Consider the following 115,343-nt stretch of genomic DNA (forward strand, 5'->3'; position numbering starts at 1 on the left):
ACTGGGAAGATTGGCGCGAGCGCGGACGTCAAATTCGCAAGCATGTCATAGAAAATCTGGACTATTATCTCACACAGTTCACGGACAATGTGGTTAAAGCAGGTGGGAACGTGTATTTTTGTCAAACTGCAGCGGAAGCGGTTGCAACGTTCATGGAGATTGCGGAAAAACGCAAGGCCAAGCTGGTCGCGAAAGGAAAGTCGATGGTATCCGAGGAAATTCACCTCAACCATCATTTGGAGCAGCGCGGGATCGAAGCGATAGAAACGGATTTAGGCGAATATATTTTACAGCTGGCAAAAGAAACACCGTCTCATCTGATTATCCCGGCGATACATAAGAATAAGCAGCAAATCGCTGAGCTGTTCAATGAAGAGTCCGGTGAGTCGTTCGAGCCTGAGACGAAGGTATTGGCCAATTTTGCCAAGCAAAGGCTGCGAAACTACTTTCTTGAAGCGGATATCGGTCTGACCGGCTGCAATTTCGGCGTAGCGGAGTCGGGCTCCATCACGCTGGTCTCCAACGAAGGCAACGGCCGGATGGTGAGCACGATTCCACAATCCCATGTTGTAATTATGGGCATGGAGCGGCTCGTGCCGACCTTCGACGATCTTGAGGTCGTTTTGAATTTACTTGCACGCAGCGCGACAGGTCAAAAGCTCACGACATATACGTCGATGATCACGGGACCTCGCCGAGAAGGAGAACTGGACGGCCCGGAAGAGCTGCATTTGATCATACTTGATAATGGGCGTTCGGCTCAGCTTGGCGATCCTGTGTTCCAAGAAGTGCTGCACTGTATCCGCTGTGCAGCGTGCCTCAACGTATGCCCCGTGTACCGGCACGTGGGCGGGCACACCTACGGCAGCGTATACAGCGGACCCATCGGGGCCGTATTGACACCGCTGCTGCAGCAGGACATGAAGGAAGCGGGCCAATTGGCCTACGCTTCCAGCCTGTGCGGGGCATGCTACGAAGCATGCCCGGTCAAGATCCCGCTGCACGACATGCTAGTGCAGCTGCGCGCGCGCAAGGTGAAGCTGGGGCTGACCCCGCTTGCCGAGCGTGTCGCGTTCAAGACATTCCAAACTGCGTTTGGGAATGTCAAGCTCTACAAAGTGGCGACAAAGTCCGCCTACTATTTGCAGAAGCCTTTTGTTAGCAAAGGCTTTATTAAGAGCGGGCCGGGTCCAATGGCCGGCTGGACGCAATCCCGCTTCTTCCCGATGAAGCCGAAGCAGTCATTCCGTGAACGCTGGGCATCTCTGCATCAGGAACTGGCGTTGTCAAGCAGTGATCCGGCCAAGCCACCGATGCACGCGGGTGCATCCCAGCCGCACGGCAGCGGAGCAGCGGACGAGACAGCGGCAGCGTCTGCGGCGCCGAAGCCGAACACGCAAAAGCGGGGTGACACGGATGAGTATTAAGCAAGGACAAATGCGCGGCCGTGAGGCGTTCATCCGAAACATCGCGTCCCGCTTGGGGCGTACAGCGCCGCTCGCTGCGCCGCCTCAACATCCGTTTCGGGGTGCGCCGGATTTTTACAAACAAATTAAACACGGCGATGATGAGAAGATACAACTGTTCGTCGATAACTGGTCGGCGCTGACGGGCCAGGTGTTGGTAGTCGACGCGGCTAATGCTGAGGCTGAGATCGGCAGCTGGCTGCAGCGCATGGCCGCTGAGCTGCAGATTCGTCATGCAGCCCGGTGGGAGCATGAAGGCCTGGCCATGCTCGGTATTGACCGGGCTCTGGCCGCTGCCGGCATCGAGGTCGTGCCGTGGAAGCAGGCTTCCGAAGCCGGCTCGGCGGGCGAGCTGCGCGGCGGTGACGCGGCGGCCGGTGCCCGGACAGCGGCTGAGCCGTCGGGCGTGCAATCGGCTGCTGATGCAGCCGATTGGGCAGCTGCGGCTCAAGCCGCCGACGACGGCGCAGGCGCGCATGCTGCCCACGGCCGGGCCGCGGCCGGCGCGGAGGCCGCCACAGCTGCCGACGCTGCACCGCGCGAGGCCGGCGTGGTTCGCACGGCGCCGCACATCCGCGCGGCTGCCGCGCCGGACGCTGCCATCCGTGCGGCCTCCGATGCCGACGTGGAGCCCGCGATGGCCGCCACAGCGGCGGCTGCACTCACGGCGGAGGCCGAGGACACGGCTGCCGGCTCGCGTTGGGCGCAGCGCAGCGAGCTGCTGCGGCAAACTGAGCGCTGTCAGCTTGGCATCGTATGGCCGGACTTTGCCGTGGCCAACACGGGCACGCTCGTGCTGCAATGCTCGCCCCAGCAGGGGCGCAGCGTGAGCCTGCTGACGGACATCCTATTCGCCGTGTTCCGCGCGGATCAGCTCGTTACACGCATGGGCGAGGCTTTCGCGCAGGTCACAGCCAATAAAGCCGACGCCCGGCAGTACCCGTCATCGCTAAACCTCATCACCGGTCCCAGCCGCAGCGCCGACATCGAAAACGACCTGACGATCGGCATCCACGGACCGGGCAAGGTATATGCAGTGATTATTAGATAGAGATCTACGCGGATGACGAGGGAGGCCCTCCCGTAACCGCACAGGGATGGCTGCGGGAGCGGCTTCCCTCTCTTCGGCAAATTCCGCATTGACAGGTAATTTTTGCAATGTTACGATGAGACCAGGTGATTATACAAAACCTGGGTTTATTATAGTAAACCATCAGTTTTGACCCAACGCAGGAGGACAGCAATGGAGAAGAAGTATTGGGTACCGGCTTTGGGCAAAGCTGACGATGTGCTGCAAGCTATTCTGCAGCGCCCATCCCAGCTGAAGCTGGTAGAGCTATCCAAGCAGCTCGGTATTAACAAAAGCTCCATGTTTTCATTGTTGAACACGATGGAGGCGCTGGATTGGGTGGTGCGCGAGCCCGAGGGCACCTATTGCTTGGGATCCAAGCTCGGCTTTTTTGGAAACGCTTTTTTCAAGCAATTCAGCTTGATTGACCGGTTCCGTAAGGAAGCATCTCTGGTCAAGCATAAGATCGAGGAAACGATCCAACTTGCCAAGCTCGAACAGCGTGAGGTGCTTTACTTAGCCAAGGAGGAGATTCCCTCCCCCGTCCGTCTCGCATCAGAGCCGGGGATGAAGCTTCCCGCGCATTCGACTGCTCTGGGGAAAGCCATGCTCGCCTGGATTGAGCCTGAGAAATTGGAAGCCCTCTACCCCGCCGAACGTCTGGAACCGCAAATTACGCCCCATACAATACACAGTCTGGCCGAACTCCAGGTGCAGCTCGCACAGACACGCGCTGACGGCTATGCGGTTGACCTGCAGGAGGCGGTGATGGGCTTTTGTTGTGTGGCCGCGCCCATCCTGGACGCGGAGGGTACGGTTATAGCGGCCATCAGCTGTTCGATGTTCCAGCACGAGTGGGAGCGCAAGAGGGAGATGGCACAGCAGGAGATATGCGCCTTGGCTGCGAGGCTGTCGCATAGCGCTCGAAATTTAGAGTAACGCCATTCTACAGAAGGACGTGAAGGTATGAGACTGAACAACAAAATCGCTGTGATTACCGGTTCCGGTTCCGGCATTGGGCAAAGCTCGGCGCTCTTGTTCGCGCAGGAGGGCGCGACGGTGGTCGTAAACGACCTGCAGGCGGAGAAGGGACAAGAAACCGTTGAACTCATCAAGCAGGCTGGCGGCAGTGCCGTATTCGTTCAAGCCGACGTCACCGACCCGGCTTCGGTGCAAGCATTGGTCGATCAAGTTATCGCACAGTTCGGGCGCATCGATATTTTATTCAATAATGCGGGCATCAGCGGCGTCGGTGCACTGCATGAAGTGGAGCCCGACGCATGGGACCGCGTGGTGAATGTCAATGTCCGCGGCGTGTTTTTACCGTGCAAATATGTGCTTCCTCATATGATGGAGCGGCGGGCGGGCGCGATCATCAACATGTCTTCGTGCATTGCGGAGATAGGCTTGGCACGCAGGGCCTCTTATGCGGCTACCAAGGGCGCGGTGCTCGCCCTGACGAAGCAAATGCAGGTGGATTACGCGCAGTATAAAATCCGGGTTAACGCGCTTCTGCCGGGCACAATTATGACTCCGTTTGTTGAAAACTACCTCCGCACCTCCTACGACGATCCGGAGGAAGCGATCGAAGGGTTGAAAAAGCGTCAGTTGAGCGGTGATCTTGGCCGGCCGGAGGATGTTGCGAGGGCGGCACTATTCCTTGCCTCCGATGAATCGAGCTTTATGATGGGCTCTCCGCTGTACATTGATGGCGGCGCTGTGTTTGGCAAAAACGCGTAGCAGGACTCAGCTGTCGGTCGACACAACAGCAGCCTAGAAATTGACCGTCGGCAGAAGGTCCAAGTATGTCTCAGCCTTACCCGCGTAGCTATCGCATTGCATTGACCATACCTAATCATACTGGAGGTTGGAATTGTGAAACTTCTTACATTCATGGAAAACGGCGAACAAAAATTAGGCGTTAAGACCGAGCAAGCTGTTATACATATCTCTCAAGCTTTGCAAAACATCAAACCGGCCGCGGGCGAATCCGTGCCACAGAACATGCATGCCGTAATTGAAGGCGGTGAGGCAGCGACAGCGGCATTGCAATCTTACGTTGACCAAGTACTGTCTGCGTCTTCGAACAACCAAGGTGTCCTCCTGAGCGAGTCGGACTTAGCGATCGGACCGAGCGTCCCAAGTCCCAGCAAAATCATCTGCATCGGCTTGAATTATCGCAAGCACGCCGAGGAGACAGGTGCGGCCATCCCGGAATATCCGATTCTATTTAACAAATTTGCGAACTCGATCACAAGCCACGGCGCGGATGTGCCGCTGCCCGTCAGAGTAACGGAGAAGGTTGACTATGAGGCGGAATTGGCCATTGTTATCGGCAAGCCGGCGAAGTATGTTTCCAAGGAAGAAGCGCTGAGTTATGTATTCGGTTACACTAACGTTAACGATCTTTCGGCCCGTGACCTGCAATTGCGCACACAGCAATGGCTCCTAGGCAAAACATTGGACGGTTTCTGTCCGGTCGGCCCCTACCTGGTAACCGCCGATGAAGTCGGTGATCCGAACAGCCTTGCCATCCGCTCGATTGTAAACGGCGAAGTTCGCCAGAATTCCAACACATCGGACATGATTTTCCACTGTGATGAAATCGTAAGCTATGTTTCGCAGCACATGACTCTGGTTCCGGGGGACATGATTTTGACTGGGACGCCCGAAGGGGTAGTGCTTGGCTTGCCGCCTGAGCAGCAGGTTTATTTAAAGGATGGAGACGTTGTCACAATCGAAATCGACAAGCTAGGCTCGCTGACCAATCGCATGGTTGCGGAAAAGGCGTAAGGGCTGCAGCCTGTGCTTTATACCGAGTAAGTCCCTCGCGAGGGGCTTACTTTTTCATACCTTCATGTTGGCCGAACTTTCCGTCAAGAGCCTAATAATCTCCTAATATCCGTCTGAAACTTTTTAAAAGTTTCTCGCTTATAGTCGAGGTATAGTTTTTAGGAGGTGTCTTTTTGAAAGAGATTCAAATATTCAGCGATGGAAAAGTGTTGCACGGCCGGGTTGCTATGAACTTGATTTTATGGAAATCGAACTCCTAAGTCCGGCTGCGTTCACTTGTGGTGAAAAAGTACTGTGCTTCGACTATCAACGGCGTGTACACGGTGTTGTTCTTCATGTCCACGATACCAAGCTGATTGTGGTTCCGGCGGATTCGGAGATTTTGCAAATAGGATACGCAACCTGACAAAGTGTATGATGATGGCTTCGGGCAAGATCAGGAGCCGATTCAAAGCTTTAGGCTTAACACATGCGGAACGATAAGCGATGATTTCAAGACCAGAGTGGTACGTATAACAGATGTCAGCCGTGTGGGGATTGGGTTTGAAATAGATGATTTTGCTATAAAAATGAACGAAGTGTATGAAACGACCATTTTTTGCGATGACGAGAGTGTTCGTCTGCAGCTAATCGTTCGTTACGCGCATATCATGGAGAAAACAATACGCTATGGCTGTGATATCCATCGGATCGCCAAAAACGATTTGAACAAACTTTACTATGATGCAGCAGTTTAAACGATTAATGCTGGTGTAGAAAACAGCCCGTGGGAGAATGTTCCCTCCGGCTTTTTTTCGCATAGGCGTGTGCACGGCCGTGTGATCAGGCAGGCCTCGTTCTCCTGCGTACGTAGCCGAAGCAGCCCAGTGTCATGTGACAAGCAGCAGTAAGCCACTCGTTTTCACGTTTACCGAGGTGTGTGCGGGCTCGTATAGCTTGTTCGGCGTGTTCGTTTATAATGTGTGTCGCTCGCCTAAACGCGAATAATGGTGCGATCACAAGCATGATACCCATGCAGCGCAAATACACTTATAGTATCGAACGATAAGCGAGGTGGTTGGCATATGTACTACAGTGCAGCGTATCCGTCCGCACCCCTGGGCAGTACTCCACGCGGTGCGCACCAGGCGCTCACCTCTCATTGGGCTAACAGCAAACACTACTTTGCACCTATGGCGGCTGCCCACGTGCATGAGTATACACGCTATGGCGCACCAACGGAGACTCGAGGACAAGATCAAATTTCACGCTATATGGCACCAATCGAGACTAGAGGACAAGATCAAATTTCACGCTATATGGCACCAATCGAGACTAGGGGACGCGATCAAATTCCGCGCTTTCTCTCGCCGACGGAGACCAAAGGACAAGATCAAATTTCACGCTATATGGCACCAATCGAGACTAGGGGACCAGATCAAATTCCGCGCTTTATCTCACCGACGGAGACTGCCGGACTAGATAAAAGCGGGCAGCCCACGGCAGATATCGCGATCCCCCGGCACGATTCTATTAAACGGCGCATGCTTGAGGTAATGGGGGAAGGCACGGTTTACGCAACTCCCGATCAAGCCACGATCCAACTGGGCGCAATCACAGAAAGCGTTAATCTTGCCACGGCCCAATCGCAAAACACCGCCGCCATCAACAACATAGTTAATGCGCTGAGAGGACTTGGCGTCCCCGCAGAGCAGATGCAAACCGTCCAATACAGCATTGAACCACAGTACACCTATGAGGATGGCACACAAACGTTTCGGGCATATAGAGTGACGCATCTGATCCAAATGACTAGCAATCAAGTCGAGCGCAGTGGCGTTATTGTGGATACGGCAGTGAATGCAGGTGCTAATTATGTGGCTAACATCCAATTCACTGTCACTCAGCCGGAACTGTTTTACAATCAGGCTTTAATGTCAGCCATCATGAACGCCCGACAAAAGGCCGCGGCCATCGCGAACGCCTTAGCCGTGACCCTTAACAGAGTGCCATATCGGGTGAGGGAAGTTGAGCGATTGCGCCCGCCCGTGCCATACCAGGCGACACTTTATGCGCAGGCGGACGTCACTCCCATCCAGCCTGGTGAACTGAAAATCACTGCCGCTGTGAGAGCAGAGTATTCTTATTTCTAATCTATTTTAAAGCCAACCGCTCAGCTACCTGCGTGTGAATTGCATGCATGGTCAGGAGTTCCTCCGTCTCAATGTCCGTTGGATTATCGACCGCCTCGCCCAGCGGTACGATCTGATATTTAGCTCCGTTGTGAGTCTGTGCTTCCTTCACCCACGTGGGGACAAATTCCACGCTTGAAATTTCAACCTCCCCCCGGTCGTCTTTTGCCAACGTGAATTGTGCGATGACGCCATTTTTCGTATGATTGTTGCGTTTCAGCCTTGTGGTAATGAAATTGCCCAGGGAATAGATGGCGAACCGTTTTTTTCGAACCCCTTCGACATCTCTGACCGAGGTAAATATAGCAGGTTGAATCACATGCGGGTGTGCGCCAAGTACCATGTTCGCCCCATGCTTGAACAGCATACGGACAAGACGTTTTTGCCGGCTGCTCGGCTGGAGTTCGTACTCTCTGCCAAAATGCATGCTGACAATAACAAAATCCGTCTTTTTTTTCAATCGACGCAGGTCATTTGTGATTTGCTCTGCACGGATGCGGTTGACCGCCCATTGTTGTTTTTGCTTTACCCGAATTGAGTTCGTGCCCAGCGTGTATGCCAATACGCCGATTTTAATGCCTTTTACATCTTTGATCAGCAGCTGCTTCGATTCTTGCAGTGTGCGGAATGTCCCGGTGTGCGCAATGTCATTCTGGTCCAGTATGTTTAACGTTCGTTGCAGCGCGGCGATCCCGTAATCCATACAATGATTGTTCGCAGTAGTAAGCACGTCAAAACCCGCTCGTTTCAGGGCCGGCGCAAGGTCATCCGGGCAGTTGAACAGGGGATATCGGGTTTTCGGATTCCTCGGTTGGCGCATGAACGAGGTCGTATCATCGGTTCCGGCAAATGTGGTTTCAAGATTGCCGATCGTTAGGTCCGCGCTGCGCAGCACAGGAGCTACCTCTTCGAACATCCCGTCAAAATCAAACTGTTGGCTCTCTGGCAGTTGCGCGGAGAGAATGAGCTTGTTCTTCATCATAATATCTCCAACGGCAGAGACCGTTACCTCGATTGGCATGGCATCCATTCCTTCCGTAGTTTCATCATAGTTAGGTTATGTGGACTAGGAATGCTTTGACACGATAATAGGCATGCACACTCGTGCCACTGCCGTACGTCTGGTCTTCACTGGTGCGCCTACGAGCGTAGTGGCAGCCCCGGACTTACGCTGCCGCGGTCGCGGGCTGTCTCGGTGTCTCGGTTGCCCTGCGCCAACTGCGGCACTAATGCTGGCGTTCTGTACGTGCTAGCTCGGCGTCTGGGCGTTGTGCGGCAACTGCGGCACCACGCTGGCGCTCCACCCGGCTAGCCCGGCTTCTAGCCGTTGGCCTGCAGCAACGTTGGCACTGCCCTGCGCCAACTGCGGCACTAATGCTGGCGTTCCGGAACGTGTTACCTCGGCGTCTTCCCGTTGCAGCAACATCGGCACTTGCCCTGCGCCAACTGCGGCACTATGCCGCGCTCCACCCGGCTAGCCCGGCTTCTAGCCGTTGGCTTGTAGCAACGTTGGCACTGCCTATCGTACGTGCCGCCGTGCCCTCTTTTACAGCGCCGCAGCTCACGCACGACACTGCCCCTGTCATACACTCCATCGTTGTTTAGGAACATGCCCCGGCCCACTTTAATACCTTAAGGGTAGGAGGCGAGACTCAATTATGAAACGATTCGGCATTCTGCAGACGGCCTTCCCCGCGCGCGGAACACGCTCACCGGCGGGTGCATCTTATGTTCCAAGGGTGACATGGAGACTCTTGCATTCCGCGGGTCGAAGGCACGGTTTACAGGTTCTGTTCTTTCGGGCGGAAGACGTGGATTTCCATGAAAACAAGGTGCATGCCTGGTCCAGCACATCTTCCGATGGGATGTCCGCGTGGACACGCCAGTGGCATCCGCTGCCTGATGTTGTTTATGAAAACTATCCGATGGATCCGAAGGCCGTCCGCGCAAGGGCAAAACGGGTGAAACGAACATTTGCCGGACTTGGTGTGCCCGTGTTTAACCCGGTTTTTTTCAATAAGGCGGATCTGCAAACGATCCTGAGCCACGAGCCTAGCATTGCGCAATATTTGCCCAAAGGCAGGGTGGCGGGAACCCGTGCCGATGTAACGAGCTTCCTAAAGGAGCATCGCACCGCGTACCTCAAACCGATCGACGGATACCAAGGGCGGGGAATCATTGAAGTGCGGCTGCTTAACGGCAATCGGGTCCGGGTGAAGTCCGATAAATTTCGCGGCGGAAGGTCCTTATTACGAAAATGTTCGCTGAGCAAGTTTCAATCGTTCGCAGGCCGGCTGCTCAAAAAACGGCGATATCTTATTCAACAAGGGCTGGACCTGTTAAAAAAAGGGGAGCGAAAGATAGATTTTCGAGTAGTTCTCCACCGCGGGGCTGACGGCAAGTGGCAATGCGTGGGCATCAGGCCGAAGCTGGGGAGGCCGGGATCGATGGTGACGAACAGCCACGCAGGCGGCTCGAAGACTACGTGGGAAAAGCTCGAACGATGGGCCCGGCGAACGCACACACCACTGCCAAGCGCTGCCGAACTGCAGACTCCCGCGCTGCTGGCGGCCGAGCACCTGACGAGGTACCGGCCCACGTTAAGCCATATGGGAGTTGACGTGGGGGTTGACAGCCCCCGGGGGATTTATCTTCTGGACTTCAACGTAGTGCCGGGACGCGATCTGTTGACTTCCGACATGCTGCGTCGCGCCACGGATTTGACTGCAGGCTTCGCCGCGCATCTGGCGGGCAGTCGTAGACAGCACAGTCCGCGCTAGGCCAACGAGTGGCGGCGAACTGACTACTCCCGGGGCTCTGTGCGGGGCAGAAGCCGCTGGGTTCGCCGCTTATCTCGCCGCGCCCCACACAGCACAGTCGGCTCTAGCGCCTACGAGTGGCGGTATCCAATCTCAACCACAGTGAGCCACACCTGCCGAAGGCAGCAGCTATAGAAAAATCGACCTCTCCGGTCGGAGGGTCGATTTTTTGTGTGATTTATCATTCTTCCGTGAACAATTTCTTCAAATTATCTTGATAAGGCGCGCGGATCACGCCTTTTTCAGTAATGATTGCTGTGACGTACTCATTAGGAGTGATGTCGAACGCGGGGTTGAACACCTTCACACCCTGCGGCGCAGTGCGTTTACCGAATCCTTGAGTGATTTCATCTTCATGGCGCTCTTCAATCGGAATGTCCGCTCCGGTTGGCGTGCTCAAGTCGATGGAGGACATTGGGCACGCTACGTAAAACGGGATTCCGTGCGCTTTAGCCAACACTGCAACACTGTATGTGCCGATCTTGTTGGCGACATCTCCGTTTGCGGCAACGCGGTCGGTGCCTACGATGGCCGCTTGCACCCAGCCTTTGCTCATCACGGCGCCCGACATATTGTCGCAGATCAGCGTCACGTCGACCCCGGCCTGCTGCAGCTCGAACGCGGTGAGGCGCGCGCCTTGCAGCACCGGCCGCGTCTCATCGGCATACACCTTCAGTTGTATGCCGCGCTCCTGCGCCAGGTACATCGGCGCGGTGGCCGTGCCGTAGCGGGCTGTAGCCAGCCCGCCGGCATTGCAGTGCGTGAGGACGCCCATACCGTCCTCGAACAAAGCCAGAGCGTGCTCGCCGATAAGTCGGCACGTCTGCTCATCCTCGCTCTGTATGAGCCTTGCCTCATCCAGAAGCGCCTGTTTCATCGCTTCCGGCTCGCCGCCTTCCGCAGCCAACACGACAGCGCGCTGTTTCATACGGTCCAGCGCCCAGAACAAATTCACCGCCGTCGGGCGCGACGTTGCTAAATATTCACACTGCTTGGCCACAGCATCAAGCAGCTTCTCTCGGCTGCCCGTGACATCGCGCACGCCCAGGTACACACCGAACGCCGCCGTGATTCCGATCGCCGGCGCCCCGCGTACCGCAAGCTGCTTGATAGCGTCCCATACCTGTTCGGAGGTTGTTAGCGGCAGGTACACTATACTCTCCGGCAGCAGCCGCTGATCCAGCAAATCCAACTGATTTTCTGCAGAATTCCAACGTACCGACTGCAGCCAGCTCGCCGCCGCTTGGTTATCTATATTATCCATGGTTCGGCTCTCCTTTGCCAAACAGGCGTAGATCCCGCTTGTGTATTTTATCGCGTTAATTAATCGCTTTGTCAGCCAGCTCCAACATTTCATCTATGGTTACGGCACGCCGGTGATGCTTGATCAGGGAAGTTCCAAGCTGCAGAGAAATCCGCTGTGCACGCTCCTTGGCAGATTCATCCTCGATTTGGTTGATATCGGCCACCTGCGCCAAACCATGCACACGTCTGACCATTTTGCACCCGGCATAGCCGAACGTGTCCCGCAGCACCTGCTGTATGTACCAATCTTGATACCCGTCGGTCTTGGACATGCGGTCGACGCCGTATCGGTTCCACAAAGACCGGAATTCTCCCTCGAAGCGTGTCCAAATGTCTTTCACCGTTGCAAGTAAGTAGCTGCGGTAATCTGCACGGGAGTGCACGTCCGCGCTCCAGCCTTCCTGAGCGGCGAAATTCAATAACAGGTTGGCGAACACGGCGCCAATGTCAAATCCCATCGGTCCATAAAAGGCGAACTCAGGATCTATCACTTTAGTGGAGTCTTGTTTGATAAAAATACTGCCCGTATGCAAATCACCGTGCAGCAGCGCCTGAGCGTTGGTTAGGAAGCTATTGCGCAAAATCGCAACCTCCAGATGCAGTTCCTTGTCGTTCCAAATATGCTCGACGGCATCCATAATCGCAGGGGGCACGTTGTTCGTATCCGCATTACGATAAGGGTCATCGAAGATTAAATCCTCGGTAATTTTGCACAGCTCCGGATTGATAAACTGTTTCACACTTTCCTTTTTTTCCTGCTGGTTCCTGCCCAGATCGGAGGTGTAAAACAGCGCGTTAGCCAAAAACCGCGATATATGTTCGGCGAACAGAGGGTAGCGATTGCGCTCCATCAATCCTTTTCGCATAATGACATGATCACTTAGATCCTGCATGACGGTGAGCGCCAATTCTTTCTCGAAAGCCCACACGTGGGGCACAAGGTCGGAACACAGCGACTCATGGATCATCAATGCCTCGCTTTCTATCCTTGCACGATCCAGCGTCAGCGGCCACGATTCACCTACAACTTTTGCATAAGGAAGAGCTTGTTTCAGGATGATACTCCTGCCGGTTGACGGTTCGGAGATATGAAATACGAGATTCAGATTGCCGTCCCCGATCTCACGGCTCGAGAGCTCGCTGTCAGGAGCAAACAAATTCGGAATGCTGCGGGCATACGCAATTGCCTCGGCTTCCGTTAAAGCATGGTATGATGTCATCGACAAGTCCTCCCTCACGCGTGTAAAAATATCACAACCTAGTATAGCAAACTGCGACTATTTACAACACCACGATGAGAGACAAACGATATTTTTTGTTCTATTACTATTAGAAATGACACACGGCGGGTATTATAAGAACTGGCAATGCGGCCCAGGGGCGGAAGCACAAAAAACATCCCTTTTCCAGCCAGCTCGCCGGCAAGGGATGTTAGAGATTTAGACGATGAACGAGGGACAATCATCCAAAGCTGTGCGGCCAAAATGTGGTATGATAAGGTTAACGGAATATATCCGGCTGAACGGACTGTTTTACGGATGCTTGTAAGGTTTCATTTGTTTACCGTGTTGCATCATATCAATCGTGCCCAGCACCACATGGGCGAGCCCGAAACCTGCTGCAGCGGCCCCGGCAGTCGGGTAGTTCATCCGCATCGCGGCGACCCCGGCAGCGGTTACGGCTGTGCCCAGCACGGTAGGTATCAGTCCTTCACGCATGATTGTTCCTCCTTGTCGGAAATAGGGATTACGTGGATTTAGCTTCGGATTTGAGACGGTTTTTTATGTCTGGGAACAGTTGCATGTGCCGGGCGAGGTACATTACAATGTGTGAACTCATCAACTCGTGGTTGAATGGAATGGGGGAGGAGGCCGACGATGAAAGTTGACACACAAACCATGGCGCTAAAAGAATGGGCTGTCGCAGTCGAAGCGCTGCGTACAGGCCAGCAAATCGTAATTATGCGCAAAGGCGGCATCCGGGAGGAAACAAAAGAGTTTCACATACAGAGTGAGAGCTTCTTTTTGTTTCCAACATACGAGCATCAACAGAAGCAGTGGCTGCAGCCGGCGTTCGCACACCGGATTGATGAGACTTTGCGAGGCTGGAGCCGCGAGGATACGGAGGCTGCCGTCCGCTGCTACGCGGAACTGACCGAAGATATACTCATCACGCATCAGGAGCAGCTGGCGAAGCTCAGCGGGGAACACATTTGGACGGATTCGTTTGCTGAAGAACGGTTGAAGTGGAAGCGAGCCAAGCCTTTACACCTCATGCTGCTGCGGGTATATGAGCTGGTCGAGCCGGTGCGCGTCCCGATCCTGCCATCGTATACCGGCTGCAAATCATGGATACAGCTGGAGGCAGACGGTTTGAACGACATAGCGCGTAAACCTGTGCTGGATGACGCATCCTTCCAACTGGCGGTACAACGGATACACAGCGCACTCCGCTGATCCTGCCGGGGGAAATAACGCAAAAATGTGCGAAATAACGAGCAATTTGGGACTTTATTGATTTTTGGGGGTAATATATATTATTATTATCATTGAGAATCACTGAGAATCAGTTTAGAATCATTCCTATCTAAGAATGAAAACATTCTAGACTTGAACTATATAATACTGGAGGCAATGACATGGCAAATGCACCGGAGTTCATCATAGACGGTTTAAAAGCGACTGTCGAAGGTAAAGAAATATTGAAGGGCTTAAGCCTGAAAATAAAAGGCGGCGAAGTTCACGCAATCATGGGACCAAACGGTACCGGAAAAAGTACATTGGCATCCGCGATTATGGGACATCCGAAATATGAAGTGACAGAAGGCTCCGTGACATTGAACGGTGACGACGTTTTGGACATGGCTGTCGATGAGAGAGGCCGAGCCGGACTGTTTTTGGCCATGCAGTACCCAAGCGAAATCACAGGCGTGACTAATGCCGACTTCCTCAGAAGCGCTATGAACGCACGCCGCGGAGAAGGCAATGAAATCTCGCTGATCAAATTCATTCGCCAAATGGAAGCCAAGATGAAAGAGCTCGAAATGAATCCGGAGTTCATTCACCGTTATTTGAACGAAGGCTTCTCCGGCGGTGAGAAAAAACGAAACGAAATTTTACAAATGATGCTTCTGGACCCACGTATCGTTATTTTGGACGAGATTGACTCAGGTTTGGATATCGACGCGCTGCGGATCGTAGCGACAGGCGTGAACGCAATGCGCGCGGAAGATCGCGGCTTCCTGATTATCACGCACTATCAGCGTTTGCTGAACTACATCAAGCCTGATTTTGTGCATGTGATGATGCAAGGGCGTATCGTGAAATCCGGTGGTCCGGAGCTGTCCGAGCGTCTTGAGAACGAAGGCTATGACTGGATCAAAGAAGAGCTTGGCATCGTGGACGAGACTGTTGGGGGCCAAGACGACGAATTCCAAGTTCCTATGAACACGACAGCACCAAGATACTAATGACCACCGAATTGGAGGAATAAATATGACGACTCAAGCCATTCTTCCCATCGATCGTCAAACCATCGTGGAGCTGTCGAATTCGAGACAAGAGCCTGAATGGATGACCAACCTGCGTGTTGAGGCTTTGGAGCTTGCCGGATCGTTGGAATTGCCTAAGCTGGAGAAAACAAGAATTGACCGTTGGAATCTGAGTTCTTATGGACAACATAAAGTGGAAGCTGCGCTATCCTCGCTCGAAGAGCTGCCTGAATCGGCGAAAGCACTGCTGCGCAACGAGGGACAGGGTGAGCCCGCGAACCTGTTGGTTCAAAGAAACTCAAGCGTAGTGTATCACAGTGCGTCGGATGAATTATCTAAGCAGGGCGTGATTTTCAGCAGTTTGGAGGATGCGCTTGTCAAGCATCCGAATCTTGTGAAAAGCTACTTCGCGAGTGTAGTGGCGAAAGAGGAAAACCTGCTCACGGCTCTTAATACCGCTCTCTGGAGCGGCGGCGTATTTTTATATGTGCCTAAGGACGTGCGCGTGGAAGTACCGGTACAGGCGTTGTTTTTGACCGCTAACGCAGAAGCGAGCTTCTCTCCGCATATACTGATCGTAGCCGAGCAAAATGCATCCGTTACTTACGTAGATAACTTCGCGTCACAAGGCGAGTTGGAGAACTTGGTGCAAAACGGCGTCGTAGAGATCGTAGTTAAAGCGGGTGCTACCGTCAACTTTGCGTCCGTACACAATCTGGATGCTTCTGTTACCGATTTAACTTACCGCCGCGCTATCGTTGAGAATGATGCGACCGTGAATTGGGTCATCGGCGAAATGAACTACGGCAACGTGATGTCGGACACCACCTCGATTTTGCAAGGTAACGGTTCCCACTCTGACGCCAAAGTGATTTGCGTTGGTACCGGCGAGCAGAAAATGAACGTCACCACACGTGCTGTACACGTAGGTAAAGCATCGACAAGCGAGATGATCACGCGTGCTGTAATGCGGGATGAAGCGACGGCGATCATCAACGGTATTACGAAGATTGAAAAGGGAGCCACCGGCGCGAACGGAGAACAGACGGAAAAAGTACTTATGCTCAGTCCGAAAGCTCGCGGCGACGCCAACCCAATTCTTCTGATCGATGAGGATGATGTGAAAGCCGGACATGCCGCCAGCGTGGGTCAAGTAAATCCGGAACAGATTTACTACCTGATGTCCCGCGGTATCTCGAAGGAAGAGGCGCAGCGGCTCGTTATTTATGGCTTCTTGGCACCTGTTGTCTCGGAGATTCCTATGGAGAAACTACAATCCCAACTGCAAAGCTTTGTAGAAAGGAAGCTCGGACAATGAACTCAAAAGAGATCCGCCAACTGTTCCCTATCCTGCAACAGGAAGTAAACGGCCATCCACTGGTTTATCTGGATTCGGCGGCATCCTCTCAAAAGCCGGTATCCGTTATCGAAGCGATCAAACACTACTACGAAACGGATAACGCTAACGTTCATCGCGGTGTGCATACGCTCGGGTCCCGCGCGACCGATGCGTACGAGGGGGCCCGGGAGAAAGTGGCCAAATTCATCAATGCGAAGTCCACGGAGGAGATTATTTTCACCCGCGGCACGACGTCGGCTCTGAATCTGGTCGCTGCCGGATACGCCCGCAGCGTATGCGGCGAAGGCGATGAAATCGTCATTACTGCAATGGAGCATCACAGCAATCTTATCCCATGGCAGCAGACAGCCAAAGCCACCGGTGCAACGTTGAAATATATTCCACTCCAAGAGGACGGTTCGATAAGTCTAGCGGATGCGGAACGAACCATAACTGAGCGCACCAAAGTTGTTTCCGTTACGTATGTGTCCAATGTGCTTGGCGTGGTGAATCCGATCAAGGAGATCGCGGCTATCGCCCATCGCCACGGGGCGAAGATGGTGGTGGACGGCGCTCAAAGCACGCCGCATTTGCAGGTGGATGTGCAGGATCTGGATTGCGACTTTTACGCTTTTTCCGGGCACAAAATGTGTGGTCCGACCGGCATCGGTGCGCTGTACGGTAAAAAGTCGCTGCTTCAAGAAATGGAGCCCGTGGAGTTCGGGGGCGAAATGATCGACCATGTGGATCTGTATGATTCCACGTGGAAGGACTTGCCTTGGAAGTTTGAGGGCGGCACGCCGATCATTGCGGGTGCTGTCGGTCTTGGGGCGGCCATTGATTTTCTCCAAAGTATCGGCATGGAGGAGATCGACCGTCATGAGAGACAGTTGGCCGCTTACGCAATGGACCGGATGTCGCAGATCGAGGGCTTGGAGATATACGGTCCTCGCACCGGCCGTGCAGGTCTCATTACTTTCAACCTTGGCGATGTGCATGCACATGATGTTGCGACCGTCCTGGATACCGATGGTATCGCTATCCGGGCCGGACATCACTGCTGCCAGCCGCTGATGCGTATTCTTAACGCTTCGTCTACTGCGCGCGCCAGCTTCTATTTGTATAATACAGAGGAAGAGGTCGACAAATTGGTCGCTTCCCTACAAAAAACAAAGGAGTATTTCGGCCATGCAATTGGATGATTTGTACCGCAGAGTCATTATGGATCATTATAAATCTCCCCGCAACAGGGGTACCTTTGAAGATGGAGCGGTGACGATCGACTTGAACAATCCGACCTGCGGGGATAAAATCCAGCTGCAAATGCAGGTAGAGGATGGAAAAGTGAAAGCGGCGAAGTACATCGGCGAAGGCTGCTCCATCAGTATGTCATCCGCGTCCATGATGACGGATGCCGTCAAGGGCAAGACGTTGGAAGAGGCGCTTGAGATGGCTGACAAATTTTCCGGCCTTATGAAGGGCGAACCGGTTGAATTCGAGTATGAGGATATCGAGGCCCTTTCGGGTGTGAACAAGTTTCCGGCGCGCATCAAATGTGCGACCCTTCCTTGGAACGCATTGCGCAAAGGGATAGAGCAGGCGAATAAATAACAAAATTTAAGGGAGGTAGGCTGACATGGCGAAAAAAATGCCCGAAATGGAAGCTTATAAATATGGTTTCCGCGACGAACATAAAGCGATTTTCCAAAGCGGTAAAGGTCTGAACCGTGAAATCGTTGCGGAAATTTCCAAAATGAAGAATGAGCCGCAGTGGATGTTGGACTTCCGTTTGAAGGCCTTCGAGCAGTTTGAGAAAATGCCGATGCCTCGTTGGGGCGGAAACCTAGACGATCTGGACTTCAATGACATTCAATACTACGTTAAGCCATCTGAAAAGCAAGGAAAAACCTGGGAGGAGGTTCCTACTGAAATTAAGGAAACCTTCGATAAACTGGGTATACCTGAAGCGGAGCAGAAGTTCTTGGCCGGCGTGTCCGCGCAGTACGAGTCCGAGGTTGTTTACCACAGCATGCAAAAAGACCTCGAAGAGCAAGGTGTAATTTTCACTGACACCGACACAGCGCTGCGCGAGCATCCGGAAATTTTCAAAGAGTATTTTGGTACAGTTATTCCTCCAAGCGATAACAAATTCGCTGCTCTGAACAGTGCGGTATGGTCCGGCGGTAGCTTCATCTATGTACCAAAAGGCGTGAAAGTGGAAATTCCGCTGCAAGCTTACTTCCGGATCAATTCCGAGAACATGGGACAATTTGAACGTACTTTGATTATCACGGACGAGGACAGCTTCGTACACTACGTTGAGGGCTGTACCGCTCCAATCTACAGCACTAACTCTCTGCATAGCGCGGTAGTTGAGATAGTCTGCAGAAAGAACTCCCGCGCCCGTTACACTACGATCCAAAACTGGGCTCCGAACATTTACAACCTGGTCACCAAGCGTGCGGTAGCGGAAGAAAATGCAACAATGGAGTGGGTTGACGGTAACATCGGTTCCAAGCTGACAATGAAATATCCGGCTGTTGTGCTGAAAGGCCGCGGAGCTAAGGGCAGCGTATTGTCCATCGCGGTCGCCGGTCGCGGACAGCATCAAGACGCAGGTGCGAAAATGACTCACTTGGCTCCCGATACGACATCGACAATCGTGTCCAAATCGATCAGTAAACACGGCGGCAAAGTGACTTACCGGGGCTTGGCTACTTTTGGGCGCAACTCCCAGGGATCCAAAGCCAACATCAAATGCGATACGTTGATCATGGATAAAGAGTCTACATCGGACACTATTCCTTACAACGAAATTATGAATGACAACATCACTTTGGAGCATGAAGCTACCGTATCCAAGGTGTCCGAGGATCAATTGTTCTACCTGATGAGCCGCGGACTGACGGAAGCAGAAGCGACACAGATGATCGTCATGGGCTTCATCGAGCCATTCACCAAAGAACTGCCGATGGAATATGCGGTGGAAATGAACCGTCTCATCAAATTCGAGATGGAAGGTTCTATCGGTTAATCCGCTCATCGGCTAGGCAAAAGTACGTTGGATTGATTCATAGAAATGGTAAAAAAACACGGCTTCCAGCGGGAGGCCGTGTTTTTTGTTTCCGTGTAATGCGGTGATTGCATAAACCCATATCTTGGGCCTTTTTGGGTATAGGGTGCGCGCAGTTAAGGGCTTATGAGACAAAAAGTATCAAAATATTTATGCATAAATCTCTTCAATTTTTCAATTGTGGGTTTTCAGTTAAATTGATCAACTTGTCTTTCACTTGAACCAACGGCTTACATACATCCGACGGCTGAGTCATCACGCCCGTGTGAATTAAATATGTCAGACCCTCTGCGGTCACCCGGACACAGCTTGTGGACGGAAACTCAAGCCATTTCACCTCGCGTACGTTGAGTGTTTATGCAGACATATTGCATATTAACCAGATTGGCCCTATCAAGAATATCAGTGATGATACAAATTGTAAACATGAAATTCAGAAGTGGTTCGCAATTTCGTCAAAAAAGAAAAAAGGTATGGAATTGCATCTCCACACCTTCTTGTATATGTTGTGATTCACTTCGCGATATCTGAATTTTCATGCATAAGTTCGTTTTACTTGTCATGTTCAAGAGCGCCTGTGAATGGGCTGATTACTTGGAATACACTGAGCTTTACATTCCAATGTAACGGCTGTATAAACTTTTGGCGGCGATAGGGTCATTGGTGCCTTGAACCAATAAGCGGCCGTCGGGGAATAATACCAGTGTCAATACATTATGCAAGTGCAGCTTAAGCAGAAATGGATTCAACTCTACGCGTCCGAGAGGCTCCCATTTTCGTTGCCATTCTGACAGGTCAAACGTGTGCTTGTGCACGGGCTGTATTTGCACCGAGTTGCGGCCGCACAACGATTGGATCGTGTCCTCTGCCACCTCCTGTTCCAGATAGTCATATCTATGCTGGCCGCAGGCGGGACAGTCGGCCTTACGCGCCTGACTCACGTCAATTGAGGAGTGCTGATTGTACCACAGGTCCCAGTGTACCATTTTACGGTTCAGCTGAGCCTGAGCACCCACCAGCAGTTTGAATGCCTCCGTCGCTTGGTGCGAGGCGACGGTGTGTATGATCGGCCCGATCACGCCGGCCGTATCGCAGGTCTCCGTCGTTCCTTGAGCCGGCGCCTGCCCAAATAGGCAGCGCAAGCAGGGCGTTGCACCGGGAACGACCGTCATGGACACGCCGCGCGAACTCACGGCGCCGCCGTAAATCCACGGGATGCCGTGCTTTAGGCTTACGTCATTGATCAGGAAGCGCACGCTGAAATTGTCCGTGCCATCCAAAATAAGCTGTACGTCGGAGAGCAGCTCCTCGGCGTTGGTAGGATTGAGATCCGACACAACCGGCTCTAATGTGACCAGCGAGTTGGCCTTCTTGAGCCGCTTGGCGGCTGCTATCGCCTTTGGCTCTGAAGCCGACGCGTCTGCTTCGTCATACAGCATTTGCCGCTGAAGATTGCTGGCCTCGACGAAGTCACGGTCGATTAAGCGGACGAAGCCGACGCCGGCGCGAACCATGTGGTTGGCCAACACGGTGCCGAGAGCACCCATGCCGACGATGGCGACACGGGCTTCGGTGAGCTTTGCCTGGCCCGCCACTCCGATAGGGGCAAACAGGATTTGCCGCGAGTAGCGATCGGATGGGGAGAAGCTTGAACTCGTTGGTGCAGCATTTTGCTCTATTTCGGCTATGCCGGAATCAGCCGTTGAATTCATTTGCTCGCTCGGCGAGACTGCGGCCTCAGTCGACTGGCGATTGTGGTCGCTTGACGACGCGCCCGCCCCAGCCCACTCGTTATTGTGTTGTGTTGGGTGCATGTTGCATTTCATCTCCTATGCTTCGAGGCTCCACTTTAGTTTACATTGCATCCGGTTGTGCGGGATCAAGGAGTGGGTTCCAGGGCCCTTGCTGATGACCCTTCCATGTGGAGCCGTCCTCCCACACTTCTTTTTTCCAAATTGGCACGATCTGCTTCAGCCGTTCGATAGCGTATCTGCTGGCTTCATAAGCCGCATCCCGATGGGGCGCGGAGACGGCGATGACTACGCTGATCTCCCCGATATCCACCTGTCCCAGCCGGTGTGTTATGGCGCATAGAGTACCATCCCAACGTGCATGGATCTCTTCACTGATTTGCCGCATCATCTTGATCGCCATCGGCTCGTACGCTTCATATTCCAGCAGAACGGTACGTTGGCCATGCGTCCACTCACGTGTCGTTCCGATGAAAGACAGCGCCGCGCCGTGGTTCGGGTGGATCACCTTTGCGGTGACGGCTTCGACCGAGATCGGTGCGTGGGTAATAACCGCCATCTCCACCGTATCCGCCAGCTCAGCCATGTCCGGCTGGCCTCCTGACACCGGTGGGATAATAGCGACCTCATCGCCGGGCTGGATGACAGAATCATCGTCCGCGTAGCTTTGATTTATGGCGACAAAAGCCTGCTCCAACGCAGACGCTGCCTGCGGATACTGTCGAGAGAGCTGCTGCTTGAGCAGCCGAGGGGTTAAAGCTGTCGATGCTTCCCATTCAATTTGAACTATAGCACCGCCGAATTGTTCAGCCAGTCCGGCGAAAACATGAATATCCAGTTTCATTGCATTCACTCCATAAGTTGAGCTCCGCCTTGCTGAGCTCATGCTCTTTTTCCATACAGCATACCATACTTCGGCGGGTTAATGTTATAATAGACGTTGCTTTACTTGCTAGCGGCACAATGAACACGGGGAGGTATCACGATGGAAATCAAATTATATGATGAACAGAACGGCAAGCAGGAGATATCGGTGGAGGAGCTAACCAAGCTGGCCCCGCTGCACGTTGATTTAGATGAGCGTGTGCCTGGCGCCGAAGGCAAGGCGTTTGACTTAAAAGCGTGGTACAGGGCTTGGCGCAATGAGCGCGGCGTGCCATCCGCAGCAGTAGAGCCTACCCATATGACCGTCGAGGCTGCTGATGAATTCCGGGCGACGATTCCGTGGAACCAGCTGGATCAAGCTGTTTTTTTATATGAGCAGAATGGCAGCTCTCTAGAGAAAGGTTACCCGATCCGGTTGTACGTTCCGGACGGCAGCAGTGAATGTCTCAATGTGAAAAGTGTGATACATATTCATTTCGGATATCATGAGGTACCGGAGAAGGCAGCATACGGGTTCAAAAACCAAGTATCTGTGGAAGAATTAAAACTACGCAAGCTGTAAATATAATACTCCCGAATATGATACAAGGAGGGTGGCCCTGAATGACGTCACCGGCGCTGATGCTGCGAATTCTTCACACAAATGACTTGCACAGCCATTTTGAGCAGATGCCGTCTATTGCAGCCGCCTTTCGGGAACTGCGTCGTTCAGCCGGTGACACGAATACTCTCACCTTGGATATTGGAGATCATCTGGACCGGATGCACGCAGCCACGGAAGGAACTGAAGGTACCGCAAATATAGCGGTGATGAACGAAACCGGATATGATGCGGTAACGATCGGTAACAATGAGGGGCTAACGTTCACACCCGCGGCACTGGCAGCTTTGTATGGTGAGAAGTCGATATTTAAGGTGTTGTGCAGCAACCTGCTGAATACGGAAACCGGCAGAATTCCGGGATGGGCGGTGCCGTCTCACGTTGTGGAAAAGGGCGGCATTCGTGTGGGACTGATCGGCGTTACCGCATACTTCACCGAGTTCTATCGGCTGCTCGGATGGGACATTCTGGAGCCGCACACGGTGGCTGCGCGGTTGGTCGGTGAACTGCGCCCGCACGTGGACCTGATTGTGGTACTGTCCCATCTCGGTCTGCGCAATGATGAACGCATGGCGCAGGAAATCCAGGGCATTGATCTCATCCTGGGCGGACACACCCATCATTTGCTTGAGACGCCGCTGCGCATCGGCAGCACCATGGTTTGTGCGGCCGGAAAGCACGGGCAACACTTCGGGGTAGTGGATATCGAGTTTGACCGCGAAACGCGCAAACCTGTCTCGATGGAGGGGTATGTCCGTTCCACGGCAGATTTTGCCCCTGATGCACAGGTCTCACGCGACATTGAGCAGTTTGAGCGGGATGCGGGCAAGGTGCTGGCCAGGGAGGTTGCACGGCTGGACTATCCGTTATTCTCCGACTGGTACGCGGAAGCGCCCCTGGGCAATTTGCTTGCCACAGGCCTCCGCAAACGGGTGGGAGCCGACATTGGCTTGGTCAACGCCGGGCAATGCTTGGAAGGTCTGCAAGCGGGGCCGGTCACTGCCGGGCGGCTGTTGGAGATATGTCCATCTCCGATCAACCCGTGCCGCATGCTGCTCACAGGGGCGCGGCTAAGACAGGCGCTGGAAGAGTCGCTCCTGCCGGAGTTCATGGAAAAGCCCCTGTTTGGCTTTGGTTTTCGCGGCAAGGTGCTTGGCATGCTGAACGTCGACGGCCTGCGGATACAATATGATGCGGCTGCGCCGGATTATGCGAAAATACGTGAAATCCGGGTTGGTGACGAAGTGCTGCAGGAGGAAAAAGAGTACGTAGTCGCCACGATAGACATGTTTACGTTTGGCATCGGCTATCACTCCCTGTCGGAGGGCACTGAAGTTACATATTACCTGCCGGAATTTCTGCGGGATGTATTAAAAATGGAATTGCGGGATGCGCAAGCTGTGCGCGAATGTACTGTACCGCGCTGGCATCGCGTCAAATTGCAAAACGGACTGTGAAGCCTAGCGCTCGGACAGTCCGTTTTTATTTAAAACACAAAATAGAGGGCGAACAAAGCAGCAACTGCAAAGCGGTAGTAAGCGAAAATTGAGAGACTCATTTTCTGCACAAGTTTAATAAAAGTGACAACTGCCAGCAGCGCGACAACGAACGCCACCGCAAACCCGACCGCAAAATGTCCTATTACCTCCGTCGTGAACATCTCATACGATTTCAACAGTGATAGCCCCGACGCGGCAAACATCAGCGGCACAGCCATAATGAAGGTAAAATCCGCGGAAGCGGCACGGCTGACGCCGGTCAGCATGCCGCCGGCGATGGTGGCTCCGGAACGGGAGAAGCCTGGCCATATGACGGACAAAATTTGATAAAGGCCGATATAAAAAGCTTGGCGGTAGCTGATCTCGTCGAGTTCCTTCGCCGTGATCGGGGTGGTGGATTTTTCAGCGATGATGAGCACAATGCCGCCGATGACGAGGCTGAGCAGTACGGTTTTGGGATTAAACAGATACCTGTCGATGAAATCGTTCAACAGAAGGCCGACTACGCCCGCCGGCAAAATACCGATACATATATGAATTAGATTAAGCTGCCTCTGGCCGACGCGGTTCGGGTCTTTGTGCAAACCGAACAGGCGGAGCAGCCTTTTCCAATACAATACCACTATCGCCATAATCGCTCCCAACTGAATGACGACTAAAAAAACCTTCAGCATAGCGTCTTCCTCGGGAATACCTAGCAGCGCTTGCGTGAGTATCATATGACCTGTCGAGGACACGGGCAAAAATTCGGTCAAACCTTCCACGACACCGATGATAACAGCAGCGATGTAATCCAACATAACGGCCTCCTAACGCAGCACCTTCGCCTGGGGCGAGCATATCTACCGCGGCGCCGGCACAGCCGGTTTGTCCCATACTTATGCGAGTTGGAGCTGAATTATGAATGAGTGCCATGCCGGTGCTGCACAGTATCAGGCGTCGTTTTTTCGCATGGGAGCGTGACTTTCTTTCCTTTTCATTTTTATGCGTCATAGGCTACAATAGGTGGTAAAAATACTTCATGAGTCAGGTGTGAAAGTTCATATGATAGATAAAGTAAACCCGGTGGTAGCACCGATAACCCCCCACAACGACCCCTGGGACCCGATCCGCTCGCTGCGAAGGCACGGCAAGCACGTACTGACCAGTGTTGAGCTGACTGTGACCAATTTGTGCAACATGCGCTGTGAGCACTGTGCGGTCGGCGAATCGTTAACTATGACAGAAGGCCCCCGGATTCCGGTTGCAGACGTACTGCGCCGTCTGGATGAGGTGGAGCATCTCGAAACGATCAGTATCACCGGCGGAGAGCCGAGCTTACATGCCGGTACGGTCAGGGATTACATAATACCGGTGCTGAAATATGCTAGAAGCCGCGGCGTTAGATCTCAGATTAATTCTAATCTCACGCTGGATCTCGACCGATATGAAATGTTGGCTCCGTATCTGGATGTCATGCATATTTCATTCAACTACACGTCCGCGGAGGATTTGCACGCGGTAGGCTTTGTTCGTGCTAACCATACTGCGGGATATCATGCGGCTGCCACATTGTATGAACGCATGGTCAAGAACACGGAGGCGCTTAGCCGCGGGGGAATGTTCGTGTCGGCTGAGTCGATGGTCAATTATCGCACTCATGAGAAGCTGGCCGATATCCACCGGTTGATTGCCCAGATGGGCTGTCAGCGCCACGAGGTGCACCCCATGTATCCGAGTTCGTTTGCTTCAGGCTTGCCTATGCTGACGGTGGAACAGTTCCGGACAGCCATTGATAAGCTGTTGGACGCACGGGACCCGGACCTCTGGATGCTGTTCGGTACACTACCATTCTACTCGTGCAGCTCGGTGGAAGAGGATCAGCGTATACTCAAGCGGCTTCGCACGGCTCCTAATGTGACGGTACGGAATGATCCGGATGGCCGCAATCGGCTTAACGTGAATTTGTTCACAGGAGATGTGTTTGTGACCGATTTCTCAGATGTTCCGGCATTGGGCAACATGCATCGGGACACGCTGGAGCAGGTGTTCGAACGATGGAAGCAGCATCCTCTGCAAAAGTCGGTGGACTGTTATTGTCCGGCGGCTCAATGCTGCGGACCAAATCTTTTGGTCGTGGACTCATACTACAAAGAAGTCGATTTTACCTCGTGCAAAGCGGTTGTGTAGCCACAAATGCAATGATGTTAGGCTCTCCGAGAATGACGGGGCGGTGAAACTCCACTGCTTCGTTGCAGGGAAAGGCGAGTGGGTGAACTGGCGGAGCAGCCACAAAAAAAAGAGGGGAGGACTGCCATTTCATGTCGCTCAGGACGGTTGTGTTTTGCGCGGTCGGCGTTCTGTTCATGTACGCGATGTTCACCACTGGGGCCCCGTTTTTGCTCGCCTTGGTGATCGCCATCTTTCTTGAACATCCGATACAGTGGTTAATGCAAGTCGGGCGTATGAGCCGACCGTTGGCGGCAACAGTAATTTGCACACTTTTCACAGCTGCCATGCTGGGGTTCTGTTACTTAATCGGTTTTAAAATTTTCTCGGAACTCATTCAATTTTGGAATAACGCACCTAATTATCTCAATGAATCGCAGCGCTTTTTTGAAAGCACGTCGGAGCGGACTCAAATTTTCTACAGCACGCTGCCATCCGGCATGTCACAGCAGCTGCAAGGTTTGGTGGAAACCGGCTACAGCACATTGTCAGAAAATATTAAGGGAATTGTCGCGGCGGTATCGACTTACTTTCTGGGCATAGCGAAACTGATCCCGAATTTACTGGTATTTTTTGTGGTTTTTGTGGTCGGTTTGTATTTGATCTCTCTCAGCCTTCCCGCACTGCATAACTCTTTTCTCAACTTGTTCGAAAACAAATCGCAATCCAAGATGATCAGCGTGCTGAATGATCTGCGCCGAGCTTTGCTCGGATTTTTGTTCGCTCAGGTTCTTCTCAGCTTTCTCACCTATGTAGTCACTTTAATCGGGCTGTTGCTGCTGCGCATCGATTATCCGCTCGCGATCGCGCTGCTGATAGTGATTGTCGACGTATTGCCTGTTCTGGGAACCAGTGCGGTACTCATCCCCTGGGCATTATATTGTATGCTGTCGGGAAACATGTTCCTTGGCATTGGGCTGCTGATTCTGCTGGTGGTGATAATGCTGTTCCGCCGTTTGGTGGAGCCCAAAATTATCGGCAACGCAGTAGGCATTAATGCCCTGGCCGCTCTGATAAGTATGTACATAGGCTTCGAATGGATCGGGGTCATAGGTCTCTTCTTGGGTCCGGTGCTGATCATCGTGTATCAAGCTCTGCGCCGTGTAGGACTTCTTCAAATAAATATCAAGCTGGACTGAGGGTGAGCGCGCGAGCTTACCCTCTTTTGTCGTGGCATCATCGCACAACCGCCTGCAGCCGCTGCCATGCACAAAGCTGCGCCACGTTTCTTTGGCCGCTCGGACTTATGCCGCGGAGTTGCATCCACAATCGTCTAATCTTCACGCCTTTCGCAGGTTCATTAAACTACAAATTTCACCACGTTGTCCGCTCATATTGGACGAGACGACACGATATACATAGTGGTAGTGTTTCACTCACAAGAAGGAGGTGCCAACATGTCCAAACCGTCCAATGAAAAAGTATGGTTTCCTTACATCAGCCCTTTCGATCCCTGCCCGCCGATGACTGTCAAAAAGTTCATCACGCCGCCCAATCTCTACATTCAATTTCAACCGGCCAACCTGCCCCAATTTCCGCCACATGAAGCTTTGAAGTTAGGAACTCTGTGGCCTGCCTTGTACAGCCCATATGAACGGCAGCCCTAGCCCGAGAGAGGAGTGAGTTTGCGTGGAGAGAAAGATGCCTGAGCGTTATTACGCTTTGCTCCAGGAGCTGCAAACGGTCGAGTTCGTCTGTGTCGAACTGAATCTGTATCTCGACACACATCCGCACGATGTGCAAGCCATAGAGCAATACAACCAATTCGCACACAAATTGAAGGAGCTTAAGCATCGATTTGAGCTCGAGTTCGGGCCGCTGAAACACTTCGGACACAGCTATTCCCGCGCGCCATGGCAGTGGGTCGAAACTCCTTGGCCTTGGCAGGTCTGATCTGGAATCATTGGTTGCACACCGAAGGGAGAGGAGCAGAGGTATGTGGATCTATGAAAAAAAGCTGCAGTACCCGGTACGGGTGAGCAAATGCGACCCCCGCATGGCAAAATTGTTGCTGGAACAGTATGGCGGGGCGGATGGCGAACTATCCGCCGCGCTGCGTTATTTGGATCAACGATACACAATTCCGGATAAGATCACCGGGCTGCTAAATGACATCGGCACTGAAGAATTGGCCCATCTCGAAATGATTGCCACGATGATTTACAAACTCACCAAGGACGCTACGGTGGAGCAGCTGCGGGCGGCGGGGTTAGACGAATACTACGCGGCACATGACCGTGCGCTGTATTACGTGAATTCCGTTGGAGTGCCTTGGGCGGCGCAGTATATCCAAGCGAAGGGAGATCCGATCGCTGATTTGTACGAAGATATCGCAGCTGAAGAGAAGGCCAGGGCTACATATCAATGGCTGATCGACCTTACGGATGATGTCGATCTCCAGGATGGACTGAAATTTTTGCGTGAACGTGAAGTCGTTCACTCGCTGCGCTTCAGGGAAGCGGTCGAGATACTAAAGTGTGAGCAGGACGCAAAAAAAGTATTTTGAAGATGCAGTTCTGTGGCAGCTGATGTCCGTCAGTAACGGGCGTCGGCTGTTTCTGCTACCGCAGGAACATTGTGATTTTAAAAAGTCTTCCGGGAAAATAGAAAAGGACCATCTTGGGAGAAGGTCCTTCGTCTCACATGTATAACTGGCATCCGGCGATTAAGAAAACTTTTTCCAGCGGCTTTTATAATCTGTTTGTCGATTTTATTATGATCAGTTTCCGACTGTTCTAGGAGCGACATGAGCTTGTCGTACTTTTCTTTCGACAGTTTACCGTCCGAGAACGCCATTTTTGCCATCACTCGTGTAAATGGTATTTGCTCATAAGTGAACATTGTCATCTCCCCTTTAAGTTATATTACCCAGCATCTTGAAAATCAAGATTGACAATAAGTCTTCATGCTGTAAGCCAACCAAAGCGCGATGATGCTCATCTGCTATCCCCTCGATGACCATGACATCACCGTCCCAATCATAAATCATGTTGGAAGGATTACCCTACAACAGGCCCTCAGCCGCCCTTATTCTACCATGGGCTGAACATTATTGGAAGGGTTCACCTATAATGGGGGAAATGTCCTTACTAAATTTGCTATAGTTTTGTCGGAAAATCGAAAATCGCCTTTGCCCGTGACAAATGCAGGAAAAAAGGGTTTCAAAACCTCATCCGCTTATGCTAACCTTCTAAAAAACAGGCCGAATCCAGTTCAGCACAAGAGCTGGTACGGGGGATTATTTCAATGGGGTGAATGTTCGAGTGTCTGCGAACTAGGGAAGCCTCTTCCCGAATCCGTCAACTAACCTCGAAGGCCGCAGGAGGAATTGCATTGAACCGTTTTTACAGAAAGCTTTATTTATCATGCGCATTTTTCACGGCAGGATTGGTCGGTTTATCCCACACACAGGATGCCCAAGCTGCATCATCGGAAGCCAAGGTTCAAATTAACGACACACTGATTAACTTTCCGGACTCCCAGCCGTTTATCGACGACAATAGCAGTATGCAGATCCCTATGCGAGTGCTGACAGAGCAGTTGGGATTCAAAGTCGATTGGGCCATGCTGGATGAACATACGGTAAAAGTCACGATTACGAAGGGCACACAGACCATCATGGTGCAAACTGGCGATAGCACCGCACAAATCAACGGCAATGCCGTAAAAATGGATTCGCCCGCTCAGTTCCTTGAAGGCCGAGTGTATCTTCCGCTCAGGTTTATCTCTGAAAAGCTGAATTACAGAATTCAATGGGATGCCAATAATCGTCTTGCCATTATCGACGCGGATGGCCAGTATCATGCTCCAGCTTGGTATAAGCCTCAGCCCCAACCGCAACTACAGTCGCAAGCGAAACCAAGCGTCATTCAGAACGCGCACAAGTTTCTCGGAGTTCCATACAAATATGGTGGAAGCACCCCGTCCGGATTTGATTGCTCAGGATATGTCAATCATGTCTTTGCAATGAACGGGATCGACCTGCCAAGAACAACTGCGGCCATGTATGACCACGCGGGCACTCGCGTGACCGATTTACAAGAGGGGGATTTGGTGTTCTTTGCGGACGGAAAGAAAGCCTCACACGTAGGAATTTATATCGGCAACCAGAAATTTATCCATGCTGCCAACAAGTATGGAGTGTCAGTGTCTAGTTTGACCACCGGCTATTGGGGGCAAAGATATGTAGGCGCGAAACGTGTAACTGCTTAGAAAGAAGCGTGCACCACAGACGCACTCTGGCACACCATAGGACAATTGCCCGGCGATCGTCCCCCTAGACGGGGGCGACCGCTATTTTTTTACTGCTTATGTGGAGTGCCACGTGCGGCTCATATGGTGAGCGCAGCCTACGCCAATGCTTGCGGCACAAGTTATTTGACATGCCACCGGATTCATGTTTGTATAGAACTTGACACGTAAACGTAGGAGGAATCGGCATTGCTGCTAACTTTTGAAAAACCTGAAGCGATGATATTCGATTTGGACGGCACCTTATTTCAAACGGAGACACTGCTGTTACCGGCATATCATGCAACGTTCGATCAGCTGCGTGCCGAAGGAGCTTATAATGATGTGACCCCTCCGGAAAGCGTTATATTAGGCTCTCTGGGAATGCTCCTGGAACACATATGGAAGCAGGTAATGCCGAATTCGGTGGAAGCGGTGCACCGCCGTGCGGATGAGCTTCTGCTGGACTATCAAATGAAAGGCTTGCAGAACGGCGAGGGTGAGCTTTATTCCGGTGTCCCCGAAACGTTGCGGCAGCTCCAGGAACTGGGCGTGCGTCTGTTCGTAGCCAGCAACGGTTTGGAGGGTTATGTCAAGCAGGTCGTGGCACACAAAGGGCTGGTATCTTTGTTTGAAGGTTTGTACAGTGCGGGGGAATATAAGACTCGCTCCAAGGTGGATCTCGTTCGTTTGCTGTTGGACCAACATGGCATCAAAAAAGCATGGATGGTAGGAGATCGATCTTCCGATGTAGAAGCGGGCCTGGAGAACGGTTTAATCGTAATAGGCTGCGATTATGCCGGATTCCGCCAGGACGGGGAGCTGGAAGATGCGCATGTACGCATCAGCCGCTTCACCGATCTCATACAGCTAATCGCCGAATGAGGGGCTTATGCTGCAACAACAAAGGGAGCATGCGGTGACCTGACAGGCCATCGCATGCTCCCTGCTTTTTTACTCTTCCGTCTCCGTTTTGCGGCTAAATAGATAACGTGCATATTGCAGGGGGCGGGTGACAGCTGTTCGGTATGTGGATTTTTCGCCAATCCGCGAAAATACTTCACGGGAAGGCTTCGGGTTCACTTCGAGCAGCCATACCTTCCCGCTTGGGTCAATCGCCAAGTCGATCCCCAGCTCACACAGTGACCCAAAATGCTCCTCCAGAAATTGCGCTACCTTCATTCCCAACGTGTGAGCGTCCTCCTTGATGCTCTCCACTTTGCTCTGATCCTCGAACCTTTCTGTCAGCAGCACATCCATCGGCACTGCGGCACCGCCGCCATGCAAGTTGGACGTGACTGATTTCTTCGGGCCGACCCGGCCGGCACAGCCGGTGATCTGCCACCGTCCGTCTCCGTCCTTTTGTACCAGCATGCGAAAATCATGTACCCGGCCATTTTTCAGAGCGAGAGGTATGCCCTGCTGGATGATATATTGCCCCTCCATATTCCAACCGTTCAGCTTCTCCGTTATTTCTTTCTCTTCGATCATTTGTGCCGGTATAATCCGCCTTTGCCGGTCACGCCCCTGTAGGAAATATACATTGTCTGAAGCTCTCTGCAGTCGGACGATGCCTCTGCCTCCGGTTCCTTTGTGCGGTTTCAAATAGATCCGCTGGTGCTGCTTGAGAAATCGAAGCAGGTCCTCTGGTCCGCTGTACAGCACGGTAGCCGGAAGATGCTTGGCAATGTCCGACTCCCCTGACATGATCTGATACATGGACCACTTGTCAGTTAACGGACGTCCCAGATAACGGATCTTATCGTGGAGGGCACGGAATTTAGTGATCTTCTGTAAGTTCTGCGCTCCACGGTAGCGGCTGCGATCATATACCAGCTCCGGGATAGCGGTGAGTTTTCGCTTCCACTTCCGGGCGGGCATGCTGTAATATAACGCATTCACCTTGTCACCGTCCACATCGTCGGGTGTGAAGACCAGCACATGAATACCGAGCTTTCGCCCATGCACACTAAGCTTGCGAAAAAAATCAATCTCTTCCAGTTTTTTTCCGTGCAAATACATGGCCAAAACACCTAAAGGATATTGGGTCACCGTTCATCACCTGCTTGCCTCGCCTTTTGGGCCGTTTCTATGGTAGGTTTTCTGCGCGCTACAGCCGAGGGTGGAGTACCCGCAGTGGGCTTACGGGTTCTTCGGGATAAGTGGATGCAATATTGAATCAGATTGGTGAGTGATTTTTGGCGGATTTCCGGCTCGTCAAACTTCATCGGCTTGGAGTTTGCCTCAAAAAACCATATCTGGCCGAGTGTATCAACTCCCAAGTCCATCGACATTTCTCCCAGGTTGCTGCCGCTTGCTCTTTCAATTTGTCTGGCGATGAGCAGTACCGCTTGTTTGACCTGGGCTAAAATTTTTTTACTGTCCTGCTCGCCGAAAGCCGACGCCAGCAGCTTTACCGGATCATCAATGGAGCCGCCGCATGGGACATGAGTGGTGATGCTCATCTTGCCGGCCAGTCGCGCACCAATGCCGATAATGCTCCATTGGGCCGCACTATTTTTTTGCACCAGAACCCGCAGGTCAAAGGGACGCTGTTTGTAGCTGGATAAAGCGATGCCCTGCTGCATGATGTAGTCTCTGGCGCCGACCAATACACTAATTTGCGCCCACAGCTCCTGTGTGTCGTTGTAACGGGAAATATGGCTTTTCGTTTTGTCCTGTATGCTTAATTGATATCTGTTCAATTTAAGTTTTTTGTCTGCAATCACGCTGACTTTCATAATCCCGAGCCCCGCTTTACCCCGGACGGGTTTGAGATAAAGGGTGGAATACTGCTGCAGCATGTTTTCCAGATCGGCGCTGGATGTCAATCTTTGGGTGACGGGAATGAAAGCCCGGGTGGATTTGGATTTGTTCAACCATTCAAACAGTGTCCATTTATTGAAAAAGCAGGGGTTGAAGAAACGGATCTGGCCATGCCGCATACAAGTCTGAATCACCTGCTGAACCTCGGGAAGCAGTTCGAATTTGCGGTAGGGGATCCGGTTATAAATTACGTGGGGCATCCGCAGCTCTCCTTTTTCCCACGTCTCGGTTTCAAAATTGTACGTGTAGCCCGGCACAGTTCGGCCGGTTAACTTGATTTCCTGGGTTGTCACGACATACACCAAAACCCCTTGTTGCTCGCCCGCCTGGATTAAATCGATAAAATTCTCCTGATTTCCCCGAAAAAGCCTTTTCTCATCGGCATAAGTGAGAATGGCCATGGTAGGCTGCCGAGGTTTCTGCTTTTGACGAAGGAAAGATTCCACTCAGGATTCCCTCCTTGTGTGAAATCGGCTTAGATATAAGCAGTACTCGTACACATGCTGCAGCGCTGCTTTGCCTTCCGCTTTCAGGGCGGGATGCTTAAAGATGGAACGTCCGGGCTTGGAATTGGCCTCAAACATCCAGATTCGCTCATTTTGGTCGATGCCGATGTCAAAGCCGAGCTCGCCTAGAGTGTGACGGTTTTTATGTTCGATGGTTTCGGCCAGTTTGATGGCTGTTTCCTTGGCGTTCGCCAGAACCTGTTCCGCTCGGGAGCCGAATATTTCCCGCAAAACCTGCCCAGGGGTCATCAGCTGGCCGCCGCTTCGGACATGTGTCGTGATGCTGCCTCTGCCGGCTTTTTTCGCCCCTATGCCGGCTACCACCCATTCGTTGTTAATATTTTTGGTGAGATGGAACCGGAAATCGATAGGGCAGTCGTCAATCTCAATCAGCCGGATACCCTGTTGGGCCACGTAGTTGTGCAGTTGACCGCTCTGCCGGTTCAGCAGCCCCATCAGTGAGTCGAACCTGTTAAAGCGGAGCAGCACGTTTTTCCCGTTACGGCGAAATCTCGCATAGTAGCCTCGTTTGGGGTTATAGGTGAGGCGGTAAATTCCAATGCCTAGACTGCCGCCCGTAGGTTTCAGATATATGAACTTATGGTTATCAAGCATTTGCTTGATCTGGGCACTGGAGGGATCGATTTGCGAATCGGGCACGTAGCGGAACGCATCCGTTCCTTCCAACAGATTATACACATCCCATTTGTCAAAAAAGGCCCAGTTAAACAAAGGAATGCCGCGACGCACGAACCGCTGCTTGAACGCATTCATCGAGGGCTGTTTCTCTGCTCTGCGGCTTGGCAGCCGGTTGTACACAACATCGGGCAGCGGCACGGTTTTGCGAATCCATCCGCCGTCCTTGCTGGGGAATATCCCGGTAACGGTTTGTTGGGTCCAATTGACATCTCGCGGGGAAAAGCCGAAATAAAATGACCTGCCTGTACCCATCTGCATGAACTGTCGGAGAAATTCGGTTCTTGAGCCGAAGGGGGCTGATCTGATCCCCGTCACCTGAGTTAAAATTCCGATGTGAGGACCCAGCCGTACGTCTTTTCCGTTTGTGCACAGAACCATACAGGAACCCAGCTGTGGAACACGGAGCTGTGTCATAACGCTGATCGGCATATACAGATGATGCCCCGTCTTTTTCAATAGGCGCACGGGTGTGGAGACACTGCTGCTGCCCAGTTTCAAGTTGACGGATTTTAGTTTCGACAGCTGGAGGGTCTTTGCCAATTCACCGGTCAGGTAGATGACTTTTTCCTGTCTCTGTGTCACATGAATCGTACAAGTTGTCAAACTCATGGGTCTCCTCCTAAAGGCCTTTCACGCATGAAAGGCTGACTTCGTAAACGTAGTTGGAACTTTGCTCTCCCAGCTGTGTCGAGACAGGCCGGCGCTGATCGAGAGCAAAGTGACTTCGTCGGTTGCAGGCATTATTTCAGGATCCCCTCAGGGGATTGCCGAATTAAAAAGCGGGCATAACGGATGGGATTCAACACACCGTTCATGCGGGCTTTATTATCATTCAAACGCGTGAGGATGGAACGGCCCGGCTTGGAATTCACCTCGAGAATCCAGATGCGGCCCTGGGTGTCGATACCGAAATCGATACCGAGCTCGACCAGTCGTCCGTGCCGGCGCTCCAGTGCTTCCGGAATCTGCATGGAAAGCTCATGCAGCTTGGTCATGATCATATTCGAGGCTGATGCGCCGAATTGAGCGGCGAGAAACTCATCGGCGGGCTCGACTCGGCCGCCTCCATGCAGATTGGCGGTCAGGCTGCCGTCCTGACCCCGGCGCACAGCCATGCCGGTCACCTGCCAACGGCCGGTGCCGTCCTTTTGAACGAGCGAGCGCACATCATATGCGTCGCCCGCGAAGGTCTGCAGCAGCAAGTACTGCTGCAGCAAATAGCGGCGCTGCGCCGTGAACCGGTGCAGCCATCGCAGCAGCGCCGGCGCATCGGCGAAGCCGCGCTCCACGCGCCGGTTGCGCGCATCGCGCCCGCGCACGGTAAACGCCGGTCCGGCGTTTACCGTGCCTTCGGGCGCATCGGCGCCCCCGGCTGCTCGCACGCGGTGCTGCACAAGCAGTACGCCGCGGCCATGCGAGCCGGCGCGAGGCTTGAGCAGCACCTCGCCGCGCTGCCGCAGCCAGCCGGCTACCGTGCGCACGCTGTGCATGGGCTCGGTGTGCGGCAGATGGCCTGCGAACCGGCCGTCCCGCTCGAGCAGCCGCTGCACCTCGTATTTGCAGCTCAGGCCATGGCCTAAAAAAAGTACACGCCCATGCTCCCGCAGCTTGCGAATCGTGTCACGGTACTCGTTGTACTGCGCACGGTTTGAGCAGAAGCAGCGATCATACACGGAGCGTGGCAGTGCAGAACGCCGCTCGATCCACCGGTCGCGCTCCTCATCAAAAGCGTAGCCGTTTACACTGCCTCCGGCCCAATCGATGCTGCGAGCGGTAAATACAAACACGGTTATCCCGGCTTTACTGCCGGTTACACATAAACGCCGGTAGAAATCGCGGTTTAGAAAAGGCGGCTGCCCTTCGATGTGGGCGGTCAGGATTCCCAAGGAGTGACGGGGTGACGCCTTTAGCACGGGATCACCTCCCATCACAGAAATTTTGCCGCGTATCGGCAGTATTGAACAAGCCGCTTCACAGACGGCCGCATTTTACGTTCTGCCGACAAGGCGGTGTTGTCGTCCTTGGAAGGCTTCGAATTGACCTCTATCAGCCATACGCGCCCGTGTGTATCCAACGCCAAATCAACGCCCAGCTCGGCAAAGTGCCCCGGGATTTGCGCTTCTATGCCTTTGGCGATCAGTAGTGCCGCCCGCCGCAGTTTTTCCTCGTCTGCGGCCCCGGTCAGTGAGTTGGCGCGTGCAAGGGCGTCTTTTACCGTCGACAGGCTTCCGCCACGCGCCAAGTTGGAGACGAAGTGTTCATTTCCGGCAATTCTGGCTACAATGGAAGTAATGGCCCACCGGCCGTCTATGTCCCGCTGTACCAAGGCCCGGAAATCAACGGGCCGTCCATCCACGGAGATAAGAGAAACGCCCTGCTGTATTTGGTATTGTTGTTTTTTCATTTTGCCGGATAGAGCTGTAATCATATTGCTTACATTGCTGAAAGATTGTTTGCGTACGCCGCCGACACTGGTGAAGTGACAGATGTAACCGCCGCCCGGCTGCCGGTTGATCCGAATGATGCCCTTGCCCAGGCTGCCGGTCACCGGTTTCACAAAGACAGTCGGGTGTTTGCTGCACATCGTCTTAATGGTCTGCGTGTTTTTCACCAGATGTGATTCAGGCAAATAGGGGCGGAGTCCGTTTTGTTTTTGCAGTGCGTCGAAGACTTCCGTTTTATTCAAATAACGCTCGTTAAACAAAAGCGTCTGATGCTGGGTTTTCGCATGCCGCAGAAATTGTTGCACATTGTCGAGATTCTCCAGCTTCCGCGTGGTGAGACGGTTGTAGATCACATCGGGAATGGGGAACGCATGATTTTCCCACCTGTCGGTATACTGCCAGCCTATCACTGTGTCCTCATAGCCGGCGAGTTCGTCCGGAGTAAAAAAGTACACGGCTGAACCATACACGCTGCAAGCATGAACCAGTTCCCGGCAAAATGCAGTGGTTACACCAAACGGCTTATCCGGTAAGTCCTTGTATATTCGGCTGACCAACACGCCGATTAGCGGTCCGATGTGGAGTGAGCGGCTCGCCGGTCGATATTGCAAGCACAAGGGCGCGCCATGAGATAAGCCCCATCTCGACGCAATGGAGTCGTTGATCCGAAGGACCCCGGCCGCAGTCACGGGCACAACTTTCACCGCATATTTTGCCGAGCCGAAGCACAGCTGCAGCGAGGTTTGCGTCGGGACCTTCCATTTTTTCACCAAAACTGAGCTTAGCTTGATAACCCATTCGTCGGCTTGGTCGCTGGTTTTTTGAATCTTGATCTTGACCTTTGTGCTCTTCATGCTCGCAACTCCTTCCAACGCCGACTTGCATGACTAATCAGGTGAACTAATTCATCATATGAGTACGTTTTGCCCTTGGTGAAAAGAAAACTCGGTAAAACATCACAGACGGGGCGGCGCTGCTGCGCAGGGAGAGCTTATCGCAGTGATCGAACAACCCCCTCAGCAATGCCCTCAGCGCGCCTACGGTGTTATAATCGTTTGTACAGCCTCTCGCAGACGCACGACAAGCTCAAAAACTCTGTGCTATCTCGCGAATTGTATCAATGGAAATGGCAAGCGGTGATTCGAGTTGATGAAAGGAGGAAACACATTGAGGCTCAGCGTACTGGATCTCGTGCCTGTGTTTGCAGGCGCCGATTCTACCGAGGCATTGAAACAAGCGATCAAGCTGGCGCAGACCGCGGACAGTTTGGGCTACCATCGTTACTGGGCTGCCGAACACCACGACATGCAGGCACTGGCGTGCACTTCACCTGAAGTGCTGCTTGCCCATGTCGGCGCGCTGACTGAGCGGATCAGGCTTGGCTCAGGCGCCCTGCTGCTCCCACATTATAGACCGATCAAAGTAGCGGAATCGTACCACCTGCTCGCCGCTCTCTGTCCGGGGCGGATTGACCTGGGCTTAGGCAGAGCGCCGGGAGGTTCGGCAGAGGTGAGCATCGCACTGAGCGGTAATTTCCTGGAAAATGTGCGTCAGCTTCCTGATAAATTAAAGGCATTGATGGAATTGTTGTCTCATGAGCATCGAGTGGAAGGGGCTCGTGTGACGGCCAGACCCGTGCCTCCCAGCCCGCCGGAGGTCTGGATGCTCGGAACGAATAACAAAAGCGCCGCTTACGCAGCCGAGTTCGGAACCGGCTACGTATTCGGACAATTTATGAGCCACCGCAATGCGGCGGACATCCTGCCTTTCTACAAGGAGCGTTTCCAACCGTCTGCGCTGTTGACCGAACCGCGTGTTATAGCCGCAGTGGGTGTCGTCTGTGCGGACACCGAAGAGGAGGCCCAGCGGTTGGCGGTTAAGGCAGCGAGTACATTTGCAGCGGACTCGCGTGGTCCGACGGAGGCGCACGTCGAGATCACCACTGAGTCGCATAAGCTGATTGTCGGCACGGCGAATCAGGTAAAGGCGTGCCTGGTCCGGTATGGTCAGCAATATGGAGTGGACGAGTTTCTCGTCGTCACGATGGTACCGGACTACGACAAGCGGCTGCGTTCATATGAACTGCTCGCGGGGGCCGCATTGAGCTGATCTTTAAGTCGGATTGGAGTGGAAATAGTGCAGCACGAGACTTTTACTTTTCAAGATGCAGATCATCAATTGATTTATGTTCACCATTGGAGCCCACCTCGTCGGCGCCCTCCGAAAGCCGTAGTGCAAATCGCGCACGGGATGGCGGAAGCGGCACGGCGTTACGCGCGGTTCGCGCAAGCATTGATACGCGCCGGTTATGAGGTATACGCCAACGATCACCGTGGCCACGGACTGACCGCAGGGAGTCTTGAACGTCTTGGGAACACAGGCATTAACGGCTTTAACCGGATGACGGACGCTATGGCGCAGTTGACTGATGTGATCCGGGCACGGCATCCGGACATTCCCATCTATTTGCTCGGCCATAGCATGGGTTCTTTTCTCGCTCAGCAGTATATGTACCGATATCCTGACAAAGTGAGCGGTATTATGCTATCCGGTACGGCCGGCCGGCAATCTCCGAAGCTCTGGTTCGGGATTGTTCTAGCACAACTGATAGCCGCAATCCACGGTAATGAGCATCGCAGTCCGCTGTTGATGAACCTTACCTTCGGCAGCTACAACAAAGCATTTCGGCCGACTCGTACTGATGCCGACTGGCTAAGCCGGGATAAAGCGGAGGTCGATCGCTACATAGCAGACCCTTATTGCGGCAGCACTGTGTTCACGGCGGGATTCTTTCGGGATTTTTTTCGCGGATTGCATGAAATACACCGCCGGAACCATCTGAAACAAATTCCTAAGCAGCTTCCCGTCTACATTTTCGCAGGGAATAAGGATCCTGTGGGGGGGATGGGCGAAGGGGTCCGGCGGCTGGTTGAGATGTACCGCAAGCTTGGTATGAAGCACGTTTCATGCAAGCTCTACCCGGGCGGCAGACATGAAATGTTGAACGAAATAAATCGAGAAGAAGTGATTGCGGATATCATCGCGTGGTTGGAGCTGTTTCAGCCTCCGCTGCTCGGTCCAAATTAATTGTAACAACATGTAAATTAGACAGGATAGGACATTGTCACTCGACAAAACCATTAATAATCACTGGGGGGAAAACCATATGAGGCACAGCACATTGCTAAAGCGGACGCTGTTAATTGCTATCTTTGTACTTGTCATTGCCGGATGCAGCAAAGAGCCTGCCGGCACGCAGCCGGAGCAGCCCGCTCCTCCGTCGAGCCAGCCGGGCACGCAGCCCGTTCAGCCAAGCCCCGGAGCACAGCCGGCAGCCCCAACCGATGGGCCTGATGCGGGGCAAACCAAAATCCAAGCCGATGCCGCTGCTGTGGCATTCACCAGTGCGGCCGAAGGATGGATCGGTGGGAAAGGGGTAATTTATCACACAACGGATGGCGGCCTGCATTGGGAGAAGCAATACACCGGCGACGAGCAGATAGGTGCATTCACTTTTCTCAAGGGCAGCAGCAGGATAGGATGGGCATATCGCGGACAAATGAGCACCGGCAATATTGGGGGGGACGGCTCGAGCCCAAGCCGGCAAAGCCTGCTGCAAACGGTGGACGGAGGTGCAACTTGGTCGGTCATATCAACTACCGCTCCCCTGGGGCGTGAGCTGCACTTCGCATCGGATCGGCAAGGCTTCAGCGGCAACCACATGACCGAGGACGGCGGCAAAACGTGGAAGCAACTGCCGGTGCCGCCTGAGATAACGGGAGAGGCCTATTTTCATTCCGAGGCAAAAGGCTGGGCTGTAACGAACAGCGGCAGCGAGTTTCAGATACAGCAAACCACTGACGGAGGCGGCACGTGGGCGCCGATCTATTCCCGTGCAGTGGGTAGTGTTCTGAATGGTGCGGTAATCCGCTCGAGCGGCAAGGACGACATCTGGGTGCAGCTTATCGGTGATTCCGGCATGACACAAACATCGTATACGCTGCTGCACAGCGGGGATTCAGGCCAAAACTGGGCGACCGTGGTGGCACACTCGACTGCCGGCGGGGGGCCTGCTCCAGGCTTCGCACCAGGCGCCGAGACCGGACCGCGCGGGCCCGGCACGAAGCCGGGGGAACTAGTCGTCATATCGCCTGAATCCGCATATATGACGGGCACATGCCCGGCATGCAGTGACAACGGCACGGTGGAGTTAGGCTGGACACACGATGGCGGCACAACTTGGACTAACGGCAGCGAGAAGTTCAACGGACAGGCAGGAGTGTTGTCCTTTGTGACCGAGCGGCAGGGTTGGCTGCTGCTGCATGGCACCGCTCAATCATCCGAGTTATATGCTACGTCCGATGGGGGTAAAAGTTGGAACAAAGCAGCTGCATTTGCACCATAGCAGCTTGAGACTATAATGCCGGCAGCTATGGTCGCCTGTACTGCGAGGGTACATCACCCGCATCAGGCGTCATGGCTTTTTTGCGTGGTCTTAAACAGTAATGGTCGGCAAGCCGCAATTTATGTTACAATGCATGGAACATCAGCTAATATGGTTGAAGGGTATTGGCCCAAGGAAGGATTGACAACGCTTTTGCCTATCAAAAAGACCAAAATATTTGAAATTGACATTGTGCGAGCGTTCGCTATTCTGGCTGTGCTCATTATCCATGCTACGGCTGACGCGACCGTCGAGCTGCCCGTAGGCAGCGGCTCGCAAGTCTTTTACCTCGTCATCAACAAGCTTAGTAATTTTGCAGTACCTGTGTTCATTTTCATGAGTGGTCTTGTGCTTTTTTACCGTTATATCGATGATTGGAGCGGCCAACAGGCGGCTGCCTTCTTCGTCAAGCGGCTGAAACAAATCTTGTTCCCGTATTTACTCTGGTCGGCTTTTTACTATCTATATAATCAGTGGATTCATGCTCCGGACCAACTGCATTGGACATGGAACGAATATTTCGATCTGCTGCTTTGGGCGGACGCGTCATACCATCTGTACTTTATGATTATCATCCTGCAATTTTATTTGTTATTCCCGTTGTTAATCTCTCTGTGCCGCGCCTGGAAAGGGTTTGGGAATTATCTCGTACTGATAGGAATTGCGGTGCAAGTCATGTTCTATGGCTACCATCGCTGGGTCGACCCGTTTGAACATATGTCTTCATTATGTATCAACTATTTCAGTTTGTTCACATTGGGCGGTTACGTAGGAATGCACTACGAGCGTGTTTCGTCCTGGATTCAGCGGAACGTTCGTTGGATGCTGCCTGTGTCGGTGCTGCTGGGTGCGAGCTTCGCGGGGGTGAACCTAATGGCAACCCGGTACGACGTACATGTTGCAGGCGCCGTGTATCATACGCTGTTCATTGTTTATCCTATGTTCGCCGTACTGAGCATGATTTGGACATCGGGGCAGCTGCTGCGTCTCACCCCTGCGCTATCGAAAGGGCTGCTATCTCTGGGTGTGGTGTCATACGGTGTTTATTTGATGCATCCCGCTGTACTGACGTTTTGGCGAACGCACGTGGTCAACGACAGCGGGAGAATGCTGGACTATCACGCATACATCGCTGCTTCCTTTGTGCTTAGTCTGATCGTGCCCTGGGTGCTGGTTGCAGCCTATGGGCAAGTAGTTCGATACCTGGGCTTTATCAATCATCGCAAGCGCAGCGAAAGGGCGGCCTAAACCGCTCAGCAGCTGCATCTGTTCTCAAACGCAAGTGATATTTCATCCGCTGCTTTCATACAATGTATCGTACAAGATATGCTGCAAATGAAAGGACGATGGCTATGAAAGGTACGAAACATATCATTTACATGGGGCTCGCGCTGGGTATGCTGTTTTATGCCGTTCCCAGGTTGGACATGTCAGGCGGCTTCACATTGCCGGCGGTGTTCGGAATTGTGTGGATTGCTTTTGCACTTATGAACATTGCAGCACATTTGCATGAGATCCTTGGGGTCGAAGAGGAGACCAAGCGTGAGATGGCCAAGGTGAAGAAAATGAAAAAATGGCAGTTCGAGCAAATGCTTCAGGGAAAGCGCAAGCTGCTTCAATTTCGAAAATAACAGCTGGCAAAGAGCCGGTCCCTGCTGGTGGCGGGACGAACGGCTCTTTTTTGCATCCCCGTGAGAGGCCATGCAGCACCGTTGAAGAAATGGAAATCGCTTGCTTTTTCGTCATCCCGCACATCCATCACGTGAAAAACCCTAGCAGAATCGTCTGCGGGTTTTATGCCTTGCTCAGGACAGCAGGCTAATGACAAGCAGTTCGTATAACACAAGCGGTAAAATGACGTTCTCGTATGCGCCATAGCCAACATACGGTCCATAGAATCCCCGAACATGTCCGGGCATCGGCTTTAGATATAGATGGGTAGCATCGATATGGACGATATAGCCCTCGTAGATTTGCCCATGTACGGTTTGCACGCGAGCAGGCTGGTTAATGTGCTTCACGCATGCGCTGTGGATTCGAGTCTTCAACTCTTGAAGCTGACCCAATAAGGCTGAGTCCATCTGGTATAACGGTTGTTTCCGAGCATCAAAAAATTCATCATTAATCACGTATGGCACCTCCCAAACTTTATAGGCCATTCTATGCGCCTGCCCAGTTTGTGTGCCTCTCCTGGATCGTTTTATTTGGTCATCTTTGCGTTGTGATAAAGTGGACCACCCCCACTGCAATCAATAAAAGAATTATGCCAACCAGCACCTTGATCGCCGTCTGAATCATTTGCTCACCATCCTTTTTTAACAGTTTACACCATCTGGAAAAAAATGTCCCCGGTCATGCACTGCTGCGGGCAGCATCGCCTTTCAGGCTTTTTTTTGTTGCAGCCAGCGATTATAATCGGTAGTACAGACTAAGACAGTGATGGAGATTGAGGTGCCACAGTTATGGACCCGGTGCAGTTGGATGCCGCAACGAAACATGAGCAAATTTTGAAGTATATTGAAGGCCTGAAGATCGGTTCGAAAATATCCGTCCGCAAAATCGCTGAAAAGCTGGGGGTGAGCGAAGGGACCGCGTACCGCGCGATTAAAGAAGCGGATAACCTGGGGCTGGTCAGCACAAAAGAACGGGTCGGGACCGTCAGGGTGGAAAAAAAGCTCCGCGACAACATAGACAAGCTGACGTTCGCCGAGGTCGTGAATATGGTGGATGGCGAGGTGTTGGGCGGACGCGAAGGATTGCAAAAAACGCTGCATAAATTCGTCATAGGCGCAATGCAGCAGGATGCCATGCTTCGGTACATTGATCCGGGCAGTCTGCTCATCGTGGGGAACCGGAACAAGGCACACACATATGCACTTGAGCAAGGCGCAGGCGTCCTTATCACCGGGGGTTTCGGCACAAGCGAAGAAGTGAAAAAGCTCGCCGACAAGCTTGAGCTTCCGATCATATCAAGCAGCTACGATACGTTCACTGTGGCCTCTATGATCAATCGTGCCATCTATGACCGGTTGATTAAAAAGAAGATTTTGCTGATTCGGGATATCGTGCCCGACGATATGCAGGTGGTGACATTAAAGATACATGACAAGCTGAAGGATTGGCAGCAGTTGCATGAGCGCACAGGTCACAGCAGGTTTCCGGTCGTGGACGAGTGGAACCGGATCGTGGGGATGATCACCGCCAAAGACATGATCGGCGCGGAGCCGGAACAAAGCATCGACAGGCGAATGACGCGGAACCCTTTGACTGCTTCACCCAATACATCCGTGGCGTCGGCGGCTCATATGATGGTGTGGGAAGGCATTGATCTACTGCCTATCATCGATGGCAACCGCAAGCTGTTGGCCGTGATCAGCCGGAAGGACGTGCTCAAGGCGATGCAGCAGATACAGCGCCAGCCCCAGCACGGGGAAACGTTCGAGGATTTGATTTGGTCTGGCTTTGAAGTGCAGCGCGGCAAGGATGGTCAGCCCGTCTTTCGCGGCGTAATTACGCCGCAGATGACCAACCAGCTTGGTACCGTGTCGGAAGGCGTGCTCACGATTTTAATGACTCAAGCGGCCTATCATGTAGTACAGGACGTAAAAAAAGGTGACCTGGTCATGGACAATATGTCCTCGTATTTTGTCAAGCCGGTGCAGATCGACAGCCGGATTGAAATCCGGCCGGCAATTATCGAAATCAGCCGCAAGTTCGGCAAGATCGATGTCGGCATTTACCACGCCAACGTTCTGGTTGCCAAGGCGATGCTGACCGCTCAATTTATTGATCAGGCTTAGTTAGAAGTCAGCGGCAAGTGCCGCGCACGACAACAAAGCTCTCCCACGAAAGCGGGAGAGCTTATAAAACGTGGGCGCCCCCGCATTGGCACGCCGCCTACCGTTGCGAGACATTACCGATGCCCCGCTGCGGTTGTTACATCCGGCTGAATTGGCTGTAGTTGCGCATACCGGCAAACAAATTGAACAAACCAAGAAGCACGCAGATCGTTCCAAATACTCGGCTGGTGTTCGAACTCTCCACAAAGAAAAGTTGCGCCACGGCGATCACAACCAGCATAATCCCCATTGCAATATTCATCTTCGCCGTTAGTAAGCCGCGCTGCTTCGGATCCTCGCTGCGGCGTGAACGAACGCTGTAATATACGGAAAAGCATAGCGGAACGAATATAAGTATGGGCAGCAGTAAGGCTTGCAGCGCAAGCAGCATGGTTAGGCACATCCTTTTTTATACAGCGATGAGTGCTGAGTGTAATATGCGTGTATACTTACGGTCATTAATAATGTAACTATTTTCCGCCGCAAAAGCAACGCAAACAATGCATCGGCTTCCGCTGCGCCAGGGAACGCAGATTCGCTGCGCCTGGTTGTCTTGAACATGTTGTATTAACACGTGCTCCAGGCCCGACGCTGCTTGAAATTTATTCGATCACGGTATACTCCGTACCCATTGTTTTGCTGTGATCCACACTTTCAGCTCAGTCTGCACGAGCAGCATCGTTTTCACGTTCACGATATAATCCTTGTCCAAAATGTCATGGTAGGTCTTGTTGGAGAGCAGACGCTGATAAATGTGGGGCGCTTCCGAGAAGCTGGCGACTTTTTGACCCTTCAGTACGCTCAGCTCGTTGCGAACCTTCTTTTCGAGCTCCTGGGCGGTTACCTTGTCCAACGAATTCAGATCGTCAGGTTCAACGGTTACCTCGATTCTATTGATGATGTTCTGCTGGGTTCTATGTCGTTTGTACAAATCATTATCCTGAATCAATTTTTCGTTTTCCGCTATAAGCTCTGTGTTTTTAACGAGCACGCTGTTCAGGTGATGATGAAAAATTGCGGTGAAGGCCGCGCACCCAATGATGGCTCCGGCGATCAGCAGCCCCAATGATTTGATGAGACCTCTGAACTGTTCAGAAGGAGGTACCTTCACTCACCGCCCCCTCCTTTGCATATCCATTGAATAAGAGATGTGCCCATAGTGGCCCCGATAAAAGCGAATATAATGTATACGATTTGCTTCACCGCCGGAGAAATGTATCCGATCATCAGATTGCTTTCAATCAGTCGGATTGGATCTATGGTGCCACCCACGGCTGCAACTAGCGCCCATATCTTGATTTGCTCGGCAATCAGCAGCATTCTCGTTGTCGGCGGCTCCATCACGAGCACCGAGGCCACCCCGCCAAGCAGTGTGCCGCCAAGGACGACCCCGAACGCAATAAAAAAGTCGAGAATACATTTCGTCAAAAAAGCTGCCACATGATTCCCTCCCCTCGTTTTCCGTGCGAAAATGTCCTGCTTGTCTAATCTATGGTACAAGTGTTCGCATTATGATAAAATAATAGAAATATTGTGCGGCGGAAATCCACGTATTGAAACAAGACCGAAAGGGGGCGGGCCGGGGTGAGCGAGTTTGTTCATTTGCATGTTCATAGCGAGTACAGTCTTCTCGACGGCGCTTCCCGCATCGACGATCTCGTCGGCGAAGCCGCGCGCTTGGGCATGAAGGCGTTGGCGTTGACCGACCATGGCGTCATGTACGGAGCAATACCTTTTTATAAGGCTTGTCAACAGCATGGCATACAGCCGATCATCGGCTGCGAAGTGTACTATACGGCGGGATCGCTGCATGACAGAGCAGCACGGCAGGAGCAGCCCATTTATCACCTGATCCTGCTGGCCAAAAACCCAACAGGATACCAAAACCTGATGCGACTGTGTTCGATCGGTCATCTCGAAGGCTACCACTACAAACCGCGTATTGACTCCGCGCATTTAGCCCGATACTCCGAAGGTCTAATTTGCACGAGCTCCTGTCTGGGCGGTGAGGTGTCACAGCATCTGCTGCATGGGCGCTATGAGGAGGCAAAGCTGGCTGCTTTGCGTTACCAAGCGATTTTTGGCGAAGATTTCTTCCTTGAGATCCAGGATCACGGTCTGATGGAGCAAAAGAAAGTGCTGCAGAGCATGGTTCAACTGAGCGAGGACACGGGCATCCCTCTGATCGCCACCAACGATGTGCATTATGTCCGGCAGCCGGATCACGCGGTGCAGGATATTTTGCTATGTATCGGCACCGGTAAAACAGTGGACGATCCGGACCGTCTGCGCTTTGGCTCCAGTCAGCTATATTTGAAGAGCGGCGAAGAAATGCAGCGGCTTTTCCCTCATCTGCCCCAAGCCATCCAAAATACACGACTCGTGGCGGAGCGCTGCACATTGGAGCTCGAATTCGGCCGCTCCATCCTGCCCCGGTTCGAGCCGATCCCCGCGGATGCGACAGCCGGCACGTATCTTGCTGATTTATGTCATAAGGGCCTGGTCGAGCGCTATGGATCTGACGAATCGTGGCACGATGCCGACGGCAAATTTCGCACGCAGCTGGAACAGAGGCTCGACTATGAGCTATCCGTCATTGAGCGGATGGGCTTTTCGGATTATTTTCTGATTGTTTGGGATTTCATTCGCTTTGCGCATCAGCAGGGGATTGTGACCGGACCTGGACGAGGTTCTTCCGCCGGCAGCTTGGTCGCCTATGTGCTGCGGATCACCGATGTCGATCCGATTCGTTACAATCTGCTTTTCGAGCGGTTTCTAAATCCGGAACGCGTATCCATGCCCGATATTGATATAGATTTCAGTGATGTGCGGCGGGATGAAGTGATCGACTATGTCGTGCACAAATACGGCCGCGACCGCGTGGCCCAAATTATTACGTTTGGCACGATGGCGGCAAAAGGAGCCATCCGGGATGTGGGCCGCGTACTCAATCTGCCGTATAACGAAGTGGACCGGGCGGCCAAGATGATCCCGCATCAGCTCGGCATGAGATTGGCTGATGCCATCGAGGCGAACCCGGAATTGAAGGCTCTTGCAGGGAAGCAGCCGAAGACGGCGGAACTGCTCGGCATCGCGATGAAGGTGGAGGGAATGCCTCGGCATGCCTCTACTCACGCCGCCGGCGTGGTCATATCGCGCGAGCCGCTGACACAATACGTGCCGCTGCAGGAGGGCAACGAGCAGACGGCGCTCACGCAGTATCCGATGGAGCATTTGGAATCGATCGGGCTGTTGAAGATGGATTTTCTGGGACTGCGCACTTTGTCGATCATTGAAAGGACGCTGCAGTGGATTAAGGAACAGACGGGGGCGACTATCGACTTTGAGAAGCTTCCGATGGACGATGCCGCTACTTACGAGCTGCTAAGCCGGGGTGACACTACTGGCGTGTTCCAGCTCGAATCTGCGGGCATGCGCCGTGTGTTGAAGGATCTTCGGCCGTCTGAATTTGAAGATATTATTTCTGTGCTGGCGCTGTACCGTCCGGGACCGATGGAATTTATCCCTCGCTATATCCAATGCAAGCACGGGGAGCTGGAGGTTGAATACCCGCATCCGGCGCTTGAGCCCATACTTCGGGATACTTATGGCATTATCGTGTACCAAGAGCAGATCATGCAGATTGCTTCCAAGATGGCCGGATTTACGCTAGGTGAAGCGGACCTGCTTAGACGTGCGGTCAGCAAAAAGAAGCGTGAGGTACTGGACGAGCAGCGCGCTCATTTTGTAGCGGGCAGCATAGCACAAGGCTTCACCGACAACGAAGCCAACAGGGTGTACGATATGATCGTGCGCTTTGCCGACTACGGTTTTCCCCGCGCACACGCGACCGCCTACGGTGTATTGGCTTTTCAGACGGCATATCTCAAGGCCCATTATCCCGTACAGTTCATGGCCTCCATGCTCACGGCGGTGATGGGCAGTCATACCAAAGTAGCGGAATATGTAGACGAGTGCCGTCGCATGGGCATCGCTGTACTACCACCTGACGTCAACGAGAGCGGAGTCGTGTTTACCCCGGTGACGCACTCCGGAGGCGGCGCTGTTGCAGCCGACACCGGCGAGCAGCAGCCGCCTGCTCTGCCAGGTTCGATTCGCTTCGGCCTCGCAGCGATCAAGAATGTCGGCACACATGCGATCGAGTCGATCATGCAGGTGCGACAGGGTGAAGACGGCCCTTACTCGAGCCTGCTCGATTTTTGTCGGCGCGTTGATTTACGGGTTTGCAACAAGCGTGTGCTGGAATCTCTCATTCAAGCGGGAGCGGTCGATTCACTGCCCGGCCACCGCGCTCAGCAGCTGGCCATGCTGGAGGAGACGATCGAGGCTGCCGTCAAATGGCGCAAGGAGCGGGACGATCTTCAACTGCATCTGTTCGGGTTCGTAGAAGAAGTGAACTGGGAGGTCGAGTACCCCGATATTCGACCGTTCAGCATGACGCAGCAGTTGGAGCTGGAGCGAGAGCTGCTGGGGCTTTATATTTCAGGCAGCCCTCTCGACGATTACGCAGCCGCCCTGCACGAGCTCGACATAGATCCGCTCCACCAATTGCATGAGCTGCCTGACCATAGCGAGGTCATTGTTGCAGGGATGGTGCTGTCCAGCAAAACCATCGTGACCAAAAAAGGTCAGCCTATGGCATTTATGGAATTGGAAGATCGCGTCGCGAATATTGAGGTCGTGTTGTTTCCCGAAGCCTGGAAGCAGTACGCTCCGCTGGTCCAGAAGGGTCATGCCGTCCTGGTTAGAGCGAAGCTTCAGCATGGCGACGAGGATGTGAAGCTCCTGGCCGACCAGCTGGTAGCGCTGAGCGACCCTGAGCTGCGCCGCAAAGCCGCGCGGCGTGCAGCCGCCGGCCGCGGCGGCGTCCGCTATGCGGCTGCTGCCACCGCAGCCGGCTGCCCCGGCGCCGCGCAGAATGGCGCCGCCGCGCCCGCCGGGCAGCCGCAGCGCACCGGCGCCGGCGAGGCCTCGCGCGCCGCACCGCGGCCGGCGGACCCGGCGCAGTCTGCGGCGGACCCCGCCGCAGCAGCCGGGCAGCGCCCGGCCCAGGCTGCCCGGGCGGCAGCGCTGGGCCCGAGCGCGGCTGACGCTGCCGCGCCTGCCGACAGCGCGGGGCGCAGCCGTGCGGCCTCCGGCCAGCGCGCCGCTCCATCGCCCTCAGCACGAGTACAGCGCGTGTACGTCAAAATCGCTGCCGATTATGAACAACCGCACGTATTAGCCGCGCTGAAAGAATTGCTGCTTGGGCATACAGGACCGCTGTCCGTCATTTTATATTACGAAAAAAGCCAAAAAACATTGAGCTTAAGCGACAAATACAAGGTAAAACCATCCCCCCAGCTGTTTAAGGAGATAGAACTGCTGCTCGGCAGAGAATGCGTCAAAGTAAAATAGCAGCATTAATATTATATTTCAGGTCTCCTCCGCATACATTTAGTTACCCGGGCGGCATCGGCTTGCCGAGTGCAGTGCTGTGTTGCCAGCACCTGTTTGTTCACCCAGCGTGAGCCTTCTCGCACAGCCGTTGGCGGCACTCCCGTACTCTCGTAAAGGTAACAGTCTGGAGGAGGCCTTTGTCCCATGTCCGAGCAGCATATTGTAAAGGTTTTGGCGAGCCGGGGCGTTACGGTTGAACAGATCGCGGAGATCGTCTATAAGCTGCAGTCTCCTTATAACGCACAGCTCAAGAAGGAAGCCTGCGTCGACAGCGTCTTGAATGTACTCAAGAAGCGGGAAGTCCAGTACACTCTGTTCACCGGCATCGCGTTGGATGAGCTTGCGGAACAGAAGCTTCTCCCCCAGCCGCTGCAGCAAATCATGGAGCGGGATGAATCTTTGTACGGCGTGGACGAGACGTTGGCGCTCGGCATTGTCCATGTGTACGGTATGATTGGACTGACGAGCTTCGGGTATTTAGATAAGGAGAAAATGGGAATTATACGTGAGCTGAACGATCGCCGCAGCGGTATCCATGTGTTCCTCGACGATCTGGTCGCCGGGCTTGCCGCCGCGGCGTCCGCCCGAATCGCCCATAGGCATCAGGATGAGTTGGACCAACACCAATCCGCGGGTCCAGACCATATTCCATAAAATGACAAAATCGGTCATTTTATTTCCTCCCAAAAGTGATATAATGCAGTAGCAAATGATCGCGTATGCGCCGGGTGGCGCGGCCTTTTCACCGTAACCCTTTCTTGCGGTAAAAAGATAAGATATGCTATCATTAATGCATTATGTTCGGGAGGTCTTTTTTTCATGTGGACCGTTATTTACATTGCTCCAACGGCTAAGATTGCAGAAAGAATCCAGACGAGATTAACGGAAGAAGGATTTTTGGTACAAGTACGGGCCATTAACATGACAAAAAATCAATTCGAAATTTTAGTCCCCGAAGGTGAACTGGACGAAGTTCAAGATGTGTTGAATTCCATTTTGCATCGATCATGAATGGAGCGTACTTGAACATCAACCGCAAGCGAGGTGCAAATGGTGCAATTTAAAGAGTTGTTTCAGAAAAAAAGAAAGTATGCCACACTGCCAGGTGTGGATAGAACGGTGAACCGCGCTGGAGCAGATGGGGAAATCGCAGCGGAGGACAAGCCCAAGAGGGAAATTCCCGAAGGCTTGATGAACAAATGCCCCAAATGTGCCACAATCCAGTTCAGCAAAGAATTAGACAAAAACCTCAAGGTGTGTACCGCCTGCGGTTATCATTTCAAACTAAGTGCGGTCGAGCGCATTCAGATGATCATGGATGAGGGCCGCTTTTTTGAATATGACAGCGAGATGGTATCGGTTGACCCGCTGGAGTTTCCGGATTATAAGAATAAATATCGCAAAGCCGTGGAGACAACGGGAATGAATGATGCCGTGATCACGGGCGAAGGGACCATAGGCGGCTTCCCGGTGGTGGTCGCGGTGATGAGCTTTGATTTCATGGGCGGTTCTCTTGGCTCGGTGGTTGGTGAAAAGGTGACTTCCGCTGTAGAGCACGCGATACAGAAGGGATATCCGCTGATTGTGTTTTCCACGTCGGGAGGCGCTCGAATGCAGGAAAGCATACTCAGCTTAATGCAAATGGCCAAAACAAGCGCAGCGATTGCCCAATTCAACGAAAAGGGCGGCTTGTTTATTTCTGTTATCACGGACCCGACGTTCGGCGGCGTATCCGCCAGCTATGCTATGCTAGGCGATTATATTGTGGCGGAGCCCGGTGCCGCATTCGGTTTCACCGGAAGGCGCGTGATCGAGCAGACGATTCGGCAGAAGCTGCCCGATAATTTCCAAACTGCGGAGTTCAACTTGAAGCATGGGCAGGTCGATATGGTCGTGGCACGGAAAGAAATGAAGAGTACTTTGGTTCGGTTATTGGATCTGCACGTGGTGAAAGGGGAGTTGGCGAATGGCCGGTGAATTGCCCTTTGAACAGCCGCTATTGGAATTAAAGGACAAAATAGAAGAGCTGCGCAAATTCGGCACTGAGAAACAGATGGATTTTTCCGACGAGATTGCGCGTTTGGAGCAGCGCTATGAGCAGCTGGCTGCCGAACTGTACAGCAGTATGTCGACTGCTGAAAAAATGCAGCTCGCGCGCCATGCCCAACGTCCGACTACATTGGACTTCATTCAGCTTATTTTCACAGATTTTATGGAGCTGCATGGAGACCGGCTGTACGGCGACGATTTGGCTGTGGTGGGCGGGCTGGCTCGGCTCAATGGTATCCCGGTCACGGTTGTCGGCCACCAAAAAGGGAAGGATACAAAAGACAACATCGCCCGCCACTTCGGAATGCCGCACCCGGACGGACTTCGCAAAGGTCTGCGCTTGATGAAACAGGCGAACAAATTCAAGCGCCCTATCATCACATTTATCGACACACCCGGCGCTTATCCCGGCAGCGCCGCCGAGGAACGCGGACAAGGTGAGGCTATCGCGCGAAATTTGATGGAGATGGCTGCTTTTGGTGTTCCGATTATTTGTGTGGTTATAGGTGAAGGCGGCAGCGGCGGAGCTCTGGCGTTAGGTGTCGGTAACCGCGTGCTCATGCTGGAAAACGCGATATACTCCGTGAGTACGCCGGAGGCTGCGTCGTCCATTTTATATAAAGATGCTTCACGTGCCGGCGAAGCCGCGGAAGCGATGAAGATCACCGCAGATCATATTTTAAACCTGGGCGTTATTGATGAAATTATTCAAGAACCGCGCGGCGGGGCTCATCGGGATGTCAATGCTTTGGCTGCTGCCATCAAAGAAAGCTTAACAAAGCATTTGCAGGAGCTGTCTGCGTTGGCAGCGAACGAGTTGATCGAGGACCGCTACCAGAAATTCAGAAAAATCGGAAGGTTTACACACATTCAGGAGGGTAATCACAACCATGCGTAAAACGAAAATTGTATGTACTATTGGCCCGGTCAGTGAATCGCTGGAGATGTTCAAAAAGCTGATCAACGCAGGCATGAACGTAGCAAGATTAAACTTCTCTCACGGTGACTTCGAAGAGCATGGCAACCGGATCAAAAACGTGCGCCAAGCCGCTCAGGAGCTGAACAAGACTGTCGCAATTCTGCTCGACACCAAGGGGCCCGAGATTCGGACAGGCAAGCTGCAGAACGACGAGAAAGTTGAACTTGTGCAAGACAGTTTTATTACCTTGACAACAGAGGAAATCATCGGTAACGCAGAACGTGTCTACATAACATACAAGGATCTGCCGAACGACGTCGAGATCGGTTCGACAATTTTGATCGACGACGGCTTGATCGGACTGCAGGTTGTCGATAAAAGCAACACGGAAATCAAGTGCCGCATCGTCAACGGCGGTCTGCTGGGCGGCAAAAAAGGGGTAAACGTACCGGGCGTGAAGATCAAGCTGCCGGGTATTACGGAAAAGGACGCTAACGATATCATTTTCGGAATCGAGCAGGGAGTGGATTTCATCGCTGCTTCATTTGTGCGCAAAGCTAGCGACGTTATTGAAATTCGCGAAATTTTAGAGCGTCATAACGCGCAGCACATTCAGATCATTTCCAAAATTGAAAACCAGGAAGGCGTCGACAATTTGGACGAAATTCTCGAAGTTTCCGACGGGCTGATGGTGGCGCGCGGGGACTTGGGTGTAGAAATTCCTGCCGAAGAAGTGCCGATCGTACAAAAAGATATGATCAAAAAATGCAATCAGGCGGGCAAGCCGGTTATCACAGCAACCCAGATGCTGGACTCGATGCAGCGCAACCCGCGTCCAACACGTGCTGAAGCAAGTGACGTCGCGAATGCAATTTTTGACGGCACCGACGCGGTTATGCTCTCCGGTGAAACGGCTGCCGGTAAGTACCCTTTCGAATCGGTCCAAACGATGGCACGTATCGCTGAGCGCGCGGAAGCTTCTCTGGAGCATCGTGAACTTTTCAGACGCCAAAGCCATGTGCAGCGCACAACTGTGACCGAGGCTATCAGCCAAGCGGTGGCGAATTCGGCGATGGAGTTGGAGGCGAAGGCGATTCTCACAGCCACTGAGAGCGGCTATACGGCTCGTATGGTGTCGAAGTACCGTCCGAAAGCGCCAATTATTGCTGTCACCCCAAACGAAAAAGTATTGCGCCGTTTGTCACTAGTGTGGGGCGTGGTTCCAGTGCGGGGCGAGGATTGCAAAACGACGGATGAGCTGTTCGAGCGCGCGGTAGACAACAGCCTGCAAGCAGGCTTGGTCAGCTTGGGCGACACGGTGGTCATCACCGCCGGTGTACCGGTTGGCCGCTCGGGAACAACGAATTTGATTAAGGTACATCAAATCGGCCATATGATCGCCAAAGGTCAAGGTATCGGTACGCAAATCGCTACGGGCACAGTTGTTGTTGCGCGCACCGCGGAAGAAGCTAATGCCAAAGCGGTGCCTGGGTGCATTCTAGTCACTATGACAACGGACAAAGATTACATCCCAGCCATAGAAAAAGCTGCCGGTATTATTACAGAAACTGGAGGCATTACGTCTCACGCGGCGGTAGTCGGCATTAGCTTAAGCAAGCCTGTCATCGTAGGCGTGGAAAAAGCTTTGGATCTGATCAAAGACGGTGCTGAGGTATCTATTTATCCGGAAGTCGGCGTGATTTATTCCGGTCGTGCCCGCGTCCTGTAATATCACCGGCGTGCCGATGGCATTATGGCGTGATTGATGTAAATTTTCAATCCCGTCTTGTAGCCGCGACAGCATGCCGGTATGAAGAGTGAAGTCGACGTTTTTACATCGGTTTCACTCTTTTTGTATTTTCGCGGCACATTTCGATCAACATGAATAGGAGGAATGGCTGATGTCTGCGGAGAGTTGGTTTGAGCACCCACAGCGCGTGCGTTACGCGGAGACCGATCAGATGGGTGTGGTCTACCACGCCAATTATTTGACCTGGTTCGAAATAGGCCGCACGGAGTTGATTCGGAGTCTTGGCATGCCGTACGATAAGATCGAAGCGAACGGTTTACTGCTGCCTGTGGTGGACGTGCATGTGCAGTTCAAGCTTCCTGCGAAATATGACGATGTCATCACCATTCGAACCAGAATTGAGGAGTGTACCCACGTACGGGTGCAATTCGCGTCGGAAATCAGGCGCGCGAATGAGCTGTTGGTCAGCGGTAGCACCAAACACGTGTGGGTCAACCGGGAGTGGAAGCCCACCCGCATTGACAGGGCGGCTCCTGAGCTATATAGCCTGCTGCAAGGCTTTACTCAGACTTAATATTTACACAGAATTTACAATTACCATATTCTCTGTTTACATTGACTAACTACCATGAAAGGCATGAGACTGAAAAATTTGGCGACCGGTGTTTGCCAGTGTGCGTCCAATTGCCAAACCCTATGGAGGTTGCAGAGATACTATGAAAGAGATGACGCTCAAGGAAAGGGATGCCTCATCCATCTATTTAAATCGGGATTTAAGCTGGCTCGAATTCAACTGGCGTGTCTTGGAAGAAGCCCAGGATACGCACTCTCCTCTGCTGGAGAGAGGCAAGTTTCTCGCGATCGTATCATCCAATCTCGACGAGTTCATGAGTGTCAGAGTGGCTGGTATCAAAGATCAGATTAAAGCCGGGTACGCGAAAAAAGACTTCACCGGGTACACACCGGCCGGTCTATTCAAGCGCATCATGAAGCGGTGTGCGAAGATGGTGACCGAACAGTATAAAACATATCGGGACATCACGAGGCTGCTTGCCAGAGAAGGAATCGTGTTCACGGACTATGAGAATCTGAATCCAAGCCAACGCAGGGCGATGGATGCGTATTACCATGACATCATTTTTCCGGTGCTCACGCCGATGGCGGTCGATCAGAGCCGTCCCTTCCCTCTCGTTCACTCCCAGGCCTTGTATTTGGCGGTGCTGCTGATGAAAGAAGGGGACGATCCCGATGAGGAGCCGTATTTTGCTATAGTTCAGGTGCCCTCCAATTTATCCCGCTTTATCGAGGTGCCAGCCCGTGTCAACAGCAAAAAGCATGAATTTGTCATGCTGGAGGATATGATTGAGCAAAATATTCATACGCTTTTTTCCGGTTATATTCCGATTTCGGTAGATGGGTTCAGGCTGACTCGTAATGCCGATCTTACCCTGGATGAGGAAGGCGCCGAGGACCTGCTGGAGGAAATTGAAAAGGAGCTGCGCCGCCGGCGGTGGGGTGCACCCGTTCGGCTGGAGGCGGAGAAGGGGATACATCCGTATGCGTTGGACCGTCTGCGGGAAGAATTCGAGATCACTGACAACATATTTGAGATCGATGGGCCGCTCGACTTGACTTATTTCATGAAGCTGCCCGGCTCCTTGCACGGTCATGAGCACCTGCGTTACCGGCCGGTCGAATCCATCTATCCGCCCGAGCTTCTCGAGACAGAAGATATGTTTGACAAGCTCAAGCGGCAGGATGTTCTGGTCTATCACCCTTATGAATCGTTCGACGCTGTGACGGACTTCATCTGCCAAGCGGCTTATGATGCTCAGGTGCTGGCCATTAAAATGACGCTTTACCGCGTAAGCGGCAATTCTCCATTGATTGAAGCGTTGGCACATGCTGCAGAATCGGGCAAACAGGTCACTGTCGTAGTGGAGCTCAAAGCGCGGTTTGACGAGGAGCGCAATATTGCCTGGGCGAGAAGGCTGGAGCAGTCGGGCTGTCATGTAGTTTATGGCCTCGTCGGATTGAAGACCCATGCGAAGATTACGCTAGTTGTTCGGCAAGAACAGGACGGTTTGCGCCGTTACGTGCACGTCGGCACCGGCAACTATAATGACAACACTGCCAAGTTGTACACCGATCTCGGGCTGTTGACCTCCCATATGATCATCGGCGAGGACGCTTCCGCGCTCTTTAACGAAGTGACCGGCTACTCCGCCCCCCACAACTGGAAGGCATTCGGCGTGGCGCCTACGGACCTGATGGATAAGCTGACAGAGAAAATGCGGCGCGAGATTTCCCACGCGGCGCAGGGTCGGCCGGCGAGAATTGTAGCTAAGCTAAATTCGTTGTCCAATCAGCAGATCATTGATGAGCTCTACATCGCGTCTAAAGCGGGAGTGAAAATTGATCTGATCATTCGGGGCGTGTGTTGTCTGCGGCCGGGTGTGCCCGGGCTGAGCGAGAACATTACGGTGCGAAGTGTGGTCGACCGCTTTTTGGAGCATTCGCGCATTATTTATTTTCAAAATGCTGAACAGCCGGAGGTCTACATCTCTAGCGCGGATTGGATGACCAGGAATTTGACCAGAAGAATTGAGATCATTTGCCCTGTGTTTGACAAGCAGCTGCAGCAAACGCTGATAAGGATTCTGGAGCTTAGCTTGAACGATAATGTGAAGGCTCGGCAGCTGCTGCCGAACGGCACGTACGCGCGTGTAATGAACGCTGCACCGCCGTTGCGCAGTCAGTTTGAGGCTATGAAAATTGATACCTGGAAGGGGCAGCCGCACGATCACGAGCTGTGAATGTGCAGCTGCAGCCCCCATATTTTGTTGAACTCCTTTTGTAACGATTCCAGCTCTGCAAGTTCGGGGCTGAGGTCGTTTTTTGTTTGAATCCGGATGTCCAGATGTGTCGGTTGAGCTGATGCAGTCACACCGGTCACAGTTTGGGTTTCGGAAATATCTAAAGCCGTAGCCAACTGAAGGAGCACGCCCAGCTTTGTTATAAGGGCAACATCTGAGTCATGAAGTATATCCTTATGCTGCGCATAAACAGACTGTGCCCGGTTTTTAGACTTGAACGATGCGATAGCTGCGCATAGCAATGTCTCTCTATGAGACAGGCCGTCGACGCGGGAATGTGCGATCATATAGTAGGAGTGCTTGGAGAATTGATAATAATTCACCGCAACGCCGATACGATACAGGCGCGCGGCGGCGCACAGGCATTGGCGCATGCGGTCGTCGTAGCCGTGCACGGCGCGAAGCGCGTCAAACAAAGCCAACGCGTGCCGGGCCACCGATTCCAGGTGTGCCGCAGGAGCGGTCGAGTGCAGCCCTAGCAGATTGTTCACGCTGCGCTCCAGCAGGGTGGTGGCCTCGGGCCGGTTTGCTAAATACGATTCATGGAACAGGCCGTCCCGTAAACCAGCACCGCTAACTACATAATGGCTGCAGCCCGTGACATGAAACAGGGTGTCCAGGATTACCATGCCCGGTACGATAATATCGCAGCGGTCTTTAGCCAGGCCGTCCACTTTTTTTCTCTTCGCCAAAGGCAGAGCAGCAAGCCACCTGATGAGCTCGTCCATCCGGCTTGGCGAGATAACGTAATTGTGTGTGATCGGCAGTGAATACTCCCATTTTTTTTGCCCGATCTTGCCGAGCGTACGGATTGTACCGCCCATCCCGATCAACGGCAGTCCCTGGTGCTGTTTCATCCAAGGCTGGCCGTCCACAGCCTGCAGTACCATTTCGCGGATGCTCTGCAGCTGCTCCGGCGTAAAGTCGCCGCTCGAAGAGTAGCGGCGGGCCGTGTTGACCGCACCAAAAGGAAATGATACGCTTTTCAGCCGCTCACGTCCGCGGAATACCGTGACTTCAGTGCTGCCCCCTCCAATGTCAATGAGAATCCCATCCTGCACATCCAATGAATTAAGCATACCGAGGAAACCGACTTTTGCCTCATCCTCGCCCGACAAAACTTCAACTCTGATGCCGGTATGCTGCTGCAGCGATTCGATGATATGGCGGGTATTGGCGGCGTTGCGGATAGCTGCTGTCGCCGCTGCCCGGATTTCGGTCACCCCATTGTCTTCGCACATTCGTTTGAACTGGTTGAGAATGCCGATAATAACCTGAATGTCGACGGCATGCAGAATATTATCCGGCCCAATCCTTTGGCTTAAACGTGCGGACTGCTTAAATTCTCGGATGACTCTATATGCATCAAGTGGATTGATTTCGTAAATGACCAGACGTATTGAGTTAGAACCAATATCAATGATGCCGATTCTGCGGTAGTTTGGCATAGAAGTCCCCCGTTATGTTCATGAAAGTTATGAGCAAGCTTATTTTACCATCGTTTAGGATATGTGCAAAATCTCGAGGTGCGTAGTGAGGCGATAACAAACAATCTTTATTGTGCTGATAATGAACTTTTATGTCTCAATTTGTTCACATTATTTCTTAAATCATTTATAGTAGAAAGGTAAGTCGTTAGGCATTATCGGCCAGCAATCCGCCTACCCGTAGAGCCGACGGCTTCTGACTGAATGCGTTCACATTTTTTATATTCATATCTAACTTGTTGATCTTTCAACAGCAATAACGCTATGCCGCTGCTATCAGTACATAAGGAAATACGGATTGTTTCGACGGAACGCGTCGTATGTGTACAGCGGCTTTACACGAATTGAACGTAAAGGAGAGATTGTCATGACTGCTACCAAAGGCTTGGAAGGCATTGTTGCTACAACATCCTCGATCAGCTCCATTATTGACGGCGTACTGACTTATCGCGGTTTCGATATCGATGATTTGGCTGAAAACGCATCCTTCGAAGAGGTTGCGTATTTGCTGTGGTGCGGCAAGCTGCCGAATCGTGCGGAACTGGCCCAGCTCGTTCAGGATCTGAACAAATATGCAGCGGTGCCGGATTCGGTAATCGAACAGATCAAGACTTATCCGAAAGACACCAATTCTATGGCTGCTCTTCGCACAGCCATTTCAAGCCTGGCGTTGTACGATCCGGAAGCGAACGATATGACACCGGAAGCCAATCTGCGCAAGGCGATTAAGCTGCAGGCGCAAATTCCGACGATTATCGCTGCTTTCGCCCGAATTCGCCAAGGCAAGGAGCCGATCGCACCGAAGCAATGCGAGTCGATTGCAGAGAATTTCCTGTATATGCTGCTCGGCACAGACCCTGAACCGGTAGCTATTCAAGCTTTGGATAAAGCCTTGGTGTTACATGCGGACCACGAGCTGAATGCGTCCACTTTCACGGCGCGTGTAACCGTGGCGACGCTGTCTGACATTTACTCCGGCGTTACTTCCGCTATCGGGGCGTTAAAGGGGCCTCTGCATGGAGGCGCCAACGAAGCGGTAATGGCGATGTTGGAAGATATTGGAAGTTTGGAAAATACAGTGCCTTATATTAACGGCAAACTTGCCAACAAAGAGAAAATTATGGGCTTTGGTCATCGCGTATACAAGAACGGCGATCCGCGCGCGAAGCATTTACAAAAAATGTCATACGAGCTCAGCAAAATCACCGGCAATCTGAATTGGTACAACATGTCCATCAAGATTGAAGAAATCGTTACCGGACAAAAAGGCCTTAAGCCTAACGTGGACTTTTATTCCGCTTCCGTTTATACTTCATTGGAGATTCCGCGCGACTTGTTCACGCCTATTTTTGCGATCAGCCGTACATCAGGCTGGACCGCGCACATTCTTGAACAGTACGAGAACAACCGCCTGATTCGTCCTCGCGCAGAGTACACAGGCGTTTCCGGTCAAAAATATATTCCGATTGACGGCCGTTAATCGAGTTATTCGAGTTAACAGCCTCGCCGCCGACGGGTTGTTACAGCCATTCATGCTGCGTTTCATGAGGAAGCGGACAAGCGCTGTGACTCCCGTTTCAATTTGTTCAATCCTACACTATTTCCAAGGAGGCAATTGAATCATGGTTCAATTCGAAAATTATACAGCTCCCACAGAGGGCGAAAAAATCTCGATCGTAAACGGTGAGTTGAACGTTCCAAATAACCCAATCATTCCTTACATCGAGGGAGACGGCACAGGTCGTGACATCTGGGCTGCGTCGAAGCGAGTATTGGATGCGGCGGTTGAAAAAGCGTATAACGGAGAGAAGAAAATCGCTTGGTATGAAGTGTTCGCCGGCGAGAAAGCCTTTAACAAATACAATAACTGGCTGCCTAACGATACGCTTACAGCTATCCGCGAATATTTCGTAGCCATTAAAGGGCCTTTGACTACTCCGGTTGGCGGCGGTATCCGTTCCTTGAACGTTGCTCTTCGTCAGGAGCTTGACTTGTATGTATGCTCCCGTCCGGTCCGTTATTTCAACGGCGTGCCGTCTCCGGTAAAGCGCCCGGATCTCGTAGACATGGTCATCTTCCGTGAAAACACTGAAGACATCTACGCAGGTATCGAGTGGGAATCGGGTTCCGCTGAGGTGAAAAAAGTACTGGAGTTCTTGCAAAACGAGATGGGGGTTAAGAAAATCCGTTTCCCTGAAACATCCGGCATCGGCGTGAAGCCTGTATCTTCGGAAGGCACTGAGCGTCTGGTGCGCGCTGCGATCGAATATGCAATCCAGCACAAGCGCAAATCTGTTACCTTGGTACATAAAGGTAATATCATGAAGTTCACTGAGGGTGCTTTCAAAAACTGGGGCTATGAGCTGGCTGAAAGAGAATTTGGCGATAAAACTTTCACTTGGGCACAGTACGACAGAATCAAGGCTGAGCAGGGCACGGACGCTGCCAACAAAGCGCAAAAGGATGCGGAAGCCGCCGGTAAAATCATTGTCAAGGATGCTATCGCGGATATCGCTCTACAGCAGGTATTGACTCGTCCAACGGACTTCGACGTAATTGCTACACTCAATCTGAACGGCGATTACTTGTCTGATGCGTTGGCCGCACAGGTTGGCGGTATCGGTATCGCTCCTGGCGCGAACATCAACTATGTGACCGGTCATGCAATCTTCGAAGCAACTCACGGTACAGCTCCTAAATATGCCGATCTGGACGTAGTGAACCCTGGTTCGGTCATTCTGTCCGGTGTTATGATGCTGGAGCACCTTGGCTGGCAGGAAGCTGCTAACCTGATTTATAAAGGTATGGAGACAGCGATCAATAACAAAACCGTTACGTACGATTTCGCACGCTTGATGGAAGGTGCGACAGAGGTAAAATGCTCCGAGTTCGCCAACCAAGTCATCAAACACATGGCGTAACAGACGTTTAGTTTCGTAGCGTCTGTGAACTTACTTCAATTAAAACATCTTGGAGGCATCTTTTATGGCTATCACTCGCAAGAAGATCACTGTCGTCGGTGCCGGCTTTACCGGTGCGACAACAGCATTTTTGGCAGCGCAAAAGGAATTGGGTGATGTGGTTCTGCTGGATATTCCCCAGCTGGAAAACCCGACCAAAGGCAAAGCATTGGATATGCTGGAAGCTTCCCCGGTCCAAGGCTTTGACAGCAACATCGTCGGCACATCCAACTACGAGGATGCAGCTGACTCCGACATCGTCATCATCACAGCGGGCATCGCTCGCAAGCCCGGTATGAGTCGTGATGACCTGGTTAACACCAACGCAGGCATCGTTAGGTCCGTCTGTGAAAATGTTAAAAAGACAAGCCCGAATTCAATCGTCATCATCTTAAGTAATCCTGTTGACGCTATGACTTACGTAGCTTTTGAAACATTGGGCTTTCCGAAAAATCGTGTGATTGGCCAATCCGGCGTATTGGATACCGCCCGTTACTGCACATTCATCGCACAAGAACTGAACGTATCCGTAGAAGATGTGCGCGGCTTTGTGCTGGGCGGGCACGGTGACGACATGGTGCCGTTGGTTCGTTACTCCAATGTAGGCGGCATTCCAATCGAGAAGTTAATTCCTTCTGACCGCATCGAGGCGATCGTGCGACGTACCCGCACAGGTGGCGGTGAGATCGTTAACCTGCTGGGCAACGGCAGCGCATATTACGCACCTGCAGCGTCTCTGGTCCAAATGACTGAAGCTATCATCAAGGACAAAAAACGTATCATCCCTGCGATCGCACTGCTGCAAGGCGAGTATGGTTACGATAACCTGTTTATGGGTGTGCCTACTCTGTTGGGCGGCGATGGAATTGAGAAGATTTTTGAGTTGGAACTGCTGCCTGAAGAAAAAGCAGCGTTGGATAAATCCGCTGAGTCTGTTCGCAATGTTATCAAAATCGTAACTGGTTAATCCGCACCATAATACTGTCGAACCTCGCCGAGAGGAGAGGCAGCGCGAACCAGCCTGGTTCATAGCTAACCCGTGGCAAGAGAATCACTTGTTTCTCAAGTGGCCTCCTGCTTATGCTCACAGTTGAAGCTATAACCGGGCTGGTTTTTTGTTGCCTTTTCACGTAAAAACAGAGCCTCGATCATCTATTTAATGAGCTCGCGCGTGAGCTGCTGATCGGGATCACGGCCGTTATCGCTGTCTGCTCGCTTGGTTTAACATTCGGTACTGCATGGATTGTGGCATTGGCCATTCCCTATCTCAATTACCTGCGGAGCCATTTTTACCGCTGTACTTTCTCGTATCACTCCACTGGGAATGCGAACACGTAGGTGTAGGCTGATGGACATGCCAGAATTTGCTTAGATGGTGCTCTTTCGGGTATACTGGATGAAAAAAGAATGTCTTGGAGGCTTTAAATGTTCAATATCATCAGCATTCTACTTTATTTGCATGTGCTGGCAGCGGTAGTGATGGGCGTGTATCTCTTATTTCCTTTTCTGGCTGCACGAATTACAGCTCTCACCGGGGCGGCGCAGGTTGGACTTGTCAGCGCATTGTTTATCGCTAACCGTACCGGCCAACTGGCTCTGCTCATATCGTTGTTGACCGGTGGTTATCTGGTGGGCAAAGGAGAGTACTCCATCACCTGGATGGTCTTGGCTGTCGTGCTGTTCCTGGCGCTTGCGGCTGTCACTGGAGTGATGGGCGGCGCTATGCGTAAAGCTCTGGCGGATCCGGCGGGCACGAAGATCAACGACCATGCCGGCAGAATTAGATCGCTCAGCTTGGTCAGTGCAATCATTTTCTTTGTGCTTTTCACTATAATGAGCTTTCCCTTCTAAAAACACATTTCAACCGCCGCGGCCACGGCCCCGGAGGGCTCGATGGCGAAGCTGCCCGAGCATATTTTAAAGTACTGAGGTAAGGTGCAATGTTAAGGCTCGATGGCGATCGCTGTTGAGCCTTTTATATGTCATAAATAAGCGGGCGGTAAGGGGAGGGGACAAAATGTCGATGTTACAAAAATATCAATACCACCATTGGGCCACGCAGCAGATTCTCGATCATCTGGAAGAAGTGCCGAACGTTGCATTCACGGAGCCCGTCACCAACGTATTTCCTTCAATACGGGATACATTGTTTCATATTTACTCGGTGGATCTACTTTGGTATAAACGGATAACATCAGATACGAGTGAAGCGGAGGGAGACGTGTTCGAAGACACGACGGACGCTAAGCAGCGGATATACGGGCTTGAGCGGCAGATGGTCAATTATATTAGAGACCAGAAGGAAAAGCGCACGGTAAATTATTATAATTCCAGTGGGGAGAGCTTGACCAATACGCTGGGCGAAATCATCGACCACTTAGTCAATCACGGCACCTACCATCGAGGTAACGTGGCGAGTGCGCTGCGGCAGCTCGGGTATGAAGGGAAGTCTACGGATTATATTTTCTTTCTTCGGGAGCTAAAGAGATCTTATGTCGGAGATGTTTGATAAAATGCAGAGGGTAACCGGACCTTTTGGCGCATTGTTGCAGCTGTGATCCCCGCTGTGTTTACAGACAAGCGGAGGAGCCAAACAAAGGCCGGTCGTTGACGATGAGCGGCCCTGCTATGTATCACACGCGCGCTCCACGTGGCTGCTTGGCGTCTGCGGTAACCACCACTGGCCAGCCGGGTGCCCACAGGCGGTTGCGTGTGTAAGGCAGCACCACGGGCAAGCCGGGTGCCCACAAGCAAGCCGGGTGCGCACAGGCAGTGACGGCTTGCGTGTGTAAGGCGACAGCAATGTGCGGTCGGAGGCAGCATGGGCGGCTCTCACTCTGACAGGCATGCAGCGCATCTGCGGTACCTATGGCTAACCAGCGCAGCGAGTCGAGCAGGGGCCGCTTAGTACCACTGATGCGATCACTGCAGCCTGAAATCGTCTATTTTGCCCCCGTCTTCCCATACCTCCACAAATAACGCGTCAGAGCCTTCAAAATCAGCGGGCGTCAATGATAATGCTTTTTCCTCGTCCGTGCTGACGAAGACGTTCTCCATTTCCTCTCCCTGAAGCGAAATTACAACATAGATCTTCATTTTTAGTAGCCCCCTGTGGAATGTGTATCAGCAATTATACCACATTGTGCGTTGGTTTAAACGCGAAGGAGCTTCCACATCATAGAATCATCGATGGCGCGAGATCCCAAGTGGCCCAAGCGCTAAAAGAGGCTTGCGAGCCGGAGTGTTGCATTTTATTCGCTGACGTAGTCACTGTGCTGGGCTCTCGGCAGTGTCGTCTACATGATGGATACAGAGTCGGCGACTCGATCTTTGTAAATCGAGCTGCTGTTTGCGGCGTTCAGAGACGGAACCATGGCACTTTCCCAAGGACCAGAAGGATGAACTGCATGGCAAGTATATTCATAGTAACTGCTAGCTCCCTACTAGTTTAAAGTCTCTAGCGGCATGAAAATAGGCGAAAATAAACTATGCTCGCTGCAACGATCAAATTCCTGCTGCACGGCCTGAACAATCTCTTCCATCGCTGCTATCAACGGCTTTTTGAACGATTCTCAGTGTGCTATTATATAGCTACGTAACGGCCCTGAATGTGCTATTATATACCTATGTAAGATTTATGATGATCTATCACATACGATGTTCTGGTCAACTATGGGAGAGGGGTTTTGTGTTCATGCAGCAATTTCAGCAAAGCGTTTACAAACTGATTGTGGAAACGTCGACAAACCTGCCGGCAGATGTGCGTCAAGCTATACAAGCGGCGCAGGCAAAAGAGGATGAGGGCACCCGTTCCGCGCTGTCATTATCTACCATCACCGATAACATCCATATGGCGGAGTGCAATGTGTCGCCGATCTGTCAGGACACGGGAATGCCGACGTTTATAATACATTGTCCAGTAGGCGCGAACCAAATTGTGATGAAAAAGCAGATCCTGCAGGCGGTAGCTCAGGCAACCAAGGACAGCAAGCTGCGCACCAACTCCGTCGATTCGCTCACGGGAGCCAACAGCGGTGACAACCTGGGGCCCGGCACACCGGTCGTGCATTTCGAGCAGTGGGAGCGGGATGACATCGAAGTGAAGCTGATTCTAAAAGGCGGCGGCTGCGAAAACAAAAATATTCAATACAGCCTGCCGACAGAGTTGGAAGGCTTGGGCAAAGCCGGCCGGGACCTGGACGGCATCCGCAAATGCATCCTGCACGCGGTGTACCAGGCACAGGGCCAAGGCTGCAGCGCCGGCTTCATCGGCGTCGGTATCGGCGGTGACCGGACGACCGGCTATGAGCTGGCCAAGCATCAGTTGTTCCGCCACGCAGATGACGTTAATCCGCATGAAGATTTGCGGAAGCTTGAGGAATATATCATGGACAACGCGAACAAGCTCGGGATAGGTACGATGGGCTTCGGCGGCCAAGTCACTCTGCTTGGCTGTAAGATCGGCGTGATGAACCGGCTTCCGGCGAGCTTTTTCGTGTCCGTGGCGTATAACTGCTGGGCGTTCCGCAGACAAGGCGTTGTGGTTGATGCAGCGACCGGCGATATCAAAGAGTGGGTATATCGCACGGGCGATACGGTACCCATGAGCAAAAAGCCACAAACTGCGCCTGACAACGGAGGCGAGCGCCGTGAAATCGTGCTGCACACCCCAATCTCCGAGGAACAAATCCGTGAGCTGCGTGTCGGCGATGTCGTGGTCATTAACGGTACCATGCACACCGGCCGCGATGCCCTGCACAAGTATTTGATGGATCATGATGCGCCGCTAGATTTGAATGGCGCGGCAATTTACCACTGCGGCCCGGTGATGGCGAAGGACGAGAACGGAGAATGGAGTGTAAAAGCCGCAGGGCCGACGACCAGCATTCGCGAGGAGCCCTACCAAGGTGAAATCATCAAGAAATTCGGTATTCGTGCGGTGATCGGTAAAGGCGGAATGGGACCGAAAACTCTCGCCGCGCTGCAGCAGCACGGGGCAGTATATTTGAATGCGATCGGCGGCGCAGCGCAGTATTATGCACAGTGCTTCAAGAAGGTCGAAGGCGTCGACTTTATGGAATTCGGCATTCCGGAAGCGATGTGGCATCTGCAGACCGAAGGCTTCGCGGCTATCGTCACTATGGATTCGCACGGAAACAGTCTGCACGCCGAGGTGGAGAAGGATTCTCTCACGAAACTGAGTCACTTTAAAGACCCGGTCTTCGCTTAACCTGCACTTGTTTGGTTTATACTGTTATCATCTGTTTGTTAAATGCAAGTTCCGACCGCTCGGGGTCGGAGCTTTGTTTTTTGTCATAGTTCGGACTGGAGCTCTTTTTTCAAAAACATTTACAAAAACTTAACTAGTGCGGTTGATCGGTAAACGCTACGCTAAGGAGTAAAATGCCGACAGGTACAACCTCGGATGGAGGGACGACTCGACAATGCATCAATTTCGGGCAAGATTGACTTTAATTTTCATTACTTTGATCGGAGCTTCGGTGCTGATTGCCGGTCTGTTCATGGCGCAGATGCTGAAAAACTCGCATATTGAAGCGCTTCAAACATCTATGGAGCGGGAGCTCCGGGTTATATTGGTCACATTGGACTGGACGGCAGGTGGTTCGGATGAGGAACAAGTGCGATATTTCAATGAACAAGCCAATAGGCTGCGCTCGTCGGCCGATGCCAGGATCACTTACATTCGGGCGGACGGCAAAGTTCTGGGTGACTCGGACCATGATCCCGTTGACATGGAAAACCATTTCAGCCGTGAAGAGGTTGTCGAGGCGAGAGAAAGCGGGCAGGCCGGCACGGACATTCGCTACTCCACCACCCTGCGCCAAAACATGCTGTATGTCGCTATTCCCGTCACGCAGGGAGACCAGCTGCAAGGTTATTTGAGGCTCGCGATGAGTCTCGCCGAAGTTGAGGCAGCCATAAGGCAGCTGTGGCTGGTACTGTTGATTGGTTTGTTGGCTGTGTTTATCATCGCAGGGCTAATCAGTTACCGAGTGGCCCTCGGCTTGACAAGACCGATCGAACAGATCACCAAGGTAGCGGGCCAAATCACGAATATGAACTATCAAGCACGTTTTCACGGCCGCAAGCAAGGCGAAGTCGGACAGCTGGGACAAGCCATTAATAGAATGGCGGACAGTTTGCAGCTGCAGATGAACCGCATCCTGGAAGACGAGAACAGGCTGAAGAGCGTTTTGGAAAATATGATTAGCGGTGTCATGATGATTGACCGGGATGGTAAAATCGCGCTGCTGAACCGTTCCGCGGAAGATATCCTCGGGTTTTCGGCGAAAGAACTGCTGGGCAAAAAATTCGATGAGGCGAAGCAGCAGTTTGAATTCACGCAGCTCATCCAGGAATGCATAGAGAGCAAGGAGCTCATTCGCGATGAGATGATTTTTTATTATCCGTCCGAAAGGATTCTGGAAATCAATTTGATACCAATGTCGCCGGCAGAGGACCAGTGGGCCGGAGTGTTGGTCGTGCTGCATGATATAACGGCAATGAGACGTTTGGAGCGGATGCGCAGCGAGTTTGTCGCCAATGTGTCGCATGAATTAAAAACGCCGATTGCCGCGGTGAAAGGCTTCGCGGAAACGTTGTTGGCCGGGGCGCTCAACGATAAGGAGACGGCGAAATCGTTTTTGCAAATTATTTTCGATGAAAGTGAACGGTTAAACCGGTTGATCGGTGATATCCTGGAATTGTCAAAAATAGAGTCCAAGCGGATCCCCCTGCAGTTTTCCCCGGTGCATTTGCAAACGTTCATCGAAAACTGTCTGAATGTTGTGAACTCGGAGGCGGCAAAGAAATCGATTGAGCTGGAAATGCGGGTCGATGACGATTTATATATGGAAGCCGACGAGGACCGGCTGCGGCAGATTTTGATCAACTTGCTCTCCAACGGTATAAACTATACACCGGAGGGCGGCAAGGTCAAAGTCAAGGTGGAAGCCACAACAGGCAGCATGGGGCTGGATAAAGAACAAATTCGTATGACGATTACGGATACTGGCATGGGTATACCGAAAAAGGATCTTCCCCGCATCTTCGAACGGTTTTACAGAGTCGACAAAGCACGCTCGCGGAGCTCAGGCGGAACGGGATTGGGGCTTTCCATCGTCAAGCATCTGGTGGAACTGCATAAGGGTACGATTCGTGTGGAAAGTGAAGTCGGCATGGGTTCCAAATTCATCATTGAACTGCCGGTGATTCACTGATCGCAGCAGCGGCATCCTTGAAAAGCTGCTGTGCAGGTTTTATTATAGAGAAGGAAGTATTGTCGCTTAAGTGATGACAAGAAACCTGCCACAGCTATCCATTGCCGCTGCCCAAAGCAACAGCGTAACGCGGGCGGGGGCTTAATTTAGTCGATAGATGCGAATTTTAGTTTCATATCCTGTCATATAGAACGAATCGGGGGATCCCATGTCACAAACTATTCTGGTTATTGAGGATGAGCCTACTTTAGCAAGATTGCTGTCGTATAACCTGTCGCAGGAGGGTTACGAGACCAAGGTGGTCGACCACGGCAGTGAGGGCTTGCAGGTCGCGCTGCAGCAGTCATTCGATCTGATCATGCTGGATATCATGCTGCCAGGTCTGAACGGATTCGAGATTTTGTCTAAGCTCCGACAAAATGGCAACAAGACGCCGGTGATCATTCTAACCGCCCGCAATGCGGAGGAAGAAGTGGTTCAAGGGCTCAAGTACGGCGCCGACGATTATATCACCAAACCATTCGGCGTAGCGGAGATGCTAGCCCGCGTATCAGCCGTATTGCGGAGAACGACGCCGGAGGAGCAGCTGCAAGAGAAGAACGTAGGCGGCGAGAAGGTCATCAAAGCCGGCGAATTATATATTTATCCTGAAAAATATGAGGTTATGCATCATGGGGAATCGATCTCGCTGCGGCCGAAGGAATTTGAGGTGCTGCTGTACCTGGTGCAGCGCCCGGGAGTCGTGGTCACGAGGGATGATTTGATGAATATCGTCTGGGGTTTTGACTATATTGGCGGGCAGAGGACGGTCGATGTGCATGTGAGCTCACTACGGAAGAAGCTCGAGATGAATCAGCAAACTGTGCAAATCGAATCTATCCGAGGTGTGGGCTACAAGCTGGTGACGTCGCAGACGAAAAAATCATAATGTTTCGGAAGAAGCTCTCTGCTACAATAGGAATGGCAGGGAGTTTTTGTGTTTGATTTCCCGGGAAATCGAGGTGGTGCAAACGGTTTAATATCAAATATAGCTTTTATCTGAATTTTATCGGCGCCGGGTAAATATATTACATAAGACTATTCGATTTTACAGTTTGAAAGGGGAAAACAATAATATGTCTAACAGCTTCAAAATTGGCATCATCGGTTGTGGTGGAATTGCAAACGGCAAGCATATGCCGGCTTTGAGAAAGCAGCCAAACGCTGAGTTGGTGGCGTTTTGCGATATTGATATCGGGAAGGCGCATGAGGCGGCAGAAAACTATGGTGTTCTCGGCGCTAAGGTGTACGCAGATTATTTGGAGCTATTAAGCGATGAATCGATAGATATAGTACATGTGTGTACTCCCAACGATTCTCACGCCGACATATCCATCGCCGCATTGGAGTCCGGCAAGCATGTGATGTGTGAGAAGCCTATGGCGAAGCATGCCGCCGATGCGCGCAGGATGGTGGAAGCAGCTAAGCGCAGCGGTAAAAAGCTGACGATCGGTTACCAGAACCGTTTTCGTCCGGATAGCCAATACTTGAAAACGATCTGCCAGGAAGGCGAGCTTGGTGAAATTTACTACGCAAAAGCACATGCAATACGGCGGAGAGCGGTGCCCACCTGGGGCGTGTTCTTGGACGAGGAGAAGCAAGGCGGCGGTCCTCTGATCGATATCGGCACACATGCGTTGGATCTTACCCTATGGATGATGGATAATTATAAACCGAAGGTGGTTTTGGGAACCGCTTTCCACAAACTGTCCAGTAAGAAAAATGCAGCCAACGCCTGGGGCCCCTGGGACCCTGACAAGTTCACAGTCGAAGACTCCGCATTCGGAATGATAACCATGGAAAATGGGGCCACGATTGTATTGGAATCCAGCTGGGCGATCAACATGCTGCAAACCGGTGAAGCGAAGACCACGTTATGCGGCACCGAAGGCGGTGCGGACATGCAGGACGGCTTACGCGTCAATGGAGAGAAGCATGGCCGGTTATATGCGAACGAGATTCAACTGGATGCCAAGGGAGTGGATTTCTACGATGGCGACACGGAGACCGCAGCGGAGCTGGAAGCCCGATTGTGGTTGGAAGCCGTCGAGCAGGACAAGGAGCCGGTGGTCACTCCGGAGCAGGCCTGCAAAGTATCGGAGATTTTAGAAGCGATCTATGAGTCTTCCCGAACCGGTAAAGCCGTGTATTTTGAATAAGGCTGCTGGTCGGTGAAATGAATAAGCCGGACGATCCGCTTGCCAGGTCGTCCGGCTTATGGTTTGTTGTCAGCACGCCTGGCAATTGAGCGGTGGGCGGCAGCAAGCGCTGGCGCTTGCGCAGCCGTTGTGGCGCTCGATGTGGTAGCGGCGCTGGCGCGCCGGGCACCATAGCGTCGCGGCTAACGAAGACGCCGCACACCCGCTAGCACCTGATGCCCGATGGCGGCCTTCGCGTTCGGCGCACGCATGCCGACAATTCCGCGCTAGTGTTTGCTGTGTTTGCCCTGCACGTAATTGGCATCGAACAGGAACAACTTCATTAGCAAATACAATGATGGTATGAGCAGCATAAGTCCTGCAATAAACGCGACGATCAGGGCAATGCCCATAGCGGGACTGGTAATACTCTCATGAATCGAGACGTAGGGATACAAAATGTACGGCAGATGCGAGGCGCCGTAGCCGAAAAAGGCGAAGCCGAACTGCAGCATGACGAGCAAAAACGCCAGCCCGAGTTTTTTTCGTCGCCAAATCAAGTACGTAGCCGCCAGAAAGCATAACAGCGAGAGCACGAACATCCAGCTTAATCCTAACATTTGATTAAAATGCCACGGATTATGCCGCTGAATCGCGAAAAACACCAGCAGACTGCTCAAGATGGTCGGCATGCTCCAGCCGATAGCAAACTCACGCAGCACTGCCATAGCGGGATAATCCTGCGCCTTGTTGGCGTAGTAGGTTAAGAAGGCAGCTGAGATGAACAGAATGCTGACTAGCGCCAATATCACCACCGACCATGCATAAGGACTGGTGAACAGTTCACCGTAGAGCAGCTCGACGTGGCCGTCACGCTCCCTGATATAACCGCCTTCCGAAATTGTCAGCACTATGGATAATGCTGCAGGTATGAGCAGACCGCTGCCTCCGTACAGCAGCATGTAGAAACGGTTATCCTTTGCGCCATAGGTGCTGAAGGCGTAGTAAGATCCCCGAATGGCCAGCAGCACGATGGCTATACTACCCGGCACGAGCAGCGTTGTGCCGAGATAGTAGGCTGTATCCGGAAAAAAACCGACCATGCCGACCATGAAAAAGATCAGAAACACATTGGTCACTTCCCAAACAGGAGACAAATACCGCTCGATGACCCCATGAATGATGTGCTTCTTCCCCGTAACCAAGCTGTAGTAGCTAAAAAAGCCGGCGCCAAAATCGATGGAAGCGACAATCAAGTAGCCGTAAAGAAAAATCCACAGCACGGTGATACCGATCATTTCAATGGTCATCCGATTCGGCCCCCTTCAATACCGCGCTGTTCAATTTCTTGCTCCGGCGTATTGCTGCGGAACATGCCTCTTAGTATTTTTACCACGCTGAACCCGAGCACCATATAAAGAAGAGAGAATAGTATCAGCATCCAGTCCACATGCGCCGAAGTCGTAGCTCCTTGCACAGTCCTCATGTAACCGCGCAAAATCCAAGGCTGCCGGCCGAGCTCTGCGTATAACCAACCGCATTCGATGGCGATGATCGACAGCGGACCGGACCATACAATGCAGCGAAGCAGCCAGCGGGGCAGTTCCCGGCCTGGTGCTCGGCGTGATTTACGGTTCAACAGCAGATACACGACTGCCAGCAATATGGTCAAGCTGCCGATGGCGACCATGATGTCGAAGAAATAGTGAACAATGAGAGGCGGGCGCAAATCCGGCGGCACCTCGTTCAGTCCTTTGACTACGCCGTTCGGCGATCCGGTGGCAAGTATGCTGAGTGCGTACGGCAGCTTCAGCCCATAACGAATTTCGTTGTTCTCATCCAAAATACCGCCAAAAATCAGCGGCGCGTTGTCAGTTGTTTCAAAATGCCATTCGGCTGCAGCTAATTTCTCCGGTTGGTATTTTGCCAGATACTTACCGGATAAGTCTCCAATCACGGCGGTAGACAAGGAAAATACAAGTCCGCAAATCATGGTCAGCTTCAAAGCCTTGTGGTAATAGATGTGACGCTTGCCCGCAAGCAGCGCAGCAGCAGCGATAGCAGCCAGCACGAATGCGCTGGTCATGTACGCAGATGCAATGACATGTGCGGTTTTGGTAGGAGTGGCCGGATTGAACATGGCAACCAACGGGTCGATCTCGGTAATCGTATTTCCTAGGATTTTGAAGCCTTGAGGCGCATTCATGAACGCATTGACTATGGTGATGAAAAAAGCAGAGGCGGTGGAGCCAATCACAACGGGAATTGAAAGCGAGAAATGTATCCATGGGTTTTTAAACCGATCCCAGGTGTACAGGTAGATGCCGAGAAAGATCGCTTCGAAAAAGAAGGCGAAAGTCTCCATGAACAGCGGCAGCGCGATCGCCTGCCCGGCAATTTGCATAAAGCTCGGCCAAAGAAGATTCAGCTGCAGGCCGATTGAAGTGCCTGTGACCACGCCGACGGCGACGGTGATTACGAAGCCCCGCGTCCAACGGCGAGCCAACAAGGTGTAATAGGGATCCTTGCGTTTAATGCCTAAGAATTCCGCGATCGCTATCATTACAGGTATCCCCACGCCGATCGTTGCGAATATGATGTGAAACCCGAGCGTGACTCCCGTCAAGATGCGGCTGTACAGTGCCGGATCGTAAGCCAGCATGGCCATCAGCTCCTTTGCTTATATCTATACCTTATATTATAACTTATGATATGTGATTTTTTTCACAATATCTGTGTTCATCCGTGGCGAAACGGTTACAAAAATCATTTGAGGCGGCCCGTGTCGACGGTTTTCGCGCTTAATATTCGTTACACTTAGGCAGCAAAAAATAAACAGCCGAGCTGCTTGTATATTGGTCTCTCGCTGATATTGGGATTTTAAGGACAAAAACTCAATAGTTGTTGATAAACCCCGAAATTGGATTTGAGTCTGACACAGCGAAGTAGTAATCTAGATGTAGAGCCTACACAGGGGATTTTCTGCAACGAAGAAGGTTCATAATGGAGTGAAATTATCAGCTAAAGGGACAAGGAACGCTGCCACGTTCAAAGCATAAACAGACAGTGGCGTATTCGAACGTATAGCCGCCTGATCCGAAGGCTCGCATCTGTTTTGGGACATGGACATTTGAAGCACCGCTGCAACAGCGGTTCTTTTTCCTGCCCTGCTTTATTCATGCTTATGGCCGTGAAATGATTGGCCGCGCCACAAGGAACACATGCTTTGTGAATCGTTTCACAGCCCTGGACATAACATTTGCGCTGGATCCATGGCAGCATATTCCAGTGCACACGCAACTATTTTTCGGTTCCACAGTTTGTCCGCCCCTTTTCCTCTCCGGTGAAAACCCGGCTGTTGACAGTGAAAACCACCCTGGGCTGAACTACACAATCAGCGTTACACACTTTGACGGCATGACGGCGCATTCGCGCGTACTTCTTTTTCGACCAGCGTTTATTGACTCATGCACAGATGAAAGTGTTACGTTACGCACATCACGAGACCAAGGCATCGCCAATCGGCCTCGCGTGACAGCTGGCAGTATGCCGGTTTTCACGGTTTGTAGCGCTTTCGAGGAAATTAGTAACAATAATATGACCAACTCGTGTCTGCCTGGTGTCCACTTTGTAACAGAAACGATACGAAATTTTGAACGTGGCGAAAAAGAGGTACAAATGCGGATTCCCTTTGATAATATGTAAAGGCGGTTACGACCCGCACGAATTCATATTGCATAATGGCCTGGAAACGGGCTTTGCTGTCGTTGTGAAAGAGGAGGGGAACGAAGAGCGCAGACAAAACTGCTGAGCCTGGTTTGCATGGTTTGGGTGTTAGCAGCATTAGTAAGTGTCTGCTGCTGTGTTGCGAAAAGCGGCTGGCCAACCAAAAGAAAGGGGTACCTGTATGAAAGCGAAATGGGCTGTATTGGTTTTTATCTTCACTGTTATGGCAGTGTTAACCGGCTGCGAAAACTCGTTGACGGTGTTAGATCCTAAAGGGCCACAGGCGGAAGCTACAGCCGATGTCATTATGATATCGATTTGGACGATGTTATTCGTGGTTGTTACGGTGATCTTGCTTTACGTATTCATGCTAGTGAAGTACCGTGCGTCTAAACAAAAGAAAGATTACGAACCTCCGCACATTGAAGGTAGTTTGAAGCTTGAGTTACTGTGGACGGCTATCCCGATCATCATTGTAGCATTCCTGTCCTATGTCAGTGTCACATCTACCTATCAAGTGGAGGCCACTCCAAAGGGATATGAACAACAAAAGCCTCTTACCATCTATGCTTCATCCTCTAACTGGAAGTGGCATTTTAGTTATCCTGAGGAAAACATTGAAACGGTGAACTACTTGTTCATACCTACCGATCGTCCGGTTGAGTTTAAGCTGTATGCGCACGGACCGATCTCCAGCTTCTGGATTCCACAGTTGGCAGGGCAGAAGTACGCCATGGATGACATGGTCACAACACTGCACTTGGCTGCTGATGTTCCTGGCGAATATATGGGCCGCAACGCGAACTTCACCGGTAAGGGCTTCGCTCAGCAAACGTTCAACGTCACTGCGTTGACGCCAGAGGAATATGACAAATGGGTGGCGGAAATTAAAGCGTCCGCACCACCTCTAACTGAGCAAAAATTTGACGAGCTGTTAAAGCCAGGCCACTTGGGTCAATCGGCGTACAATGGCACTCACTTGGGCTTCTCACCGCCGCCAACAGGTCATCAGCATGGTGAAGCAGGATCTGGTCATGACGACACTGGTGCCGGACATTCGGAAGAAGCGCATGAGCATTCTTCCGATGAGCATGCTGAGCACAGCGATATGGACCATAGCAATATGGACCATAGCAATATGGACCACAGTGATATGAACCACAGCAATCATTCTCAGTGATCGCTATAACAACGAGCTTTACATTACGCGGGTAAGTATATTTCCCGAAAGGAGCCACAACCGTATGGATTTCTTCGATCGATTTGCCGTACCTAATCCAGCTCCTACGATTTATGCGTCGATGGTTGCCATCGCTTTGACAATGATTGCGATAGTCGTAGGGTTAACCTATTTTAAAAAATGGGGCTATTTATGGCGTGAGTGGCTGACAACAGTTGACCATAAACGCATCGGCATAATGTATCTCATATCTGCGATATTAATGTTATTCCGCGGCGGCGTTGATGCTTTAATGATGCGTGCCCAAACAGCTATTCCTAACAACCCGCTGCTCGGTGCGCAGGAGTATAATGAAGTGTTCACCACGCACGGGGTTGTTATGATCATATTCATGGCGATGGCATTCATCATTGCCTTGATGAACTTCGTTGTTCCACTGCAAATCGGAGCTCGCGACGTAGCATTCCCGCGTTTGAATGCTCTTAGCTTCTGGCTCTACTTTTTCGGAGCGATGTTGTTTAACATTTCCTTCGTAATCGGCGGATCTCCTGATGCAGGATGGTCGTCGTATTTCCCTCTGGCAAGTAATGAATTCAGTCATTCTGTCGGAACCAACTATTATATGTTTGCTCTTCAGATTTCGGGGCTTGGTACGTTGATCACAGGTGTTAACTTTGTCACTACCATTCTGAAAATGAGAGCGCCTGGTATGACATTGATGAAAATGCCAATGTTCTCATGGTCCGCTCTGATCACTAACCTGATCATCGCGTTCGCGTTCCCTGTGCTGACAATCGCGCTGATTATGGGGACAATGGACCGACTGTTCGGCACAAACTTCTTCACATCGGACAACGGTGGGATGGATATGCTTTGGGCGAACTTGTTCTGGGTTTGGGGACATCCTGAGGTATACATCTTGATTTTGCCGGCATTCGGTATTTACAGTGAAGTTATTTCGACGTTCGCACGTCGTAACTTGTACGGTTATGCATCAATGGTAATCTCCATGGTAGCCATTTCTGTACTGTCATTTGTAGTATGGGTGCATCACTTCTTCACAATGGGCCAAGGAGCGCTGGTCAACAGCATCTTCTCGATCACCACGATGGCTATCGCCGTTCCGACCGGGATCAAGATATTCAACTGGTTGTTCACATTGCGAAAAGGTAAGATTGAGTTCACGGTACCTATGCTGTACTCACTAGGTTTCATTCCGATTTTCACAATCGGTGGGGTGACCGGGGTTATGCTTGGAATGGCGAGCGCTGACTACCAATACCATAACACTATGTTCTTGGTCGCCCACTTCCACTTGGTAATCATTCCTGGTGTTGTATTCGCGATGCTGGCCGGTCTCACTTACTGGTGGCCAAAAATGTTCGGCTTCATGCTGAACGAACGAATCGGGAAATTGGCCTTCTGGTTTATCTCGATCAGCACATGCGTAACGTTCTTCCCTATGTTCATCTCCGGATTGGATGGTCAAGCACGTCGTATGTACACCTACTCGCCAGAGACTGGATTCGGTCTATGGAATATGATCTCGTTTATCGGGGCTGTAGGTCTGGCAATCGGCTTTGCATTAATTGTTTATAACATTTACTACAGTGTGCGTTACTCACCAAGAAACATTTCGTCCGACCCTTGGGATGCACGTTCGCTTGAATGGGCTACTCACAGTCCTGTTCCGGAATACAACTTTGCGATCGTACCAACGGTTGATTCCACCGAAGCCTTCTGGGATTCGAAGAAAAAGGGCTTTAAACTGTTCAGAGGCAAACTGGAGAAAATTCATATGCCGAATAACAGCGGGGTACCGTTTATCATCGGCAGTATCTTCTTCGCGTGGGGCTTTTCATTCGTATTCGGCCTCTGGCCTGCGGTCATCGTGACAACCATCGCTATATTTGCTTGTCTCGCGCACCGTTCGTTCGAGCAGGATCACGGCCGTTATATCCCTCTGGAAGAAGTGGAACAGACAGAAAAAAAATTGCGAGGTGCTAACTAATGAAAATAGATCACTCGCTGCCACTCGAATATAGCACGGAACAGAATCGCTTAAACATCTTAGGCTTCTGGATTTTCCTTGGAGCGGAAATTGCGCTCTTCGGAACACTTTTCGCGTCATACTTCACATTGGTTGATCGGACCGGTGCCGGTCCGACCGGCGCGGAGATTTTTGAAATCACGCCTGTGATTATCGAGACCCTGCTGTTGCTGCTAAGCAGCTTCACTATCGGCCTTGGCATACACGCCATGCGCATCGACAGGCTGAAAGCGATGATGGCCTTCTTCGGTGTCACGCTATTGCTCGGTCTGGGATTTTTGGGTGTTGAAATTTACGATTTTGTTATGTATGTGCATGAAGGCGCGACGCTGCAAACGAGCGCGTTTACGGCCATACTGTTTCTGACATTGGGAACGCATGGAGCACACGTAACGTTTGGCTTGTTCTGGGGATTGTTCATCCTGATGCAAGCGAAACGGCACGGCCTGACGCCTGAAGTAGGCAATAAGGCATTCATTTTCTCACTTTACTGGCACTTCCTGGACGTGGTTTGGATCTTTATCTTTAGCTTCGTCTACCTGAAAGGAATGATGTGAACATGAAACAACTATTCCCGCTCAAACAAGTGATGGGTTTTGTGTTTTCACTGGTCCTTACTGCGGTTGCGCTTGCTGTCTACTTCCTTGACATGTCGTTCGCAGCGGGCATGACGGTGCTTCTTGTGACGGCATTCATACAGGCAGCCCTTCAGCTGGTAGTGTTTATGCACGCCGGTGAAAGCAAGGATAAATCATCAATCTACACCAGCTTGTATTATGGTGTATTCGTAGCTCTTGTCACGGTCTTTGGTTCGCTGTTGACCTTGATCTGGGGTTACTAATATCACGTCGTACAGCAGAGGACGTCTATCCGACGTTCTCTTTTTTTATGGTCAAGCCCGCTCGGGTGAATCTGCATTGGCACGCTGCAGTCTTTACTTGTGCCTCTTGGTCACCATTTCTTCGGAAGCGACCAAAAACACTCCCATCAAGAAGATGAAAACAGCGCCCACAACGGTGCCAATGCCAACGCCCGTGACTTCACCGTAACCGCTTCCGAAAAATCCATATAAGAATATCGCAATACCGATCAACAGCACTACAGCACCAACATACTTCACGGTGTTCAATATCTTAGCTGAGGAATTCATGCGCTCATCTCCTTTTTTATCCATTATTGGTCATGTTCACATAATCGTCAATCATTTCTACTTATTTTGCCACAAATCGACATTGTGATACTGGGCATTGTCGCCGTGATGCTCCGCCATACCCAACCAAGATAGGCCTCGGTTGGGCACGGAGTGTATCACCTTTACCGCGGCTTCCATGAGCTTTTTTTGCGAGTTTTGCTGGACACAAATACGGCCAACCTTTTGCGGAGGGTCTTCCTCGATTGCAAGATGTGATGATACAGAGCATGCTTTTCGGCGGCGGTGACACCCCAATCTGCAGGAATCGAATCGATAATTTTGCGGATTTGCGATCCTCGTATCGCTTTGATTTTCTTGATTGACGCCAACAACGTCTTACGATCTTTGAACAGTGTCGCACACCAGCGGTGGACTCTTCGTTTTATTGTCTTTTGCGGAATGACCTTGAGGGACTTCTTCGTCCATTTAAACCCATTGGTAAAGCAGTTGGCGTGATCGATAATATACACCCGGCGGCTGCGTGAATAACCGTCTACCAGAATATTGCCTCTTCCTCTGTCCGTATTGTTTACCCAGTGATCAAATGCGATCAAACTTTTAAGCTGGTCGGCATTCCTCAGCTGCCGTCTGCCTGGAGGCCGCGCTTGCGAGAGTGGCACGCAGTGATCCAAGTATAAGCTGGCGAACTGGCGCCCGGCCTTCAACCTGCGCCGTGCAAGGCGCTTGTTGGCCTTAATGAATTTTTGGGATATGGATACCACCTTGAACGGGACAATAGGCAGATTTAACAGTTTGGCGAGGCGTCCTACCACGTATTCGTTGACGAGAACTCTCGTGCCTTGCCGGTTGTTTTTGAATTTCACCACATACTCACAGCCGTCGTTGAACAGTATGAGCTGAGGTCTGGCTTTCCCTGGAAGTCCCTTGATCAGGCGGACAGGCTGAATGGCTCGCGCCATCATCTCACCTTCTTTCCGCGCCGTATCGATCTGCGGGGCCTGTTCCGAATGACGGCTCTTATAACGCGTAGGTGCTGGCGCGCACACACTCCAGGAGAGAATCTTCGTTTCACCACGCGCAGGCCGTTCTTTCGAATTTTCTTCCTCGTCGCATGGTTATTCAGCATAGCCTCGAGGTGTTTGACCGCCTTCGTTACGCTGTTCGGTTGGTATAGTTTACCGTTACGATTATGATCGATTAGCTCGGGGAGGGAAGATGCACCGGGCGCCACCACAGGGCAGCCGCAAGCCATCGCTTCAATGAATGTGTTGCCGAAGGATTCCATCTTCGTGGTTGATAGTGTGCAGCCTCCTGATTCGGCGATTTTACTGTACATCAATGGCATTTTCTGATAAGGAATAGAGGGAAACCAATGCACGACTTGGTTTAAGTTATATCGCTTCACTTGCGCCTTGAACTGACGGCGTTCTTTACTCGCCTTTCCTCCGATTACGGCAAAACATACATCAGATCTTCGAGCTGCCATGGCCTTTGCGACTTTAAGCAGCATGCGCCAATTTTTTCTAGAATCGAGGCGCCCAATCCAGCCGATTATTTTTTTATTATTTGGAAGCGAGTGGAATGCTCGCTGGATTTGTCCTTTGTCTTTTATCGGCCTGAACAGCTGATCGTTGATCGGGTTGTAAATGACCCGTATAGGCAGTCTCCTTTTTAACACGGAGGCAACCACCCTTTTCTGAAATGCGGAAGGAACGATGACGGCTTTCGGTCTCAAGCCTTTGAAATTGCGTAGATGCGGACGGATTTTATGGCGTTCCGGCGATCTAGCCTCTATTATCAATTTGCCTTTATAGCCGGCTCTCTTAATCAAATGATAAACCTGTGAGGAGTCGACAACGATGATCGCGTCGTATTTATTTCTTCGGATGATACGTACGATTCTGTTGGAGTTTCTGGTCAAGTGAACTCGAGCGACGTCCTTGAGCATATGGCGGCCGCCCTTATCCCGCAGATAAAGAAACTCCGTTTTAACATTATGTTTGGCGAAATAAATCGCGCGGTTCCGCCACCCGGCATTGACGCCACCGACGGTGAGCAGCCGCCATATCACCAATATTTTCAAGTGCACACCTCCTGTAAAGTGTTCTCCGTTATTGTATGATGATATTGTAAAGTTGGATTGGACAACTGCACATTTTATAACACGCGGGTCAATCCTATCATATTCATCGTTTGTGCTTCGTGTTTTTCGCGTATAATACCCGTATATCAACTGAAAATACCAGCGCTAGGATTGCGGTCGGCCGTGCTTTGGTTCGAGACCGTGTTTGACATGAGAACACTCTTCGCCGCGGCGCGCGCCCATATCAATGGTGTATAATCTTATGCATGAGGCAGCGCACGCGCCAGGAGACGGCATGAGGGCTTCCGGCGTTCGATTGGGCCGCGGCGGTCGTACAACAGCGACAACAATAGGATGGGGAAATGTAAATGGCTATGTTAACTAATCGAAAACTATCGTTGTTTTTGTTATTGGCAAATTTATTTATCCCATTTTTGGGAATCGGTTTGGTGATTCCTATCATGCCGGCATACATGCGGGAACTGGGGCTGACCGGTGAAATCATGGGATATTTAATCGCATCGTTTTCATGTGCGCAGCTTTTGGTTTCTCCTATCGCCGGAGTGTGGGTTGACCGAATCGGCAGAAAGAAAATGATAATCTACGGATTGTTCATTTTTGCGTTTTCAGAGTTTCTCTTCGGAATCGGGAGCCATGTGTCGGTGCTGTTCATCTCGCGAGTGTTGGGTGGAGTTAGCGCTGCATTCATTATGCCGGCGGTTACCGCTTTCGTGGCCGATATCACAACATCGGAGGAGCGGCCGCAAGCAATGGGCTACGTTTCTGCCGCGATCAGTGCCGGTTTTATCATCGGTCCAGGAGTAGGCGGCTTTGTAGCTGATTTAGGCTTGCGGGCGCCATTCTTTCTTGCGGCTGCTATAGCTGCCGTCGCTGCAGTCTCGTCAGTGTTCGTACTCAAGGAACCCTTGTCCCCGGCACAACTGGAGGCGAATGCGAGAAATAAAATTAAGCTGGATTTTGGAGCAGAGCTGAAAAAATCACTCCAGCCGGCATATTTTGCGCCACTGCTCATTGTATTCGTGCTCGCCTTCGGATTGTCGGCATATGAAACGATGTTCGGATTATTTGTTTCGGAAAAATTTAATTTCAGTCCTCGAGACATATCTATTATCATCACGGTGGGCACCGTTTTCGGCTTTGTCGCCCAGATAGCGTTTTTTGGCAGGATCATTGAAAAATTAGGGGAAAAACGGCTCATCCAAGGCACGTTAATATTCGCGGCTCTGTTTATCGCCCTCTCCGTGGTGATCAGCAGATACTGGCTTGTTATGGTCGTGACGTTCGTAGTATTTTTGGCCTGCGATCTGCTTCGTCCTGCGTTGACGACGCTGCTCTCAAGGCTGGCGGGCAAAGAGCAGGGATTCGTTGCGGGAATGAACTCCACCTACACAAGCCTGGGAAATATTATCGGCCCTACCTTGGCGGGCATCCTGTTTGATTGGAACATCAATCTCCCTTACATCTTTGCGGCGTTTATTCTCATCGCCGGCTTTGTCATGTCGGTTTTTTGGAAGGAGCAGCAGTTAGATGCCGCTGACGCAAGCGAATCCGCTGGATCACAAACAAACAATGGCGGGGCCGGAACGAAATAAGATTACGATGAATAAATCAAAATATATTATGCTGAATGGTTGTGAAACAGTATCACGTGGAATGGCAAGCAGCTGTTTTTCATATAATCACCTCTACTATCAAAAGTATATGTTAAAAAAATATAAATGGTACGGACGGAAAGGTAGGGAGTCGGTCACTTAGGCCGCGTTTACTCTTCGAAGCCAGGATATTCTAGCGTGAGCGAAGAACTTTATGTAAAAAAGGAAGCTTGGGAGGTGTACTGGACGTTGGCGATCGAACCGTCCCGGATGAATAGAAAAGAACTACTTCTTATTACAGCTGTAGCGCTCGGTACACTGCTCAATCCGCTTAATACTACTATGATATCGGTGGCGCTCGCCCGGCTGCAGGAGGATTTCCAGCTGACGTTCGCCGATATATCGTGGCTCATTTCTACGTACTATTTAGCGAGCGCCATCGGACAGCCTGTGATGGGAAAATGGAGTGATTTGTTCGGGCGTAAAAGGGTGTTTATGCTGGGATTGTTCCTGGTGACATTGTCATCCAGCCTTGCCCCTCTCTCCCCGAGCTATGGCTGGCTTATAGGTTTTCGAATCATTCAGGCGATCGGAAGCTCTGCGTTGTTTCCGTCCGGAATGGGGATGATCCGCAGCCAGATTACCTCCCGGCAAGCGAGAGCGCTTGGTATTTTATCGATATTTTCCAGCACCTCGGCTGCATTCGGTCCCTCCCTCGGGGGGCTATTACTGCATTACGGAGATTGGCCGCTCATTTTCCTCTGCAACTTCCCATTTATCGCTGGTTCGTTTGTGTTGGCCTGGAAGGTGTTCCCGAACGATGCCGCATCGTCCGGCCGTGCGTCGGATATGGACTGGCGGGGCGTGATGCTGTTTTGCGTCGCCATTTTCATGTGGCTGCTGTTTTTCCTCTCATTATCAGACGGGTACAGCTTATGGAAGCTGGCCGCTAGTGTCATATTGACGGTTTGGTTTTACCGATTTGAGCTCCGCCGAAGCAAGCCGTTCATCGATGTCGTTTTTCTCAGACAAAACATCAATGTAACCTTGATATACGCTCAGTTTATTTTAACGAATGTCGCTTTCTACTCGATTATGTTCGGCATCCCGTCTTATCTGCAGAGGGTACAACGAATGGACCCGCAGCAGACGGGACTCGTTATGCTGTCTATCGCGGGCTTCAGCGTCTTGGTGACACCCATAGTTGGCCGATGGATCGACCGTCGCGGCTCCAAACCGTCTCTCATTGTGGGCACAGCCTGCGTTATTGCCGGAGCGCTGCTTCTTTTGCTCATACAAGACGATGCCAGTGTGTTCACCATCTTCCTGGCACTGTGCGTGCTCGGCATTGCTAACGGCTTCAATAACTTGGGCATGCAGACTTCGTTATACGATTTCGTTACAAAAGAAGAGACGGGAGTAGCTTCCGGCTTATTTATGACCTCCAGGTTTATCGGAACGATCCTCTCTTCCAGTTTGTTGGCTGCACTTTTCGGCGAGAGCATCACCACAGCACATTTGCACAGCATGGCATGGACGTGTGCGGGATTAGGCGTGCTTATGTTTGTCCTCACCTTGAGACTGCCTCAGGTGAATCGGCCTGTAGCGCATGAAAAAGCCGGCTAGACGCAGCCGGCATTGTATCATATGGTAGCGAGAATTTGCCGCCCAGCTGCCGGAATGGCAGGCTGAGCGGCCAGTTGGTGACGACTAAAGTATCATGTCCTTGGCATTCTCTATCACCCGTGACATAACGGCCTCTAGTCCGTTGATTGGATCATGCTGCTTCAACTCACCGAACTGTATGCCTGTCAATGCTTCAACCTGCGCAACAGGGACTTGGTATGTTTTATAGGCACCATAAGCAAATTCCACGTCCTGGATCAGGTTTTTTTGCGTTTGAAGATAGGCGGTGGCCGACAGGTTTCCATCAGATTTGACCATCACTGCAACCTTCCAGAATTCAGCCGGGATCTGAAATCCGCGGTATACCATGTCATCCGTCCGAAACACCGGCCCGGTGAACACAGAGACCTTGAGCTGGTGATTGTCAGCATGCTCCAGCAGGTAATCTTCCAATTGAAGCCATATTTTTTGGTTGAAATTCGCGTGCTGAGGAGAACAATTCGTGAAGTGGAAGGTGTCCTCGTTAGCCTGCTCCGCGTTGTCGCCCCATACGGGATCTCGTCGCCGAACCAGATGTCCTCGATCGAGCGCATTGTCACTGTAAAGTTCAGGCCCGCTCTGGAATTTCTGCTCAATCCGCGGGTCGAAGTACCACTGATCTTTGCCCCGACGTACGTTTTTGAGTTGGGTGCCGTCAATATTAACTGCTGTATAATAAGCTAGCCTGCGGGTTTTACTCATAACGATGGAAAAATGGTTGTAATTTAACACATGGCCTCCCGATTCCAACGGCACGAGGTCCTGCTCAACATCCGACCGGAACGCAGGATGGGGCACGCAGTGCGCTGCGCCAAGAAAGCCCGGTTCATACCCGGTGAGTCCTGCGTACCTGTCCTTACTCATTTCACCTACTGTCAGCTGCGCAGTCTCATGCTCCACGGTCCGCCAGTCCTGGATCATGCCATCGAGCATCATCTGCTGCTCCTGCGTTAGACTTGCTTGCTGTTCAATCAGGTACTGCACGATACTGCTGATTCGTATGCCCTCGTTCGCCGCATACTCCCCCGGCTGGTCCGGATCCGGTATGCCAGCGTGATGCAGAGCAAGCACAATCCACTCATCGTTGAAAACAGGCGAGCCGGATGATCCCTCTTTGGTGTCCGCAGAATAGTGAATGTAATCGTCCACTATGTCCGTAATTTTATTCTCTCTGATTGTGATAGCTTTAGGCGCCCCTGCTGGATGCTGAATGATGGACACATACTCGCCGACCAGGGCTTTGCCTGAAGGCCGAAGAAGCGGCAAATAGCCGAAATCGTTCAAGTGGAGTCCGTCGGTTGATTGCGGCTCGACCGCCACCAATGTAAAATCCAGTCCGACGTCGGTTATAAAAAAGCGATTTGGTTCCATACGAAAATTTGCAGCCGGGCGTTCCCTTAAAGTTAAATCAAGCTCGTAGTTGAATTGCGCCAGGCTGTAGAGCGCCGCGTCTGCGTTCTCGAGCACATGATTATTCGTTAACAGCAGCGTAGGGGAAACCAGAAACCCCGTGCCGTGGCCAAGCACCCGGCCGACGCGATCGCGTACCTCGATTCGGCAGACCGCCTTGCTCGCGTTCAACCCTGCCTGTAAATAAGCGATCGGGAACAGGTCGTTATTGCCAATAATACGTTCTACTGCAAGTCCATCACGCGGCGCGAGAATAGCGGTGCGAAATGCAGCCCGTTCCGGCGTGTCGACTTCCAGTGGGTTTTTCGACTTAAGCTCTTCCGCGATGTGTTCGCGTTCGCCCGTTCTCTCTAAGTAGCGATTCAATGCCTGGCGCTGCTGCATTTCCACAAGAGCCTCATTTGCCGGTTGCAATCGATCAGTTCGTATTGTTGACATAGACATTCACTCCTCCGCTTGAATTGGTCATGGCCGTGAGTTGAGGCAGTGTCAAAAAAAGGGATGTACCTTCGCCCAAGAAGGGGCATGCTTCTATTAAACGTCATTCCGCCCTATCAGACATCGTCTGAAAGAATCAATTATATGTGAAGAAATGGTAAAGATGGCTCGTTTAGGAGAGTTCGCCGCCTGGCCGGCTGAACGCCGTGCAGCCACCCGGAATATACTTCGCGTTTACATATCGCTTTGCAGTCTGTACAATCAATCAGGTGGACAACTATCGCACGATACCACTACAATGATGGAATACAGGAGCAATAGGCAAAAAGGGAATGGAGTAAGAGGAGAAAACCGTAAGGAGATGTTAACAAAGATGGATCTGATGTTATTGATTAAAGCGATAATTTTGGGACTCGTGGAAGGGCTCACTGAATTTGCTCCCGTATCTTCCACCGGGCACATGATCATCGTCGATGATATGTGGCTTCAATCCGAGCAGTTTTTGACAAAGTATGTATCCAACACCTTCAAGGTGGTCATTCAACTCGGATCGATTTTGGCTGTTGTGATCTTATTCAGAGGGCGGCTGATGGAACTGCTCGGCATAAGGCGGGTGCAAGCAGCTGTTGCGGAGGACGGTACCAAACGGCTGAAGTTGACTCACGTAATCGTCGGGTTGCTTCCTGCCGGTGTTCTGGGAGTGTTGTTCGAGGATTACATAGACGAACACTTATTTTCGATAGAAACCGTATTGGTTGGATTGGTGTTAGGTGCGGTGCTGATGATTGCCGCCGACCGATTTGCCCCGAAGCAGGTGAAAATGCAAACCGTCGACGAGATCACTTATCGGCAAGCGTTCACGGTCGGACTGATTCAATGCTTTTCGTTGTGGCCGGGATTTTCCCGATCGGGCTCAACTATCTCAGGCGGTGTCCTGCTGGGCATGAGCCATCGTGCGGCTGCTGATTTCACTTTTATCATGGCTATACCAATTATGGCCGGCGCCAGCGGCTTGTCTCTATTGAAAAACTGGGAGTATTTCACACTGGATGCTCTGCCGTTCTTTATCGTAGGTTTTATTAGCGCGTTTGTGTTCGCGTTCCTTTCCATAAAGTTCTTTCTGCAGCTCATCAACCGCATCAAGCTAGTACCGTTCGCGATTTATCGTATTGTGTTAGCGGGAATCATATATATTGTTTACTTTTAATCTCGGGGGCCACAACTAGTGGCTCCTTTTTTAATTGAGGAAGGGGCTGGCTTATTTGCTTACGAAAGTACCATTGGTTTGTTTGGGAACAGACTCTTGGGGGTGATAAGCCAGCGACAGTATTCTGGTCCTCAATAGCTTATTTAGTAATATTAGTACCGCTGTATCTTGTAATCTGTTACACCATCAACATTAAAATGAAGCGTAAATCAGCCCGTATGTTTTGTTATCCTATTTTGTGTGCACTTACCTTCATATTACCTACAGCCTTTATTATGGCTTCTTTCGGGGGTGGAAGCTTTTTCTCACGTGAAGCCCAGTTATTTTACTCATTTTTTTCCGCACCGGGATAATATTCGGTGTGGGCTACGGGTTGATCTCACATGTGTTTCAATCCAAGAATATTCGCTGATGCTGTTGGAAGAACAATGATTTGGACGTATTCGATCATATTTATATAGAAGCCCTGCCGCACGATGTTTTCTTAGCGAACCGGAAATATTGCGATCGACCAGACTGTGCGGAGGACTGTCGGAAATCCGGCAGTTTTTCTCTTACTGCGGCCAGCGCTCACGTTGGTTGAACGGTACGATGCTGCAGATGTTGTATTTACAAGATCTTCACGCAATCTCAACTGTACCTTTACATTGATTTGCTATACTTCCCCTTAGAACCTGCATCTAAGACAAACATCCAAAATCCGGTTTGGGAGGTATTCACAAGTTGGACAAGCCACTGAACAGACGTAACTTCTTAAAAGTAGGCGGCGCAGGTACGGTCGCACTACTATTAGGTTCGACGGGTGTGTTGTCATTGAGCCAGGCAGGTAAAGCGCTTGCAAATCCGGAAAGACCGCATCTTGGAGAGGCGGGTTACGGCCCTTTGGTGAAAGATCCTGGCGGAATCCTCAACCTTCCGCAAGGCTTTCAGTACCGAATCATTTCGGAACAGGGCGGTAAGCTCTCGGACGGAGGCATAATTCCAGGCGCGTTCGATGGCATGGCGGCCTTCCAAGGCCCTCACAATAGCACCATCCTGGTGCGAAATCATGAGCAAAGCGGCAACACCCCCTATCCGGTTGAAGGCAAAAACCCTTATGATAAGCTAAGAACCGGCGGCACCACGGCGCTAGTCGTCGGTCCGAACCGGAAAGTAGTCGCTGAATATGTTACGTCTTCAGGCACCATTCGCAATTGTGCTGGAGGCGCCACGCCCTGGGGCACATGGTTGACCTGTGAGGAGACACGTGACCAGGGGCATGGTTATGTGTTTGAAGTGGATCCGCTGCATCCCGAAAATGATCTGTCGAAGACACCGATTCGAGAAATGGGTGCGTTCTCCCATGAAGCAACAGCAGTTGACCCGAGCACGGGGATCGTATACCTGACAGAAGACGGAAGCCCAAGCTTTTTGTATCGATTTATCCCGCATGATCGTAGTCAAAGGCTGGGCGCGCTGCAGAAAGGCGGGAAGCTGCAAGCCGCTGCGATTGAGGAAATTCCGGCAGCGCTGGCCAGTTCAATCGCAACCGGTCAAACGTTTGGTTTGGTGTGGAAGGACTTGGATCCAGAGAAACCGAGCCTTGAAGCAAAGGAAAAGGGCTGCATCCAATTTAGCAGGTTGGAGGGCGCTTATTTTGCCGGCGGTGTCTTCTGGTTCGATGACACCAGCGCGGGCGATACGCGGTTAGGCCGGGTGTACCGGTATTTCCCGTCGACTAACACGCTTGAGCTGTTTTATGAGTCCTCCGAGGCAAACGACCTGGAAGCGCCGGACAACATTTGCATCACTCCGTGGGGCGACCTGTGGATTGCGGAGGATGGCGGTGGAACCGACCGGATTATCGGTGTCACACCGGAAGGGCAGACGTACGTTTTCGCCGAGAATACCTTGAACGATTCCGAGCTGGCCGGGCCAGTCTTTTCCCCCGACGGCAAGACCCTGTTCGTGAATATTCAAAACCCTGGCATGACGTTTGCGATATGGGGACCTTTTCCTCGCAAAAATTCCGGCCGCCAACGCTTGATCGGTCATGCGGCTCCTCCAGCCCGCTTGGCACCTATCATTGGCGATAAGCTAGCTGCCTTCGCGGAGAAGCAGGGGATGTCACCTCTCGAAGCAGCGGCGCTCCACCGCCATGGCATGCCGATTCTTTGAGCCGGGAGCCGAGACTTGAAGCCAGCGAGCTCCTGGCAGTTACTCCACGATAAGAAGCGTTGCCTACAAATGCTTAATATAAGGCGTGCACAAACTATGCTTGCCGTGCCGCTGCAGCTCTAGTAGGTGGAAGTGTGCACAGCGAAAAGTAGACTTGCACGCATGCTCGTTTCAAGCTTGAGACTATCGGGAACCACTGTGGTTCCCGTTTCGCTATTGTCTGGCTTGCCAAAGCAGTCGTCTGATCGCCGCATTAGCGTGATAATGCCCCTTATCCTCTGGGGTGCCGGCGACTTTCGAACATGACGGTATTGCCAAGGACAACTGCGGCGTCCCCGCCAGTTCGATCCGCGTAATGTCCCAGCAGCAGTCTCCCAACTGGACAATCGCCCTGCGGCAAATATTGCAACTGGCGTGACAGTCGATGTCACACGATTGCGCGCACTAGCGTTGGTCGTTGACTGGCGCTATGGTGCGGCAGCGTTCGATCGCCATAGCTAGTGCAAGTCGGCGTCAGCAATGTCTGACGACCATACGCCCCTCAGCCTACGCCATGCAACTCACCCGAGTGTGAAATATAGCGCTCGTATCGTGGAATTGGTACATTTGAAAACGCTATCATTCATGGTAGCATCTTCTTGTAACACCAGTGACCATGACCAGTACAGAGGGAGGACTGAAGAAGCATATGCGAAAAACGTTCTTAAGTATCATGGCGGTGATGCTGTTGCTGGCGGCTGCGCTGTTGGGCTGTTCCCAGCGTCCGAGCGGCGCCACCGATGCGCCCGCGGACGGAAAAGCGGCGAGCGGCGGCAGTCAACCGGCGGCGGCTGGCGGCGACAAAACCAAGCTCACGGTGTACAGCACCATGACGGACTCCTCAAACCAAGATGTCATGAAGCAAATTGCTGCGGACTTCACCAAGGAAAATCCCAACCTGCAAATCGAGTTCCAATTTCCCGGTTCAGAGTATGAGAACATTTTAAAGGTAAAAATGGCGGCGAACGACCTGCCGGACGTGTTCGACACGCATGGCTGGGCGATCATCCGCTACGGCAAATACTTGGCCGACCTGAAGGACGAACCTTGGGCGGCGCAGCAAACCGACACCATTAAACCCGTCGTCACCGACAAGGACGGCAAAGTCCACGCTCTCGTCATGAGTGAGGCGAAGGACGGCATCTCCTACAATGCCGATATCCTGCAGAAGCACAACATCGAAGTGCCGAAAACATTCGAAGAACTGGTGGCGGCCGCTGAGAAGATCAAGACGGAGAGCAAGGGAGAGACATCGCCGTTCTTCATGTCCGGCATAGACAACAGCATGATCGGCGGATTTTTGGATCTTCACGCTACGGCATTTTTTATTAGTCCGAAGCAGAACGACGCGCAAAGTCTGATCGACGGCAAATTCGATTGGAACAAATGGACGCCATTGGCGCAGACGCTGCTTGACTTGCAAAGTAAAGGCTACATTAACAAAGACGTGCTGACCGCCAAAAGAAGCGATATGCCGCAGCGGTTTGCGCAGGGAAAAGTCGCCTTCGTCACAGGCTCCCCGTCGTTCGCGGACGAAGTGCATAAGATTAACCCCAACGTGAAAATCGGCATCATGCCGCTGCCTTCCGTAGTTCCCGGCGATGAGCCCACATTTACCGGCGGCGAACGGTACACTATGGCCGCATGGAAGGATGGAAAGCATCTGGCCGAAGCCAAGAAACTGATCGCGTTCTTTGCCAAGCCGGAGAACATGTCGAAGATCGCCAATGCAACCAAACTGCCCTCCGGCTTGAAAAATATTGAGTCCAAGCACGAGTTCTCCGAGTTCTATGCCAAATACTCCAATATCCGCGTATTCCCGTACTTCGACCGAGTCTACCTGCCCAACGGCATGTGGGACGTGATGTGCAAAACAGGCACCGCACTGCTGGGCGGAAACATCACACCGGCGCAATTCTCCGAAAAAATGAAGCAGGAGTTTGAGCGCCTGCGCAACAAATAAGGCGGGCAGGGAGGTGTCCGCCCTCCCGTTTCGTTTACATCTGATAGGAGGTGCAAGCCATGGCGGAATCGAAACCCGACTCCTCTTCCAGGTTGGGAAGAGGCGATACCACGCCCCGCGGCGGTTTCATCAAGCGGGCCATCCGAAGCGGCGCGATGGTGAATGTGCTGTACCTGCCGGCGCTCATTTTGTTCGTTGTGTTTATATTTTATCCGTTTGTCAAAGGTATCCAGATCTCGTTCACTAACTGGAATGGCTACAACCAGGACTACAAGTGGATTGGACTGCAAAATTACGCCAGACTGTTCAGTGATCCGGATATCGCAAAAATCATACAAAACACGGTCATTTACGGCGTGGGCAGCTCGATCTTCCAGAATATTATCGGTCTCTGCTATGCGTTATTTCTCAATATGAGTATCAGAATCCGCGGCTTAGTACGGACGATTATTTACTTGCCGGTCATTATCAGCTCATTGATCATGGGCTACATTTGGTACTTTTTCTTCCAGTATGAAGGCGGGGCGATCAACGATATCCTGCTTTTATTTCAAGACCAGCCCTCGAATTTGTTGGGTGACCCGCAAATCAATGTATGGATCATCACTTTCGTGAATACATATCAATATCTTGGCATTGCTATGGTGTTGTTCCTGGCTGGACTGCAAACGATCTCCAAGGAGTATTATGAAGCGGCAACCATTGACGGCGCGGGAGCGATTTCACGCTTTATTCATGTCACTTGGCCTCTGCTTGCGCCCGCATTCACGGTTAGCATGGTGCTCAATTTGATCGGAGGATTAAAACTGTTTGACGTCATTGCCGCACTGACCAACAGCGGTCCCGGCTACGCCTCCGCCTCCATGTCCACACTCATGTACATGCTCTACTTTGGCCGTGAAGATGCGGGATACGCGGCAACCATCGGAATTGTTATGTTTGTGATGATTTCCATTGTCAGCATGGTATCGCTCGTTTTACTTAGAAAACGGGAGGTGCAGGCATGATCCGCAACAAATCCGGGCTGACCGCCCTCTCTATTTTGATCTGTTTGGTTCATATTTTGCCGTTCTATATCTTAGTCACGACGTCTTTTAAAGCAGTGGATGATCTAAGCTCCAAGTGGGTAATGCCCGGTTATGTGTATTTAGAAAATTTCAGGAATGCGTGGGTAGAGGCGAAACTGGGCACAGCCTTCCAAAATAACCTCATTGTTACTGTCATTGCGATCATGCTCATCGTTATATTCGGGTCCATCGCGGCTTATCCGCTGTCCCGTCGGCAGACCAAATGGAACAAGTTCATCTACATGCTGTTTGTTTCCGCTTTGATCGTACCGCCGCTGACGAGCTTGGTCCCGCTTTATAAATTTATGGTCGATCTTGGAGGCATGAATCAATATTGGGGAATCATTCTGCTGCATGTGGCGTTTCATCTGCCGATGACGATCTTTTTGTACACCGGTTTTATCAGCACCATTCCGCGTGAGTTGGATGAGGCGGCGATGATTGACGGCGCCGGACAGTTCGGTTTGATTTACCGGATCATTTTGCCGTTGTTAACGCCGATTACGGCGACAGTCATTATTTTGCACGGCGTGTCGGTGTGGAACGACTTTCAATTTTCTTTGTTTTTCCTGCAAAAGCCGGAATTGAGGACAGTGACCGTCGCGCTCTCCAGCTTCTTCGCGGAGGATGGGAACAAAGTCGGCTGGGTGGCGGCAGGTTCGTTCATGGGCGCTCTTCCGATGGTCGTCGTCTATTTGTTCCTCCAACGCTACTTCATTCAAGGTATGGCAGCTGGCGCAGTCAAAGGGTGATTGGGTTTAGAGGATAGGGCGCGAAGCGGGTGAAAAGGAAGGTTAACAGATGCAAGCACGCGGACGGGGCGGGGGAAGGTGACGATACGATGTGGCAGTCGATCCGGTTCAAGCTGACGATGCTTTTTCTCGCTGCAATCGTGTTCCCCGTCGTCGTCATTGTGGTGGCCATCCCTTTCTACTACCAGAAACTGATCGCTAATCAGGGCTCCTCATTAATGGAAGGGACGCTGACGGCGCTCGCCTTTAGTATAGACGCCTACCTGGACGACTTGGAACGAATGACGATAACCCCGTATTTGCATGATGATGTCATGCGGGCGTTAAAGCTAAAATCGACGTTTCAGTGGCAGCTGCTGACGCCATATGAGCAATATGAAGCGGAACAGGCGTTGACGACCACACTGCCCAAGTTCTTGAAAAACACGCGCAAAGACATTCTTGGCACCATTCTTCTGCCGATGGATGAATCTGTGTACATAACATCATCCAACGGTTACAGTAACAGGGCGGTGGCGGGGTATCCGTTCGACAAGCAGCATTGGTACATTCAGGCGCTTAGGGCGGATGGGGATGTCGCATTCATAAGCGTACACGTGCAAAATTATCTGGTAAAAGGCGGGGCGGAGGTTTTCTCTGTGGCACGTTTAATCAAGGACCCGGATTCGCAGCGGCCGCTTGGCGTTATCATGGCTGACGCGGATACCGCGGCGTTAGAACGGATCATGCGTGGAATTCGGCTGAACGACGGGGCGATCGCGGCTATCCTGGATAACGAGCGGAAAATGATCTACGCCAGCCGTCCGCTGCCGGACGACGTGCACGGTGAATTGGCGGCCGGGAACCGGGCAGTGGGCGATACCGATGACCGATACTTTGTTGTCAGTCAAACGCTGAAGCGTGCCGGTTGGGAGATTGTCGTGCTCTCGCCCGAATCGGCGATCAAGTCGCAGCTGCATCGCATTTATTGGGTGGGGGCGCTGTTCGCCGCCTCGGGACTCATGATTGCGCTGCTGCTTTACGCCACGGTTTCACGCTGGCTGTTGACGCCCTTTAAGCAGATGGTACAGGTGATGAAGCGGGTGCAGCGCGGCAACCTGCAAACCTTCTATCCGGTGCGCGGCAGCGATGAAATCGCCCAGCTCGGCCAAAGCCTAAACCAGATGATTTCGCAGCTCGGTGATCTGATTGACCGGGAATTCCGTGCGGTGCTCGGCCAGCGAAACGCGGAATATCGTGCGCTGCAGTCGCAGATTCATCCGCATTTTTTGTACAATACACTAAACGGGCTCATAGGCTTAAATCGGACGGGCCAAAGCGTACTGTTGGAAAGGGCTATCTTATCGCTAAGCGGCATGCTGCGTTACACGCTGGCACAGAATGACTGGGCAGAGCTGAAAGACGAAATGGCTTTTATCACTAAATACTGTGAGCTGCAGCAAATTAGGTTTCGCGAGAAGCTGGGCTTTCAGATTGACTGCGATCCGGCTGCTGAAGCCGTTTTGATCCCCAAGCTGCTGCTGCAGCCGTTGGTGGAAAACGCTGTTATTCATGGCATCGAACCGAGCGGTACGGCATGTGTTCTGAGGATTACAGCTGCGGTCGAGGAAGTTCCGGAGAGCGGGGGTTCGCGCCTGGAGATCGTGATTGCAGATAACGGAGTCGGCTTCGATCCCGGTAAGCAGAAGGAGGGCGTGGGCACGGCGAACGTACGCGAGCGATTATGTCTTGCATATACCGGCTCTACCATGCACGTAGAAAGTCAGGTTGGACATGGCACTGTCGCACGGCTGCAAATTCTGTTGAAGGATGTGGACAGCAGATGAAGCTGGTTATTGCGGACGATGAGAGCTTAGTACGGGCTAGCTTAGTCAGTATGATACATGACATGGAAGCGTCCTGGAACATTGTCTGCGAAGCGGCGGACGGTGAGGAATTGCTCGAGGCGATCGCTCAGTACAAGCCGCACATCGCGATTGTGGACATACACATGCCAAAGCTGGGCGGATTGGACGCGATTCCGCTGGGTAAAGAGATATCGCCGCTGACAGAATGGGTAATTTTGAGCGGCTTTTCGGACTTTGGATATGCGCAGCAGGCGATGAAATTAGGGGTGTCGGAATATTTGTTGAAACCTGTAGACCCCGCCGAATTGGAAAAAACGCTGGCCCATATATATAAGGACAACAAAGATTACATCGTTTTGCTCAATCAACAGTTTGAAAATAACCTGTTCGCGCTGTGCCATGGTTTAACCGCACTTAGTCATGAAGAGAGGGGCAGCTTGCTGCATCAGGGTGTTTTCATAGGGTGGATGCTCTGCTTGGACGCCAGCGGGCCGACGAATCGGGCGGCTCAGCTGCAGCAGCGATTGTGCGAAGAAATTCGGCAGTCGGTGGAAACGCACCTGACTCATGGCATGAACGTGGCCTTACTGGCACTTCCAGACGGAGAGGTGGCTGCAGTGGGCGCATGGGATCGGTCTGCAGGGGAGCCAGCCAGACGGCGTGTTCATGATTTTTTCAGAGGCATTGAACAAATCATCGTCGGTTATAGAACTGGGGACATGACGGTGACCATTCTCCGGACGGGTGAACGCCGGGGCTTTGCCGAGGTCAACCGGCGACTTCATGAGCTGCAGAAATTGGGAGAGCTGCGTGCTATCGCCGGCATCGGACGAAGTCTCGACTACGAGGATTTGATCAAAGAGGCGGACAAACCCAATTATCCGGACGCCGCCCGCTTGTTGTGCGCTCTTGGAAACTGCAGCGAGAACCGGATGTACTTGGACTACCATCACGCGGTGAATGAACTGGAAGCGCTGGTGCAAAAACAAGATTTACTCGCCGCTGATAAAACACGGCAAGCGATCCGCTCGTTTATACGGTACTCGATTGGGCTTTACCTGCCGGAGAGCGTCACGGCGGTTCGTATGATCGCGCAACTCAGACAATATGGCGAGCACGTGCTGAGAGGGATACATACGAAGGAGCCGACTTCACCTGATGTGGTTGGTGAATTAATTCGGTATATTGAAAAACATTACATGGATGACATCGGCCTGGGTCAAATCGCGACGCAGCTGAACGTGTCGCCGAATTATCTCGGTTCCATGTTTCATAAGAGGACCGGCGTGCCGTTTGTTAAGTATCTCACGCGCATTCGTATGCTAAAGGCGCAGGAACTGCTGATGCATACCCATTTGCAAGTAAAACAAGTGGCAGAGCAGGTTGGCTACCATAGCACACGGCATTTTACCAAGCTGTTCACGCAGACATTCGGCAAATATCCTTCGGACTACCGGAAGCAGAAGGGGCAGCTGCAAGATGGTATTCCTGATACGTGAGATGTGAATTTATAACGCAGGAGCGGCAGGGGCAGTGGTGCTAAGCATCAGCTGTCTATTTCAACGTTGTGATTTCATAATAAAGTAAGGACTCTCTTTCACGTAACCAAGAGAGTCTCTCGGTATTGGTACTATGACCATCGGCATCCCGGCAGGTTCAGCAATCCCTCGCGGACAATGTACCAATGCCTATTTATTACATATAGTAGCGATGAGAATTGTTTGGAGGGTGATAAAACGAATGTATTATAACCATCAATTGTTCCGTCCCAACGTTGACATATCGCTCGTTAATGACATTGCAAACGCCATCAATGGTCAATATAGCGCGATTCACTGCTATGAAAGACTGGCACAATTGGCTCCATCTGAGGATGTGAGAAAACAAATTCTTGAAATTAGACAAGATGAAATAAATCATTTCCGAGCTTTCTCACAAATTTATGTATCCTTAACTGGAAGACGACCTACTCCACAAATAATCGAACAGTGTGAACAAGAATACTTAGCAGGTCTGAGAGCGTCATTTAAAGATGAACAGATAACCACCGACTTTTATCTCGATGTTGCGGAAAAGACAACTGAGCCGCACATTAAAGAAACGTTCCGTCGCGCTCTGCAGACGAACAAAATCACGCAGTGTGGTTTTTGTATTTCATGACTGCCAACCATTAAGCCAACGGATACGTGAGCAGTCGGCGCGAGACATTTTTCAAAGTTAGCCCTTTGAGCAGTTTTTTACACCTTCAAATAGGCAGCTGCATAGGATAAAGCAGGAAAACAATGAGGTTATTGTCGAGGAGAATGCATATGTACAGGTATTGTCACTTTCAAAGCCATAATCCAATGCATAACAACTGGAACACCAATTGGAGATATAATTGGCATCCTCATCATTACAATGGGAACAATAACAGCTGGCATCCGTATGCAAACATCATATTAAAAGATTATGGAACAAGACCATTTGTAGTAAATATCGACCAAGCAACGAAGCGAAACAATAATTACCGCACCGCTTTATGGACAGGGAAACATTTACAAGTGACTTTAATGAATATTAATGTTGGCGATGACATCGGTTTGGAAGTCCATCCGACAACTGATCAATTCATACGGATTGAAGAAGGTCAGGGATTTGTTCAGATGGGTGATAGCAGAGATAAATTAGATTTTCAAGCAATGGCGTATGATGACTACGCAATTATGATACCTGCTGGAAAATGGCACAATGTAACCAACACGGGTAATCAACCACTCAAAATTTATGTTATCTATGCACCGCCTGAGCATCCATATGGTACAGTTCACAAAACGAAAGCAAATGCAATGGCTGCTGAAAAACAATACTAGCTATTAATCAAATGAAAAATGTATATGAGCGAAAATTACAGTTTTTTGATATTCAACTGACAGGCACGATAGTTGAATGAACGTGCCACCAACCAGTCCTTGCATTGGGCTGGTTTTTTTCGCTATGCGATTATGCCTGGCTTAGCTGAAATGGGAGTGCAGATATTACTATGTACATACGCTAGGACGGGGGCGTTAAGAAAACGTAAAATCGATGTTGGAATTCGAATACCTCACCGTTCAGTTAATATTGACCCTCCTCGAAAGCTTGTAACCACGTAATGGCTGCGATCCGATTCTGTCGCACAGCGAATGCATTGAATGTCAGCGTTATCTTCCAACGGATGGTGTGATGAGTCAACCGTGACTTAGAACTTGGGCTCGTAGAATAGATGATTACGTATCAAGAATGTGCGTTGAAGCTGCCGGGTAAGGAGAGTTGAATGCCTTAGCAGTGCGGCGTGAACTAATTTTTCACATAAACAGATACCCGAATACTGGCGATTTCGGGTATCTGTTTATGTGCTTACCAAACCTGTAAAGTGAAGTTCTCACGGATACATCATTAAATAAATAGATTAATACCGGATTGATCAGCCTTGCCTAGATAGTATCCAACACCACCGATTTTTACCCCGTCAAGCAGTTCTTCTTTCGTAATCCCCATGACATCCATGGACATCTGGCAAGCTACCACTTCGACGCCTTGTTGAATCGCAGTTTCAATTAATTCCTCCAAAGACGAAATATTTTTCCCCTTCATGACACCTCGGATCATTTTGGTACCGAGACCCAACATGTTCATCTTAGAAAGAGACAGCTTTTGGCTGCCGCGAGGCATCATAGCCCCGAACATGCGGCCGATAAAGGTTTTGGATACCGGGATTTTCTCCGGCTTCCGAATCACGTTCAATCCCCAGAACGTGAAGAACATGGTCACTTTTTTCCCGCTTGAAGCTGCTCCGTTAGCAATGATGAAGGACGCTATGGCTTTATCGAGATCGCCGCTGAATACAACCATTGAGCTGCCGTCTAAGTAGGTGGTTGCTGGCTCGGATGTAGAACGAGCAACGGCGGTTCCTTTCCTTAAGTAAGCCTCAATTATGCCGCTTCGTGTCTTATCTACTTTAATCATTTGATTGCGGGACATTTGTGCCCAAGCCTGAATGTCTTCATAAAAGCCGGGATCGGAGGCTGTTACACGCAATACCTGTCCGTTTGCCAGCTTATCCATTTGCTGTTTTACCTGAATGAGCGGACCAGGGCAGGACAATCCACACGCATCCAATTCGAAATCGGCGCGGCACGCCTGCTCCTGCTGTTCAAGTGTCGCAGCTATTTCTTGACGGGCATCCGTGGTCGCTGAAGCCTGCAGCGGCGCTTTTTTGACGGATGGCGTGTAGGTGGACATTTTATATGTCTTGTAACCTCCGGTCAAATTGCGCACTTTAAATCCGTTCTGCTTTAGAATTCGTGACGCGGTATAACCTCTCAAGCCAACTTGACAGTAAACCCAAATCTCTTTATTCGGATCCAATTCAGTCAAACGACCACGGAGCTCATCAACCGGAATAAGTATGGAGCCGGGAATGTGGCCATTGTGATGTTCGATCTCCGAACGAACGTCCACCAGAGTGATTTTTTTAGGATCACGTGATTTCAACTCTCGGGGCACCACCACGTCAGTTCTTCCGGCAAGTATGTTTTGCGCCGTATAGCCGGCCATATTTACCGGATCTTTGGCAGATGAATATGGTGGGGCATAGGAAAGCTCGAGTTCAGTCAGGTCGTTGACTGTTCCCCGGAAGTGAATCACGGTTGCAATATCATCGATGCGCTTGTCTACTCCGTCAAATCCTACAGCCTGGGCCCCCAATACAGTGCCTGCATTATCAAAGAGCAGTTTGATTGTCAGGGGGGTCGCGCCTGGATAATAAGAAGCATGAGAGCTCGGATGCACATAGGTGACATGATAAGGAATTGCCAAACGCTGAAGAGTCTTCTCGTTGTTGCCGGTGACTGCTCCCGTGAGGCCAAATACTTTAATAATCGATGTTCCTTGCGCGCCTTTATATGTCATTCCCAAGCCGAAAACATTATCCGCCGCTATTCGTCCTTGTTTGTTGGCGGGACCAGCTAAAGGTATCGCGGTCTTGTTGCCATTAATGAAATCCATGACTTCCACAGCATCACCGACGGCAAAAACGCCATCCAGATTAGTCTCTAATTGTTCATTCACGACGATGTGGCCTTTCGGAGTCAACTCCAATCCGCTATCTCTCAAAAAGGCGGTATCCGGTGTGACACCAATAGCCAAAATGATCATATCACTAACTAGCGTTACTCCACTGGCTAACTGAACCTGGATTTGTTCACCTGTTTCCTTGAACGATTGCGCGCGGTCTGAGAAGAAGAGATTCACGCCATGCTGTTCTAATTCTTTAGCCAAAACATGGGACATTTCAATATCGAACGGCGCCAAAAGCTGGGGGCCGGATTGAACCAAACTAACTTCTAGTCCGATCCCGTTGAGATTTTCGGCCATTTCCACTCCGATGAAACCACCGCCTATCACAATAGCCGACTTTGTATTCATTTCAGTCACTCGTTTTTTAACGCGGTCGGTATCAGCTATGTTACGTAGAGTGTATATTTTGGTGCTTTCTATACCGGGTACAGCAGGACGAATAGGTTTTGCACCCGGCGACAGAATGAGGAAATCGTAGCTTTCGGCGTAAATACCGCGTTCTTTGCTGCTTACAGTGACTGTTTTGGAGATTGGGTCAATACTTGTTACTTCACTTTGTGTGCGAATATCAAGATTGAAGCGCTTATGCATAGCTTCCGGCGTCTGAACCAGCAGCTTATTCCTGTCTTTAATCGAGTCCCCGATATAATATGGCAGACCGCAATTCGCGAAGGAAATGTATTCATCTCTCTCAAACATCACAATGTGTGCGTCCTCATCCAGTCGGCGTAGCCGGGCCGCGGCTGAAGCGCCGCCAGCAACACCACCGACAATTAAAACTTTTTTGCTCATGATTATCCTCCCCGAGAAAACTTGAATGAGTTGTTTCACTCTGTCGTCAGTAATGGCATAGCTCACTGCGAGTCCGTTGCGCTCCGTCGTTACTATGCCGACGTTGCGAAGTTTTTGCAAATGCTGGGACACTGTGGATTGTGGCAAGTCCAGACATTCCTGCATGTACCCAACGTTGCTCTAGTCTTTCTGGAGAAGTCCTTCTACGATACATAAACGTACCGGGTGAGCGAATACCTTCAGAATATCCGAGACTTCGTTAAATCGTTTAAAATTGTTGTCCATAGAGCTGCCTTACCATAAATCGTAACATCGTAATATTATGATATAGCAATGAAAAATGCAAGGTAAAATTAGATTAACGACATTGCCAAAGCTATTAACGGTCAATTCAGTGCAATTGTATGCTATGAATGGTTGGAAAAAACTGGCTCAAAATGAGGCAGTGAGACAACAGATTCTTGAAATCCGGCAAGATGAGATACGACATTTCCAAGTGTTCTGACACTTGTGTTACCGACAGAAGACCGAAACCTCAGATTGTCCAACAATATGAGTTTCCCCCCACAGACGCCGTAAATTTTTTGGTCAAAAATTTTCCAGTCTGTAACAATATGTGCTTGGTTCAACTAAGAACGTGATTAAACATGATTCGAAGACTGCAACAAACACTTTGGATACGCAAGAGCATCAACTGTCGCCCAGGATTTGGAGTCAGAGATCCAGCAGCTGGAGGCGCACAGTGCGCTTAGGATCAGTCAATTGGGGCAACTTCTCAAATAGGTAGATCAAGTAGTAAAGGGATTAAGCCCGTTTTCCTTGGCTGTTTCCACAATGCTGTAGATCACCGCACTGGCCTTGCCTCCGCGAGGCGTATTAGAGAACATCTAATTTTTCCGACCAATGACGAACGGCTTAATGGAACGTTCGCTCCGGTTGTTGTCGAGCTCCAGGGCCGTCCAATAGAAAGGCCAGCTGACCAATTACCTGATTCCAACGCCGACACCTAATCCGGCGGCCGTGAACATGTTCTGTGATATTTATCAAGAAGCAGACTGCAATCATTAGATTTATCGCAAAAGCATTCATTTGTGGTAAGATGAAATTGCGATATAAGGAAGGTCGGGCGGTAAACCGGCATTTCCCGGAAGGCGGATCTCTTTCGTGGCTGGCGTTTCTTTGACTGGGGCTTCAACCGTTGGTGACGGTGGAGGCTTTTATCATTTTCTGGAAGCGTTTCCATGCAGCAGGAACAATTTATCGCAATAGTGTGAAAAATCCCCGGGATCATTCAATATCTGTCGAATTTCATGTGCTGCGCTTGGGTGCCCAATCCTGCATGCCCAGCATTTTCAGTACGGTTGCATACTGATCCGTGTTCATCATAGGAAATCCCTCGGCAGCGGCATTTTTGTACGGTGGGTCATGCATCTGCTGTGGCGTCAACCGCTGGTCCATGGGACTATATTCCAGCACAGCAGGAATATCATGCTCACGCATGACGAGGGCCTCATCAATGTTCGGTACGTAATAGCCTGCCATGCCGATGACGCGGTCTTTATCGGCCACGTTCTTCAAGATCGACTTTGTCGTGGGCAAGCCGAGGTCCGGTATCCGGGGGATGAAGTATACGAGATCCGGTGCCAACCGGCGGTAGGCCCGGACTTTCTCCACGCCGTATGCGCTCACAATCACACGTGCCTCAGCCTTATGTTCCCGAATTTTTGCCACGAGTTTCGCCGGATTGACATCTTTGGTGTCCAGCCACAGCAGCGCGCCTACGCGGCTCCACTCCAAAAACGCATCTAGCGTACGTACCTTGAACTCGGTTCTGTTGCCGACGAAATCGACGAGGTTCAGCTGTGAAATCTCCGTATAGCTCGTTTCGGCGACTTTGCCGGATCCGGTCGTTTCGCGATCAAGCGTGTCATCGTGACACATTACGATCTCTCCATCGGATGTCGTGCGCAGGTCTATCTCGATCATGGCCGGACCGGTTTCCACTACACGCTGCGCAGATTCCAGAGTGCATTCGGGCCAGCCGCCCTGAGGTGAATATCCCGCCCTGTGCGCCATCACAATGGCTGGGTGGCTTACAGCGAGCTCAAGCGCGTATACTTGGCCAGCTCGTTGGTATTTTTGAAGTTGATCGTGTACAAAGTCTTATTACCACATGTGGTGACACCCGACGCAGCCGCGGCTTGGGCTGCTGCCTGGTCTGCTGGCCGGGCTGCGGCTGCTGTTGGGATGCCGGCCACAGAGTGAAGCAACGACCAACCGATGCCGCACCGGCCACCTGGGCTGACTTGCGCAAAAAGGTTCGACGGTCTACAGTCTGATGAGGCATCGCCGCAAACACGTTCGGTTGTCGTTTGGATGGCTGTTGATGATTGTACATATCATCTTTCCTCATTTCCCGCAAGATGTAGTTGTAACTTTGACCACATGTTCCTTTTAATCACAGTACATACTAGTCCGGCATTGTTAACTATAGATTACGGCAGTTTTGATATTTTATTAAGACCAGCCCCGCGATAAGGATGGAGAAGGGATGCCGTGCACATGGGGTATGCCTTCGCGTATTGCCAAACGATGATGGATATAGGAGGCAATGGTAAGGAGCTCGATCGTTTGAATTTTACAAGTGTTACATTTTATGCGTTTGGGAAGCCACAAGATGTTTTGATCGTCGAAAACAAAATACTGACTGCGCCTGCTCCGGGAGAAATCCTTGTACGTATGTTGGCGAGCCCTGTGAATCCGTCGGACTTAATACCGGTTAGAGGCAGCTATTCACACCGCATTTCTCTGCCCGCAGTGCCCGGGTATGAAGGTATTGGCATCGTAGAAGATGTAGGCTCCGGCGTGTCTACAGATATGATCGGCAAGCGCGTGCTGCCGCTGCGGGGAGAGGGGACGTGGCAGGATTATGTCATCTCGCCAGCACAATATGCAATCACCGTGCCCGGGACTGTAGACGATGATACGGCCGCACAATTATACATAAACCCTCTGACCGCTTGGCTCATTTGCACGGAAACATTAGGATTGCAACCCAATGATGTGGTATTGGTAAATGCGTGCGGCTCGGCGATCGGTCGTATTTTTGCCCAATTGTCGCAGATTTTTGGTTGTTCAGCTCATTGCCGTTACCAGAAATGAAAAATACACGCATGAACTGCTTCATTTGGGCGCGTCTCACGTTATTAACACCACCGAAACACCGTTACATTCGGCTGTGACGGAACTGACGCATGGACGCGGAGCCTCTGCTGCTATTGATTCAGTCGGTGGCCCGGCCGGTACAGCGTTGGCGTCTTGTGTGCGGTCCGATGGCGTTTTGTTAACCATAGGATTGTTGTCAGGCATACCGATCGATGTGTCAAAAATCAAAGAGATGACAAAAGTGAATGTGAAAATGTTTCATCTCCGGCATTGGAATCGACAAGCGACCGTACAGGCGTGGCAGCGAGCTTTTGAGCGTCTGATCCATCTAATAAGCAAGCACCGGCTACGAACAATGCCCCCAAGTTGTCGGTATCCGTTGTCTTCGGCGAAAGACGCGGTTGTGTCGGCTCAATCGAGCGGCAGCAATCGAGGGAAAGTGTTTATTCATATGTGGTAGCCGTTTTTTTGGAGGGAGTGTACGCTGCGATGGGAGCAGACTGTTTGAAAATAGCTCCTGCAGTGTAGGTTTGTGTCCTATGAAAGCGCATACCTGGGGTGTATCCTGTCATTAGGCATCACGGATTACGACGCTAAGGTCACAGGCGCACCTCAGGAGGGATGAGCAACACATGAAAAAAATTACATTTATCGGTGCAGGCAGTCTCGTATTCACCAAAAATTTGGTACGGGATTTACTTACTTTCCCGGCGTTCGAAGATTGCACGATCACTCTATTGGATATTGATGCGGAGAGATTAGGCTATGCCAAAACAGCGGTAGACAATATTATGGCGGCGGGGCACTACCGGGCGAATGTCGAAGCGACCACAGACCGGGTGGAAGCTTTAACCGGCGCGGACGGCGTCGTATGCACTATTCTCGTCGGGGATTTGGACGTCTGGAGAACGGACATCGAAATTCCTAAAAAATATGGGGTAGACATCAACATTGGCGATACACGCGGCCCGTCGGGCATTTTCCGCTTTTTACGCACCGTGCCTGTGATGATGGACATCTGCCGAGATATTGAACGCATTTGCCCGGACGCCGTATTTCTTAACTACACCAATCCGATGGCTATGCTGTGCAGAACGATGCAGGGTGAAACTAACGTAACGTTGACAGGTCTCTGCCACAGTGTGCAGGGAACGGCGGCCATGCTGGCCCGCTGGATCGGCGCACCAATGGAGGAAATTACCTATACATGCGCCGGAATTAATCACACCGCGTTTTATCTGGATTACAAGTGGAACGGTAAAGACGCCTATCCGCTCATTCGTGATGCGGTAACGAACAGAACCGAAATATACAACGAGGAGCAAGTGCGTAACGAAATGTTTTTGCACCTCGATTATTTCGTCACCGAGTCAAGCGGACACAATTCAGAATACAATGCGTGGTTTCGCAAACGGCCTGATCTTATCGAGAAATATTGCACGCACGGTACCGGCGGGAATCCCGGGGAATACGGCCGGATGATCAAATCGCGCGAGAGCAGGAAGCTGAATTGGACGCAGCAGATGGAGGCGTGGCGGGACAGCCCGATTGACCTTCGGCGCGGCGAGGAGTATGCGGCGTACATATTCAATGCGACGATCGGGGACGGCACTTTGTTCGAGTTCAACGGCAATGTGCGCAATTTTGGTTTAATAGACAATCTGCCTGAGGGCAGCTGTGTCGAAGTTCCGGTGATTGCTTCCCGCAAAGGGCTGCAGCCGATTCACGTAGGCCCGCTGTCTGATCAGCTGGCGCTGCTGGTCGATCCGATGGCCAGATGCGAGGAATTGGCCGTAGAGGGCGGGCTTACCGGCGACCCGCGAAAAATATTCCATGCGGTATGCTACGATCCGCTCACATCTGCCGTGCTCAGCTTGGCTGAAATCAAGACCATGGTGGATGAAATGTTCGAGGCGAATAAAGATTGGCTTCCCCAGTTTAAACATTTTTCCTGAGCGGTGGTGTGCGCGAGCACCATGGCATGCAGGTGAAACGAGGGCTGTGTTCACATGTTTATTACTGATGTGGAAACATTTAAATACAAAAGCATCCGTACCCATCCGGGGATTGGCTGCCCTTGTTCAAACAGGGCTGGGAGAAACGTCAGCAGCCGCACAGTTTAAATCAACGGCGGGAGGCGAAGGGCAGGTGCAGATAGATCTCAGCGGTAAGGTGGCAATCGTAACAGGGGCCGGTCGGGGCATTGGCCGCGATATTGCGATGACATTAGCGTCAGAGGGTGTCATAACGATAGTCACGGATGTCAACGAGGCTCACTTGGCGGCGGTTAAACAAGAATTTGATGCTTCGGGCTATCAGGGATCTCAGTATGTTTGCGACGTGCGCGATTATGGCCGCATAGAAGAAGTGGTTGCATCCGTGATTGCAGATTATGGTCGTCTGGATATACTCGTGAACAATGCGGGGGTGGCTGGCGGCGCACCAGTGGCATCGCTTTCAGAGGAAACGTGGGATCTCAATATGGATGTTAATTTAAAAGGGACTTATCTGATGAGCAAGGCCGTCATTCCGGTCATGAAGCGTCAGCGATCGGGACGAATTATTAACGCGGCCTCGTTTGCGGCGATTGTTCCGAGCTACGGAGGTTCCGCTTACGCTGCATCCAAAGCTGGGGTGCGACAATTCACCAGGGTGCTCGCAGGAGAGCTGGGGCCCTGGAATATTACCGTGAATTGCTACGCGCCGGGGATGATTCCAACGGACATGAATCATTTTGCGGAGCGGCCGGAGGACGACCAGCAGCGTCTGCTCGATACGCTCACGCTTCGCCGCTGGGGGAGCAAAGACCATGTCGCCCATTTAATCTGCTTTCTCGCATCAGACTTGGCCGAGTATATTACCGGGACCATGATCGATGTGAGCGGAGGGAAGCTCGCGACCCAGACCCCCAAGATCGCTTATGAAAAAGCAGAGTCGGAGGTGCGGAATTATGCACCGTGACACATTCCCGGAAATTAAATGACTCACGGTAATTGTGACGAGGAGGCGCGAAAGGGGTTGGTGCCGCGATCGTGGAAAAGTTCGTGCAGGCCGGCGCCAAGGTAGCCATTGCCGACGCGGACGCACAGGGCGAATCGGTGACTGATAGATGGAGAAGCCAAGGGTACGAGGTCCGCTATTACAACTGCTATGTTTCCTCTGGCTCCGACGTCGGTCGCACGGTGCAGTTGATTGAAAATGATTTTGAAAGCGTGGATGTGCTGGTGAATAACGCGGGCACTTGTCCACGCGGGGACCTGCAGGGGACGGACGAAGCTCTGTGGGTTCGGGTCATGGCATCAATCTAAAGGGTGTGTATCTGATGTGTCAGGCTGTCGCTCCTCTGATGAGCGGCGGGGCAAGGGGTCATCCTGAACAGTGGCGCGCTAGCGGCTAGAGGCAATGCGAGCCTCTTTCAACACCCTGCGAGTCTAGACACGTAACGCACGAGCTGTGTCAAAAAATTGCTGAGAAGGGACGGTCAACGATGGCAAAAATCACTTTTATCGGTGCCGGAAGTCTTGTATTCACAAAAAATTTGGTGCGGGATCTGCTCACTTTTCCTGCGTTTGAGGATTGCACCATCGCATTGATGGACATCGATCAGGAACGTCTGGGGTACGCCAAGCAAACCGTAGACAATATTATTGCCGCGGGTAATTACTCAGCCAATGTGGTAGCTACTACCGATCGGGCAGAAGCGTTAACCGGTGCAAACGGCGTTGTCTGCACCATCCTCGTGGGCGATCTGCCGGTGTGGAGGACCGATCTGGAAATTCCGAAGGCATACGGGGTTGATATTAACATCGGCGATACTCGGGGACCGGCCGGCATTTTCCGCTTTCTGCGCACAGTGCCCGTCATGCTAGATATTTGCCGGGATATTGAACGCTACTGCCCGGATGCGGTGTTCCTAAACTACACCAATCCCATGGCGATGCTCTGCCGCGCGATGCAGGGTGAGACCGGCGTCACGGTCACCGGCTTATGCCACAGCGTTCAAGGGACGGCCGCCATGCTAGCCGGGTGGATCGGTGCGCCTATGGAGGAGATTACATACACATGTGCCGGCATTAACCACCAAGCATTTTATCTGGACTACAAGTGGAACGGAAAAGACGCTTACCCGCTGATCCGCGACGCGGTGCTGAATCGGCCGGAGGTGTACAACGAAGAGCAGGTCAGAAATGAAATGTATCTACACCTTGATTATTACGTCACGGAATCCAGCGGCCACAACTCCGAGTACAATGCTTGGTTCCGCAAGCGTCCTGATCTCATTCAAAAATACTGTACTCATGGTACCGGCTGGAATCCGGGTGAGTACGCTCTCACCGTAAAGCACGCTGAGCTCAGGCGCAGCGATTGGCAGAACCAGATGATCGAATGGCGGGACAGCGCGATCGACTTGCAGCGTGGAAACGAATACGCGTCGTATATCTTCAACTCAGTGTTTGGCGACGGAACATTATTCGAATTCAATGGCAACGTGCGCAATTTCGGATTGATTGACAACCTGCCGGAAGGCGCCTGCGTCGAGGTACCCGTTCTAGCTTCCCGAAAGGGTTTAAGTCCGATTCACGTCGGTCCGCTGCCGACGCAATTGGCGCTGCTCGTTAACACCAGCGCAAGATGTGAGGAGCTGGCCGTAGAAGGCGCGCTCACCGGCGATCCCCGGAAAATATTCCATGCCATCTGCTACGACCCACTGACGTCGGCTGTACTCAGCTTGGCGGAAATTAAGTCGATGGTCGATCAAATGTTCGAGGCTAACAAGGAATGGCTGCCGCAGTTTAAACATTATTGTTAATTGCGTGACATTGGCTCCAGAATTGCTTGAAGCGTCACGGATTGCATCTGGGGGTCGATGCAAGTGCAAGACACACGAAAAAAAGCTAAGATCAATGCCGCCCGCAGCGTACTTGATCCTAGCTTTTTTTGGTTATGCATGCCATGCGACCGAAGCAATCATCGCGCAACCCGCGAAACGTGGAAGGTTCCGCCTAAAGTTTCCATTTGCACTCGCTTCAACCAGCATGATGCGGAATGCGTGAATCGAATGCCGTTTTCAGCAGTTGAATCAGCTGCTCATCCTGCTTGGCCAACGTTAACAGGTAGTTGTACAAGCCTTGAATAATGATGGCGCTCGGTTGCTCCTTTTGCAGCTCCGCCACGATAGTCTCTAACGTCTGCAGCATCGTGTGTGCGGTTTGCGTATCTGGTTGGTGCGACCGAATCCGCAGCTCAATGTGCTCGGTGAGCGATTCGAGTCTTTGCTTATCCGTCTGATATACCTGATCGAGCGGCTCCAGAGCGGATTGCAAAATCGGAGTAGGCCGTTTCCTGCGAATGCCTTCAACCAGATCGTCCAACCTTTCGACCAGGTACCCGGCAAGCTTGGTGCCGTCGATCGGATAATTACAAAAAATAAAGAAGAAAAAGTACTCCTTCAAGCAACCGTGCAGCATACTCGCACAATCCATCGAATGAGCCTCTATATCCGGACCGTACAGCTCAATAATCCGTTTTTGGAACCAGCGGGCCATCTCCAACGATTCCCGGGTCATCACTTCACTAATCGCCTTTTCTGTGAACGCGGTCCCCTTGACCAGCATGCAGAGGAAGTTTTTGTTTTCCAAAATCAACTGGCACTGCACTAGGATCCCCCGTATTAGCAGGTCTCTCGGCGTTAGGTGCGGATTGGACTCGGCCTCTCGGAGTTCGGTGTGCACTCTTTCAAAATGATGATTGAATATGGAAAAAAGAAGCTCCTCTTTTGAAGGGAAATGCTGATAGAACGCGCCCTTGGATACTCCGGCCAGATTCACTATATCCTGGACCGAAGTCGTGTGATAATCGCGCTCTCCGAATAATTTCATCGCTGACTGAATCAACATGGTCTTCTTATCATTCATGTGGCGCGTCACGTCCTAGTTCGCAGAATCCGTGCAGTGGTGCACCGCTTATTTTATGAAGCAATTGTATCGAGAAGTTTGCAATAAGTCAATATGATGACCGGTCGGTCAGTTCACGTTAAAGTTCACAAAAAATCTAATTGTAATTCCTTTTTTTATCATATATATTAATTTTGACCGACTGGTCATTTCTTTGATTCCTGCAATGTTAACTGTGTTCGTAACGATGTTAAAAATGGACGGGGAGCTGATGTATGAAACCATTCCCGGAAAACTTTGCCGAGCTGCAGGGCCGCGTACACCAACAGATGTCACTTCTGCTCGAGTCGCGTGGCTACAGCCCATTGGTGGGGAAAATTCTCTCGCTTCTGCTGTTTGCTTCCGGGCCGCTCAGTTTGAAGGAGATCGCGGATCGGTTGGAGGTATCCAAGGCGGCGGTCAGCGTACAGGTGCGCGCTATGGAAAGACACGGCATGTGCCACAAAGTGCCTTATCGAAATGACCGCAGGGATTACTATGCCGTGGCCGACGACTTGTGCGTAACCATCATAAGGTCCGAATTGGCGAAAGTCCAGGAAATTCAAACCTGTTTACACGAAACGTTGTCCGCCCTGACGGCTTTTTCTGAGCTCGGACCCGACGAAGAAGATTCTTACATAATTTTTAAAAACAGGTTCACGGAGCTGTCTTCGCTGTATGGTTTGTTTGCACAAAGACTAAAAACTTTGGCGGTGGATTGGTCGATGGAGCACTCGTGAGCACAGCAAAGCAAGGTGCAAAGCTTTTGTATTTTATTGTTGGGCAACCCATTGGAGGACTAGAGAGATGAACCAACTAACTCGTTTTTCTTTGAAAAACGTTGCTGCGATCTTGATTATAAGCGTTATTTTGTTCATTGCAGGGAGCTTTTCGGCGACTACGTTGAAGCAGGAGAGTATGCCGGATATTTCTCTGCCCGTTGTGTTTGTTAGCACCGTATACCCCGCGCCTCCCATGGACGTAATGGAAGACGTCACCCAAGAATTGGAGAAGCGGATTGTCGGAATCGAAGGACTCAAGAAAATTGACTCCACGTCCAACGAAAACTTTTCGATGATAACCGTGGAGCTCATCAACGGACGCAGCCCGGATGATGCTAAAGATGACATTGAGGACGCCCTGGCGGACGTAGAGCTTCCGGCGGGCGCAAGCAAGCCGAAGGTCTCCAAATTCGGAAGTAACGAATTTCCTGTCTATTTCGCTGCAATGCAAGGCGACGAGAACACGAATCAGGAAGAGCTGAACCGTATTTACACGGATGTGATCGAGCCCACATTGAGTGCGATGGACGGCATAGACCACGTAGACTCAGTCGGCCAGCAGGAAGCGACACTGAGCCTTAAATTGGATCTGAACGCGCTGAATACATACGGACTCACGCCTGACTCTGTCACGCAAAGTATTCGATCCGCGGTGATGTCGAGTCCGGCCGGTTCGGCAGATTTGAATGGGACGACACAGTCGATCCGGGTCGAAAGTGATCTGAACACCATTTACAACCTGGAAAATATGAAAATCGCCAGCCCAACGGGTCAGACCGTGCTGCTAAAAGAAATCGCCAAGGTGGAGGCGGTATCCGAATCAGAGTACCTGACGCGTTTCAACAACCTGCCTGCCATCGGTCTCACGCTGTTCAAGAGCAAGGATGCGAACACCGTTGAATTCGCCGATCAAGTGGAGAGTTTAATGGCTGGCTGGGAGAAGGACTATCCCAATATTAATTTCACCAGCGTGTTCAACTCTGCGACAGATGTGAAGAAGTCCATCAGCGGAATGCTGAAGGAAGGCACGCTCGGTGCAATACTGGCTTCCGTCATGATTCTGCTGTTTTTAAGAAACGTGCGTATGACACTGATCGTGCTGGTGTCCATTCCGCTATCCATCCTGACCACGTTGTGTATGATGGCTTGGCTGGATCTTTCGCTCAACATTATGACGCTGGGCGGATTAACGATCGCGGTAGGACGCGTCGTGGACGACAGTATCGTTGTTATTGAGAACATATACACGGAGCTGCAAAAGGCGCATGAGCGCAATGAATCCGTCATCGCCCTGGCAACCTCCAAGGTGGCGTCGGCGATCACGTCTTCAACGATAACGACGGCTGGCGTGTTTATACCGATCGCGTTTGTCAGCGGCATTCTGGGTGATATTTTCAGACCGTTTGCGATTACGTTGGTCGTGGCTCTAATGGCTTCGTTGATTGTAGCGTTGACTGTCATTCCGATGCTGGCGAAGCTGATGGTGTTGAAAAGCAATAAAATCAAGCACCACGACGAGGCGTCCCAGGGCAAGCTGACACAACAATACAAAAAGATTCTGAATTACTCTCTGAGTAATCCGATCAAAATCATCATGCTTTCGGTACTTATTCTAGTCGTATCCATCGGCGGCACAGTGCCGTTCTTGGCCTCGTCCTTCATGCCGGAGAGCGCAACAGAAAAGCAAGTGCAGTTTACGTTGAAGCTGCCGAGAGAGACATCTTTTGAAGCAATGGATATGAAAGTCAGGGAAATCGAAGCCATGTTCGGGGAGGCGAAGGACGCAAGCGGACAGCCGGTGTTTGAATATTACGAGTCGATGGTCGGATACGACCAGATGAACACAAGCGGAGAGCGGACGGACTACAGAGCAATGATTATGGCGTCCGTGTCGGATCATCTCGATGCCGAGGAAACTGCTGAGGAGTTTAAGCAAAAAATCAAGTACATCGTACCTCAAGAATCGGAAGTCGAAGGAGTGCTTCTGTCGGCCGCCATGTCCGGCACCGGTGAGGACTTTGCCTTCTTGCTCAAAGGAGAGGACTTGAATCAGCTCACCGCAGGGGTGCAGTCGATAAGAAAAAAACTCGAGGAGTTTCCGGAGCTTGAGGAGATCAAGGATAACCTGAGTGAAAGAAAATTACAGATCACAGTCGGCGTGGATCAAAATAAAGCTAGGCTGTACGGACTTTCCGCCGCACAGGTTACAGGCGCGGTGAGCCAGTGGATGAATGAAACTGAGATCGGCGAAATCAAATTCGATAACGTGTCCTTCCTAACGAAGGTTACGGTGGATGAGCAATTCAAGGATTCAATAGAAGAGATAGGGCGAATCCGAATCCCGACACCAAGCGGCACCACAGTAAATCTCAATGAGGTAGCCAAGGTTCGGCAGCTGGACGCGCCTGCGGCGATCTCTAGAGAAATGCAGCAGCAATATGTCAAAATTACAGCTAAAATCGACAGCACCGACAAAGGCGGCGTGAGCGCGCGAGTGACCGAAGCGCTGCAGTCGGTGGAGCTTCCTCCTGGTGTACGCACACAGGTGCAAGGCGTGAGCGAGGATATCCAAGAAAGCTTTGGACAGATGGCAGTGGCGATGCTTGCCGCTATTATGATCGTATATTTGGTCATGGTCATCGCGTTTGGCAATGCCAGCGCTCCGTTCGCGATTATGTTCTCCTTGCCGCTTGCCGCTATCGGCGGATTCCTGGGGCTGTTCCTCACAGGGGAATCCATCAACATCACATCTTTGATCGGGTTTCTCATGTTGGTAGGTATTGTCGTGACCAATGCGATCGTCCTCGTCGATCGTGTGCAGCAGCTGCGCGAGGACGGCATGAAC

The 115,343-nt window shown here is 51.6% G+C and carries 94 protein-coding genes, 5 pseudogenes and 1 riboswitch (2 of these 100 cut by a window edge); of the genes and pseudogenes, 69 read left to right on the forward strand and 30 right to left on the reverse strand.

The window, feature by feature from the left end; translation table 11 throughout:
- The 7 genes from CBW46_RS08740 to CBW46_RS08770 form a co-directional block, all read left to right on the forward strand.
- Window positions 1-1,427, forward strand: partial view of a LutB/LldF family L-lactate oxidation iron-sulfur protein gene (locus CBW46_RS08740; RefSeq protein WP_089199622.1) — the 3' portion only. Its footprint begins 157 nt before the window's first position; only the last 1,427 of its 1,584 coding nucleotides appear in the window; its start codon lies off the left edge, out of view; the stop codon is at window positions 1,425-1,427.
- On the forward strand, window positions 1,417-2,517 hold the full coding sequence (locus CBW46_RS21725) for a LutC/YkgG family protein (RefSeq protein ID WP_243633228.1): 1,101 nt from the start codon (window positions 1,417-1,419) through the stop codon (window positions 2,515-2,517). The genes CBW46_RS08740 and CBW46_RS21725 overlap by 11 nt, the downstream gene beginning before the upstream one ends.
- A gap of 192 nt (window positions 2,518-2,709) precedes the next feature.
- Window positions 2,710-3,474, forward strand: a complete 765-nt coding sequence (locus tag CBW46_RS08750; RefSeq protein ID WP_089199623.1) for an IclR family transcriptional regulator — start codon at window positions 2,710-2,712, stop codon at window positions 3,472-3,474.
- A gap of 27 nt (window positions 3,475-3,501) precedes the next feature.
- A complete protein-coding gene (locus CBW46_RS08755; RefSeq protein ID WP_089199624.1) occupies window positions 3,502-4,275 on the forward strand; it encodes an SDR family NAD(P)-dependent oxidoreductase in 774 nt (257 codons plus the stop codon).
- Window positions 4,276-4,410: 135 nt separating this feature from the next.
- The gene (locus CBW46_RS08760) at window positions 4,411-5,328 is read left to right on the forward strand and encodes a fumarylacetoacetate hydrolase family protein (RefSeq protein ID WP_089199625.1); all 918 of its coding nucleotides are present in this window, start codon (window positions 4,411-4,413) and stop codon (window positions 5,326-5,328) included.
- Between the two features lie 410 nt (window positions 5,329-5,738).
- Window positions 5,739-6,065, forward strand: a complete 327-nt coding sequence (locus CBW46_RS08765; RefSeq protein ID WP_089199626.1) for a PilZ domain-containing protein — start codon at window positions 5,739-5,741, stop codon at window positions 6,063-6,065.
- A 327-nt stretch (window positions 6,066-6,392) separates the two neighbouring features.
- Window positions 6,393-7,460, forward strand: coding sequence for an SIMPL domain-containing protein (locus CBW46_RS08770; protein WP_243633229.1), 1,068 nt, complete (start codon window positions 6,393-6,395; stop codon window positions 7,458-7,460).
- A gap of 1 nt (window position 7,461) precedes the next feature.
- Here the strand turns inward: CBW46_RS08770 and CBW46_RS08775 are convergent, their stop codons facing one another.
- Entirely contained in the window at window positions 7,462-8,520 is a 1,059-nt protein-coding gene (locus CBW46_RS08775; RefSeq protein WP_165842244.1) for a CapA family protein, read from the reverse strand.
- 228 nt (window positions 8,521-8,748) lie between these two features.
- The gene (locus CBW46_RS21265) at window positions 8,749-8,925 is read right to left on the reverse strand and encodes a hypothetical protein (protein ID WP_165842245.1); all 177 of its coding nucleotides are present in this window, start codon (window positions 8,923-8,925) and stop codon (window positions 8,749-8,751) included.
- A gap of 232 nt (window positions 8,926-9,157) precedes the next feature.
- On the opposite strand from CBW46_RS21265, the gene CBW46_RS08780 reads away from it, so the two are divergent.
- Window positions 9,158-10,279: a YheC/YheD family endospore coat-associated protein gene (locus tag CBW46_RS08780; protein ID WP_089199628.1), complete on the forward strand. Its 1,122-nt coding sequence runs from the start codon at window positions 9,158-9,160 to the stop codon at window positions 10,277-10,279.
- A 220-nt stretch (window positions 10,280-10,499) separates the two neighbouring features.
- Here the strand turns inward: CBW46_RS08780 and mtnA are convergent, their stop codons facing one another.
- The 3 genes from mtnA to CBW46_RS08795 all read right to left on the reverse strand — a co-directional run bounded on the left by mtnA (window position 10,500) and on the right by CBW46_RS08795 (window position 13,341).
- On the reverse strand, window positions 10,500-11,582 hold the full coding sequence (gene mtnA / locus CBW46_RS08785) for an S-methyl-5-thioribose-1-phosphate isomerase (RefSeq protein ID WP_089199629.1): 1,083 nt from the start codon (window positions 11,580-11,582) through the stop codon (window positions 10,500-10,502).
- Window positions 11,583-11,637: 55 nt separating this feature from the next.
- Entirely contained in the window at window positions 11,638-12,843 is a 1,206-nt protein-coding gene (mtnK, locus tag CBW46_RS08790; RefSeq protein ID WP_089199630.1) for an S-methyl-5-thioribose kinase, read from the reverse strand.
- A gap of 312 nt (window positions 12,844-13,155) precedes the next feature.
- Window positions 13,156-13,341 carry an asparagine synthase gene (locus CBW46_RS08795; RefSeq protein ID WP_089199631.1) on the reverse strand — a complete coding sequence of 62 codons (186 nt, stop codon included), beginning with the start codon at window positions 13,339-13,341 and terminating at the stop codon, window positions 13,156-13,158.
- A gap of 159 nt (window positions 13,342-13,500) precedes the next feature.
- Between CBW46_RS08795 and CBW46_RS08800 the strand changes: the two genes are divergently transcribed.
- The 6 genes from CBW46_RS08800 (at window position 13,501) to sufB (ending at window position 19,486) form a co-directional block, all read left to right on the forward strand.
- On the forward strand, window positions 13,501-14,079 hold the full coding sequence (locus CBW46_RS08800; RefSeq protein ID WP_089199632.1) for a DUF1802 family protein: 579 nt from the start codon (window positions 13,501-13,503) through the stop codon (window positions 14,077-14,079).
- Window positions 14,080-14,261: 182 nt separating this feature from the next.
- Entirely contained in the window at window positions 14,262-15,092 is an 831-nt protein-coding gene (gene sufC, locus CBW46_RS08805) for a Fe-S cluster assembly ATPase SufC (RefSeq protein WP_089199633.1), read from the forward strand.
- Between the two features lie 25 nt (window positions 15,093-15,117).
- Window positions 15,118-16,431 carry a Fe-S cluster assembly protein SufD gene (gene sufD, locus CBW46_RS08810; protein ID WP_089199634.1) on the forward strand — a complete coding sequence of 438 codons (1,314 nt, stop codon included), beginning with the start codon at window positions 15,118-15,120 and terminating at the stop codon, window positions 16,429-16,431.
- Complete coding sequence (locus tag CBW46_RS08815; protein WP_089199635.1) at window positions 16,428-17,654, forward strand: cysteine desulfurase; 1,227 nt, start codon at window positions 16,428-16,430, stop codon at window positions 17,652-17,654. Before sufD ends, CBW46_RS08815 begins: the two co-directional genes overlap by 4 nt.
- Complete coding sequence (gene sufU, locus CBW46_RS08820; protein WP_089199636.1) at window positions 17,641-18,063, forward strand: Fe-S cluster assembly sulfur transfer protein SufU; 423 nt, start codon at window positions 17,641-17,643, stop codon at window positions 18,061-18,063. The genes CBW46_RS08815 and sufU overlap by 14 nt, the downstream gene beginning before the upstream one ends.
- Before the next feature lie 25 nt (window positions 18,064-18,088).
- Window positions 18,089-19,486 (forward strand): Fe-S cluster assembly protein SufB, encoded by a 1,398-nt coding sequence (sufB, locus tag CBW46_RS08825; protein ID WP_089199637.1) that lies wholly within the window; start codon window positions 18,089-18,091, stop codon window positions 19,484-19,486.
- A 650-nt stretch (window positions 19,487-20,136) separates the two neighbouring features.
- Here the strand turns inward: sufB and CBW46_RS08830 are convergent.
- Window positions 20,137-21,339 carry a ThiF family adenylyltransferase gene (locus CBW46_RS08830; protein WP_243633230.1) on the reverse strand — a complete coding sequence of 401 codons (1,203 nt, stop codon included), beginning with the start codon at window positions 21,337-21,339 and terminating at the stop codon, window positions 20,137-20,139.
- Between the two features lie 40 nt (window positions 21,340-21,379).
- Window positions 21,380-22,120 carry a molybdenum cofactor biosynthesis protein gene (locus CBW46_RS22045; RefSeq protein WP_089199638.1) on the reverse strand — a complete coding sequence of 247 codons (741 nt, stop codon included), beginning with the start codon at window positions 22,118-22,120 and terminating at the stop codon, window positions 21,380-21,382.
- Window positions 22,121-22,261: 141 nt separating this feature from the next.
- Here CBW46_RS22045 and CBW46_RS08840 point away from each other — a divergent pair, with 141 nt between their 5' ends.
- Both CBW46_RS08840 and CBW46_RS08845 read left to right on the forward strand, forming a co-directional pair.
- On the forward strand, window positions 22,262-22,723 hold the full coding sequence (locus CBW46_RS08840) for a molybdopterin-binding protein (RefSeq protein ID WP_089199639.1): 462 nt from the start codon (window positions 22,262-22,264) through the stop codon (window positions 22,721-22,723).
- Window positions 22,724-22,764: 41 nt separating this feature from the next.
- Complete coding sequence (locus CBW46_RS08845; protein ID WP_089199640.1) at window positions 22,765-24,219, forward strand: bifunctional metallophosphatase/5'-nucleotidase; 1,455 nt, start codon at window positions 22,765-22,767, stop codon at window positions 24,217-24,219.
- Between the two features lie 29 nt (window positions 24,220-24,248).
- Here the strand turns inward: CBW46_RS08845 and CBW46_RS08850 are convergent, their stop codons facing one another.
- Window positions 24,249-25,061: an undecaprenyl-diphosphate phosphatase gene (locus tag CBW46_RS08850; protein WP_089199641.1), complete on the reverse strand. Its 813-nt coding sequence runs from the start codon at window positions 25,059-25,061 to the stop codon at window positions 24,249-24,251.
- Window positions 25,062-25,305: 244 nt separating this feature from the next.
- Between CBW46_RS08850 and yfkAB the strand changes: the two genes are divergently transcribed.
- The 7 genes from yfkAB (at window position 25,306) to CBW46_RS08890 (ending at window position 31,584) form a co-directional block, all read left to right on the forward strand.
- Window positions 25,306-26,430 carry a radical SAM/CxCxxxxC motif protein YfkAB gene (yfkAB, locus tag CBW46_RS08855; RefSeq protein ID WP_089199642.1) on the forward strand — a complete coding sequence of 375 codons (1,125 nt, stop codon included), beginning with the start codon at window positions 25,306-25,308 and terminating at the stop codon, window positions 26,428-26,430.
- A gap of 131 nt (window positions 26,431-26,561) precedes the next feature.
- Complete coding sequence (gene ytvI, locus CBW46_RS08860) at window positions 26,562-27,608, forward strand: sporulation integral membrane protein YtvI (RefSeq protein ID WP_089199643.1); 1,047 nt, start codon at window positions 26,562-26,564, stop codon at window positions 27,606-27,608.
- Between the two features lie 258 nt (window positions 27,609-27,866).
- Complete coding sequence (locus CBW46_RS08865) at window positions 27,867-28,076, forward strand: spore coat associated protein CotJA (RefSeq protein WP_089199644.1); 210 nt, start codon at window positions 27,867-27,869, stop codon at window positions 28,074-28,076.
- Window positions 28,077-28,110: 34 nt separating this feature from the next.
- Complete coding sequence (locus tag CBW46_RS08870; protein WP_133253954.1) at window positions 28,111-28,362, forward strand: spore coat protein CotJB; 252 nt, start codon at window positions 28,111-28,113, stop codon at window positions 28,360-28,362.
- Window positions 28,363-28,405: 43 nt separating this feature from the next.
- On the forward strand, window positions 28,406-28,975 hold the full coding sequence (locus tag CBW46_RS08875) for a manganese catalase family protein (RefSeq protein ID WP_089199646.1): 570 nt from the start codon (window positions 28,406-28,408) through the stop codon (window positions 28,973-28,975).
- Window positions 28,976-29,659: 684 nt separating this feature from the next.
- A riboswitch (cyclic di-AMP (ydaO/yuaA leader) is annotated at window positions 29,660-29,802 on the forward strand.
- On the forward strand, window positions 29,803-30,681 hold the full coding sequence (locus tag CBW46_RS08885; protein WP_243633231.1) for a C40 family peptidase: 879 nt from the start codon (window positions 29,803-29,805) through the stop codon (window positions 30,679-30,681). It begins immediately after the preceding riboswitch.
- Window positions 30,682-30,939: 258 nt separating this feature from the next.
- The gene (locus CBW46_RS08890) at window positions 30,940-31,584 is read left to right on the forward strand and encodes an HAD family hydrolase (protein ID WP_089199732.1); all 645 of its coding nucleotides are present in this window, start codon (window positions 30,940-30,942) and stop codon (window positions 31,582-31,584) included.
- Window positions 31,585-31,653: 69 nt separating this feature from the next.
- On the opposite strand, the gene CBW46_RS08895 is transcribed toward CBW46_RS08890, so the two are convergent.
- The 5 genes from CBW46_RS08895 to CBW46_RS08915 all read right to left on the reverse strand — a co-directional run bounded on the left by CBW46_RS08895 (window position 31,654) and on the right by CBW46_RS08915 (window position 38,028).
- Window positions 31,654-32,721 (reverse strand): YheC/YheD family endospore coat-associated protein, encoded by a 1,068-nt coding sequence (locus tag CBW46_RS08895; protein WP_089199649.1) that lies wholly within the window; start codon window positions 32,719-32,721, stop codon window positions 31,654-31,656.
- Window positions 32,722-32,747: 26 nt separating this feature from the next.
- A complete protein-coding gene (locus CBW46_RS08900; RefSeq protein ID WP_089199733.1) occupies window positions 32,748-33,926 on the reverse strand; it encodes a YheC/YheD family endospore coat-associated protein in 1,179 nt (392 codons plus the stop codon).
- Between the two features lie 45 nt (window positions 33,927-33,971).
- Window positions 33,972-35,339 (reverse strand): YheC/YheD family endospore coat-associated protein, encoded by a 1,368-nt coding sequence (locus tag CBW46_RS08905; RefSeq protein ID WP_089199650.1) that lies wholly within the window; start codon window positions 35,337-35,339, stop codon window positions 33,972-33,974.
- A 131-nt stretch (window positions 35,340-35,470) separates the two neighbouring features.
- A complete protein-coding gene (locus CBW46_RS08910) occupies window positions 35,471-36,643 on the reverse strand; it encodes a YheC/YheD family endospore coat-associated protein (RefSeq protein WP_243633232.1) in 1,173 nt (390 codons plus the stop codon).
- A 14-nt stretch (window positions 36,644-36,657) separates the two neighbouring features.
- Window positions 36,658-38,028 carry a YheC/YheD family endospore coat-associated protein gene (locus CBW46_RS08915; protein WP_089199652.1) on the reverse strand — a complete coding sequence of 457 codons (1,371 nt, stop codon included), beginning with the start codon at window positions 38,026-38,028 and terminating at the stop codon, window positions 36,658-36,660.
- Window positions 38,029-38,341: 313 nt separating this feature from the next.
- On the opposite strand from CBW46_RS08915, the gene CBW46_RS08920 reads away from it, so the two are divergent.
- The 5 genes from CBW46_RS08920 to CBW46_RS08940 all read left to right on the forward strand — a co-directional run bounded on the left by CBW46_RS08920 (window position 38,342) and on the right by CBW46_RS08940 (window position 43,249).
- Window positions 38,342-39,283, forward strand: coding sequence for an LLM class flavin-dependent oxidoreductase (locus CBW46_RS08920; RefSeq protein WP_243633233.1), 942 nt, complete (start codon window positions 38,342-38,344; stop codon window positions 39,281-39,283).
- Between the two features lie 27 nt (window positions 39,284-39,310).
- Entirely contained in the window at window positions 39,311-40,261 is a 951-nt protein-coding gene (locus tag CBW46_RS08925) for an alpha/beta hydrolase (protein WP_089199654.1), read from the forward strand.
- Between the two features lie 79 nt (window positions 40,262-40,340).
- Entirely contained in the window at window positions 40,341-41,579 is a 1,239-nt protein-coding gene (locus CBW46_RS08930; protein WP_089199655.1) for a hypothetical protein, read from the forward strand.
- Window positions 41,580-41,771: 192 nt separating this feature from the next.
- The gene (locus tag CBW46_RS08935) at window positions 41,772-42,866 is read left to right on the forward strand and encodes an acyltransferase (RefSeq protein ID WP_243633234.1); all 1,095 of its coding nucleotides are present in this window, start codon (window positions 41,772-41,774) and stop codon (window positions 42,864-42,866) included.
- Between the two features lie 104 nt (window positions 42,867-42,970).
- Window positions 42,971-43,249: a hypothetical protein gene (locus tag CBW46_RS08940; protein ID WP_089199657.1), complete on the forward strand. Its 279-nt coding sequence runs from the start codon at window positions 42,971-42,973 to the stop codon at window positions 43,247-43,249.
- A gap of 174 nt (window positions 43,250-43,423) precedes the next feature.
- Here the strand turns inward: CBW46_RS08940 and CBW46_RS08945 are convergent, their stop codons facing one another.
- A complete protein-coding gene (locus tag CBW46_RS08945; RefSeq protein WP_243633235.1) occupies window positions 43,424-43,747 on the reverse strand; it encodes a hypothetical protein in 324 nt (107 codons plus the stop codon).
- A gap of 333 nt (window positions 43,748-44,080) precedes the next feature.
- Between CBW46_RS08945 and CBW46_RS08950 the strand changes: the two genes are divergently transcribed.
- A complete protein-coding gene (locus CBW46_RS08950) occupies window positions 44,081-45,418 on the forward strand; it encodes a DRTGG domain-containing protein (protein WP_089199659.1) in 1,338 nt (445 codons plus the stop codon).
- 136 nt (window positions 45,419-45,554) lie between these two features.
- Here the strand turns inward: CBW46_RS08950 and CBW46_RS08955 are convergent, their stop codons facing one another.
- The 3 genes from CBW46_RS08955 to CBW46_RS08965 all read right to left on the reverse strand — a co-directional run bounded on the left by CBW46_RS08955 (window position 45,555) and on the right by CBW46_RS08965 (window position 46,897).
- Window positions 45,555-45,848 (reverse strand): YtpI family protein, encoded by a 294-nt coding sequence (locus CBW46_RS08955; protein WP_089199660.1) that lies wholly within the window; start codon window positions 45,846-45,848, stop codon window positions 45,555-45,557.
- Between the two features lie 219 nt (window positions 45,849-46,067).
- Window positions 46,068-46,568: a sporulation membrane protein YtrI gene (locus CBW46_RS08960; RefSeq protein ID WP_089199661.1), complete on the reverse strand. Its 501-nt coding sequence runs from the start codon at window positions 46,566-46,568 to the stop codon at window positions 46,068-46,070.
- On the reverse strand, window positions 46,565-46,897 hold the full coding sequence (locus CBW46_RS08965; protein WP_089199662.1) for a YtrH family sporulation protein: 333 nt from the start codon (window positions 46,895-46,897) through the stop codon (window positions 46,565-46,567). Before CBW46_RS08965 ends, CBW46_RS08960 begins: the two co-directional genes overlap by 4 nt.
- A 144-nt stretch (window positions 46,898-47,041) precedes the next feature.
- Here CBW46_RS08965 and CBW46_RS08970 point away from each other — a divergent pair, with 144 nt between their 5' ends.
- The 8 genes from CBW46_RS08970 to ppk1 all read left to right on the forward strand — a co-directional run bounded on the left by CBW46_RS08970 (window position 47,042) and on the right by ppk1 (window position 58,451).
- Complete coding sequence (locus CBW46_RS08970) at window positions 47,042-50,875, forward strand: DNA polymerase III subunit alpha (protein ID WP_089199663.1); 3,834 nt, start codon at window positions 47,042-47,044, stop codon at window positions 50,873-50,875.
- 186 nt (window positions 50,876-51,061) lie between these two features.
- Entirely contained in the window at window positions 51,062-51,571 is a 510-nt protein-coding gene (locus tag CBW46_RS08975) for a phosphatidylglycerophosphatase A family protein (protein WP_089199664.1), read from the forward strand.
- A 165-nt stretch (window positions 51,572-51,736) separates the two neighbouring features.
- The gene (locus CBW46_RS08980; RefSeq protein WP_089199665.1) at window positions 51,737-51,928 is read left to right on the forward strand and encodes a glutamate decarboxylase; all 192 of its coding nucleotides are present in this window, start codon (window positions 51,737-51,739) and stop codon (window positions 51,926-51,928) included.
- A 39-nt stretch (window positions 51,929-51,967) separates the two neighbouring features.
- The gene (accD, locus tag CBW46_RS08985) at window positions 51,968-52,894 is read left to right on the forward strand and encodes an acetyl-CoA carboxylase, carboxyltransferase subunit beta (protein ID WP_165842246.1); all 927 of its coding nucleotides are present in this window, start codon (window positions 51,968-51,970) and stop codon (window positions 52,892-52,894) included.
- On the forward strand, window positions 52,884-53,864 hold the full coding sequence (locus tag CBW46_RS08990; RefSeq protein ID WP_089199666.1) for an acetyl-CoA carboxylase carboxyltransferase subunit alpha: 981 nt from the start codon (window positions 52,884-52,886) through the stop codon (window positions 53,862-53,864). The genes accD and CBW46_RS08990 overlap by 11 nt, the downstream gene beginning before the upstream one ends.
- Window positions 53,857-55,614 (forward strand): pyruvate kinase, encoded by a 1,758-nt coding sequence (pyk, locus tag CBW46_RS08995; RefSeq protein WP_089199667.1) that lies wholly within the window; start codon window positions 53,857-53,859, stop codon window positions 55,612-55,614. The genes CBW46_RS08990 and pyk overlap by 8 nt, the downstream gene beginning before the upstream one ends.
- Window positions 55,615-55,786: 172 nt before the next feature.
- Window positions 55,787-56,209, forward strand: coding sequence for an acyl-CoA thioesterase (locus CBW46_RS09000; RefSeq protein ID WP_089199668.1), 423 nt, complete (start codon window positions 55,787-55,789; stop codon window positions 56,207-56,209).
- Between the two features lie 142 nt (window positions 56,210-56,351).
- Window positions 56,352-58,451, forward strand: coding sequence for a polyphosphate kinase 1 (gene ppk1 / locus CBW46_RS09005; RefSeq protein WP_089199669.1), 2,100 nt, complete (start codon window positions 56,352-56,354; stop codon window positions 58,449-58,451).
- On the opposite strand, the gene CBW46_RS09010 is transcribed toward ppk1, so the two are convergent.
- Entirely contained in the window at window positions 58,439-59,959 is a 1,521-nt protein-coding gene (locus CBW46_RS09010; RefSeq protein WP_089199670.1) for a Ppx/GppA phosphatase family protein, read from the reverse strand. The genes ppk1 and CBW46_RS09010 overlap by 13 nt on opposite strands.
- Before the next feature lie 406 nt (window positions 59,960-60,365).
- On the opposite strand from CBW46_RS09010, the gene citZ reads away from it, so the two are divergent.
- The 5 genes from citZ to CBW46_RS09035 all read left to right on the forward strand — a co-directional run bounded on the left by citZ (window position 60,366) and on the right by CBW46_RS09035 (window position 65,467).
- Window positions 60,366-61,478 (forward strand): citrate synthase, encoded by a 1,113-nt coding sequence (gene citZ / locus CBW46_RS09015; protein ID WP_089199671.1) that lies wholly within the window; start codon window positions 60,366-60,368, stop codon window positions 61,476-61,478.
- Window positions 61,479-61,620: 142 nt separating this feature from the next.
- Window positions 61,621-62,919 (forward strand): NADP-dependent isocitrate dehydrogenase, encoded by a 1,299-nt coding sequence (gene icd / locus CBW46_RS09020; protein ID WP_089199672.1) that lies wholly within the window; start codon window positions 61,621-61,623, stop codon window positions 62,917-62,919.
- Between the two features lie 64 nt (window positions 62,920-62,983).
- On the forward strand, window positions 62,984-63,925 hold the full coding sequence (gene mdh, locus CBW46_RS09025; RefSeq protein ID WP_089199673.1) for a malate dehydrogenase: 942 nt from the start codon (window positions 62,984-62,986) through the stop codon (window positions 63,923-63,925).
- Between the two features lie 458 nt (window positions 63,926-64,383).
- Entirely contained in the window at window positions 64,384-64,809 is a 426-nt protein-coding gene (locus CBW46_RS09030; RefSeq protein ID WP_243633236.1) for a hypothetical protein, read from the forward strand.
- Window positions 64,810-64,975: 166 nt separating this feature from the next.
- The gene (locus CBW46_RS09035) at window positions 64,976-65,467 is read left to right on the forward strand and encodes a DinB family protein (protein ID WP_089199674.1); all 492 of its coding nucleotides are present in this window, start codon (window positions 64,976-64,978) and stop codon (window positions 65,465-65,467) included.
- 413 nt (window positions 65,468-65,880) lie between these two features.
- Here the strand turns inward: CBW46_RS09035 and CBW46_RS21270 are convergent, their stop codons facing one another.
- Window positions 65,881-66,054, reverse strand: a complete 174-nt coding sequence (locus tag CBW46_RS21270) for a hypothetical protein (protein ID WP_165842247.1) — start codon at window positions 66,052-66,054, stop codon at window positions 65,881-65,883.
- Window positions 66,055-66,652: 598 nt separating this feature from the next.
- Between CBW46_RS21270 and CBW46_RS09040 the strand changes: the two genes are divergently transcribed.
- From CBW46_RS09040 to CBW46_RS09055, 4 genes are all read left to right on the forward strand, one after another.
- Window positions 66,653-68,188: a fumarate hydratase gene (locus CBW46_RS09040; protein ID WP_089199736.1), complete on the forward strand. Its 1,536-nt coding sequence runs from the start codon at window positions 66,653-66,655 to the stop codon at window positions 68,186-68,188.
- 214 nt (window positions 68,189-68,402) lie between these two features.
- On the forward strand, window positions 68,403-70,199 hold the full coding sequence (gene pnpS / locus CBW46_RS09045; RefSeq protein ID WP_089199675.1) for a two-component system histidine kinase PnpS: 1,797 nt from the start codon (window positions 68,403-68,405) through the stop codon (window positions 70,197-70,199).
- Window positions 70,200-70,407: 208 nt separating this feature from the next.
- Window positions 70,408-71,127, forward strand: a complete 720-nt coding sequence (locus tag CBW46_RS09050) for a response regulator transcription factor (RefSeq protein ID WP_089199676.1) — start codon at window positions 70,408-70,410, stop codon at window positions 71,125-71,127.
- Between the two features lie 187 nt (window positions 71,128-71,314).
- A complete protein-coding gene (locus CBW46_RS09055) occupies window positions 71,315-72,397 on the forward strand; it encodes a Gfo/Idh/MocA family protein (protein WP_089199677.1) in 1,083 nt (360 codons plus the stop codon).
- A 266-nt stretch (window positions 72,398-72,663) separates the two neighbouring features.
- On the opposite strand, the gene CBW46_RS09060 is transcribed toward CBW46_RS09055, so the two are convergent.
- Together CBW46_RS09060 and CBW46_RS09065 are read right to left on the reverse strand one after the other, a co-directional pair.
- Complete coding sequence (locus CBW46_RS09060; RefSeq protein ID WP_089199678.1) at window positions 72,664-73,686, reverse strand: cytochrome d ubiquinol oxidase subunit II; 1,023 nt, start codon at window positions 73,684-73,686, stop codon at window positions 72,664-72,666.
- A complete protein-coding gene (locus CBW46_RS09065; RefSeq protein WP_089199679.1) occupies window positions 73,683-75,038 on the reverse strand; it encodes a cytochrome ubiquinol oxidase subunit I in 1,356 nt (451 codons plus the stop codon). The genes CBW46_RS09060 and CBW46_RS09065 overlap by 4 nt, the downstream gene beginning before the upstream one ends.
- Window positions 75,039-75,604: 566 nt before the next feature.
- Between CBW46_RS09065 and CBW46_RS21000 the strand changes: the two genes are divergently transcribed.
- The 5 genes from CBW46_RS21000 (at window position 75,605) to qoxD (ending at window position 80,173) form a co-directional block, all read left to right on the forward strand.
- The gene (locus tag CBW46_RS21000) at window positions 75,605-76,081 is read left to right on the forward strand and encodes a hypothetical protein (RefSeq protein ID WP_133253949.1); all 477 of its coding nucleotides are present in this window, start codon (window positions 75,605-75,607) and stop codon (window positions 76,079-76,081) included.
- 202 nt (window positions 76,082-76,283) lie between these two features.
- The gene (gene qoxA / locus CBW46_RS09070) at window positions 76,284-77,282 is read left to right on the forward strand and encodes a cytochrome aa3 quinol oxidase subunit II (RefSeq protein WP_089199680.1); all 999 of its coding nucleotides are present in this window, start codon (window positions 76,284-76,286) and stop codon (window positions 77,280-77,282) included.
- A gap of 64 nt (window positions 77,283-77,346) precedes the next feature.
- Window positions 77,347-79,293, forward strand: coding sequence for a cytochrome aa3 quinol oxidase subunit I (gene qoxB / locus CBW46_RS09075; protein ID WP_089199681.1), 1,947 nt, complete (start codon window positions 77,347-77,349; stop codon window positions 79,291-79,293).
- Window positions 79,293-79,889 carry a cytochrome aa3 quinol oxidase subunit III gene (qoxC, locus tag CBW46_RS09080; protein WP_089199682.1) on the forward strand — a complete coding sequence of 199 codons (597 nt, stop codon included), beginning with the start codon at window positions 79,293-79,295 and terminating at the stop codon, window positions 79,887-79,889. The genes qoxB and qoxC overlap by 1 nt, the downstream gene beginning before the upstream one ends.
- Window positions 79,890-79,891: 2 nt before the next feature.
- Window positions 79,892-80,173: a cytochrome aa3 quinol oxidase subunit IV gene (qoxD, locus tag CBW46_RS09085; protein ID WP_089199683.1), complete on the forward strand. Its 282-nt coding sequence runs from the start codon at window positions 79,892-79,894 to the stop codon at window positions 80,171-80,173.
- 93 nt (window positions 80,174-80,266) lie between these two features.
- Here qoxD and CBW46_RS09090 read toward each other — a convergent pair whose 3' ends face one another.
- From CBW46_RS09090 to CBW46_RS09100, 3 genes are all read right to left on the reverse strand, one after another.
- Window positions 80,267-80,482 (reverse strand): hypothetical protein, encoded by a 216-nt coding sequence (locus CBW46_RS09090; RefSeq protein WP_089199684.1) that lies wholly within the window; start codon window positions 80,480-80,482, stop codon window positions 80,267-80,269.
- 164 nt (window positions 80,483-80,646) lie between these two features.
- Entirely contained in the window at window positions 80,647-81,447 is an 801-nt protein-coding gene (locus CBW46_RS09095; protein WP_133253950.1) for a HipA family kinase, read from the reverse strand.
- Window positions 81,444-82,568 carry a glycosyltransferase family 4 protein gene (locus tag CBW46_RS09100; protein WP_089199686.1) on the reverse strand — a complete coding sequence of 375 codons (1,125 nt, stop codon included), beginning with the start codon at window positions 82,566-82,568 and terminating at the stop codon, window positions 81,444-81,446. The genes CBW46_RS09095 and CBW46_RS09100 overlap by 4 nt, the downstream gene beginning before the upstream one ends.
- Before the next feature lie 368 nt (window positions 82,569-82,936).
- Between CBW46_RS09100 and CBW46_RS09105 the strand changes: the two genes are divergently transcribed.
- Both CBW46_RS09105 and CBW46_RS09110 read left to right on the forward strand, forming a co-directional pair.
- Window positions 82,937-84,181 carry an MFS transporter gene (locus tag CBW46_RS09105; protein WP_089199687.1) on the forward strand — a complete coding sequence of 415 codons (1,245 nt, stop codon included), beginning with the start codon at window positions 82,937-82,939 and terminating at the stop codon, window positions 84,179-84,181.
- 198 nt (window positions 84,182-84,379) lie between these two features.
- Window positions 84,380-85,807, forward strand: a complete 1,428-nt coding sequence (locus tag CBW46_RS09110) for an MFS transporter (protein WP_243633237.1) — start codon at window positions 84,380-84,382, stop codon at window positions 85,805-85,807.
- Window positions 85,808-85,891: 84 nt separating this feature from the next.
- Here CBW46_RS09110 and CBW46_RS09115 read toward each other — a convergent pair whose 3' ends face one another.
- Complete coding sequence (locus tag CBW46_RS09115) at window positions 85,892-87,694, reverse strand: DNA/RNA non-specific endonuclease (RefSeq protein ID WP_089199688.1); 1,803 nt, start codon at window positions 87,692-87,694, stop codon at window positions 85,892-85,894.
- Between the two features lie 373 nt (window positions 87,695-88,067).
- Here CBW46_RS09115 and CBW46_RS09120 point away from each other — a divergent pair, with 373 nt between their 5' ends.
- From CBW46_RS09120 to CBW46_RS09165, 9 genes and pseudogenes are all read left to right on the forward strand, one after another.
- Entirely contained in the window at window positions 88,068-88,901 is an 834-nt protein-coding gene (locus CBW46_RS09120; protein WP_089199689.1) for an undecaprenyl-diphosphate phosphatase, read from the forward strand.
- Window positions 88,902-89,624: 723 nt separating this feature from the next.
- Complete coding sequence (locus CBW46_RS09125; protein ID WP_089199690.1) at window positions 89,625-91,058, forward strand: alkaline phosphatase PhoX; 1,434 nt, start codon at window positions 89,625-89,627, stop codon at window positions 91,056-91,058.
- 688 nt (window positions 91,059-91,746) lie between these two features.
- Window positions 91,747-93,060, forward strand: coding sequence for an ABC transporter substrate-binding protein (locus CBW46_RS09130; RefSeq protein ID WP_089199691.1), 1,314 nt, complete (start codon window positions 91,747-91,749; stop codon window positions 93,058-93,060).
- 155 nt (window positions 93,061-93,215) lie between these two features.
- A complete protein-coding gene (locus CBW46_RS09135) occupies window positions 93,216-94,067 on the forward strand; it encodes a carbohydrate ABC transporter permease (protein ID WP_243633242.1) in 852 nt (283 codons plus the stop codon).
- Entirely contained in the window at window positions 94,064-94,879 is an 816-nt protein-coding gene (locus CBW46_RS09140) for a carbohydrate ABC transporter permease (protein ID WP_089199693.1), read from the forward strand. Before CBW46_RS09135 ends, CBW46_RS09140 begins: the two co-directional genes overlap by 4 nt.
- Before the next feature lie 29 nt (window positions 94,880-94,908).
- A complete protein-coding gene (locus tag CBW46_RS09145; RefSeq protein ID WP_133253951.1) occupies window positions 94,909-96,705 on the forward strand; it encodes a cache domain-containing sensor histidine kinase in 1,797 nt (598 codons plus the stop codon).
- Window positions 96,702-98,225, forward strand: coding sequence for a helix-turn-helix domain-containing protein (locus tag CBW46_RS21005; RefSeq protein WP_165842248.1), 1,524 nt, complete (start codon window positions 96,702-96,704; stop codon window positions 98,223-98,225). The genes CBW46_RS09145 and CBW46_RS21005 overlap by 4 nt, the downstream gene beginning before the upstream one ends.
- Window positions 98,226-98,466: 241 nt before the next feature.
- Window positions 98,467-98,900, forward strand: a pseudogene (locus CBW46_RS09160) (ferritin-like domain-containing protein).
- 129 nt (window positions 98,901-99,029) lie between these two features.
- A complete protein-coding gene (locus CBW46_RS09165; protein WP_424446182.1) occupies window positions 99,030-99,578 on the forward strand; it encodes a cupin domain-containing protein in 549 nt (182 codons plus the stop codon).
- Window positions 99,579-100,143: 565 nt separating this feature from the next.
- Here the strand turns inward: CBW46_RS09165 and CBW46_RS09170 are convergent.
- From CBW46_RS09170 to CBW46_RS09185, 4 genes and pseudogenes are all read right to left on the reverse strand, one after another.
- Window positions 100,144-102,618, reverse strand: a complete 2,475-nt coding sequence (locus CBW46_RS09170; protein ID WP_089199738.1) for a DsrE/DsrF/DrsH-like family protein — start codon at window positions 102,616-102,618, stop codon at window positions 100,144-100,146.
- Window positions 102,619-102,711: 93 nt separating this feature from the next.
- Window positions 102,712-102,783, reverse strand: a pseudogene (locus CBW46_RS22050) (ArsR family transcriptional regulator); the annotation flags it as partial.
- A gap of 549 nt (window positions 102,784-103,332) precedes the next feature.
- Window positions 103,333-103,571: pseudogene (locus CBW46_RS09180) on the reverse strand (transposase domain-containing protein); the annotation flags it as partial.
- A 355-nt stretch (window positions 103,572-103,926) separates the two neighbouring features.
- Window positions 103,927-104,694, reverse strand: a complete 768-nt coding sequence (locus CBW46_RS09185) for a glycerophosphodiester phosphodiesterase family protein (protein WP_089199697.1) — start codon at window positions 104,692-104,694, stop codon at window positions 103,927-103,929.
- A 519-nt stretch (window positions 104,695-105,213) separates the two neighbouring features.
- Between CBW46_RS09185 and CBW46_RS09195 the strand changes: the two are divergent.
- From CBW46_RS09195 to melA (CBW46_RS09215), 5 genes and pseudogenes are all read left to right on the forward strand, one after another.
- Window positions 105,214-106,243 (forward strand): annotated as a pseudogene (locus CBW46_RS09195) (zinc-dependent alcohol dehydrogenase family protein).
- 172 nt (window positions 106,244-106,415) lie between these two features.
- On the forward strand, window positions 106,416-107,738 hold the full coding sequence (gene melA, locus CBW46_RS09200) for an alpha-galactosidase (protein WP_089199699.1): 1,323 nt from the start codon (window positions 106,416-106,418) through the stop codon (window positions 107,736-107,738).
- A gap of 46 nt (window positions 107,739-107,784) precedes the next feature.
- A complete protein-coding gene (locus tag CBW46_RS09205) occupies window positions 107,785-108,744 on the forward strand; it encodes an SDR family NAD(P)-dependent oxidoreductase (RefSeq protein WP_243633239.1) in 960 nt (319 codons plus the stop codon).
- A 53-nt stretch (window positions 108,745-108,797) separates the two neighbouring features.
- Window positions 108,798-109,091 (forward strand): annotated as a pseudogene (locus CBW46_RS09210) (SDR family oxidoreductase); the annotation flags it as partial.
- A 179-nt stretch (window positions 109,092-109,270) separates the two neighbouring features.
- On the forward strand, window positions 109,271-110,593 hold the full coding sequence (gene melA / locus CBW46_RS09215; protein ID WP_089199701.1) for an alpha-galactosidase: 1,323 nt from the start codon (window positions 109,271-109,273) through the stop codon (window positions 110,591-110,593).
- A gap of 217 nt (window positions 110,594-110,810) precedes the next feature.
- On the opposite strand, the gene CBW46_RS09220 is transcribed toward melA (CBW46_RS09215), so the two are convergent.
- A complete protein-coding gene (locus CBW46_RS09220) occupies window positions 110,811-111,698 on the reverse strand; it encodes a TetR/AcrR family transcriptional regulator (RefSeq protein ID WP_089199702.1) in 888 nt (295 codons plus the stop codon).
- Between the two features lie 254 nt (window positions 111,699-111,952).
- On the opposite strand from CBW46_RS09220, the gene CBW46_RS09225 reads away from it, so the two are divergent.
- Both CBW46_RS09225 and CBW46_RS09230 read left to right on the forward strand, forming a co-directional pair.
- Window positions 111,953-112,456: a GbsR/MarR family transcriptional regulator gene (locus CBW46_RS09225; RefSeq protein ID WP_089199703.1), complete on the forward strand. Its 504-nt coding sequence runs from the start codon at window positions 111,953-111,955 to the stop codon at window positions 112,454-112,456.
- 67 nt (window positions 112,457-112,523) lie between these two features.
- Window positions 112,524-115,343 carry the 5' portion of an efflux RND transporter permease subunit gene (locus CBW46_RS09230; RefSeq protein ID WP_089199704.1) on the forward strand. The gene runs 297 nt beyond the window's last position, so 2,820 of the gene's 3,117 nt are visible here — the first part of the coding sequence; it begins with the start codon at window positions 112,524-112,526; the stop codon falls past the right edge of the window.

Origin of the sequence: Paenibacillus xerothermodurans (assembly GCF_002220865.2) — a bacterium.
Lineage (GTDB): Bacteria > Bacillota > Bacilli > Paenibacillales > NBRC-103111 > Paenibacillus_S > Paenibacillus_S xerothermodurans.

Excerpts from the sequence above, each read along its gene's own strand:
- CBW46_RS09030 (WP_243633236.1), top strand. The coding sequence starts at position 64,384 with ATGTTCAATATCATCAGCATTCTACTTTATTTGCATGTGCTGGCAGCG.
- CBW46_RS08870 (WP_133253954.1), top strand. The coding sequence starts at position 28,111 with ATGCCTGAGCGTTATTACGCTTTGCTCCAGGAGCTGCAAACGGTCGAG.
- CBW46_RS08850 (WP_089199641.1), bottom strand. The coding sequence starts at position 25,061 with ATGTTGGATTACATCGCTGCTGTTATCATCGGTGTCGTGGAAGGTTTG.
- CBW46_RS09065 (WP_089199679.1), bottom strand. The coding sequence starts at position 75,038 with ATGCTGGCTTACGATCCGGCACTGTACAGCCGCATCTTGACGGGAGTC.
- CBW46_RS08915 (WP_089199652.1), bottom strand. The coding sequence starts at position 38,028 with ATGAAGAGCACAAAGGTCAAGATCAAGATTCAAAAAACCAGCGACCAA.
- qoxC (WP_089199682.1), top strand. The coding sequence starts at position 79,293 with ATGAAAATAGATCACTCGCTGCCACTCGAATATAGCACGGAACAGAAT.
- accD (WP_165842246.1), top strand. The coding sequence starts at position 51,968 with ATGGTGCAATTTAAAGAGTTGTTTCAGAAAAAAAGAAAGTATGCCACA.
- CBW46_RS08975 (WP_089199664.1), top strand. The coding sequence starts at position 51,062 with ATGTCCGAGCAGCATATTGTAAAGGTTTTGGCGAGCCGGGGCGTTACG.
- CBW46_RS09055 (WP_089199677.1), top strand. The coding sequence starts at position 71,315 with ATGTCTAACAGCTTCAAAATTGGCATCATCGGTTGTGGTGGAATTGCA.
- CBW46_RS09090 (WP_089199684.1), bottom strand. The coding sequence starts at position 80,482 with ATGAATTCCTCAGCTAAGATATTGAACACCGTGAAGTATGTTGGTGCT.
- CBW46_RS08890 (WP_089199732.1), top strand. The coding sequence starts at position 30,940 with ATGATATTCGATTTGGACGGCACCTTATTTCAAACGGAGACACTGCTG.
- CBW46_RS08770 (WP_243633229.1), top strand. The coding sequence starts at position 6,393 with ATGTACTACAGTGCAGCGTATCCGTCCGCACCCCTGGGCAGTACTCCA.
- ppk1 (WP_089199669.1), top strand. The coding sequence starts at position 56,352 with ATGAAAGAGATGACGCTCAAGGAAAGGGATGCCTCATCCATCTATTTA.
- CBW46_RS08895 (WP_089199649.1), bottom strand. The coding sequence starts at position 32,721 with ATGTATTTGCACGGAAAAAAACTGGAAGAGATTGATTTTTTTCGCAAG.
- CBW46_RS09035 (WP_089199674.1), top strand. The coding sequence starts at position 64,976 with ATGTCGATGTTACAAAAATATCAATACCACCATTGGGCCACGCAGCAG.
- melA (WP_089199699.1), top strand. The coding sequence starts at position 106,416 with ATGAAAAAAATTACATTTATCGGTGCAGGCAGTCTCGTATTCACCAAA.
- CBW46_RS08865 (WP_089199644.1), top strand. The coding sequence starts at position 27,867 with ATGTCCAAACCGTCCAATGAAAAAGTATGGTTTCCTTACATCAGCCCT.
- CBW46_RS08905 (WP_089199650.1), bottom strand. The coding sequence starts at position 35,339 with ATGAGTTTGACAACTTGTACGATTCATGTGACACAGAGACAGGAAAAA.
- qoxA (WP_089199680.1), top strand. The coding sequence starts at position 76,284 with ATGAAAGCGAAATGGGCTGTATTGGTTTTTATCTTCACTGTTATGGCA.
- CBW46_RS08955 (WP_089199660.1), bottom strand. The coding sequence starts at position 45,848 with ATGCTGCTTGCGCTGCAAGCCTTACTGCTGCCCATACTTATATTCGTT.
- CBW46_RS08840 (WP_089199639.1), top strand. The coding sequence starts at position 22,262 with ATGGAAATCAAATTATATGATGAACAGAACGGCAAGCAGGAGATATCG.
- CBW46_RS08950 (WP_089199659.1), top strand. The coding sequence starts at position 44,081 with ATGGACCCGGTGCAGTTGGATGCCGCAACGAAACATGAGCAAATTTTG.
- CBW46_RS08830 (WP_243633230.1), bottom strand. The coding sequence starts at position 21,339 with ATGCACCCAACACAACACAATAACGAGTGGGCTGGGGCGGGCGCGTCG.
- ytvI (WP_089199643.1), top strand. The coding sequence starts at position 26,562 with ATGTCGCTCAGGACGGTTGTGTTTTGCGCGGTCGGCGTTCTGTTCATG.
- sufB (WP_089199637.1), top strand. The coding sequence starts at position 18,089 with ATGGCGAAAAAAATGCCCGAAATGGAAGCTTATAAATATGGTTTCCGC.
- CBW46_RS08930 (WP_089199655.1), top strand. The coding sequence starts at position 40,341 with ATGAGGCACAGCACATTGCTAAAGCGGACGCTGTTAATTGCTATCTTT.
- CBW46_RS09105 (WP_089199687.1), top strand. The coding sequence starts at position 82,937 with ATGGCTATGTTAACTAATCGAAAACTATCGTTGTTTTTGTTATTGGCA.
- yfkAB (WP_089199642.1), top strand. The coding sequence starts at position 25,306 with ATGATAGATAAAGTAAACCCGGTGGTAGCACCGATAACCCCCCACAAC.
- citZ (WP_089199671.1), top strand. The coding sequence starts at position 60,366 with ATGACTGCTACCAAAGGCTTGGAAGGCATTGTTGCTACAACATCCTCG.
- CBW46_RS21005 (WP_165842248.1), top strand. The coding sequence starts at position 96,702 with ATGAAGCTGGTTATTGCGGACGATGAGAGCTTAGTACGGGCTAGCTTA.
- CBW46_RS09095 (WP_133253950.1), bottom strand. The coding sequence starts at position 81,447 with ATGATGGCGCGAGCCATTCAGCCTGTCCGCCTGATCAAGGGACTTCCA.
- qoxD (WP_089199683.1), top strand. The coding sequence starts at position 79,892 with ATGAAACAACTATTCCCGCTCAAACAAGTGATGGGTTTTGTGTTTTCA.
- sufU (WP_089199636.1), top strand. The coding sequence starts at position 17,641 with ATGCAATTGGATGATTTGTACCGCAGAGTCATTATGGATCATTATAAA.
- CBW46_RS21725 (WP_243633228.1), top strand. The coding sequence starts at position 1,417 with ATGAGTATTAAGCAAGGACAAATGCGCGGCCGTGAGGCGTTCATCCGA.
- CBW46_RS21265 (WP_165842245.1), bottom strand. The coding sequence starts at position 8,925 with ATGTTGCTGCAACGGGAAGACGCCGAGGTAACACGTTCCGGAACGCCA.
- CBW46_RS09225 (WP_089199703.1), top strand. The coding sequence starts at position 111,953 with ATGAAACCATTCCCGGAAAACTTTGCCGAGCTGCAGGGCCGCGTACAC.
- icd (WP_089199672.1), top strand. The coding sequence starts at position 61,621 with ATGGTTCAATTCGAAAATTATACAGCTCCCACAGAGGGCGAAAAAATC.
- mtnA (WP_089199629.1), bottom strand. The coding sequence starts at position 11,582 with ATGGATAATATAGATAACCAAGCGGCGGCGAGCTGGCTGCAGTCGGTA.
- pnpS (WP_089199675.1), top strand. The coding sequence starts at position 68,403 with ATGCATCAATTTCGGGCAAGATTGACTTTAATTTTCATTACTTTGATC.
- CBW46_RS08940 (WP_089199657.1), top strand. The coding sequence starts at position 42,971 with ATGAAAGGTACGAAACATATCATTTACATGGGGCTCGCGCTGGGTATG.
- pyk (WP_089199667.1), top strand. The coding sequence starts at position 53,857 with ATGCGTAAAACGAAAATTGTATGTACTATTGGCCCGGTCAGTGAATCG.
- sufD (WP_089199634.1), top strand. The coding sequence starts at position 15,118 with ATGACGACTCAAGCCATTCTTCCCATCGATCGTCAAACCATCGTGGAG.
- CBW46_RS09220 (WP_089199702.1), bottom strand. The coding sequence starts at position 111,698 with ATGAATGATAAGAAGACCATGTTGATTCAGTCAGCGATGAAATTATTC.
- CBW46_RS09120 (WP_089199689.1), top strand. The coding sequence starts at position 88,068 with ATGGATCTGATGTTATTGATTAAAGCGATAATTTTGGGACTCGTGGAA.
- CBW46_RS09010 (WP_089199670.1), bottom strand. The coding sequence starts at position 59,959 with ATGCCAAACTACCGCAGAATCGGCATCATTGATATTGGTTCTAACTCA.
- CBW46_RS08780 (WP_089199628.1), top strand. The coding sequence starts at position 9,158 with ATGAAACGATTCGGCATTCTGCAGACGGCCTTCCCCGCGCGCGGAACA.
- CBW46_RS09000 (WP_089199668.1), top strand. The coding sequence starts at position 55,787 with ATGTCTGCGGAGAGTTGGTTTGAGCACCCACAGCGCGTGCGTTACGCG.
- CBW46_RS09060 (WP_089199678.1), bottom strand. The coding sequence starts at position 73,686 with ATGACCATTGAAATGATCGGTATCACCGTGCTGTGGATTTTTCTTTAC.
- melA (WP_089199701.1), top strand. The coding sequence starts at position 109,271 with ATGGCAAAAATCACTTTTATCGGTGCCGGAAGTCTTGTATTCACAAAA.
- CBW46_RS09170 (WP_089199738.1), bottom strand. The coding sequence starts at position 102,618 with ATGAGCAAAAAAGTTTTAATTGTCGGTGGTGTTGCTGGCGGCGCTTCA.
- mdh (WP_089199673.1), top strand. The coding sequence starts at position 62,984 with ATGGCTATCACTCGCAAGAAGATCACTGTCGTCGGTGCCGGCTTTACC.
- CBW46_RS08980 (WP_089199665.1), top strand. The coding sequence starts at position 51,737 with ATGTGGACCGTTATTTACATTGCTCCAACGGCTAAGATTGCAGAAAGA.
- qoxB (WP_089199681.1), top strand. The coding sequence starts at position 77,347 with ATGGATTTCTTCGATCGATTTGCCGTACCTAATCCAGCTCCTACGATT.
- sufC (WP_089199633.1), top strand. The coding sequence starts at position 14,262 with ATGGCAAATGCACCGGAGTTCATCATAGACGGTTTAAAAGCGACTGTC.
- CBW46_RS08845 (WP_089199640.1), top strand. The coding sequence starts at position 22,765 with ATGACGTCACCGGCGCTGATGCTGCGAATTCTTCACACAAATGACTTG.
- CBW46_RS08875 (WP_089199646.1), top strand. The coding sequence starts at position 28,406 with ATGTGGATCTATGAAAAAAAGCTGCAGTACCCGGTACGGGTGAGCAAA.
- CBW46_RS09135 (WP_243633242.1), top strand. The coding sequence starts at position 93,216 with ATGGTGAATGTGCTGTACCTGCCGGCGCTCATTTTGTTCGTTGTGTTT.
- CBW46_RS22045 (WP_089199638.1), bottom strand. The coding sequence starts at position 22,120 with ATGAAACTGGATATTCATGTTTTCGCCGGACTGGCTGAACAATTCGGC.
- CBW46_RS09165 (WP_424446182.1), top strand. The coding sequence starts at position 99,030 with ATGCATATGTACAGGTATTGTCACTTTCAAAGCCATAATCCAATGCAT.
- CBW46_RS08800 (WP_089199632.1), top strand. The coding sequence starts at position 13,501 with ATGAAAGTTGACACACAAACCATGGCGCTAAAAGAATGGGCTGTCGCA.
- CBW46_RS09130 (WP_089199691.1), top strand. The coding sequence starts at position 91,747 with ATGCGAAAAACGTTCTTAAGTATCATGGCGGTGATGCTGTTGCTGGCG.
- CBW46_RS09050 (WP_089199676.1), top strand. The coding sequence starts at position 70,408 with ATGTCACAAACTATTCTGGTTATTGAGGATGAGCCTACTTTAGCAAGA.
- CBW46_RS08815 (WP_089199635.1), top strand. The coding sequence starts at position 16,428 with ATGAACTCAAAAGAGATCCGCCAACTGTTCCCTATCCTGCAACAGGAA.
- CBW46_RS09140 (WP_089199693.1), top strand. The coding sequence starts at position 94,064 with ATGATCCGCAACAAATCCGGGCTGACCGCCCTCTCTATTTTGATCTGT.
- CBW46_RS08755 (WP_089199624.1), top strand. The coding sequence starts at position 3,502 with ATGAGACTGAACAACAAAATCGCTGTGATTACCGGTTCCGGTTCCGGC.
- CBW46_RS08900 (WP_089199733.1), bottom strand. The coding sequence starts at position 33,926 with ATGGCCATTCTCACTTATGCCGATGAGAAAAGGCTTTTTCGGGGAAAT.
- CBW46_RS08990 (WP_089199666.1), top strand. The coding sequence starts at position 52,884 with ATGGCCGGTGAATTGCCCTTTGAACAGCCGCTATTGGAATTAAAGGAC.
- CBW46_RS08775 (WP_165842244.1), bottom strand. The coding sequence starts at position 8,520 with ATGCCAATCGAGGTAACGGTCTCTGCCGTTGGAGATATTATGATGAAG.
- CBW46_RS09115 (WP_089199688.1), bottom strand. The coding sequence starts at position 87,694 with ATGTCAACAATACGAACTGATCGATTGCAACCGGCAAATGAGGCTCTT.
- CBW46_RS09040 (WP_089199736.1), top strand. The coding sequence starts at position 66,653 with ATGCAGCAATTTCAGCAAAGCGTTTACAAACTGATTGTGGAAACGTCG.
- CBW46_RS21270 (WP_165842247.1), bottom strand. The coding sequence starts at position 66,054 with ATGAAGATCTATGTTGTAATTTCGCTTCAGGGAGAGGAAATGGAGAAC.
- CBW46_RS08795 (WP_089199631.1), bottom strand. The coding sequence starts at position 13,341 with ATGCGTGAAGGACTGATACCTACCGTGCTGGGCACAGCCGTAACCGCT.
- CBW46_RS09185 (WP_089199697.1), bottom strand. The coding sequence starts at position 104,694 with ATGGCGCACAGGGCGGGATATTCACCTCAGGGCGGCTGGCCCGAATGC.
- CBW46_RS08750 (WP_089199623.1), top strand. The coding sequence starts at position 2,710 with ATGGAGAAGAAGTATTGGGTACCGGCTTTGGGCAAAGCTGACGATGTG.
- mtnK (WP_089199630.1), bottom strand. The coding sequence starts at position 12,843 with ATGACATCATACCATGCTTTAACGGAAGCCGAGGCAATTGCGTATGCC.